Raw genomic sequence first — 112267 nt, 5'->3', positions numbered from 1 at the left:
CTCGACCAACTCCTTGAGGCGAGCCCACTCACCCCGACTGCGAGCGAGGCGCACGGCATGCTGTGCGGCTTGATCTGCACCGGTATCACCGACCCCGAGCAACGCTGGCTCGACCAGCTGCTGCCCACCAGCTCGCCCCAGGCCGACGCCGAGCAGTCCGAGGCGGCCCCGCCCGAGGCTGAGACCGACCCCGTCGACAGCGAGGAGGCCGAGGCCGCACGCGAGGAGACCCACGCCGCACTCGGAGAACTCGCGCGCGCGACCCGCGCCGCACTCGCCGACGAGGACTATGGCTTCAGCCCGCTGCTGCCCGACGAGGGTGCGCCGCTCGCCCAGCGCGCCACCGCGCTCTACGACTGGGTACGCGGCTTCCTCTACGCCTTCGGCATGCTCGGCATCTCCGAGCAGGGACTCTCCGAGCAGGGGCGCGAGATCCTGCGCGACTTCGCCGACATCACCCGCATGGACCTCAACGACCTCGACGACAACGAGGAGAACGAGGCCGCGCTGACCGAGATCATCGAGTTCACCCGCGCCGCCGCACTGCTGATCCATAACGAGGCCCCGGCACGCCAGGACGGCGACAAGGGACAGGGCACGGCATGAGCGCCAGCGAGTATCAACGCCGCCGCGCCGCGCTGGCCGAGCGCATCGGCCCGGAGGCGATCGCCATCGTCCCCGCCGCGCGCGAGACCGAGCGCAACGCCGGGGTCAATCACCCCTTCCGCCAGGACAGCGACTTCCGCTATCTCACCGGCTTTCCCGAACCCGATGCGATCGCGGTGATCGTCCCCGGGCGCGAGGATGGCGAGTTCGTGCTGTTCTGCCGCGAGCGCGACCCCGAGCGCGAGCAGTGGGACGGTCGACGCATCGGCGCCGAGGGCGCGGTGACCGACCACGGCGCCGATCAGGCCCATACCCTGGCCGAACTCGATCAACGGATGCCCGAGCTGCTCGCCGGACGTACCCGGCTGCATTGCCCGATCGGCGCCGACGCGACCTTCGAGGCGCGCATCCAGGACTGGCTCGGTCGCGCCCGCGCCGCCACCCGCGGCAGCACCCCGGTGCCCGAGACCCTGACCCGGATCGGTGTCGACCTGCATGAGCTGCGGTTGCGCAAGGATCCCGCCGAGATCGCGCTGATGCGCCGCGCGGCCGAGATCTCGGCCGAGGGCCATCGCGCACTGATGCGTCGTTGCCGACCGGGCCTGCCCGAACTCTCGCTCGAGGCCGAATTCCAGTATCGCTGCGCCGATGCCGGCGCGCGCCTCCAGGCCTACCCCCCGATCGTCGCCGGTGGCGCCAATGCCTGCATCCTTCACTACACCGAGAACGACGCCCGGCTGCGCGACGGCGAACTGGTGCTGATCGACGCCGGCGGCGAGTTCGAGGGCTATGCCGCCGACATCACCCGTACCTTCCCGGTCAACGGCCGCTTCAGCACCCCGCAACGCGAACTCTACGACCTGGTGCTCGAGGCCCAGCGCGCGGCGATCGCCGTCGCCTGTCCCGGCGCCAGCGTCGATGCCCCGCACCAGGCCGCGCTCGGCGTGCTCACCCGTGGGCTGGTGCGACTCGGCATCCTCGAGGGCGACCCCGAGACGCTGTTGCAGGAGGGCGCCTATCGCCCCTATTACATGCACCGCACCGGTCACTGGCTGGGCATGGACGTGCACGACGTCGGCCGCTATCGCGATCAGGACGGCGCCTGGCGGGCGCTCGAGCCGGGCATGGTGATCACCGTCGAACCTGGGCTCTACATGCCCGATGATGCCCGGGTCCCGATCGCCTATCGCGGCATCGGCATCCGCATCGAGGACGATGTGCTGATCACCGCCGACGGCCACGAGGTCCTCACCGAGGGCGCGCCCAAGGACCCCGAGGAGATCGAGGCGTTGATGGCGAGCTGAGAACGCCCGGACACCCTCAACAGATGTAGACAGACCCGCGAGAGAGCTATGCACGAGTACGATGTGGTGATCGTCGGCGGCGGGCTGGTCGGGGGCGCCCTGGCCTGTGCCCTCGCCCCGACCGGACTCAGGATCGCGCTGGTCGAGGCCGTCGCCCCCGAGACCATGCACCAGCCGAGCTATGACGAGCGGGTGATCGCCCTCTCGCTCGGCAGCCAGCGCATCCTCCAGGGCATCGGGCTGTGGCCGCGCATCGCCGCCGAGGCCGAACCCATCCGCAGGGTCCATGTCTCCGATCGCGGACACTGCGGCTTCACCCGCCTCGATCACGCCGAGCTCGGCGTCGAGGCGCTCGGCCAGGTGGCCCCGGCGCGGGTCATGGGGCATGCCATCCGCACCCGGCTCGCCACCCTCGACACCCTCACCACCCTGTGTCCGGCGCGGCTCTGCAACCATCGACTCGAGGGCGAGCGGGTCACGCTCGACCTGCACTGTCAGGGACGCGACCTCCAGCTCGGCACCCAGCTGCTGGTGGCCGCCGACGGCGGCGACTCGGCCATCCGCGCCCGGCTCGGGCTCGGCACCCGGGGCCACGCCTACGGCCAGGACGCCATCATCACCACGGTCACCGCCGACCACGCCAGCCCCGGCACCGCCTACGAGCGTTTCACCGAGAGCGGTCCGCTGGCGCTGCTGCCGATGACCGAGGGGCGCTACTCGGTGGTCTGGACCTGCCGCGAGGACGAGACCGCCGAGCTGCTCGCGCTCTCCGACACCGACTTCATCGCGCTGCTGCAGGCGCGCTTCGGCCACCGGCTCGGCCGGCTCGAACGCCCCTCGGCGCGCCAGGCCTATCCGCTGCGACTCGCGCTCACCCGCAAGCCGGTACAGCAGCGCGTGGTGCTGATCGGCAACGCCGCCCATACCCTCCACCCGGTCGCCGGCCAGGGCTTCAACCTCGGGCTGCGCGATGTCGCCGCGCTCGCCGAGGTGCTCGCCGAGCCGGCCGGGCGCGCCGATCCCGGCGACCCCGAGACCCTCGCCGCCTATCGTCGCTGGCGCGGCGGCGACCAGCTCGTCACCGGGCTGGTCACCGACCTGCTGGCGCGGGTCTTCGTCAACCCGTTGCGCCCGGTGCTCGGGTTGCGTGCCGCGGCGATGCTCGGCATCGACCTGCTCCCCGGCGCCCGCCAGCGGGTCGCACAACGCTTCATGGGGCTGGAAGGAACCCAGCCCCGCCTTGCCTGTGGTCTACCCCTGAGGACGAGCCATGTCTGATCCGGACGCGACCCACGACCTGCTGATCGTCGGCGGTGGCATGGTCGGCGCGCTCTGCGCCGCCGCCTGTGCCGACAAGGGACTGCGCATCGCGGTGATCGAGCCGCGCGCGCCAATGCTCGACTGGCCGGAAGGCTCGCGCGATCTTCGCGTCTGCGCGCTCAGCCGTGCCAGCCAGCGCATCCTGCAACGGCTCGGGGTGTGGGAGCGCATCCTCGCGCTCGGCGCCAGCCCCTATCGCGAGATGCGGGTGTGGACCGGCAAGGGCGACAGCGTGCACTTCGACGGCCGCGCGCTCGGCGAGCCCGATCTCGGCCACATCGTCGAGAACCGGGTCATCCAGCGCGCGCTCTGGGAGCACCTGTCGGCACACACCGAGGTCGAGCTGATCACCCCGGCGCGGATCACCGAATTCACCCACGAGACCGGTCTCACCCACCTCGGGCTTGACGACGGCCGGCAGCTGCAGGGCCGACTGCTGGTCGGCTCCGACGGGCGCGACTCCCAGGTCCGCGCCCTCGCCGGGATCGAGACCTATGGCTGGGACTACGATCAGCGCGCCATCGTCGCCACCGTCCGCCCCGAGCACGACCACCAGGAGACGGCCTGGCAGCGCTTCCTGCCGAGCGGGCCGCTGGCCCTGCTGCCGCTGCGCGACGGCGCCTGCTCGCTGGTCTGGTCGACCACCGAGCAACATGCCGAGACGCTGCTCGGGCTCGCCCCGGCAGCCTTCTCCGAGGCGCTCACCGAGGCCAGCGAGGGGCGGCTCGGCAGGCTGGTGCTCGAGGGCGAGCGCGCCGCCTTCGCGCTGCGCCTGCAACACGCCAAGCGCTACGTACAACCGGGGCTAGCGCTGATCGGCGATGCCGCCCACGCCATCCATCCGCTCGCCGGTCAGGGGGTCAATCTCGGCTTCCTCGACGCCGCCGAACTGGCCGCCGCGCTCGACCTGGCACGCGCCCGCGGACGCGCGATCAACGGCTGCTGGACACTGCGTCACTACGAGCGCGCGCGCCGCGGCGACAACCTGGCGATGCTCGCCGCCATGGACGGCTTCAAGCGGTTGTTCGGCAACACCAACCCGTTACTGGCGCGCCTGCGCGGTCTGGGGCTCAGCGCCACCGATCACCTGCCCGCGCTCAAGCGCGCCTTCATCGCGCGTGCCCTGGGCCTCGGCGACGACCTGCCGCCACTGGCGCGCCCCTGAGCCCGGCCACGCCACATCCGAATCCGAAAAGCATCCAAGGGGGACCACCGACATGTCCGCGAAGAACGCCTTCTACGCCCAATCCGGCGGCGTCACCGCCGTCATCAACGCCTCGGCCTGCGGCGTGCTCGAGACCGCGCGCCAGCATCCCGACCGGATCGACAAGGTCTATGCCGGGCGCAACGGCATCATCGGCGCGCTCACCGAGGACCTGACCGACACCTCGGCCGAGTCCGACGAGGCGATCGCCGCGCTGCGCTACACCCCGTCCGGCGCCTTCGGCTCCTGTCGCTACAAGCTCAAGAGCCTGGAGGCCAACCGCCGCGAGTACGAGCGCCTGATCGAGGTCTTCCGCGCCCACGACATCGGCTACTTCTTCTACAACGGCGGCGGCGACTCGGCCGACACCTGCTACAAGGTCTCCCAGCTCTCGGCCAGCCTCGGCTACCCGGTGCAGGCGATCCACATCCCCAAGACCGTCGACAACGACCTGCCGATCACCGACAACTGCCCCGGCTTCGGCTCGGTGGCCAAGTACATCGCCACCTCCACCCTCGAGGCCTCGTTCGACGTGCGCTCGATGGCCAAGACCTCGACCAAGGTCTTCGTGCTCGAGGTGATGGGCCGTCACGCCGGCTGGATCGCCGCCGCCGGCGCGCTCGCCGAGGATCACGGCATCCCGGTGCTGGTGCTCTTCCCCGAGGTCGAGTTCGACCAGACCCGTTTCCTCGCCGCGGTGCAGGAGAAGGTCGAGCGTCACGGTTTCTGCACCGTAGTGGTCTCCGAGGGCGCGCACCACCCCGATGGCCGCTTCCTCGCCGAGCAGGGTACCCGCGACGCCTTCGGCCACGCCCAGCTTGGCGGCGCCGCGCCGGTGGTGGCGAACATGGTCAAGGAGGCCTTCGGCTACAAGTTCCACTGGGCGGTGGCCGACTATCTGCAGCGCGCCGCGCGACATCTCGCCTCCAAGACCGACGTCGAGCAGGCCTACGCCATGGGCCGCGCCGGAGTCGAGTTCGCCCTCGCCGGGCACAACGCGGTGATGCCGACGGTGCGCCGTCTGAGCAATGATCCCTACGCCTGGGAGGTCGGCGAGGCCCCGCTCGCCGAGGTCGCCAACGTCGAGAAGTTCATGCCCAAGGAATTCATCTCCGCCGACGGCTACGGCATCACCCAGGCCTGCAAGGACTACCTGATCCCGCTGATCCAGGGCGAGGACTACCCGCCCTTCGAGCACGGCCTGCCCAAATACGTCACCCTCCAGAACCGCGCCGTCGAGCGCAGACTCGGACTGTTCGAGGTCGAGTAGGCGAAACGCTGAACCACAAAGACGCGAAGCACGCAAAGAAGCGTGCCGTTGCCGTCAGCCCACATCTGGGCTGGCGGACATCCATCGATCACACCACGGCTCCACCCGTCGTCTGTCAGCGCACGCACCGAATAGCATCGAGACAGCTTGGACAATGACGCCTTGATCACCTTCGCGCCCTTCGCGCCTTGGCGGTTCAATCCCCGACTGGGCTGACCGCTGAAACCCACCGAAACCGCCCGCGATTGGGATTCCGTCACGGGGATCGTCTACAATCCGTCGCTTTCCGTCGCGCGTGTGCGTCGGGGGGTTCTACTCCCCCGGGCCTGCGTGCGCGTCGCGACAACCACCCCTCGTAACCATCAGAGTACTTACATGGATCTGAAGAAAGTCTCCAGGGGCGACAACGTCCCCAACGAAATCAACGTCATCATCGAGATCCCGGCCCGTTCCGAGCCGGTGAAGTACGAGATGGACAAGGACACCGGCGCGATGTTCGTCGACCGCTTCATGTCGACAGCCATGTACTACCCCTGCAACTACGGCTATGTCCCCCACACCCTGTCGGCCGACGGCGACCCGGTCGACGTGCTGGTGGCCACGCCCTATCCGCTGCTGTGCGGCTCGGTGATCAAATGCCGCCCGATCGGCGTGCTGAAGATGACCGACGAGTCGGGCGACGACGCCAAGGTGCTGGCGCTGCCGATCGACAAGCTCTACAAGGGCTATCGTCACATCACCAACTTCCGCGACATGCCCGAGCACCTGCTCGACCAGATCGCCCACTTCTTCGAGCACTACAAGGATCTCGACGAAGGCAAGTGGGTCCGTGTCGACGGCTGGTTCGGCCGCGAAGAGGCACGCCAGGAGATCATGGAGAGCGTGCGCATGTTCGACGAGGCCCCGGAGAAGCCGGCCTTCTGATCCGCGTCCCGCCCGCCCCAGGGCGGGCGGCGCCCCGACCGATGGAGCCCCGCCGATGGACGACCTCACCCATTTCGACGACCAGGGCGCAGCGCGCATGGTCGATGTCGGCGACAAGCCCTCGACCCGGCGCGGCGCCCTCGCCGAGGGGCGCATCCGCATGCGCCCGGCAACCCTCGAGCGCATTCGCCAGGGCGGCGCCGGCAAGGGCGACGTGCTCGGCGTGGCGCGCATCGCCGGCATCATGGGTGCCAAGCGCACCGCTGATCTGATCCCGCTCTGTCATCCGCTCGCGCTCTCGCGGGTAGAGATCGCCTTCACCCCCGACGCCGAGAACAGCGCCGTCACATGCAGCGCCCGGGTCGAGACCACCGCTCCCACCGGGGTCGAGATGGAGGCGCTGTGCGCCGTCCAGGTCGCGCTGCTCACCATCTATGACATGTGCAAGGCGAGCGATCGCGGCATGACCATCGAGCAGGTGCGCCTGGTCGAGAAGCACGGCGGCCGCTCCGGACACTGGCAGCGCCCCGTCGAGGCTTGACGCCGCCCCGCCACTCAGGCATCCCTACCCATCCCGGCGCCAGACGCCATTCCCCTCGCCCACACGGCGATCAATCCAGCACGCACACGCCATGAATCCCTTCTATCAACGCGCCCACTTCCTCACCTCGGTCCCGAGAGTCGATCAGGCCCCGACCGACAGCGGTCGCGAGGTCGCCTTCGCCGGTCGCTCCAACGCCGGCAAATCGAGTGCCATCAACACCCTCTGTCACCAGAAGGCACTGGCGCGCACCAGCAAGACCCCGGGCCGTACCCAGCACCTGGTGTTCTTCGAACTCGACGAGCAGCGGCGTCTGGTCGACCTACCCGGCTACGGCTACGCCAAGGTCGCCGAATCGGTCAAGCGCCAGTGGCAGCAACACCTGGCGGCCTATCTGATCGAGCGCCGCGCGCTCGCCGGACTGGTGGTGGTGATGGACATCCGTCACCCACTGGCCGCCTTCGACCGGCAGATGATCGCCTGGGGGCTGGAGGCCGAGCTGCCGCTGTTGCTGCTGCTGACCAAGGCCGACAAGTACCGCAAGGGCGCGGCACGCGCCGCCGAGCTGGCAGTGGCCAAGGAGCTGCGCGAGGCCGGCGACCTGATCACGGTACAGCGCTTCTCGTCGCTCGAACGCCAGGGCGTCGAGGACGTGCACGCCTGGCTCGATGCCCGGCTGGCGGTCGGCGAGGAACTCACCGACTGAGGCGGGAGGACAGGCGCCCGGCGGAACCGGACGCGCGCGTGGCGGCGCCGCGACGGGCGCCGCCGGTGGGTCACTCGATCACATAGATCTCGACCCGGCGGTTGCTGGCGCGACCGCTCGCGGTGGCGTTGCTGGCGATCGGCTCGGCCTCGCCGATGCCCTCGGCCTCGACCCGCGCGGCCTCCAGCCCACGCTCGATCAGTCCCTGGCGCACCGCCTCGGCACGCTGGCGCGAGAGTTCCAGGTTGATCGCATCGCTGCCGGCGCTGTCGGTATGACCGACGATGCGTAGCGTCAGCCCCGGATGGTCGGCGAGCAGCGCGACGATACCATCGAGCACCGGCAGCTCGCCGGCGGGCAGGGTCGCCGCCCCCGAGGGGAAGCGCAGGGTGTCGTTGGCCAGCCGCAGCCGCATCCCCTGCTCGGTGTAGCTCGCCCCCAGCTCGGCCAGGCGCTGGTAGAGCGCGCGCACCCGTGCGGTCTCGGCGCGCTCGGCGGCGAGCGCCGCGCTCAGCGCCTCGACCTGCCCCTCAACCTCGGCGTCGTCGGCCTGCTCGGCGAGCGCGGCATCGGCCTCGGCCAGCCGTGCCTGCTGCGCGGCGAGCTGCGACTCCAGCGCGGAGATCCGCGCCTCGCGCGCCGCCAGCCGCTCGCGCAGTCCGGCATCGGCGTCGACACCGGCGGCGAAGGCTGCCAGCTCATCCTCCAGCTCGGCAATCCGCCCTTGCGCCTCGGCGAGGGCCTGTTCGAGTTCGCTCACCCGCGCCGCGGTGGGACGGGCATCGAGTTCGGCGCTCAGTGCCTGGTGCCCGGTCTCCAGCTCGGCGAGCGCGGCACCCAGCTCGGCGATCCGCGCCTCGCGCGCGGCCAGCTGCTCGCGCAGCGCGGCACTGGCATCGGCCCCCTCGACGGCAGCGGCTGCCTCGGTCTCCAGCCCCTCGATGCGGGCTCGCGCCTCGCCGAGCGCGCGCTCGAGTTCGGCGAGTTGCGCCGCGCTCGGACGCGCGGCGAGCGCAGCCTCGGCCTCGACCCGCTGCTGACCGACTGCCACCAGCCGTGCTTCCAGCTCGCCGATCCGCGCCTCGCGCGCGGCCAGGGTCCGGTTCAGTTCGGCAAGCTCGGCAACCGCCTCGCCAGCCTCGGCGGGACGCGTCTCGAGCGCCGCCAGCGCCTCGTCGTAGGCGATCTTGAGCTGCTCGAGTTCGGCGCCGCGCGCCTCGACCTTGGCCTCGGCCTGCTCCAGCGCCTGGCGCAGATGGGCGCAGTCGACCTCGTACTTGGCGCGGGCGGCGGCATAGTCCTCCTGCAGCAGCTCGAGCTTGGTCTTGAGTTCGGCGATGGCCTGACGATCGGCCTCCGAGGGCACGACCCCGAGGTTCTGCGCCAGACGCAGCAGCTCGGCATCCATCGGCGTGGTGGTGGAGAGATGGATGCGCTCGTTGAGATGACGCTCCAGGGTCTCGATATGGGCACGGTGCTCGGCCGCGGTGGCGGCGATCGTCTCATGGACCCGGGAGAGATCGTCACGCAGCGTGGCGATGGTCTCCTCGGCCTGCTGATAACGCACCTCGAGTTCGGCATAGGCACCGCTCGCCTGGGCACGCTCGGAGTCGAGATCGACCTCCATCGCCTGATGGCGCTCGAGCAACGCCTGGTAGCGCTCCTCCAGGTCCTGCTTCTCGCCGAGCAGTGTGGCGAGCCGCTGTTCGAGCTGGCTCAACTGCGCCGCGTGCTCGGCACCCAAGCGATCGAGTTCGGCAGCCAGCGCCTCGCGACGCGACTCGGCCTCGGCGAGCTGGACATCGAGCTGGCGAGCATTGCGCGCGGCCTGGGCGAGCGCGCTCTCCTGGGTGTCGAGCTGTTCATAGAGCCGGTCGTCATACCACTCGTAGAGCAAATAGACGCCGATCAGGGCGACCAGCAGGAACAGCGCAACCGGTCTCCAGAACGTAGAGCTGGTATCGGACATCGTCACCTCCTTGGGGTGGCTCGTTCGGTCGTTGTTCTCATGCGTGGCCGACGGGAAACCCCAAGCGGACCACGGTTGAATAGCGGATTATCTCGCATTTACCGTACGGGCCGCACATCCGGCGGATCAGCAGCATGACAGAGTGCCCCGACCTGGATGCGCCGATGCGCGCTTGTCCCTCCCGATCATCCAATCAGGATCCCGCGCCCCATAAAAACATGAGCGGCGCGCGGGGCTCGCCCGTCGCGCCGCTCACGTCCTGTACGCCTGATCGGGAGATCAGCGCCAGCCGCCGCCGACCAAACGATGGCCCCTGGCGGCTCGGGCAAGGCTCAGCGCCGCTTGCGCTCCACCGTGGCCAGGGTCTGCTGGGCGATCTCCAGCTCCTCGTTGGTGGGGATCACCCACAGCTGCACCCGGCTCTCGGCGGTGCTGATGCACAATCCGGCCTCATCGGCGCGACCGGCATTGGCCGCGGCGTCGAGTTCGATGCCCAGCGCCTCGAGCCCGGCGCAGGCGCCGGCACGGACCTCGGCAGAGTTCTCGCCGATCCCGCCGGTGAAGACGATGGCGTCGACCGCGCCGAGTTCGGCGTAGTAGGCGCCGATGTACTTCTTCAGCCGGTGGGTCATCATCCCCAGCGCCAGCTCGGCGCGCTCGTTGCCGCGTTCGGCCAGGCGCACCACCTCGCGCATGTCGTTGACGCCGCAGATCCCGAGCAGACCGCTCTGACGGTTGAGCATGTGATCGATCGCCTCGGCATTGAGCCCGAGGTGTTTGCTCAGATAGATCGGAACCGCCGGGTCCATGTCGCCGCAACGCGTGCCCATCATCAGCCCCTCGAGCGGGGTCAGCCCCATTGAGGTGTCGACGCAGCGACCGTTGCGGATGGCGCTGGCGCTGGCGCCGTTACCGAGGTGCATGGTGATCAGGTTGCACTGCTCGAGCGGCTTGTCGAGCAGCTCGGCGGCACGCTTGGCGACATAGTGGTGTGAGGTGCCGTGGAAGCCGTAGCGACGGATGCGGTGCTCGGTGTAGAGATACTCCGGGATCGCATAACGGTAGGCCGTCGGCGGCATGGTCTGGTGGAAGGCGGTGTCGAACACCACCACCGAAGGAACGCTCGGGAAGTGCTTGCGCGAGACCTCGATCCCGGCCAGATGACCAGGGTTGTGCAGCGGCGCGAGCGGGATCACCTCGTGCAGCTCGGCGAGGACGTCGGCGTCGACGATCACCGGGTGCTTGAAGTGCGGCCCGCCGTGGACCACCCGGTGACCGATGGCGCTGAGTTCGGAGACGTCCCCGAGCACGCCGTGCGACTGCAGCGTCTCGACGATGAAGTCGATGCCCTCCTGGTGCGAGGGCACGGCGAGATCGTTCTGATCGCGCTGCATCACCCCATCGGCGTCGAGCCACTCGAGACGCATCTCGCCCTCGGTCTCGCCGATGCGCGCGACCATGCCCGAGGCGATGGCGGTCCAGTCTTCGCTGCGGAAGAGCTGATATTTGATCGAGGAACTCCCCGAGTTGAGGACCAGCACCTTCATGCCTGGATCTCCTGTTCGGTCTGCGCCTGGATGGCGGTGATGGCGACGGTGTTGATGATGTCGGTGACGGTACAGCCGCGGCTGAGGTCGTTGACCGGCTTGTTGAGCCCCTGGAGCACCGGCCCGATGGCCACCGCCCCGGCGCTGCGCTGCACCGCCTTGTAAGTATTGTTGCCGGTGTTGAGGTCGGGGAACACCAGTACGGTGGCGTGTCCGGCGACCTCGCTGTCGGGCATCTTCGAGCGTGCGACGTTGACGTCGACGGCGGCGTCGTACTGGATCGGACCCTCGATCTTGAGGTCCGGGCGACGCTCGCGGGCGAGCCGCGCGGCCTCGCGCACCCGCTCGACGTCCTCGCCCTTGCCCGAGCTGCCGCTCGAGTAAGAGAGCATCGCCACCCGCGGCTCGAGGCCGAAGGCCGCGGCGGTCTCGGCCGAGGTCACGGCGATCTCGGCGAGCTGCTCGGAGGTCGGGTTGGGGTTGACCGCACAGTCGCCGTAGACCAGCACTCGATCGGGCAGGCACATGAAGAACACGCTCGAGACCAGCTCGACGCCGGGCTTGGTCTTGACCGTCTCGAAGGCCGGACGGATGGTGTGCTGGGTGGTGTGCACCGCGCCCGAGACCATGCCGTCGGCGTCGCCCACGTGCACCATCATGGTACCGAAGTAGCTGACGTCCTCGAGCACATCGAGCGCCATCTGCTCGGAGATCCCCTTGTGCCGGCGCAGCTCGTAGTAGGCCTTGGCATAGCGCTCACGCTCCGGCGCCGTGGCCGGGTCGAGGATGCGGACCCCCTCGAGCTTGAGTCCGAGTTCGCCGATGGTGCGATGGATCTCGTCGGGATTGCCGAGCAGGGTGAGGTCGGCGACCTGGCGCAGCAGCAGGATCTCAGCGGCGCGCAGCACCCGCTCGTCATTGCCCTCGGGCAGCACGATGCGCTGGCGCCGCGCCTTGGCGCGCTGGATCAGCTCGTACTCGAACATCAGCGGGGTGACCCGCTCAGAGCGCCGCCCGGTGAGCCGGGTGCGCAGATCGTCGACGTCGACGTGCGCCTCGAACAACCCCAGCGCGGCGGCGATCTTGCGCGCGTCGCCGGGGAGAATGGTCGATTCGATGCCGTGCAGGTTCATCGCCGTGGTGAAGGTGTCGGTCGGCACCTGGAGAATGGCGACCTTGGTGCGGCGCAACCCCTCGATGAGCTGGCGCACCTTGTCCGAGGGCTCGATACCACCGGTGAGCAGCAGTCCGGCCACCCGCGGGAAGGCGGCCGAGGCATCGGCGGCGAGACTGGCGAGGATGATGTCGGCGCGGTCACCGGGGGTGATGATCAGGCTGCCGTCCTCGACATAGCCGAGGAAGTCGGGCACCGCCATGGCGGCAATCTTGTAGCTCGACACCACCTGGTTCATGGCGTCGTCGTCGCCGTAAAGGCGCTCGGCGCCCAACGCCTGACAGACCTCGCCGACCGTCGGCATGCCGAGTTCGGCGTCCTCGGGGATGACGCAGACGTTCTCCTTGTCGGTGAGCAGGTCGCGGGCACGGTCCTTGACCGTCTCGACGCACTCGGGCTCGACGCCGTTGACGATGCTCACCAGGAAGTCGCCGCCGCGCTCGCGCATCAGCTCGTGAGCAATGTGCAAGGCGTCCTGCGCCTCCTGTGGGGTGCGACCGAAGCCCTTGACCACCGCCACCAGACCGCAGCCGAAGTGGCTCGCCAGATCGGCGTTGAAGCCAAGCTCGAGCGAGGGGATCAGACCGTTGTAGTCGGTCCCGGCGCAGACCACCAGGTCGCAGCGCTCCTCGAGCATCTTGAACTTGTTGAGGATCAGCTTCAGCAGCTCGTCGTAGCGGCCGCTGCCGATCAGTTGCCGGGCGGTCTCGACCGTGCAGCCGTAGAGCATCTCGGGCGGAAACGGCAGATCGTAACGGCTGCGGATCAGCGCGGTCAGATTGTCTTCGCTCGAGCCTCGGGGAGCGAACGGCCGGAAGAACCCGACCTTCTGCTTGACCGACGAGAGCATCTCCATGAAGCCGAGCACGACCACGGACTTGCCGCTACCACGTCCGGCGCCGGCGATATAGACGCTTTGCATTATTCTTCCTCTTACGGGGCATGACGATCGTGCGCGATCGTCAGACCGTCAAAAACAGCGACGCGGCAAAATAACAGATAATAACCATGCCGGGATCGCGCTATTTCAATGACGTAGCGCCGGACCCCCTGATTTTCTCAACACTAGCACCGTACACGAATCGGGCGACCTCACTCATCGGAGGTCTCCACACGCCCCCGCCACCGACCATAGGAGAGATCGCGATAGGCGCGGCTGTCGATGTATTCGAGCACCCGCCCGAGCCGATAGAAACTCGCCACCGAGTCGACCCGCAGCAGCTCACGACCGCGCTCGTCGAAGAACAGCACCGACGGCGCATAGAACAGCCCCAGCTCGGCGGCCCAGTCGCGCGCGCGGACACGTCGACCGTCGGGGGTGATCACCGGGGTGGGGGCATCCATGTCGAGCTGTACCGCGTCGATCCGGGTGAAAGATGCATCCAGTCCGGTCTCGCGCAACACCTGGCCATGGAGCACGTCGCAGGCATGACACTCGCCGCGCTCGAAGAAGATCGCCAGTGGCCGTTCGGCAGGGAAGCGACGATCGAGGTTGTGCGGCGGCGGCTGGAAGAAATCGGCCTCGTTGAGCGCGTCGAGTTCGAACACCAGACGATTGTCGCCACGGGCGAGATAGTCGCGGAAGGACTCGCTTCGATAGTGGTCGTCGGCGACGTATTCGAGCGCGGCGCGAAACTGATAGGGCGGGTAGTAACCGCGCAGCCGCAGTGCCAGTCGTCCCGCGGCATCATAGAACAAGAGCGTCGGGGTGAAGTCGGCCTGCTCGCGCAGTGCCAGCGCGCGCTCGCTGAGCACCGTGCCATCCATCGCGGTGACCTCGGCCACGCCCCAGGCGTCGAGCGCGACCACATCGAAATGACGCCGGGTGTAGTCGCGGATGTCGGCCCGGCCGAACACCTCGTCCATCAACAGATGACAATAGGCGCAACGGCGCTGGCCGACATAGACCATCAGCCCGTGCTTGCCCGCCGCCACCGCCCCGGCCAGGTCATCGGGAAGATCGAACAGGGTCTCGGTGAACCAGTCGGGGTGTTCGAGCAGGGTCGCGCGCGGACGATCGTCGAAGGCCCCACCGCCCTCCTCTGCCACCACGGCGATCGTCACCGCCAGCAGAGCAGCAGCCAGCCATACTCGAATGATGGTCATGCGGATCCCTCCCGATATCGACCCCAGCGGTGACGGCGCGCCGCTCAGTCCCCGGCGGCAAGCGCGCGCTGCGCGAGGAAGAGCGCGGCGATGGCGCGCGCCTCGTCGAAGTCCTCGCGCGCGAGCAGCGCATCGAGCGCGTCCAAGCGCCAGGGTATCACCTCGATGTCCTCCGGCTCGTCGCCCGGCAGACGACTCGGATAGAGATCCTGGGCGAGCACGATCAGGCTGCGATGGGCGATATAGCCGGGCACCAGCGAGACTCGGTCGATGACGCGCAGCGCGCGCGCGCCATGCCCGACCTCCTCCTGAAGCTCACGATTGGCGGCCTCGAGCGGGTCTTCGCCCGGCTCCACCACCCCCTTGGGCAGGCCGAGTTCGTAACGCTCGCTGCCGGCGCCGTACTCGCGGATCAGCAACACCGTCTCGGCATCGAGCATCGGCACGATCATCACCGAGTCGTTGCCACTGCCGGGCACCCGCTCATAGGTACGCCGCGCGCCGTTGGCGAACTCCAGATCGATCTGCTCGACCCGGAACAGTCGACTCTCGGCGACCACGCGACGGTCGAGAATCTTGGGTTTGGACCGCATCAGGGACTCCTTGCAGGGATGAGAGCGCCGCGGCAGCCCGACACCGGGCACGCGGCTCGAAACCACCATAACCGAAGGCCGCCGGGGCGCGACGGGTTGGCGTCGCGCCCCGGCATCGGGCATCCTCTGCCCGACCGCTCCCGACCCAAGGCGGCGGTCTCCCACTCGCAACCAACCTCCGGCGCAGCACATGACCCCAGAGCCCATCGACCTCGACTGGACGCGGATCGACGCCGTCTTCCTCGACATGGACGGCACCCTGCTGGACCTGCACTTCGACAACCACTTCTGGCTCGAGCACATGCCCCGGCGCTATGCCGAGGCGCGCGGCATCCCGGTGGCGACGGCCAGGGCCGAGCTGCACGCCCGCTATCACGATCTCGCCGGCACCATCGAGTGGTACTGTCTCGATCACTGGAGCCGCGAACTCGGTCTCGACGTCGCCCTGCTCAAGCGCGAGGTCGAGCACCTGATCGCGGTGCACCCGCGGGTGGTCGAGTTTCTCGAACTGCTCGCCGCGCGCGGCAGGCGCCGGGTGCTGGTCACCAACGCCCACCAGCGCGCGCTCGCGCTCAAGCTCGAACGCACCCGTCTCGCCGGTCACTTCGAGCACATCATCTGCGCCCATGACCTCGGCGCGGTCAAGGAGACACCGGGATTCTGGTCGCGGGTGCAGACCATCGAACCCTTCGACCCGGCGCGCACTCTGTTCGTCGACGACAACCCGCAGGTGCTGCACGCGGCGCGCGACTACGGCTTCGGCTGGCTACTCGCCGTCGGCGCACCCGATTCACGCGCCGCGCCGCGCCGCGTCGAGGACTTCGCCACCATCACCGACTTCGGGCAGCTGATCCCCGGACTGGACGTGGCTCAGTCGACCGGCTCGATCTCCTCGGGCTTGGGCGACTGAACGCCTGTCTCCTGACTGGTTGAGGGCTTGCGTCGACGCCGCCGACGCCTCTTGCGCGGGGCCTCGGCCTGACCGGCATCGGTCTCGGTGGGCGGCTGGGGGGCGGGATCGGGGGCGGGATCGGTGAGGGCACAGGCGGCCGGGGCGTCCGAGACCTTGGTCGAACGCCGTCGACGCGGGCGCGGCGGCTGCGCCGACAACTCGCTCGAGGCGTCCTGGGTCGAGCCCTCGCCCGCCGCGCCCGGCTCGGTGGATCTCGGTCGCGCGCCGCGTCTGCGCCCGTCGCGTTCGCCGTGGCCGCGCTCACCACGCTCGCCGGAACGGCGCCCATCGCGACGCGCGCGCTCGGGACGCAAGCGGCTGCCGGGATCGACCTCGGCGAGCAGGCTCGGATCAACCGGCTCGACGGTGATCTTGGCGTCGATGAAGGACTCGATGTCGGGCAGACAGAAGGCATAGGTCTCGCAGACGAAGCCCACGGCATCGCCCGCAGCACCGGCACGCGCGGTGCGCCCGACGCGGTGGACATAGTCCTCCGGGTCCTCGGGCAGGTCGAAGTTGACCACGTGGGTGACGTCGGGGATGTGCAGCCCGCGTGCGGCCACGTCGGTGCCGACCAGCACCGGCAGCGAACCCTCGGTGAACTCGCGCAGCAGGCGCAACCGCTGTTTCTGCGGGACGTCACCGGAGAGCACGGCGGTGTTGATGCCGTTGCCCTGCAGATAGCCCCAGACGCGATCGGCCTCGCGCTTGGTGTTGACGAAGACGATGATCCGCGCATCGCCCTCGAGCCAGCCGCGCGCCAACCCGATCAGCAGCGGGATCTTCTCCTCGTTGGCGGTCATGTAACAGCACTGGCGCACCCGGTCGGCGGTGACCTGCTCGGTCTCGATCTTGATCAGACGCGGCTGGTTCATGTGCTCGTAGGCCAGCTCGGTGACCCGGTAGGAGAGCGTGGCCGAGAACAGCAGCCCCTGGCGCGACTCGGGCGGCGGCATCCGTCGCAGCAGGAAGCGGATGTCCTTGATGAAACCGAGATCGAACATGCGATCGGCCTCGTCGAGCACCACCACTTCGATGCCGCGCAGGTCGAACACCCGCTGCTTGAAGTAGTCGATCAACCGTCCCGGGGTGCCGATGAGGATGTCGACGCCCGCGGCCAGCTCATCGCGCTGCTTCTGGTAGCCGGTGCCGCCATAGGCCAACCCCAGACGCAAGCCGGTGTGAGCGCCGAGCACCAGCGCGTCCTTGTGGATCTGTACCGCCAGCTCGCGGGTCGGGGCGAGGATCAACGCCCGCGGTCGACAGACGGTGTCGGCGGCGTCGCGCGGCTCGGTGGGATGGCTGAGCAACCGCTGCATGGTCGCGAGCAGGAAGGCGGCGGTCTTGCCGGTGCCAGTCTGCGCCTGACCGGCGATGTCATGCCCCTCCAGGGCGATCGGCAGGGTCTCGGCCTGGATCGGTGTACAGTGGGTGAAACCGGTCTCGGCGAGACCCGCGAGGATCCGCGGATCAAGCGCCAGCGAGTCGAGGCGCGTCTGGGAGAGGTGTGTGTCTGTCATGACGTTTCGGGTATCCCTGAGCTGCAGACCTCGCGGGCGGGCAAGGCTTGCAAATTCTCTTCGCTTTGGATCAAATAGCATCTTACCCAAGGGCCCATATCAACGCCAATTCGCCCGCCCGCTCCACAGCCGACCCGCGCGACGCCTCAACGGCGAGTTCTCACGCCCTTCACCACACGAATTCAACGGGAGACGACTCCAGTGAGCGACAGCATCGTCCACGTGACCGATGACACCTTCGAGGAGGAGGTGCTGAAATCCTCCAAGCCGGTGCTCCTAGACTACTGGGCCGACTGGTGCGGTCCGTGCAAGATGATTGCCCCGGTCCTCGATGAGATCGCAAGCGAGTACGGCAAGGACCTCAAGGTCGCCAAGCTCAACATCGACGACAACCCCAACACCCCTCCCCGTTACGGCATCCGCGGCATCCCCACGCTGATGCTGTTCAAGGATGGCGAGGTCGAGGCGACCAAGGTGGGCGCCGTCTCCAAGTCGCAGCTGACCGCCTTCATCGACAGCAACCTCTGACACCCGGCAACCAACCAGCGCGCGGCGAGGCGCCCGTGCGTTCGAGGCGATCGACTTTCTAATTTCCACGGGGCGTCCGCCCGGACGCCCCCTCTCCGGTGGGCTGCCGTCCTGCAGCCGCATCCTCTCGCGACACCGATCCTTCTCGCGGGGCGCTGCCCACCAGCCACGACCTCTGTCTTTAACGATAACCGTGATGAATCTAACCGAACTCAAGAAGACGCCTGTACCCGAGCTGGTTGCCCTTGCCCAATCGATGGACATCGAGGGTGTCGGACGCTCTCGCAAGCAGGACCTGATCTTCGCCATCCTCAAGGCACAGGCCAAGCGTGGCGAGGACATCTACGGCGACGGCGTGCTCGAGATCCTGCAGGACGGATTCGGGTTCCTGCGCTCGGCCGACGCCTCCTATCTCGCTGGCCCCGACGACATCTATGTCTCCCCCAGCCAGATTCGTCGCTTCGCGCTGCGCACCGGCGACACCATCTCGGGCAAGATCCGTCCGCCCAAGGACGGCGAGCGCTACTTCGCCCTGCTCAAGGTCTCGGACATCAACTTCGATCGCCCCGAGAACGCCAAGTCGAAGATCCTGTTCGAGAACTTCACCCCGCTGTTCGCTCAGGAGCGGCTCACCCTCGAGGTCGGCAACGGCAGCACCGAGGACATCACCGCCCGCACCATCGACCTGGTCGCCCCCATCGGCAAGGGTCAGCGCGGCCTCATCGTCTCGCCGCCCAAGGCCGGTAAGACCATGATGCTGCAGAACATCGCCCAGTCGATCGGTCACAACCACCCCGATTGCTACCTGATCGTGCTGCTCATCGACGAGCGCCCGGAAGAGGTCACCGAGATGGCCCGCTCGGTGCGTGGCGAGGTCATCTCCTCGACCTTCGACGAGCCGGCCACGCGTCACGTCCAGGTCGCCGAGATGGTGATCGAGAAGGCCAAGCGACTAGTCGAGCACAAGAAGGACGTGGTTATCCTGCTCGACTCCATCACCCGTCTGGCGCGCGCCTACAACACCGTGGTGCCCTCCTCGGGCAAGGTGCTCACCGGTGGTGTCGACGCCAACGCGCTGCAGCGCCCCAAGCGCTTCTTCGGCGCCGCGCGCAACGTCGAGGAAGGCGGCAGCCTCACCATCATCGCCACCGCGCTGGTCGACACCGGCTCGCGCATGGACGACGTGATCTACGAGGAGTTCAAAGGCACCGGCAACATGGAGATCCACATGGATCGCCGCATCGCCGAGCGCCGTATCTTCCCGGCGATCAACATCAACCGCTCCGGCACCCGCCGCGAGGAGTTGCTGATGGGCCCGGCGGAACTGCAGAAGATGTGGATCCTGCGCAAGATCCTGCACCCGATGGATGAACTGGCGGCCATGGAGTTCCTCTTCGACAAGCTCAAGGCGACCAAGACCAACGACGAGTTCTTCTCCTCGATGAAGGGCTGAACGACCGCAGCTCGCCCCGAGTACGCCAGGCGCGCGGCGTCACCGTCGCGCCATCGCCCGCGCGTCCGCCACATCCCGCACCGCCCCATCTCTCCCCCTGCTCCGTCATCAGACATACCGCGCCGACGGACGCCAGGGCACGGATCCCGAAAAGACATCGCCCCGGCCCGGCACGAGGCCGAACCGGGGCGATGGAGATGCCCGCCGAACCCGCCCCCCCGCGCGTCCGGCGAAACAACTCAGTTGGTGCCGACTCGGCTCAGCACCTCGAGTACCGCGGCATCGACCAAGCCATTGGCCGGCAGCTCACGCACCCGCTGGAAGACCTTCAGCGCCTCGCGCGTGCGCGGACCGAAGTTACCGTCGACGCCACCGGCATAGACGCCCAGCTCACGCAGCGCGGCCTGCACGTCACGTCGCTGCTGAAGGCTCAGTTCGCGATCGAAGGCCTCGGCGTCAACCACCTCGACTGCCGCCTCGACTGCCTCGACCTGCTCGCTCACCGCTTCCTCGACGGCCGACGCACCGACCTCCAGAGGACGCGCCTCGACCCAGATCACCGCGTCCTGCGACAGCTCCTTGCCCTCGTGCTCCTTGTCGGGACCGCTACCGAGGCAGGCGAACCCCCACATTCCGGGCGTCGGGATGCCGAAGGTAAAGCGCCCGTCGCCGTCGGTGATGGCGACGATCGCGGTGGCCGGCACCGTACCCAGGGTGTCCTCGCCGAAGGCGTTGGCGTCCATGTCGATCTCGGTGTTGATGTACTCGATCTCGCACTCGGCGCCGGCCACCGGCTGACCGTCGGCGAGCAGCTGACCGGTGAAGGTGCCACCGGCGAACACCTGATAGGGCTTGTTCAGCGGCACGATCTCGGTGGGCAGGCCGAGCGGCTCGTTCCAGTTGGTGGGCATCGCGCCCTTGTTCAGGTAGGACTTGGTGATCTGCTGGATATAGATGTCCTCGCTCCCCTCGTAATAGGGCGCGGGCACCACAGCGAAGACATAGTCACCGTTGCGACGGACCTTGTAGGTCGCCTGATAGGCCTTGGCCTGATTGTGAGCACCCTGCCAGGTGATCGGCTGCAACGCGTCCTTGAGATCGATGCGCTGATCCTTGAACTGGACGAAGAAATCGAGCGGCTCGCCCATGTCCATGGCGTGGCCGTTCTCCATCGGGTGCCCGAACACCAGCTTGAGATCGACCTCGGCCGGCGACTCGAGCATGGTCTCGGGAGTGTAGAGCAGCTGGAAGTGCGCCTGGGCGGCGCCGGCGCCGAGACCGAGTGCGGCGGTCGAGGCAATGAGTGCGAGAGGAGTCTTCATCATCGTGGGTAGGGTTCCGGTGTCAGAAAGCGGGATGCTGTGTCCAGCGCGGCGATCGGGGGCCGACGCGGCGGCCTTTACTCGACGATGTCCTCGCCGTCGATCTCGATCTCGTGACCGGGACCGGCGTCGAACACCACCTTGTACTCGCCATCGGGCTTGTCGAACTCGAACTCGCTGTCCTCGGTCATCTCCCCCTCAATGACGGCATTGCCGCCGGCATCGAGCACGCGGATCGCCACCCCGGAGGCAGAGGAGCCATCGGAGAATCCGCCCTCGCAGAAGACGGTACCGTCACCGTTGTCGTAGCAGGAGCACAGCGGCGTGTGGGCCAGGGCCGGGGTGGCGACCAGGGTGGCTGCAAGCAGCGTCAGTGGCGGCAGGATCTTGCGCATCGAACTCTCCAGATTGCGATTTTCGTCGTCGCCGGGATCGGCATCCCGGTCGATTCGGGGCGCGAGAAACCTTACCCCAAGAGGACATAATCGCGCAAACGCTAATCTTTATCATTTGCGCTATGGCATCAATAAGTCTAGAATTCCGCCTTCAGCCCGCTCGTACTGCTCAAGGCCTCGCCATGCCGAACCGACCGAACTGCCCCCACCGCACCCTCAACGACATGCATCCCGGCCATCGCGCGCGCATCCGTCGTCACCACGCCCGTGGCGCCGTGCGCCAGCGCCTCATGGACCTGGGACTGATGCCGAACGTCGAGGTGGTGCTGGTGCGCAGCGCGCCACTGAACGACCCCATCGAACTGCAGTTGGAGGCGACCAACGTCACCCTGCGCCGTCAGGAGGCAGCCACCATCGAGGTCGGCGACGATGACTGAGCGCAGAGACCTGCTGGTCGCCCTCGCCGGTCAGCAGAACGCCGGCAAGTCGACCCTGTTCAACGCCCTCACCGGGGCGCGCCAGCACGTCGCCAACTACCCCGGGGTGACGGTCGACAAGAAGTACGGCCAGTACGGCGACACCGAGGGCCGGGTACGCATCGTCGACCTGCCCGGCACCTACAGCCTGACCTCCTTCTCGCTGGAGGAACGGGTGGCGCGCGACTTCCTCATCCAGGAGCGCCCGGACGTCGTCGTCAACGTGGTCGACGGCTCCAACCTGCGCCGTTCGCTGCACCTCACCCTGCAGCTCCAGGAGATGGAGCTGCCGTTGGTGCTGGCGCTGAACATGATGGACGTCGCCGCCGGGCGCGGGCTGGAGATCGACCCGCAGCGCCTGGCCGCACGACTCGATGTCCCGGTGATCCCCACCGTCGGGCGCAAGGCCGAGGGGCGCGAGGCGCTGCGCGGGGCGATTCGCGCGCGTGCGTGCGATCACCGCGAGACCGCCGCCGCGGTCGACTACGGCGAGCTGGAACCGGCGATCGGCGCACTCGTCGAGCACACGACCACCACCCCGGAGCTGGCCGCCGTGCCCGCGCGCTGGCTCGCGCTCAAGCTGCTCGAGGACGACGCCCAGGCGCAGCGTCAGCTGCGCGAGCGTCTGCCCGCACCACAGGCCGAGGCCCTGCTCCAGGAGGCGGCGCGGCGGCGCCGCGACTTCGAGACCCAGGCGCGACTCGATGTCGCCGACCATCTCGCGGCCTGTCGCGACCAGAGCGTCGGGCAACTGCTCGAGGGCGTGGTCGAGCGACGCGAGGACCGTCCGCGCACCACCCTGACCGAGCGCATCGACCGCGTGTTGCTCAACCGTCTCGCCGCGCCGGCCTTCCTGGTGCTCACCGTGTTCCTGATCTATCAGGTGGCGATCGTCTGGGGCTACGAGCTGACCAACTACACCTGGCCGCTGCTCGCCGGGATGCGCGAGCTGGTCGCCGGGGTACTGCCCGATGCCGGCTTCCTGGTCGATCCCTACACCCGCGCGCTCGGGCTGTGGCTGGTCGACTCGGCCAACACCCTGCTCAACTATGTGCCGATCTTCCTCATCCTCTTCGCGCTGATCGCGGTGCTCGAGGACTCGGGCTACATGGCGCGCATCGCCTTCATCCTCGACAAGGTGCTGCACCGCTTCGGGCTGCACGGCCAGAGTACCCTGCCCTTCATCCTCGCCGGGGTATTCGCCGGCGGCTGTGCGGTGCCCGGGGTGATGGCCACCAAGGGCATCCCCGACAACCGCGCACGGATGGCCACCATCCTCACCGTGCCCTTCATGAACTGTCTGGCCAAGGTGCCGCTCTACACCCTGCTGCTCGGGATCTTCTTCGTCGAGCACAAGGCGCTGATGATGTTCTACATCTCGACCATGACCATCATCTTCGCGCTGCTGGTGGCCAAGCTGCTCACCCGTACCGTACTGCGCGGCGAGGAGACCTCCCCCTTCGTCATGGAGTTGCCGGCCTATCACCTGCCGACCCTCGGTGGCGTGCTGCGTCGCGCCATCGATCGCACCTGGCTCTACATCAAGAAGGTCGGCACCATCGTCATCGCGGTGGCAGTGGTGGTCTTCACCCTGCTGCACCTGCCCGGACTCTCCGACACCCGCATGGCCGACTTCGAGGAGCGCGGTCGCGCGGCGGTGAGCAACTTCGAGCAGGCGATGGCGGGCAACGCCTATGACTGGGTCGCCAGCCCCGAGCACATCACCCCGCTGCTCAACTATTACAACGACTACAAGCGCGCCAAGCTCAATGCCTCCGGGGCCGAGGGCTCACGCGCGGTCAAGGCACGCTTCGAGCGACGCAACCCCGACTACTTCCCGCTGGTCGCGCCGCCCAAGGGCGATCGCGACGCCCGCCAAGCGAGCCGGCAGCTGCGCAAGCTCAGCTCGGCGCGCAAGTCGCTGCGCCGCGAGATGAAGGAGGAGCGCATCACCAGCTCGATCCTCGGCATCATCGGGCGCGGCATGGAGCCGGTGACCCAGTTCGCCGGCTTCGACTGGAAGATCAACGTCGCCCTGCTCTCCTCCTTCGCCGCGCGCGAGAGCAGCGTCGCCACCCTCGGGGTGCTGTTCCAGCAGGACGAGGACCAGAACGCCACGCTCGAGCAACGCATGGGCGAGGAGACCCGCGCCGGCGGCGCCACCGCACTCACCGCGGTGGCGGTGATCCTGTTCTTCGCGCTCTACCCGCCCTGTCTCGCCACCACGGTGATGGTCAAGGTCCAGACCGGCTCCTACAAGTGGATGCTGTTCTCGATCGTCTTCCCGACACTGCTCGGGCTCGGTGTGGCCAGCGCGGTCTACACCATCGGTATCGTCACCGGCTCCTCGGGGATCGAGATGATGAGCTGGACCTACTTCGGCGCGCTCGCGCTGCTGTTGCTGCTCGGGTTGTTCACCGGGCCGGGCCGGAGACGCCCCGTCGCCCTGACCACCGCACCCGAACACGGCTGACCGGGGGCCGGGGCCGCGCCCCGGCCGCCCCCATTCGCAGACCACGGAGCACCGCATGCAAGAGACCGCAACCGACAGCAGCGCCGCGACGGTGGTCGCCGCCGGCAACGCGCTCGGCTGGGCCGACAGCCTCATCCCGCTGATCGCGCTCGGCGCAGCGCTCTACTATCTCTACCGCACCCTGTGGGCCAACCGCGGTCGCTGTGGCGGCTGCTCGGGCAAGGGCAAGGGTGGCGGCTGCGCCACCACCGCGCCGCCCCGGGTGACACCACCACGCATCGGCCAGGGCCGTCGCTGAGCGCCCTCCCAAGGATGAGCGACACCGCCATCGAGGTCTCCGGCCTCACCCACCACTATGGGCGCCGCACCCTCTATCGCGACCTCGAGTTCCGCGTCCCACGCGGCAAGGTCGTCGCCCTGCTGGGCAAGAACGGGGTCGGCAAGACCACCCTGATCCGGCTGCTGATGGGCTTCCAGCGCCCCGCCGGCGGTCATTGCCGGGTGCTCGGCGAGGACTCGCACGCGCTCTCCCCGGCCACCCGGGCACGGATCGGACTGCTGTTCGAGGGCCACCTGGCCTACGACTTCATGACCATCGAGCAGATCGAGCGCTTCTATCGCCCGTTCTACCCGAACTGGCGTCATGAACGTTACTACGACCTGGTCGATCGCATGCAGCTGCCGCGCGACCACCGCATCGCCAACATGTCGTGCGGTCAGCGCTCACAGGTGGTCCTCGGGCTGATCTTTGCCCAAGACCCCGAGCTGATGATCCTCGACGACTACTCGATGGGGCTCGACGCCGGTTACCGACGGCTGTTCCTCGACTATCTGGCGCGCTATCTCGACGCGGGCGAGCGCACCGTCTTTCTCACCTCGCACGTGGTGCAGGACATGGAGGAATTGGTCGACGAGGTGATCTTTCTGCAACGCGGCGGCGAGCTGCTGCAGATGCCGCTGGCCGACTTCCGTCGCGACTTCCGCTGCTTCGCGCTCACCCCCGGCGAACAACCGCCACCGCCCACCGACCGGTTGATCCGTAACCTCGACCTGCACGGCCGCCAACCGCGTCTCTACAGCTTCGCCGAACGCGACCGAATCGCGGCTCGGCTGGCCGAGCAGTGGCCCGGTGCGCGGCTCGGCGAGGTGCTGCCGATGACGCTCGAGGACGCCTTCATCGGATTGACCGGGAAGTACTGACATGCTCCGCGCCATCGTTCTCAAGGAATGGCTGAAGCTGCGCTGGGTGTGGGTCGCCGCGCTGCTGATCCATCTCGCGCTACTCGCCCAGCTGCTGCTCGCACTGCGCCACCAGTTCCGCATCGAACACTCGGAGATGGTCTGGTACTGGGCCTTCGAGCTGCGCCGTCTGCTCCATACCCAGCTGCAGTACCTGCCCGCGATCACCGGCGCGGCGCTCGCCGTCGCCCAGTTCGGGCCGGAGATGCTCGCCGGGCGGCTGCGGCTGTCGCTACACCTGCCGCTGCGCACCGAGCTGCTGGTGCTCGCCTGGGTCGGTATCGGTGCCGCGCTCGGCGGCGCACTGGCACTGCTCGACGCCGCCGCGCTCTATACCCTGGTCGGGCTGTGGTTCCCGCACGAGGCGGCGTTCAGCGCCCTGCTCACCGCCCTGCCCTGGCTGCTCGGCGGCTGGGTCGCCTATCTCGCCACCACCCTGGCGCTGCTGGAGCCGGTGCCTGGCCGGCGCCTGATCAACCTCGCACTCGGGGCCGCGCTGCTCGCGCTGCTCTATCGCCACCAGGGTTATCAGGAATACGACCGCATCCTGCCCTGGCTGACGGGGGCCTCGCTGTTGCTGCTGCCGGCCGTCGTACTGCCCGTCCACCGCTATCGTCACCGGAATTGAGTCGATGACCGCCAGACTCGCCCGCTGGGCACTCCTCCTGCTCACCGTCTTTCTGCTCGCGGTGTGGCTGCCCCAGCTCCACGGGCTGCTCGCCGAGCAGCGTCTCGGCAAGACCCGGCTGTTCTACAGCCCGGTGATCGAGCGTTTCGTCTATACCGAACAACTCGGCCCCGGCCACCAGTTCGTCTATCGCGACGAGAACGGCACCGACTACGATCGCCGCACCTTCGAGACCCTGATCCCCTTCATCTACTACAAGAACATGGAGCTGTGGGGACGCCTGCCGCTGGCGTTGGCCGGTCAGCGCTTCGACCGCGAGACGATCGTCGCCGAGCGTCAGGTGCTCGAACTCAAACCACGCGAGCTGCCGGAGCACGCCCCGCGCATCGCGCTCTACCCGCTGCTGGAGTCGAACCCGGGGCGGGCACGGCTGCGCTTCCCCGAGAACGTGGTGCGTCCCGGCAACGAGCTGACCTTCATCGACAGCGACCACAACCGCCGCGACCCGGAACTCAGCGAGCGCTTCACCAACACCCTGGCCGAGGCCGGTTTTCGCTTCCCGGTACAGGCGACCTTCGCTCGGGTGTCGATCCTCAAGGCCTTCGACGCCGGTCACTTCCTGCTCGACGCGCAGGGCGCGCTGTTCCATCTACGTCGGGTCGACGGCCAGCCCCGGGTGGACCGGGTGCCGCTTCCCGTCGGGGTCGAGATCCGTCATCTCAAGGTGACCGAGAACAAGCGCCGCGAGATCCTCGGCATCCTGCTCACCCGCGACGACCGTCTGCTGCTGCTGCGCGAGGCCGACTACGGACTGGTTCCGCTCGAGCTGCCCGGCTACCAGCCCGACCGGATGGCACTGAAGATCCTCTTCGACCCACTCCACCGCACCGCGATCTACAGCGATCAACAACAGATCCAGGCCGTGGTCATGGATCACCAGTGGCAACCGATCGCCAGCCACCGGCGCGCGATGACGACACACCGCGAGGGAGTCGGCGAGCGGATCTGGGAGGCCCTGGTCCCCTTCGAGCTGGCGCTGCACGATCCCGATCAGCGCTACCTGCAACTCATGCCACGACCACACGGACCGAGTGCGCTCTTCGGCATCGGTCTCGCGCTGCTACTCACCCTCGTCCGACTGAAACGACACCGCCCCCAACCGGCCCAGGCCGGCGCCGAGCTGCTGCTGGTCGGTCTCACCGGTCTCTACGGGCTGGCGGCGCTGCTGCTGATCCCCGGGCCTCCCAGTCGAGCGCACTGAGGGCGGCACGCTCTCAAGGTCTGCGGTGTGCCGATCGTGATGACGGTCGAGCGCCGTCATCACGACCAGGTCACAGCTTTTAAATGATAACGAATATCATTTCCTATCAAATGGTATCATCGAACCATTCCCGATGACCTGACAGCCCTCGATGCAGCTCAAGATCGGCGCCCGGATCATGTGCGCCCAGACCCTCACCCTCGGCCTCGGCAGCGCCCTCTTCGGTCCGCTGATCATGGGCGCCGAGCAGCTCGGTCCACTGCTGGTGTTCGCGCTGATGACCCTGGTCACCGCCTTCACCCTCAACCCACTGCTGCTGCCCTGGATCTGTCTGCGCGATCTGCACCAGATCGGCAACGCACTCGAGGGACTCAAGCGTGGCAACTACGCCGTCCCTCTGCCGACGGCCGAGCAGCCACACGACCCCGACGACGAGAACGAGCTCAACCGGCTCAAGCGCGAGATCCTGTGGATGCGACGCGCCATCGAGCAGCGCGAGCGCGATATCGGCAGCCAGGCCGAGCGTATCCGCGCGCTCAATGCCGAGCTGCGCATCGAGGCGGTCACCGACAAGCTCACCGGGCTCTACAACGCGCGTTTCTTCTGGGAGCGGATCGCCGACTGCTTCGAGCACCATCATCGCAGCGGCGAGCCCTTCACCTTCGCCATCCTCGACATCGACCACTTCAAGCGGATCAACGACACCTACGGCCATCTCGGTGGCGACCGGGTGCTCGCGCGACTCGCCGGCATCCTCCGCGCCGACACCCGCACCGACGACGTACTGGCACGGATCGGCGGCGAGGAGTTCGCGCTGATCATGCACCGCATCTCCCCCGAGGACGCCTGCGCCCGACTGGCGCAACTGCGCGCGCGACTGCACCGCGACCCGATCCGGCTCAATGCCTGCACCCATATCCAGGTGACCGTCAGCATCGGCTACACCGTGGTCGGCGAGCAGCAGCCGCAACCCCAGTTCGCACCACCCCGCGACCCACAGGAGATCGTCAAGCGCGCCGACGACGCCCTCTACTGGATCAAGGCCAACGGGCGCAACGGCTGCATCGCCTGGAGTGAACTCGACCCCCACTACCGCAAGCAGCGACAGACACTGCTACACTGCGAGACCAGACGTTCGCCCTGCCCCTCCGCCGACAACCGACACGACGGCAACACCGCGCACCAGCCAACCCTCCCATGTCTCGGCGCCCATCCGCAGAATCCGTCCACTTCAGCGTCGGCGACGAACTCGGCGGACTCGAACGACTAAGCGCGAACTACCTTCACCAGCGTTTCTCACGTCATGCCCATGCCGGCTACAGCATCGCCCTGGTCGAGCGCGGCACCGAGGCCTTCTTCAACGCCGGCGCCGATCATCTCGCCCCGACCGACAGCATCATCCTGGTCAACGCCGACACCATCCACACCGGACACGCCGCCACCGCCGGAGGCTGGGCCTATCGCGCACTCTACCCCACGCCCGAGCAGTTCGAGCAGGTCTGGAGCGCACTCGGCCAGGCAGGTCGCCGCGCCCCCTGGTTCCGCTCCCCCGTGGTGCATGATCCCGCGCTGGCGCAGCGGCTGCGGCTGCTCTTCGCGCTGCTCGAGCAGTCCACCGATCGGCTCGCACGCGACACCGCACTCCACGACACTCTCGCACAACTGATGCGAACCCATGCCGGCATGCGCACCACGCCGGGCGCGTTACCCGCCGAGCGCGGGCTGGCGAGGGTTCGTGACCGGCTCGCACAGACCCCCGAGGCGGAACTCCCGCTCGCCGAGCTGGCCCGACTCGCCGACTGCAGCCCCGCGCACCTGGTACGCGGTTTCCACCGTCGCTACGGCCTGCCACCGCACGCCTATCAGATCCAGGTCAGGCTCAGGCGGGCCGCCGCGCTGCTGCGCCAGGGCGCGACGATCGGCGCGGCGGCCTGCGCCGCAGGCTTCCACGACCAGAGTCACCTGCACCGCCACTTCAAGCGCGCCCGCGGCATCACCCCGGGGCAGTATCTGGCCCAGTACCGCGCAAGAACGTACAAGACGCCGCCGCCGCGCGAGCGCTAGGCTCGAGCGCTCCACGGCAACGCCAGAAACCGCATGAACGCAGCACCACTCCCCCACCCCGGCAGACGTCTCGCGCGCGGCGCGGTGGCGATCGCGCCACTCTGTCTGGCAGTCGTTCCCTGGGGACTGCTCGCCGGCTCCTATGCCGTCAGCGCCGGACTCTCGCCACTGGAGGGACAGGCGCTGTCGCTGATCCTGTTCGCCGGCGCGGTCCAGCTGGTGGTGATCGGCATGGGCCAGGACGGCGCCTCGCTCGCCGCCATGCTGCTGGCCACCGCCTTCATCACCGCCCGACACCTGCTCTACGGTCTCAGCCTGCGTGACCGGGTCGGCACGCTGCCGCTGCGCTGGCGCCTGCCGCTGGGCTTTCTCCTCACCGACGAGCTGTTTGCCGTCTGCACCCGTCACGACGCCCCCGCCTTCGACCGCTGGTACATGCTCGGCGCCGGACTGGTCTTCTATCTGGTGTGGAACCTGGCCACCCTGGTCGGGGTAGTGATGGGCGAGACCCTGCCCGGGATCGAGGGTCTGGGGTTGGAGTTCGCGGTGGCGGCGACCTTCATCGCCATCGTCGTGCCCAACCTGATCGACCGAGCACTGTGGGTCGCGGCGCTGAGCGCACTGGTGGTGGCGGTGCTCGCCGCCCATCTGGGGCTTCCCGGCGGCCTGGTGCTCGCCGCGCTGGCGGGGATGGGCGCGGGCTATGTCACCGAGCAGGTGGCGCCATGAGCCTGTTCGATCTGCTCGCCCTCACCCTGGTGATCTTCGCCAGCCGCTATCTGTTCCTCGAACCGGCGCTGCCGCTGCGGCTCAACCGCCATCTGCGCGGCATGCTGCGCTATGCCGGCCCGGCGGTGCTCACCGCGATCTGGGGCCCGGTGGTGTTCATCCACGGCGAGCCCGGCCGGTTCGCCCTCGCCCTCCCCGAGCTCGCCGCCGCCACCCTGGCCGCGCTGCTCGCCTGGCGCACCCACCGGGTGCTGCTCACCGTCACCCTGAGCATGGCGCTCTACTTCCTATTGCGGCTGTGGTAGCGACAGGCGCTCAGCCCGCCAGCCACAGGATCAGCGCATAGCGTGCGCCCTTGCCGAGCGCGACCAGCGGCAGAAACAGGCGCAGCGGCACCCGCATCACCCCGGCGACCAGGGTCAGGGCGTCACCGACCAGCGGCGCCCAGGCAAACAGCAGGGTCCACACCCCGTAGCGGGCGAAGCGTGTCTGCGCGGCGGCGATCTGCGCCGGGGTGAAGTGGAACCAGCGCCGCCCCTGAAAACGCAACAGCGCCCGCCCCAGCCACCAGTTGAGCAACGACCCCAGGGTGTTGCCGAGGGTGGCGACGAGCAGCAGCAGCCAGGGCGTGGCCCCGGCCTGCAACAGCGCATAGAGGGTAACTTCGGAGGAGGCCGGCAACAGGGTCGCGGCAAGGAAGGCCGAGACGAAGAGCAGCAGATAGCCTGCGATCACGACGCGATCAGTCGCGATAGAGCCCGATGGCGTCGAGACAGAGTTCGGCCTCGAAGGCCCGACCGATGGCGACCACGCCGAGCCGGGTCAGCCGACGCGGGTCGAGCGGACGATCGATACGGTGCGGCCTGAACGCGGCGAAGGGCAGATGGCAGGTGCGCCACACCGGGGTCGCGGTGAATCCCGCGCGATAGGACTGCCAGGGGTGGTGCAGCGCGTCGCTCTTGAGATGGAGGTTGTAATCCTCACCGTTGCCGCGCACCCGCAGCCAGACCCCGGTGAAGTCACCGGCATCCAGCGTCCCCGACGCGGCAAGCGGCAGCAACAGCTGGAGGAAACCACCACCCTCGGCCAGGCTCACCGCGCCGCGCATGCACAGCACCCGCCGACCGTCCGCCTCGCCGTACCAGTGAGCGCCCTGCGAGCGCCCGCCCATCACCTGATCGGCGACCAGCCGCCAGCGGGTGCCGAGACACGAACGGCCATCGGCGGCACCGAAGTCGTCGATCAGCCGCTCGCGCACAGTGCCGAGCGCAGCGCATCGACGAGCACCGCGTTCTCCTCCGGGGTACCGACGGTGATGCGCAGACAGTCGGCGAGGGCCGGATCGCTGCCGTCGAGGTTCTTCACCAGCACGCCGCGCTCGCACAGCGCCGAGAACAGACCACCGGCGCGCCCCCTGGGGGTACGCACGAGGATGAAGTTGGCCTCGCTCGGATAGGGGTGCAGGCCGTCGAGCGTGGCGAGCGCCGCGAACAGCCGCGCGCGTTCCTCGCGGATCGCCCGGGTCTGGGCGTCGAACAGCGCCTTGTGACGCAGCGCAAACACCGCCGAGACCTGGGTGAGGACGTTGATGTTGTAGGGCAGCCGGGTCTTGTCGATCTGCGACAGCCAGTCGCGCGGCCCCACCAGATAGCCCAGACGCAGCCCGGCCAGCCCCATCTTCGAGACGGTGCGCATCACCAGCAGATTGGGCCAGTCGCCGAGCAGACCGAGGAAGCTGGTGTCGGTGAAGGGCGCATAGGCCTCGTCGACCACCACCAGGCCGGGGGCGGCCTCGATGATGCGCACCATGTCCTCGGAGTCGAAGCGGTTGCCGGTGGGGTTGTTGGGATAGGCGAGGAAGATCAGTGCCGGGCGCTCACGCTCGATCGCTGCGAGCACCGCCGGCAGGTCGATGGCGAAGTCGGCGCGCAGCGGCACCCCGACGTACTCCATGCCCGCGCACTGGGCGATCTGACGGTACATCACGAACCCCGGATCGAGCGACAGCAGCCGCCGTCCGGGGCCGCCGACGGTCATCGCCAGCATCTGGATGAGTTCGTCGGAGCCGTTGCCGAGCAACAGCTCGAACTCGGGGCCGATCCCCATGGTCTCGCGCAGCGCCGTGTGCAGCGCCTCGCCGTTGGGGTCGGGATAGCGATTGAGGTCGAGCCCGCGCAGGGTCTCGAGCCATTCCGCCTTCAACTCATCGGGCCAGCCGTAGGGATTTTCCATCGCGTCGAGCTTGATCATCCCGTCCGCCGCCGCGACCCGATAGGCCGGTATGGCCTGGATCTCGGGGCGGACCAACGCATCGATCACCGTGGTCATGTCACGCCACCAGAGGCTATTCGGCGGCGTCCTCGCCGCGATACTCGGCCGAGCGCGCGTGCGCGGTCAGGCCCTCGCCACGCGCCAGCACCGAGGCGGTGCGCGAGAGCGTGGCGGCACCAGCGGCCGAGGCCATGATCAGGCTCGAGCGCTTCTGGAAGTCGTAGACCCCCAGCGGCGAGGAGAAGCGCGCGGTACGCGAGGTCGGCAGCACGTGATTGGGGCCGGCGCAGTAGTCACCCAGGGCCTCGGCGGTATAGCGACCCATGAAGATGGCGCCGGCGTGACGGATGCGCCCGACCACCGCCTGCGGATCGGCCAGCGACAGCTCGAGGTGCTCGGGGGCGATCTGGTTGGCCACCGCGATGGCGTCGTCGAGGTCACGCGCGGCGATCAGCGCACCCCGGGCGCGCAGCGCGGTGGCGATGATCTCGGCGCGCTCCATGGTCGGCAGCAGCCGCTCGATGCTAGCCGCCACGCGGTCGAGGAAGTCGCGGTCCCAGCTCACCAGGATCGACTGCGCATCCTCGTCGTGCTCGGCCTGGGAGAAGAGGTCCATGGCGATCCAGTCGGGATCGGTGTGGCCGTCGCACACCACCAGGATCTCGGAGGGACCGGCGACCATGTCGATACCGACCTGGCCGAACACCGCACGCTTGGCGGTGGCGACATAGATGTTGCCGGGGCCGACGACCTTGTCGACCGGCGGTACCGACTCGGTGCCGTAGGCGAGCGCGGCCACCGCCTGGGCGCCACCGATGGCGAAGGCGCGATCGACCCCGGCGACATACGCGGCGGCGAGCACCAGCTCGTTGAGTTCGCCATCCGGGGTCGGCACCACCATGATCAGCTCGGCGACCCCGGCGACCTTGGCCGGGATGGCGTTCATCAGCACCGAGGAGGGATAGGCCGCCTTGCCGCCGGGGACGTAGAGCCCGGCGCGATCGAGCGGCGTGACCTGCTGACCGAGCAGGGTGCCGTCGGCCTCCTCGAAGCTCCACGATTCGACGCGCTGGTGCTCGGCATAGGCACGGATGCGCGCGGCGGCCTGCTCCAGCGCCTCGCGCTGCGCTGCGGGGATACGCTCCCAGGCGGTGGCCAGACGCGCACGCGGGATCTCCAGGTCGGCGGCGGCGGCCGGCGACCAGCGGTCGAAACGAGCGGTGTAATCGATCAGCGCCGCGTCGCCGCGCGCGCGCACCTCGCGGATGATCTCGGCGACCGTCTGCTGGACGCGATCGTCGGAGACCGACTCCCAGGCCAGGAGGCCGTCGAGCCGCTCCCGGTAGTCGGCGTCGGTGGTGTCAAGACGTTGGATCTCGGTCACGGATGTCACTCCCGGTCCGTCGCCACGGACCCCATAGGATTCAGTTCTGGTTGTCCGCCAGCGCCTCGCGCAGGCTCTCGAGCAGCCCATTGACCGCGGCATGCTTCATCTTCCAGGCGGCCTTGTTGACCACCAGCCGCGAGCTGATGTCGCTGATGTGCTCGAGCGGCACCAGACCATTGGCCTTGAGCGTGTTGCCGCTCTCGACGAGGTCGACGATGCGATCGGCCAACCCGACCAGCGGGGCCAGCTCCATCGAGCCGTAGAGCTTGATGATGTCGACCTGCTCGCCCTTGGCGGCGTAATAGCGCTCGGCGCTGCGCACATACTTGGTGGCAATGCGCATGCGCCGGTTGGTCGGCGGCGCGCTGTCGGGCAGCCCGGCGACCATCAGCCGGCAGCGGGCGATGCGCAGGTCGAGTGGCTCGTAGAGCCCCTCGCCGCCGTGCTCGAGCAGCACGTCCTTGCCGGCGACGCCGAGATCGGCGGCGCCGTACTGGACATAGGTGGGGACGTCACTGGCGCGGATGATGACGAACTTCACCCGCGCGTCCGTGGTCTCGAGGATCAGCTTGCGGCTGCGCTCCGGATCATCCAGCGGATGGATCCCGGCATGGGCCAGCAGCGGCAGGGTCTGCTCGAAGATACGGCCCTTGGACAGGGCGATGGTCAGGGGGGTGTTCGCTGTCATGGTGTCGCGATCCTAGTCCGCGCCCGAGGTCCGCCGCAGATCGGCGCCCAGGGCGTGCAGCTTTGCTTCGATGTTGTCATACCCGCGATCGAGGTGGTAGAGGCGATCGACCAGGGTCTCGCCCTCGGCCACCAGACCGGCCAGTACCAGACCGGCCGAGGCGCGCAGATCGGTGGCCATCACCGGCGCGGCGGTCAGCCGACCGACCCCGCGACAGATCGCGGTGTTGCCCTCGATACGGATCTCGGCGCCCATCCGCTCGAGTTCGGGGACGTGCATGAAGCGGTTCTCGAAGATGGTCTCGGTGACCGTGCCGACCCCCTCGGCGATGCTGTTGAGGGCACAGAACTGGGCCTGCATGTCGGTCGGGAAACCGGGGTGTGGGGCGGTATGGATGTCGACCGCGCGCGGGCGCCGACCGTGCATGTCGAGAGCGATCCAGTCCTCGCCGGTCGTGACCTCGGCGCCGGCCTCGCGCAGCTTCTGTACCACCGCGTCGAGCGCCTCGGGACAGGTCCGCTCGACCCGCACCCGCCCCCCGGTCATCGCCGCGGCGACCAGGAAGGTGCCGGTCTCGATACGATCGGGCATCACCCGATGGGTGCCGCCGCCGAGCCGCTCGACACCCTGGATGCGGATGCGGTCGCTGCCGGCGCCCTCGACGCGCGCCCCCAGGGTATTGAGGAAGGCGCCGAGATCGGCCACCTCGGGCTCGCGCGCGGCGTTCTCGATCACCGTCTCGCCCTCGGCCAGGGCGGCGGCCATCATCAGGTTCTCGGTGCCGGTGACCGAGACCATCTCCATCACCAGCCGCGCACCGCGCAACCGAGACGCGCGGGCGCGGATATAGCCGCCCTCGACGGTGATCTCGGCGCCCATCGCGCGCAGCCCCTCGATGTGCAGGTTGACCGGACGGGCGCCGATGGCGCAGCCGCCGGGCAAGGAGACATCGGCACGACCATAGCGCGCGAGCAGCGGCCCGAGCACCAGGATCGAGGCACGCATGGTCTTGACCAGCTCGTAGGGCGCGGCGAAGTCGTGCAGCGCGCGCGGCTCGACCTCGACCCGATCGCCCTCGCGACGCAGCGCCGCACCCATCCGCCCCAGCAGCTCCAGGGTGGTGGCGATATCGCGCAGGCGCGGGATATTGGTCAAGGTCACCGGCGCGTCGGCCAGCAGGGTAGCGGCGAGGATCGGCAGCGCCGCGTTCTTCGCCCCCGAGGTCTGGACCACGCCATCGAGTCTGGCCCCACCGGTAATCAGCAGCTTGTCCATGGTCTCGGCGAACCCCTGAGGGACGAAGACGCTCGCGCCCGCCCCCTCACTCTGTTTCGATCGCGACGGACACGCCGCCGCCGGCCCAGGATCGAGCATCACTCCAGCATCCACCACAGACTCCCCGTCAGCTCGATCGTGCCGCCGCCGGGGTGGTCGAGACCGGCAACAACTCCAGGATGTTCGAAAAGGCCGCGATCCGCCGCAGCGAATCGGGAAGATTGGCATAGCTCAGCGCGACGCCGCGCGCCCGGGCGAGGTCGAGCCACTCGAGCAGCAGCGCCAGCCCGGCGCTGTTAGCCGCGCGGACCCCGTCGAGGTCGACCTCGACGGACGCGGACACGCCCAGCAGCGCCTCGCCCTCGCGCGTCAGCCGACTGACCGTGGCGAGATCGAGTACGCCGTCGAGACGCCAGCGACCCGGCCCGGTCTCGCTCAGGCGAGTGGCGCTCATTCGCGCCCCTTGAGGTTCATGTCCTCGAGCCGGGCGATCAGCCCGTCGATCCCGGAGCGCCGGATCTCGGTGGCGAAGTCGCTGCGATAGTTGCCGACCAGGCTGGCGTTGCTGATCACCACGTCATAGACCTTCCAGCCGGAGCCGCCGTCGTACATACGGTAGTCGACCGGAATCGGCGAACCGCCCGACTGCTGCACCTCGGTGGCGACTGTCACCCTGTTCGGGCGCGAACTCGGACGCACCGGCAGATAGCGGATCTCCTCGCCCGAATAGCTCAGCAGCGAGCGGGCATAGGTGCGGATCAGCACCTGCTTGAAGCTGTCGACCAAACGCTGGCGCTGCGCCTGACTGGCCTCGCGCCAATAGCGACCGACCGCGCCCTGGGTGATGCGCACGAAGTCGAAATGGGGCGCGACCTGGTCCTCGAGCAGACCATAGATCAGGCTCGGATCGCGCTCGATCTCGGCGCGGCGCTGCTCGAGGGTGTCGAGCATACGCATGGTAGTGCGCTCGACCAGGGCGGTGGCCGACTCCTGGGCCGCGCTCGCCAGACCACTGCCGAGGCTCGCCAGCACCAGGGTCACCAGCAATAGAAAATGACGTTGCCGCAACATCAGCCGTCTCCGCTTGCCTTGCTGAATAGGAATTGTCCGATCATCTGCTCGAGGATCATCGCCGACTGGGTCTGCATGATCTCGTCGCCGTCGCCCAGCACATCGGGGCTGCCACCGGGCTCGAGCGCAACGTATTGCTCACCGAGCAGCCCGGAGGTGAAGACGTTGGCGAAGGTGTCCATCGGCAGGTTGTCGACCGCCGAGTCGATACGCAGCGTCACCACCGCCTCGAAGGTGCGGGGATCGAAGGCCACCGCCTCCACGCGACCGACCCGCACCCCAGCCATGCTCACCGGCGCACGCGCCTTGAGGCTGCCGACGTTGGCAAAGCGTGCGGTGAGCCGATAGCCCTCGTCGACCCCGGCGAGATTGAGGTTGCTGACCTGCATCGCGAGGAAGAACAGGGCGACGAAGCCGGCGACCATGAAGGCCCCGACCAGGATCTCGATGTTGCGTTGTCTTGCCATCTCATCAGCCTCCGAACATCAACGCGGTGAGCACGAAATCGAGCCCGAGCACGGCCAGCGCGCCATGCACCACGGTACGGGTGGTCGCGCGGCTCACGCCTTCGGAGGTCGGGCTGCAGTCATAGCCCTGGAACAGCGCGATCCAGGTCACCACCACGCCGAACACCAGCGACTTGATGACACCGTTGACCACGTCCTCGCGAAAATCGACCGCCGACTGCATCTGGCTCCAGAAGGCGCCAGCGTCGACGCCAAGCAGCCCGATGCCGACGAAATAGCCGCCGATCACGCCGACGGCACTGAACACCGCCGCCAGCAGCGGCATCGCCAACACCCCGCCGAACAACCGCGGCACCAGGATCCGGCGCACCGGATCGACGGCCATCAGCTCCAGGCCGGCGAGCTGCTCGGTGGCCTTCATCAGGCCGATCTCGGCGGTCAGCGCCGAGCCCGCGCGACCGGCCACCAACAGCGCGGTGACCACCGGGCCGAGCTCACGCACCAGCGAGGCGGCGACCATCAGCCCCAGGCTCTCGGCGGCGCCGAAGCGAGCCAGCACATAGTAGCCCTGCAGCGCCAGCACCATGCCGACGAACAACCCGGAGACGCCGACGATCAGCATCGAGAGCACGCCGACGTTGTAGACCTGTGCGATCAGCAGCCGCGGCCGGCGCAGCACCTCACCGATGCCGAGCACCATCGCCAGCAGCAGCCGGTGGGCGCGTCCGAAGCGCGCCAGGGCATCGAGCCCACCGCGACCGAGTCGCGCCAGGGGATCGAACAACATCTCAGCGTCCTCCCCGGCTCAGCAGGTCTTCGGCCAGCGAGGGCCCCGGATAGTGGAAATGCACCGGCCCGTCGGCCTCGCCGTCCATGAACTGGCGCACCCAGGTCGAGCGCTCGGCGGCGATCTCGGCCGGTGAGCCCTGGGCGACCACCCGACCGTGCGAGATCAGATAGACATGATCGGCAATCCGCGTGGTCTCGGCCACATCGTGCGACACCAGCACGCTAGTGAGGTTCGCCGCGTCGTTGAGCTGGCGGATCAGCGACACCAGCGCGCCCATGGAGATCGGGTCCTGGCCGGTGAAGGGCTCGTCGTAGAGGATCATCTCGGGGTCGAGCGCGATCGCCCGCGCCAGCGCTACCCGACGCGCCATGCCGCCGGACAGCTCGCTCGGCATCAGCGCGCGCGCGCCGCGCAGCCCCACCGCCTCGAGCTTCAGCAATACCAGCTTACGCAGCAGCGAAGGCGAGAGGTCGGTGTGCTCGCGCAGCGGATAGGCGACGTTATCGAAGACGTTGAGATCGGTCAGCAGCGCCCCGCTCTGGAACAGCATGCCCATACGCCGGCGCAATCGATAGAGCGCACTCTTGTCGAGCTCGTGCACCGCCACACCGCCGACCTCGACGCGACCGGCGTCAGGACGCAGTTGTCCGGTGATCAGTTTGAGCAGCGTGGTCTTGCCGGTCCCGCTCGGTCCCATCACCGCAGTCACGGCGCCGCGACGGATGTCGAGATCGAGCCCGTCGAAGATGACCCGCTCGCCGCGGCGGAAGCTCAGGTCGCGGACCCGCACCAGCACATCGTCGGTGGCGGATGCCCGCGCGGCTTCATCGGTGCCCGCAGACGCGTCCTCGACCCGGACGCCCGGCGCGCCGCCTGGGCCCTGGCTTGGCATCATGGTGAAATGTCGCTATCGACGCATCGGTCGGCCAAAGCAGGCAATTCTCGCGGCCCCGGCGCGGGGCGTCAAGCAAAGGGCCAGCGACCGAGAAGATTGAACCGCCAAGCCGCGAAGGGCGCAAAGAAGAGGTAGAGTCTCCAGCGACCAGCCTCCAGTCGCCAGTGGGTGTGCGTCCTCGACAACAGCACGGCCTGCCATCACCATTGGCGCCGGCGCTTGAGGACACCTGACCACGGGCCGCTGGTCGCCGACCACTTGAACACCTTTGCGCTCTTTGCGGCTTGGCGGTTCAATCCTGGCGGCTGGCGGCTGGCGGCAGCCCCTCGCCCACTCGCCCAATGCGACATGTCCGCGTGGCATGGTGTATTTTTCCTGGTTTGACCGACCACTCATCGGCTCCATCCCCGAGACCATGACCGAACGACGACAACTCGGCGCCCGTCTGGCGCCGCTCGATGCCGGCGAGCACGATCGCATCATCGATCTCGCCCGCGCCGTTCTCGACACCGAGGCCCAGGCGATCACGGCGCTCGCCGCACGGATCGACACCCCATTCGTCACCGCCTGTCGCTACATGCTCGCCTGCGCCGGGCGCATCGTGGTCACCGGGATGGGCAAGTCGGGACACATCGGCGGCAAGATCGCCGCCACCCTGGCGAGCACCGGCAGCCCGGCCTTCTTCGTCCACCCCGGCGAGGCCAGCCACGGTGACCTGGGCATGATCACCCCGCTCGACGTGGTGGTGGCGATCTCCAACTCCGGCGAGACCGCCGAGGTGCTCACCATCCTGCCGGTGCTCAAGCGGCTCGGGGTGCCGATGATCGCGATGACCGGGCGGCGCGACTCGACCCTGGCGCGCGAGGCCGACGTCCATCTCGATGTCACCGTCTCGGCCGAGGCCTGCCCGCTCGGCCTGGCGCCGACCACCAGCACCACCGCGACGCTGGCGATGGGGGATGCGCTCGCCGTGGCGCTGCTCGAGGCGCGCGGCTTCACCGCCGAGGACTTCGCCCGCTCGCACCCGGCCGGGAGCCTGGGGCGACGCCTGCTGCTGCACGTCGACGACATCATGCATCGCGACGAGCGGGTCCCCCGCGTCGGTCGCGAGGCGAGCCTGCTGGCCACCCTCGAGGAGATCTCGCGCAAGGGGCTGGGGATGAGCGCGGTGGTCGACGACGACGGGCGGCTGTGCGGCATCTTCACCGACGGCGACCTGCGCCGTGCGCTCGATCGCGGCGTCGACGTCCACCACACCCGGATCGAGACGGTGATGACCCGCGACTGTGTCACCATCTCCCCCGGCGCGCTCGCCGCCGAGGCGCTGCAGCTGATGGAGGCGCGCTCGATCAACGCGCTGCTGGCGCTCGACGGCGAGCGCCGCCCGGTCGGCGCACTCAACATGCACGACCTGTTGCGCGCGGGCGTGGTCTGAAACCGACCCCGCTAGTCAAAACCGCCCGCGCACCGGACAATGCGCCGCACAGGGGCCCGCCCCTTCTTCCCCACCAAGGAGTCACCAGGGAGATGCAAGAGATCCGCAACCGCGCCGCCGCCATTCGTCTGGCGATCTTCGACGTCGACGGCGTACTCACCGACGGCAGCCTCTATCTCGGCGACGACGGTCAGGAATACAAGGCGTTCAACGCCCGCGACGGTCACGGCATGGTGATGTTGCGCGAGTCCGGCGTGACCCTCGCGGTGATCACCGGGCGCAGCTCGCGGGTGGTCACCATGCGGATGAAGGGGTTGGGGGTGAACCACGTCTACCAGGGCCAGCGCGACAAGCTCGCCGCCTATCTCGAGCTGCGCGAGCGGCTGGGGGTCGAGGATGCCGCCGTGGCCTATCTCGGCGACGACGTCATCGACCTGCCGGTGATGCGCCAGGTCGGGCTGGCCGCGGCGGTGGCCGACGCCCACCCGATGGTGCGCGCCGAGGCGCACTGGCACACCACGGCGCACGGCGGGCGCGGCGCCGCACGCGAGTTCTGCGAGCTGATCATGGACGCCCAGGGGACGCTGGCGCGACTGGCCGGACAGCGTCCATGAGCACCCGCGCGCACTGGCCGCTGCGCTACTACCTGCTCGCCGCCTTCTTCGCCCTCAGCGGGCTCGCGGGCTGGTGGCAGGTCCAGCGCATCGACCAGCCGCAGGGACCGGCCACCGTACGCCCCCGCGTCCCCGACTACGTGGTCCACGCGTTCACCGCGCTCGAGACCGACACCAGCGGCGCGCCGAGCCGACGCCTGAGCGCAACCGAGTTGCGTCAGTTCGTCGCCGAGGATCTCTCCGAGCTCGACCGCCCACACATGCAGCTGTTCCAGTCCGACGGACCGCCGTGGCGCGCGCGCGCCGAGCACGGGCTGGTGCTCGAGGGCGGCGCGGAGGTGCGGCTCACCGGCGACGTCCATCTCGAGCGCGACGCCACCGCCGAGGCCCCACCCGCGCACATCGAAACCGAACAGCTCAACGTCTGGCACCAGCGCGCCTATGCCCGTACCGACCTGCCGGTGCGGGTGGCCAGCGGCGAGGACTGGCTGAGCGCCACCGGCATGCAGCTGTGGTACGACGAGCCGGCGCGCGCCACCTTCCACGGTCGCACCCGGATGCTGCTCGCCCCGACCCAGGAGACCCAACCATGAGCCGTCCACTGCGCCTGCTGGCACTGTTGCTGTTGTTCGGCTGGAACCCGGCCAACGCGCTCGATGACGACCCCCAGCAACCGATGTATATCGAGGCCGACGACGTCGAGGTACGCGAGGCCGAGGGCACCAGCATCTATGTCGGCAACGTCGAGGTCACCCAGGGCAGCATGCGCCTGCACGCCGATCACATGACCGTCTATCACCGCGAGGACCGCCGCCCGCGCCAGATCATCGCCATCGGCACCCCGGCGCGCTTCCGTCAACTGCTCGAGGACGACCAGGGCGAGGTCCGCGCCTTCGCCAGACGCATGGAGTTCGACACCGACCGCGACGAGCTGGTGCTGATCGACGAGGCGGTACTGATCCAGGGCGAGGACCGCGTCGCCAGCGAGCGCATCGTCTACGACCGTGCCCGCGAACACTTCCGTGCCGGTGGCAGCGGTCGGGTGCGGATCACCATCACCCCCGAGGAGGAGTCATGACAGGGGTCGACGGATGAGCGTACTGCGCGCCGAACAGCTCAAGAAACGTTATCGCAGCCGCGAGGTCCTGCGGGGAGTGAGCGTCGAGGTCGAGGCCGGCGAGGTGGTCGGGCTGCTCGGCCCCAACGGCGCCGGCAAGACCACCTGCTTCTATCTCATCGTCGGGCTGATCCCGGCTGACCAGGGGCGCATCACCCTCGACGAGCACGACATCACGCTGATGCCAATGCATGCGCGCGCGCGCGCCGGACTGAGCTATCTGGCGCAGGAGCCCTCGGTGTTTCGCAAGCTCAGCGCGCGCGACAACATCCTCGCGATCCTCGAGACCCGCGGCGACCTCGACCGCGAGCAGCGCGAGCAGCGTTGCGAGCAGCTGCTCGAGGAGCTCGGCATCGCCCATATCGGCGAGTCGCTGGCACTCAGCCTCTCCGGCGGCGAGCGTCGGCGTCTCGAGATCGCCCGCGCGCTGGCCGTCGACCCCAAGGTGATGCTGCTCGACGAGCCCTTCGCCGGCGTCGACCCGATCGCCGTGGGCGACATCAAGGCGATCGTCTCGCACCTGCGCGAGCGCGGCATCGGCGTGTTGATCACCGATCACAACGTGCGCGAGACGCTCGACATCTGCGATCGCGGCTACATCATCAGTAATGGCGAGGTGATCGCCGCCGGTCGCCCCGACGAGCTGCTCGCCAACCAGCAGGTACGCGACGTCTATCTCGGTGCCGACTTCGCCATGTAGCATGTAGGCAGCAGCATCCGCGCCCCGCTGCTACATATTGGGGGTAAGATGAAGACCATCGCGTCCCGGCAGGGGACGCGCTTGACGTGACTCAGGCACCTTTGTTGCCACCCGACCTATAATCGTCATAGGACGGTCATCGACCCGGCATAGAGACAGACGCAAGACGCATCGGCGATCCATGAAGCAAACCATCCAGCTTCGCCTCGGCCAACACCTGACGATGACGCCCCAGCTGCAGCAGGCGATTCGCCTCCTGCAGCTGTCGACGCTCGAGCTGCAGAAGGAGATCCAGGAGGCGCTGGACTCCAACCTGATGCTCGAGGAGGCCGAGGAGGCCGACCGCTTCGCCGCCAACGGTGAGGACAGTGGCAATGGCGCACACGAGTCTCCGCCCAGCGATGAGCAGGGCAGCGCCGAGCGTGAGCTCCAGGGCGAGACCAACGAGATCCCCGATGAGCTCCCGGTCGACACCCAGTGGGCCGATGTCTACGACGGCTATCTACCGCCGAGCATCCAGGGCAGCGCCGAGAACGCCGACTTCGACCCCTTCCTCCACCAGAGCCGCCCCCAGACCCTGCACGATCACCTCATCTGGCAGCTCAACCTCATCCGACTGAGCGAGCGCGACGAGATGATCGCCGAGGCGGTGATCGACGCCATCGACGCGCGCGGCTATCTTCGGGCCGATCTCGACGAGCTGCTGGCCACCATCGGCGACGATCAGATCAGTCTCGAGGAGATCGCCACCATGGTGCACCGGGTGCAGTCGTTCGATCCCCCGGGGGTCGGCGCCCGCGATCTCGCCGAGTGCCTGCAGATCCAGCTGCGTCAGCTCCCCGCCGAGACCCCGCAGCGCGACCTCGCGCTGGCGATCTGTCGCGACGGCTTCGAGCACCTGCCGCGCAAGGACATCGCCGCGCTGATGCGCCGCTTCAAGCAGACCGAGCCCGAGATTCGTGGTGCACTCACGCTGATCTGCCAGCTCAACCCGCACCCCGGCGACTTGATCGCGCAGGAGCCCCCGGAGTACGTTGTACCCGACATCTTCGTGCGCAGACAGAATGGTCGCTGGTCGGTGGAACTCAACCCGGAATCCACACCCAAACTGAGGGTGAACGCGGACTACGCCAGACTGATCCGGCGCGCCGACACCAGCAGCGACAGCGTCACCATGCGCAACCACCTGCAGGAGGCGCGCTGGTTCATCAAGAGCCTGGCGAGCCGTAACGACACCGTGCTGCGGGTGGGCGCCAAGATCGTGGAGATGCAGCAGGCGTTCTTCGAGCACGGCGAGGAGGCGATGCGGCCGATGGTGCTGCGCGACGTCGCCGAGGCGCTCGAGCTGCACGAGTCGACCGTCTCCCGGGTCACCACGCAGAAATACATGCATACGCCGAGGGGCACCCTGGAGTTCAAGTACTTCTTCTCGTCCCACGTCAGCACCACTTCTGGTGGGGAGTGTTCATCAACGGCGATCCGCGCGCTCATTCGTAAGCTGATCGCCGCCGAACCCGCCAGAAAACCCTTGAGCGACAGCAAGATCGCGGCCGAACTGGCCGATCGCGGCATCCAGGTCGCGCGTCGAACCGTCGCCAAGTACCGCGAGGCCATGGGTATTCCAGCCTCGAACGAGCGCAAACGCCTGGCATGAGCAGGCTGTTTGGAACCCCTGTAAGGAGTCCAATGATGCAAATCAATCTGACGGGTCATCACGTCGACATCACCGAGGCACTGCGCGACTACGTCGACAGCAAATTCGCACGCCTGGCGCGTCACTTCGACCACGTCACCAATGCCCACGTCATTCTCAGTGTGGAAAAGCTCGACCAGAAGGCCGAGGCGACGCTACACATCAATGGTGGGAAGCTCTTCGCCGACTCCGTGCATGAAGACATGTATGCCGCGATCGACGGCCTGACCGACAAGCTCGATCGCCAGATCCTGCGCCACAAGGAGAAGAAGAACGACTATCGCAGCGCACCCGGCCCGAAGGCGGCCGATGCCGAGGCCGACGTCGAGGCCGATACCGAATAGCCCGGCAACGGCCTGATGGCCCATGCGTCGGCGGGGCGTCGGGGACACCCGACACCCGCCGGACCGACGCACCGACACCTCGAACGGATCCGTGACCGCGCCGTTCGGGGTGTTTTGCATTGAGACCCTGAGATCCGAGCCGATATCGACACCTGCCGGCTCCGACGACTCGAAGGACACCCAGACCCCATGACCACGACCACGCGCCCCGATCACCCGCCGGTATGGACACCGGACACCGTCGCCGCCCAGCGCCCCTGTCCCTGCGACCACCAGGAGCCTTGACCGATGTTCAGTCCAGACCTGATCAGCGAGGCCCGAGTCAGCTGCGGTGCCGAGATCGCCAGCAAGAAGCGGCTGCTCGAGACGCTCGCCGAGCTGCTGGCCAACGACCACCCCCGTCTCAACACCGAACTCGTCTTCGAGCGTCTGCTCGAGCGCGAGCGACTCGGCAGCACCGGACTCGGTCACGGTGTGGCGCTGCCGCACGCCCGCATCAAGGAGATCAACGAGGTGCTTGGGGCCTTCGTCAGCACCAGCACCGGGGTCGACTATGACGCGATCGACGGCGAGCCGGTCGATCTCGCCTTCGCCCTGCTGGTCCCGGAGAGCGCCACCGAGGAACACCTCCAGCTGCTCGCCCGGCTCGCCGGCATGTTCAGTGACCCGACCACCCGCGCCGCGCTGCGCGAAGCCCGCTCGGCGGCGACCGTGTTGCAACTGATCGAGACGAACGAGGCGCGCTAGCGCCACGCCGGCCTGGGCCATGCTCGACAGCCTCCAGTCACTCCTCGAACAGACCGGCCCGCGGCTGCAGCTGCGCTGGCTCAACGGCGAGCCCGAGCAAGGCTCCCCGCTGCGCCGGCCCGAGCGTGCACGCTCGCGCGAGTCGCTGATCGGCTCGCTCAACTGCATCCACCCCAACTGTCTGCAGGTGATCGGCCGCGCCGAACAGCGCTACCTCCAGGCACTGGGCCGCACCGCCTTCGAGGAAACCCTCGAACAACTCTTCGCCGAGCAGCCGGCAGCAATCCTGTTCGCCGACGGCCTCGAGCCGCACCCCGCCTTCTTCGCCTTCGCCGCCGAGCACGACACCCCGCTGCTCGGCTCGTCGCTCGGCGACGAGGAGCTGATCAACCACCTGCGCTACTTCCTCACCCACGCCCTGGCCGAGCGTCAGACCCTGCACGGCGTCTTCATCGAGGTGCTGGGGATGGGGGTATTGCTGATCGGCGATCCGGCGGTGGGCAAGAGTGAGCTGGCGCTCGACCTGATCACCCGGGGTCATCGGCTCATCGCCGACGACGCACCGCGTTTCGCGCGCATCGCCCCGGAGACCATCGAGGGCACCTGCCCGGAGACCCTGCGGGACTTCCTCGAGGTGCGCGGGCTGGGTATCCTCAACATCCGCGCGATGTTCGGCGAGGGCGCGGTCCAGCGCAGCAAGACGCTGAACCTGATCATCGACCTGCAACCCCTCGATCAACAACAGATCGCCGGTCTCGACCGGCTCACCGGCAGCCTCTCGGCGACCGACGTGCTCGGGGTCGCGATCCCGACCATCACCATGCCGGTGGCGCCGGGACGCAACCTGGCCATCCTGGTGGAAGCGGCAGTGCGCCACCAGATCCTACGTATCCGTGGCTACGACGCCGGCGTCGACTTCATCGACCGGCAGGCGCGGGCGATCCGTCTCGACCGCCCCGACCCGCCCGGCCCCGGATCCAGACCCTAGCACCGCTCCCGACCTCGATCGGGACCGGCTCGGAGCAACCCGCAGCCCATGAAACTCGTCATCCTCAGTGGCCTGTCCGGCTCGGGCAAGAGCGTCGCCCTGCACACGCTCGAGGACCTTGGCTATTACTGCATCGACAACCTGCCGCTGTTCCTGCTCAAGGACCTGGTCGCGGGGCTGCGCAAGGCCCCCGACGACGGCTTCTCCAGCACCGCGGTGGGCATCGACGCGCGCACCAGCCCGCGCGCGCTCGGTCGGCTCGCGGAGCTGATCGAGGAGGCGCGCGCCCAGGGCATCGACTGTCGGGTGATGTTCCTCGACGCCGACACCGACACCCTCAAGCGCCGCTTCAGCGAGACCCGGCGACGTCACCCGCTCACCCGCGGCAACCGCTCGCTCGACGAGGCCATCCGCCTCGAGCGCCGCCTGCTCGAGGCCATCGGTCGCTGCGCCGAGATCCGTATCGACACCACCCACACCAATGTGCACGAGCTGCGCGACCTGGTCCGTGCCCATCTCGTCGGCAGCGACTCGCCCAAGGTCTCGATCCTGTTGCAGTCGTTCGGCTTCAAACATGGTGTGCCCAAGGACGTCGACTTCATCTTCGACGTGCGCTGCCTGCCCAACCCGCATTGGCAGCCGGAACTCAAGCCGCTGACCGGACTCGATCAGCCGGTGATGGAGTTCCTCGACGCCAGCGCCGAGGCCGGCGAGATGCGTGACGACATGCTCGCCTTCTTCGACCGCTGGATCCCGCGCTTCGAGACCGACGGGCGCAGTTATCTCACCATTGCCATCGGCTGTACCGGCGGCCAGCATCGCTCGGTCTACATGAGCGAGGCGCTGCGCCGTCACTTCGAGCAGACCGGTCACAAGGTGCTGATCAGACACCGGGAGTTACCGTGAGCATCGGACTGTTACTCATCACCCACCAGCCACTCGGCGGCGACCTGCTGCGCATCGCCAGCGCCATCCTCGGCAACGAGCCGGCGGCCACCGAGGCGCTCGAACTGATCAACGATCGTCCCTGCGAGTGCATGTTGCGCGAGGCGCTCGACTGCGTCGACCGACTCGACCAGGGCGACGGCGTGCTGGTACTCACCGACCTCTACGGCGCCACCCCGGCCAACATCGCCCTGGCGCTGCACGCGCAGCGACGCCGGGTGCGGGTGATCTCCGGGGTCAACCTGCCGATGCTGCTGCGCGCGCTCAACTATGCCCAGCTCGACCTCGACAGCGTCGCCGAGAAGGCGCTCGAGGGTGGACGCGAGGGTGTGATTCGCTGTCAGGAGCAAGGCGCATGACCAGCAAGGATTTCGAGATCATCAACCGGCTCGGCCTCCACGCCCGCGCCGCGGCCAAGCTGGTGCAGTGCGCCAACGGCTTCACCAGCCGCATCGAGGTCGAGCGCCGCGGTCAGCGCGTCAACGGCAAGAGCATCATGGGGGTGATGATGCTAGCCGCCAGCCAGGGCACCTGGATCACCGTCAGCGCCGAGGGCGAGGACGAGACGGCGGCCTTGGCGGCGATCGAACAACTCATCGGCGAGCGCTTCGGGGAGGGCGAGTGACCATCGCCTACCAGGGCATCGGCATCCACTCGACGCGCGCCATCGCGCTCGGGCCGGCGCTGGTCGACAGTCGCAGCCTGGCCACCGTCGGTCATGTCGAGATCAGCGACGAGCAGGTGCCGGCCGAACTCGAGCGGCTGGAGCGGGCGATCGCCTCGGCACGCGGCGCGCTCGAGGCGGTACGCGCGCAGATCCCCACCCAGACCCCGCAGAACATCGCCGAGTTCATCGACACCCACCTGCTGATGCTCGAGGACGCGGCGCTGGTCGAGGAGGTCCGGCGCATCGTCAGCGCCGAGCGCTGCAGCGCCGAGTGGGCGCTGCAGCAACAGCGCGACACCCTGGTGCGCATCTTCGACGAGATGGACGACCCCTATCTGCGCACCCGCCGTGACGACGTCGAGCACGTCGTCCACCAGATCCAGTCCTTCCTCGCCGGCGACAGCCCGGAGCCGCGTCTGCCCGAGCACGATCTCGACGGCCATGTGGTAGTCGCCCGCGACCTCACCCCGGCCGATACCATCCTGCTCCATCATCGCGGCATCGCCGGCTTCGTCACCGAGTTCGGCGGACCGATGTCGCACACCGCGATTCTCGCGCGCAGCCTCGGCGTCCCGGCGGTGATCGGGGTGCGCAACATCACCCGCTACATCGAGCCGCGCGAGTTCCTGGTGGTCGACGGCGAGAACGGCACCGTACTGTGCGACGCCGACGACCTCACCATCGCCCACTTCCGTGATCGCGTCCGCGCCGCCGAGGCCCGCCAGCGCCGGCTGCGCCGACTGATCGGACGCGCCGCGCGCACCCGCGACGGCATCGCGGTCGGACTCCAGGCCAACCTCGAGCTGCCCGAGGACGTGGAGACGGCGCGCGCCAACGGCGCCGCCGGCGTCGGACTCTATCGCACCGAGTTCCTCTACATGAACCGCCTCGACCTGCCCGACGAGGAGGAGCAGTTCGCCAGCTACGCGGCGATGATCGAGGGACTCGGCGGCATTCCCACCACCATCCGCACTCTCGATCTCGGCGCCGACAAGGACAGCGCCGCCCAGCCGATCGAGCCGAGCGGCAACCCCGCCCTGGGGTTGCGCGCGATCCGTCTCTGTCTCAAGGAGCCGGCGCTGTTCCGGCCCCAGCTGCGCGCCATCCTGCGCGCCTCGGCGCTCGGCCCGGTGCGGCTGATGCTGCCGATGGTCTCGGGGGTGCGCGAGGTGGTGGCGGTGCGCCAACTGCTCGAACAGCTCAAGCGTGAACTCGCCAGCGAGGGACTGGCGCACGACCCGGCGCTGCCGCTCGGCGCGATGATCGAGGTACCGGCCGCGGCACTCGCCGCCGGGGCCATCGCCCGCCACTGCGACTTCCTCTCGATCGGCACCAATGACCTCATCCAGTACACCCTCGCCATCGACCGTCTCGACGACGCCGTCAACGACCTCTACGACCCCACCCACCCGGCGATCCTGCGGCTGATCCGCATGACCATCGAGGCCGGCCGCACCCGCGGCATCCCGGTCGGGATGTGTGGCGAGATGGCCGGCGACGCACGCTTCACCCGGTTGCTGCTGGGGCTCGGGCTGCGCGAGTTCAGCATGCAGCCCGGCGCCCTGCTCGACGTCAAGGAGGTGGTGCTCACCGCCGACACCCGCACACTGCAACAGCGCACCGAGACGCTCTTCGCCCGCCTCGACGAGACCGACCCCCAGGACCTGCTCGCAGCGCTCAACACCGATTGACACCGCCCCGGCCCACCCCACCGGCTCTGTTAGGATAGGTGCAACCGAGCGCCGCCCCGGTAGCATGCCGGCGTCGCGACGCACCACATCGCCGCACCCGGCGAGCGCCTCCCAATCACAGCAGCCACGGGCAGCCATGACAGCCGCAGCAGCCAGCACCACTGACGACCAGCGTTTCGCCGATCTTCACCAGGTTCTCGAGCAGGGTGCCATGCGCAAGGCCGCGCGTATGCTCAATGCCCTGCAACCGGCCGAGATCGCCCATCTGCTGGAGTCGCAGCCACCCAACGAGCGCGAGCTGGTATGGAGTCTGGTCGATGCCGAGTACGACGGCGAGATCCTCACCAGTCTCAACGACGACGTGCGCGAGCAGCTGATCAGCCAGATGGACGCCGGCGAGCTGGTCGCCGCCGTCGGCGGACTCGACACCGACGACCTGGCCGACCTCATCCAGGACCTGCCGGTGACCATCACCAGCGAGGTGCTCAAATCACTCGACCAGCAGCGACGCGAACGACTGCAGACCGCCCTCGCCTTCCCCGAGGACAGCGCCGGCGGCCTGATGAATACCGACACCGTCACCGTCCGCCCCGAGGTCACGCTCGACGTGGTAATGCGCTATCTGCGCCGACTCAAGGACGGGCTGCCGGACATCACCGACAACCTCATCGTGGTCAATCGCGAGGGCTCCTATCTCGGTGTGCTCTATCTCACCGACCTGCTCACCCACGACCCCGAGGAGACGGTGGCCGAGGCGATGACGCTAGCGGTGCAGGCGATCCCGGCGACCTGGGGGGCGCGCGAAGTGGCCACCCGCTTCGAGCAGCACGACCTGGTCACCGCACCCGTGGTCGACGACTCGGGACTGCTGCTCGGGCGCATCACCGTCGACGACGTGATGGACGTCATCCGTGAGGAGGCCGAGCACCAGTTCCTCGGCCAGGCCGGCCTCTCCGAGACCGAGGACATGTTCGCCCCGGTGCTGCTCAGCGCGCGACGCCGCGCGCTGTGGCTGGGGGTGAACCTGCTCACCGCCTTCCTCGCCGCCTGGGTGATCGGTCGCTTCGAGGACACCATCCAGCAGGTGGTCGCGCTGGCGGTGCTGATGCCGGTGGTCGCCAGCATGGGCGGTATCGCCGGCACCCAGACCCTGACCCTGGCAATCCGCGGCCTGGCGATCGGTCAGCTCTCGAGCAAGAACGCCCGCTGGCTGCTGTGGAAGGAGTTGGCGGTGGCGGCGATCAACAGCGTGGTCTGGGCGGTGGTGGTGGCGGCGGTCGCCGCCTACTGGTTCGGCGACCCGCAGATCGCCCTGGTGATCGGCGTGGCGATCACCATCAACCTACTCGCCGCAGCCCTCGCCGGGGCGCTGCTGCCGATGGCGCTGGAGCGCTTCGGCATCGACCCGGCGCTCGCCGGCGGGGTCATTCTCACCACCGTCACCGACGTGGTCGGCTTCGTCGCCTTCCTCGGGCTCGCCACCCTGTTCCTGGTCTGAGCCAGACTCAGCCGCGCCAGCCCTCGAGCAGGGCGCGGGTCGCCGCGACCCGCGCCCGCGCACCTTCGGCGCTGTCGGCCTCGGCATAGACGCGCAGCTCCGGGGCGTTGCCCGAGGGGCGCAGATGGACGATCTCGCCAGCGGCGAAGGTGATCCGCAGCCCGTCGGTCTGGTCGACCTCGGCGACGGCGCCGAGCGCCTCACCGAACAAGGCGCCGATCGCTGCGGGATCGGCGGCGAGCGCAGCGATACGCGACTGCGACTGCGCCGAGGGGAACTCGCGCAGCCGATCGCTCGCGGTGAAGCGTGGCGGCAGCTCGGCGGCGAGTGCGGCGAGCGGCAATGCGCGCGCGGCGCTCGCCTGCAGCAACGCGAGGGCGACGATCACCGCGTCGCGTGTCGGCAGCGCCGGCAGCACCCGCCCGTCGTGCTCGATGGCGCTGCCGAGCAGGAAACCACCATTGGCCTCGTAACCGACCACCGGCGCCAGACCGCGCCCGAGCAGCGTCGTCATCCCGGAGATCACATAGGGCGACCCGATACGGGTGCGCAGCACCTCGGTGAAGCCCCCGCAACGCTCGACTGCGGTATTGCTGCTCACCGGGGTAACCACCGCCGTGGCGCCGAGCTGGCGCGCGCAGAGGATGCCGGCGATGTCCCCGCGCAGCCACTCGCCGCGGGCATCGGCGACCAGTGGTCGATCGCCGTCGCCATCGGCCGAGACCAGCGCATCGAACGCGCCATCGGCGCACCACTCACGCGCCAGCGCAACGTCCTCGGGACGGATCGCCTCGGTGTCGACCGGCACGAACCGATCGGCGCGTGCCAGCCGCTGCACCTCGGCGCCGAGCGCCTCGAGCAGCTCGGCGAGACAGTCGCGCGCCACGCTCGAGTGCTCGTAGACCCCGACCCGCAACCCGCGCAGACAGCCCTCGGGGAAGAAATCGAGATAGCGCCGCAGATAGGCGCCGCGCGCCGCGTCACTCGCCGGCGGCAGCGGCGCGGCGGCGGCATCGACGAAGGCCCCCGCGGCGGTGAACAGCTCCCCGGGGGCGATCACCGGCAGGGCGCGGATCGCCGCCTCGTCGTCCTTGAGGATCTCGCCGCTGGGCAGGTTGAACTTGATACCGTTGCGGTCATCCGGGATATGGCTGCCGGTGACCATCAGCGTCGGCACGCCACGGGCGATGCCGTGAGCGGCGAGCGCCGGGGTGGGGATGCGACCGTGGTCGCGCGGCTCCAGCCCGAGGTCGCGCGCGGCGCGGGCACAGGCGCGGAGGATACGCTCGGTGCTCGGGCGCAGGTCGCCGGCGAGACCGACCTCGGCGCCCGCGGCCAGCGCCCCCTGTTCACGGACATAACGGAGAAAGGCATGGGCATAGGCGTAACAGACCCGGTCGGTCATCGCCGTCGCCAGCCCACGGGCGCCACTGGTCCCGAACTTGACCCCAGAGGTCGTCATCAACTCGTCGATCAGCATTCCCCCCTCCCTTGACTCTGCAACTGACAACGCATCGCGACAGTCTAGAACCGCCAGCGGCCAGCGGCCAGCGGCCAGCGGCCAGCGGCCAGCGGCCAGCGGCCAGCGGCCAGCGGCCAGCGGCCAGCGGATTGAACCGCAAAGCCGCAAAGAACGCCAAGGGATGAACAGCAACCGGCCACCAGCCATCAGTGGGCGCCCGTCCCCGACGGCTGGCGCACTGACAACTGGTGGCTGATCGCTGGCGGCTAAGACCCGACGGCTACGCCGCCGTCACGGGTCCATGAACTCGAGTTCGCGGCCGAGGTTGCGGCCGTAGAAGATCTCGCTCAGCTCGCGACGCAGCAGCTTGTGGATGCGCTTGTACTCGCGCTCGGAGAGATCCTTGGCCTTGATACAGAAGAGATAGTCGTCGAGCCGGAAGTGCTTGAGGACCATCTTGGTGTGGAACATGTTCTCCTGATAGACGTTGACGTCCATCATCTGGAACTTGCGCTTGGTATCGCGCGAGAGATAGTTCTGGATCGAGCTGATGTTGTGGTCGATGAAGTGCTTCTTGCCACGCACGTCACGGGTGAAGCCGCGCACCCGGTAGTCCATGGTGACCACGTCCGACTCGAAGGAGTGGATCAGATAGTTGAGCGCGCGCAGCGGCGAGATCCGCCCACAGGTCGAGACGTCGATATCGGCACGGAAGGTACTGATCCCGGTCTGCGGGTTGGACTCGGGATAGGTGTGGACGGTGATATGGCTCTTGTCGAGATGCGCCACCACCGCCTCGGGCAGCGGCCCCGGGGTGGCGTTGTTCGACAGTGCCTCGGCGGCGATCGGCTCCTCCGAGATCAGCATGGTCACCGAGGCACCCTGGGGCTCATAGTCCTGATGCGCGATGTTGAGGATATTGGCGCCGATGATCTCGGTGACATCGGTCAGGATCGCGGTCAGGCGCTCGGCGTTGTAGGCCTCGTCGATATACTCGATATAGGCCTCGCGCTGCTCGTCCGAGTCGGCGTAGCAGACATCGTAGATATTGAAACTGAGCGACTTGGTCAGGTTGTTGAACCCTTCCAGGCGCAGCTTCTTCAACGGATTGGGCATTCCTCAGGAACCTCGGAAACAACGGAAGGCGCGGGCGCTAACGTGGTGGCGCATCCGCAACGGAGACGGCTGTATCACGCAGCTCGAAGTCGTGGGTGATCTCGGCGGTGGCGCCGAGCATGATCGAGGCCGAGCAGTACTTCTCGGCGCTGAGCGCGATCGCGCGCTCGACCCGCTTGGGGTCGAGTCCCTGTCCGCTGACGATGAAGTGCGCATGGATCCGGGTGAAGACCTTGGGATCGCGCTCGGCACGCTCGGCCGTGAGCTCGACCACACAGTCGCTGACCTGCTGGCGGGCCTTGCGCAGGATCTGCATCACATCGAACTGGGTGCAGCCACCCATGCCGATCAACAGCAGTTCCATCGGTCGAGGACCGAGGTTGCGCCCCCCGTACTGGGGCGGTCCGTCCATCACCACTGCATGTTCGGACCCCGCATCGCCGGCCATGCCGACCATGGCCGCACCCTCGAGCCACTTCACCCGCGCCTTCATATCCCGTTTGCTCCCGTCTGCTCCGCCGTCACCCGCCAGGCCACGCCCGACCGACCCCGGCCTCGAACCGGGCGAAGGCTAACACAGTTCGACAATGCACAGCAGCATGCATAGAATCGTGAGACGACAAGGCGCTCTGGCAAGCTTCGCATGAGCATTCTGACACCACCGAAAAAGGATCCACCCTGGCTGCAGCCCTTCCTGTCGCAGTGTCATACCAAGACCTACGACAAGAACGTGGACTTCATCCGCCAGGGCCAGCCAGCGGAAAGCCTCTACTATCTGATTGAGGGGTCGGCTGCCGCATTGATCGATGACGCCGACGAGCGGCGCACGATCATGCTCGCCTATATCAACAAGGGCGAGTTCATCGGCGAGATGGGGCTGTTCGTGCCACAGAACACGCGCAGCGTGATCGTGCGTACCCGCACCAAGTGCAAGGTCGCCGAGATCACCTATCAGCGCCTCGACCGGCTGCTCGAGAACGAGTTCAAGGTCTACGCCAAGGACTTCCTCTACAGCGTCGGCTACCAGCTCTCCACCCGGCTGCGCCAGACCAGCCGCAAGGTCAGCCATCTGGCCTTCCTCGACGTCACCGGGCGCATCGCCGGAACACTGCTGGATCTCTGCAAGCAGCCCGACGCCATGACCCACCCCGATGGGATGCAGATCCGCGTCACCCGTCAGGAACTCGGACGCATCGTCGGCTGCTCGCGCGAGATGGCGGGCCGGGTGCTCAAGAACCTCGAGGAACAGGGGCTGGTCAGCGTCAAGGGCAAGACCATCGTGGTGTTCGGCACCCGCTGAGCCCCAGACCACGCCGACCACAGCCCCGGTCGGCGCATCACGCCCGGCGGCACGCTCGCGGCACATCTCCCCGATCACGACTCACGGACTCGCCCCTGCACGCTGTCGGTGCGATCGCGCACGCACGGGCTCGGGGAGGATGCGGGACGAGGACCCGACCGCCGCCGCGCCCTCTCGGCAGCGCGGCGCGGCGTCGGGGTCTAGTCGGCGAAGAACAGCGCGTGTAGCGCGGCGCCGGGATCCTCGGCGCGCATGAAGGCCTCGCCGACGAGGAAGGCATTGACCCCGTGCCCGCGCATCCGGGTGACATCGGCACGTTCGAGGATGCCACTCTCGGTCACCAGCAGCCGCTCCTCCGGCACCCGGTCGAGCAGTCCCAGGGTGGTCTCGAGACTGACCTCGAAGCTGCGCAGGTCGCGGTTGTTGATACCGATCAGCTCACCGGGACAGGCCAGGGCGCGATCGAGCTCCTCGCCGTCGTGGACCTCGACGAGCACGTCGAGCCCGAGCTCGCCGGCCAGGGCGCCGAGGTCGCGGAGCTGGGCGTCGTCGAGACAGGCGGCGATCAGCAGGATGGCGTCGGCGCCGATGGCGCGCGCCTCGACGACCTGATAGGGGTCGATGATGAAGTCCTTGCGGATCACCGGCAGCGCGCAGGCCGCGCGCGCCTCGCGCAGATAGCGCTCGCTGCCCTGGAAGAAGTCGGCGTCGGTGAGCACCGAGAGACAGGCGGCGCCGGCGGCGGCGTAGCGCTCGGCGATCTCGGCCGGGACGAAGTGCTCGCGCAGCACCCCCTTGCTCGGGCTGGCCTTCTTCACCTCGGCGATCACCGCCGGGTCGCCGGCGGCGACACGCGCGCGCAGCGCCTGCGCGAAGCCGCGCGCGGGCGCCTGCTCGGCGGCGGCGGCGCGCAACTCGGTGAGCGGGCGATGCGCGGCACGCGCGCTCACCTCCTCGGCCTTGCGGTGGACGATCTTCTTCAGGATATCCGGGGTCTCTCGCATCTCTCCGTCCTCAACTCGTGGCCAGCGCGGCATCGAGACCGCTGGTCAGGACACACAGCCGATCGAGCCGGCGCAGTGCCTCACCGCTGTCGATCACCTCGGCGGCACGACCCACCCCCGCCGCCAGCGAGGGCGCCCGCCCAGCGACATAGATCGCTGCGCCGGCGTTGAGCAGCACCATCTCGCGCGCCGCGCCGGGCTCGCCGTCGAGCACCCCGCGCAGCACCTGCAGACTCTCCTCCGGCCCCGAGACCCGCACCTGCTCGAGCGCGGCACGGGTGAGCCCGAAGTCCTCCGGGCGCACGCTGTAGCGGTGGATCTCGCCGTCGCGCAGCTCGGCGATGTCGGTGCTGTCGCCGATGCTGATCTCGTCGAGCCCGTCACGGGCGTGCACCACCATCACATGGCGACTGCCGAGTCGGCGCAACACCTCGGCCAGGGGTTCGAGCAGGTGCTCGGCGAACACCCCGAGTACCTGGTTGGAGACCCGCGCCGGATTGGTCAGCGGACCGAGGACGTTGAACAGGGTGCGCACCCCGAGCGCGCGGCGCGGCTCGACCGCGTGCTTCATCGCGCTGTGATGCCCCGGGGCGAACATGAAGCCCACCCCGACCTCGTGGACACAGCGCGCCACCTCCGCCGGACTGAGGTCGAGGCGCACCCCGGCGGCCTCGAGCACGTCGGCCGCGCCGGACTTGCTCGACACCGAGCGGTTGCCGTGCTTGGCCACCCGGCAACCGGCGGCGGCGGCGACGAACATGCTGGTGGTGGAGACGTTGAAGGTCCCCGAGGCGTCGCCCCCGGTGCCGACGATGTCGACGGCATGATCGAGACCGTCGAGCTCGACCCCGGCGGCGAGATCGCGCATCACCGCCGCGGCGGCGGCGATCTCGGTGACCGACTCGCCCTTCATCCGCAGCGCGACCAGGAAGCCGGCGATCTGTGCCGCGCTCGCCCCCCCGGTCATGATGGTGTGCATCACCGCGCGCATCTGCGCGTCGTCGAGGTCACGTCGCTCGATACAGTGTGCAATGGCGTCCTTGATGTCCATCAGTCCCGATCCTCGATGAAGTTACGCAGCAGGTCGTGGCCGTGGTCGCTGAGGATCGACTCCGGGTGGAACTGCACCCCCTGGATCGGCAGGCTGCGGTGTCGCACCCCCATGATCGCATCGAGCGCGCCGTCCTCGGTCTGCGTCCAGGCGGTCACCTCGAGACACTCGGGGAGGCTCTCGGGGTCGATCACCAACGAGTGATAGCGGGTCGCCACGAAGGGGTCGGCGAGCCCGGCGAACACCCCGCAGGCGCGGTGGTACACCGGCGAGGTCTTGCCGTGCATCACCTCGCGGGCGCGGACGATGCGCGCGCCGAACACCTGGCCGATCGACTGGTGACCGAGACAGACGCCGAGGATCGGCACCCGCCCGGCCATGGCGTCGATCAGCGCCATCGAGATCCCCGCCTCGTTGGGGGTGCAGGGCCCGGGGGAGATGACGATGCGCTCGGGGCGCATCGCCACCACCTCGTCGACCGTGCACTCGTCGTTGCGCACCACCCGCACCTCGGCGCCGAGTTCACCGAAATACTGCACCAGGTTGTAGGTGAAGGAGTCGTAGTTGTCGAGCATCAGCAACATGGTCATTCCCCCTTCAGCCCGCAGCCGTAACGATCGATGCCCATCTCGGCGGCGCTCACCGCGCGGAAGATGGCGCGTCCCTTGTTCATGGTCTCCTGCCACTCCAGCTCGGGCTGGGAATCGGCGACGATGCCGGCGCCGGCCTGGATGTGCAGGGTCCCGTCGCGGATCACCGCGGTACGGATGGCGATGGCGGTGTCCATGTTGCCGTTCCAGGAGAGATAGCCCACCGCCCCGGAATAGATCCCGCGCTTGACCGGTTCGAGCTCGTCGATGATCTCCATGGCACGGATCTTCGGCGCCCCGGAGACGGTACCCGCGGGGAAGGTCGCACGCAGTACGTCGATCGCGCTCATCCCCTCGCGCAGCCGCCCGGTGACGTTGGAGACGATGTGCATGACGTGCGAGTAGCGCTCGATCACCATCTTGTCGGTGAGGCGTACGCTGCCGATCTCCGAGACCCGGCCGGCATCGTTGCGCCCGAGGTCGATCAGCATAAGGTGCTCGGCCAGCTCCTTGGGATCACTCAGCAGATCGCGTTCGAGCGCCTGGTCCTCGGCCTCGTTGGCGCCGCGCTTGCGCGTCCCGGCGATCGGGCGCACGGTCACCTCCTCGTCCTCCAGCCGGGTGAGGATCTCGGGCGAGGAGCCGACGATCTGGAACTCGCCGAAGTCGAGGAAGTACATGTAGGGCGAGGGGTTGAGCCCGCGCAGCGCCCGGTAGAGATCGAGCGGCGGGGCCTTGAAGGGGATCGACAGCCGCTGCGAGAGCACCACCTGCATGCAGTCGCCGGCAAGGATGTAGTCCTTTGTCCGCTCGACCGCGTCCTTGAAGCCCTGCTCGGTGAAACCGGAGACGAAGTCGCTCTCGTCGACCCGGCGGCGCTCGCCGCTGTGGTGCGGCACCAGCGGTCGACACATGCGCTCGGTGAGCGCATTGATCCGCGCCTGCCCCGACTCCAGGGTGTCGCCCGCGGTGGGGTCGAGATGGAGGACGATATAGAGCCGACCGCTGAGGTTGTCGAATACCACCACCTCGTCGGAGACCATCAGCAGGATGTCCGGGGTGTCGAGCAGATCGGGGTTGGGCGAGTCGCCGAGCCGGGGCTCGATATAGCGGATGGTGTCGTAACCGAAATAGCCGACCAGACCGCCGGTGAAACGCGGCAACCCCTCGACGTCGAAGGCCTCGAAACGGGCCTGATAGGACTCGATCCAGGCCAGCGGGTCGGCGACCTGGTGCGACTCGATCACGGCGCCGTCGCGCTCCAGGCTGACCTCGTGACCACGCACCCGCAGCAGGGTGCGGCAGGGCAGGCCGATGATCGAGTAGCGGCCCCATTTCTCGCCGCCCTGGACGGACTCGAAGAGATAGGAGTTGGCGCCGGCGGCGAGCTTGAGATAGACGCTCAGCGGGGTCTCGAGGTCGGCGAGGACCTCGCTGACGAGCGGAATGCGGTTATAGCCCTGCTCGGCGAGGGCACAAAAGGTCTCGGGAGTCATGTGGATCTCCTGACGGCTGAGTTTGGACGATAGGGGTCAGACGAAGGCGACTTAGCGTCGCCATCGCCACCCTACCGTCACTCGAGCCGCGTCGATCCACATGAGGTGTCAGAGTCCGTTTGCCGTGTCGTCGCCCCGCGTTCAGCGGGACGGGGCCAGTATCCCGGTCAGTTCGGTCAGCGAATCGATGACCGCGTCGGGACCGCTGTCGCGGATGTCCTGGCCGTGATTGTACCCATAGCTGGTGCAGATGATACCGAATTTTGCCGCCCGTGCAGCACGCACATCGCTCACCGAGTCGCCGATCATCAGCGAGGCGGCCGGTTCGGCGCCGAAATGACGCGCCGCATGCTGCAGCGGCAGCGGATCGGGCTTGCACGCCGGCAGGGTATCGCCGCTGATGATGATGCCGAAGTCCTCGTAGAGCCCGAGATGACGCAACAGCGGCCCGGTGAAGCGCGCCGCCTTGTTGGTCACCAGCCCAAGCGGATAGCCGGCCGCCTTGAGGAAGTCGAGCCCCTCGCGCACCCCGGGATAGAGGGCGGCGCGCTCGAAGGTGTACTCGGCATAGAGTTCGAGGAAGATCGGATAGGCGCGATCGAAGTCGAGCGGATCGGGCTCACCCTCGAGCGCGCCGACTAGGGCGCGACGCACCAACCGCTCGAGCCCGTTGCCGACCCAGTTGCGTACCGCCGTCTCGCCGCAGGGCGCGCGCCCCAGACGCGCCAGCATGGTGTCGACGCAATAGGCGAGATCGGGGACGCTGTCGACCAGGGTGCCGTCGAGATCGCACAGCACCATCTGCGGACGCTGGAGCGGCCCCATCAGCGCTCTACCCCGGCCAGCGCCTCGCGCATCTGACCGATGATGGTGTCGTAGCGGTTGGGGTCCTCGGCGCAGCCCTTACCGAAGATGCCGGAGCCGGAGACGAAGGTATCGGCGCCGGCGGCCTTGATCTCGGCGATGTTGTCGACCTTGACCCCGCCGTCGATCTCGAGACGGATGTCACGACCGCTGGCATCGATACGACGGCGCGCCTCGCGCAGCTTGTCGAGGGTCGCGGGGATGAAGCTCTGCCCGCCGAAGCCGGGGTTGACCGACATCAGCAACACCATGTCGACCTTGTCCATCACATAGTCGAGATAGCTCAACGGCGTGGCCGGGTTGAACACCAGCCCCGACTTGCAGCCCTGATCGCGGATCAGCTGCAGGCTGCGGTCGATGTGCTCGCTGGCCTCGGGGTGGAAGGTGATGTAGCTCGCACCGGCGGCGGCGAAGTCGGGGATGATGCGATCGACCGGCTTGACCATCAGGTGCACGTCGATCGGGGCCTCGACCCCGTGCTTGCGCAACGCCTCGCACACCAAGGGTCCAATGGTGAGATTGGGCACATAGTGATTGTCCATGACATCGAAATGGACGATGTCGGCACCGGCGGCCAGCACCTGGTCGACCTCCTCGCCGAGCCGGGCGAAGTCGGCCGAGAGGATCGACGGGGCGATCAGGTCTCGGGTCATGGCAGGGTCCCCCTGGATTGCTGTTATTGTGCGACGCGCCCCGAGCGGGACGCGACTGGGTACGAACAGATGCGCCGCGCGGGCTCAGAACCCCATCGGCGGCGACAAGGTGAAGGAGACGCTCGACGGCTCGTCGTACTCGACATCGCCCTCCTCCCACTCCAGCGAGCCCATGCTGTGGGCATCGCGCCAGTAGGTCTGGTAAAGCTCGAACACCGGGTTATCGAGTACCTGGGTGGGCGCGCCGAGGGTCGCCTCGAGCTGATCGCGGGTCACGCGATACCAGTCGAGTCCGGCCTCGCCCTTGACGAAGGTGATCGCCGCCAGGCGATCGTCGACGAAGCGCAGGATGCGCTGATCGAAACGCACATCGCCCAACACGGGATCGGTGCGCGGATCGACACAGATAGTGAACTCACGCCCTTGGAAATGCTCCTGGTGCAACACCTCGAGGCCTGCCGGCCGAGCATCTTCCCAGTCCAATCCACCGCGCGCACGATCAAGCTCGGAGGCGAGCGCCTGGCCGCCAAAGAGCAGCGCCAGCGCCGCGATCAAACCGTACCACTTCACTCCACCACGCATCCTCGATACCACCATCGCTCATCTCGTTCAGGAGCGCCCGAGTATAGGCAGAGCCCGCACACGGGTGCAATGACGGGCCGTCACCAGCGACCAGGGGATTGAACCGCCAAGATACCGTCTTGCCCGTCAAGCGCCGATCTGCAACCAGCCTCGCCTACTGGAGGCTGATCGCTGGAAGCTGATTCGAACCGCCAAACCGCAAAGAGCGCAAAGGAGAGGTAGAGCCTCCAGCGACCAGCCTCCAGTCGCCAGTGGGTGTGCGTTCTCAGCAGCAGCACGGCCTGTCATCACCTTGGCGCCAGTGCTTGAGGACCAGCGACCACTGGCCGCTGGTCGCTGACAACTTGAACACCTTTGCGCTTTTTGCAGCTTGGCGGTTCGATCCTCCCGGCTGGTGGCTGGTGGCTGGTGGCTGATGGCTGGCGGCTGTTGGCTGGCGGCTGGTGGCTGGTGGCTGGTGGCTGGTGGCTGGTGGCTGGTGGCTGGTGGCTGGTGGCTGGCAAGCGTAAGCGGCAGCACTCACCCGCGGGCGCGGGTGATGGTCTCGTAGGCGCGGCGGATCTCCTGGGTCTTCCGCGAGGCGGCACGGACCTGCGCCTCGCTCGCCCCTCGCGAGACCAGCTTGTCGGGGTGGTGCCGGCTCATCAACCGACGATAGGCTTGCTTGACCTCGGCGTCGCTCGCCCGGGCGCGCACGCCGAGCAGTGCGTAGGCGCCAGCGAGCGCGGGCTGACGGCGCGGCGCCGCACCCGCCGCCGAAGAGGTTCCGGCGCGCTCGCGCGAACGGCGACGCAGCGAGACCACCAGCTCGATCCGACGGTAGACCGCACCCGACATCGCGAGCCCCCGGCGTATGGTCTCGAGCGCGGCACGCTGCGCCCGCGACGGCGGTCCGTCGACATAGGCCATTGCCAGCGCCACCTCAAGCAACGGGCGCGCCAGCACGCGGCGACCGGCGATGACCTCGCGCAGCGCGGCGACCTCGGCGGAGAGGTCAAACGTCGAGGCCTTGCCGGCATTGAACAGAGCGATCGCCGCCTGACGCTGCGGCGCACCCAGCCCCATCTCAGTCATCACCGACTCGGCCTGGGCGATCTCGCCCTCGCTCACCCGGCCATCGACCTTGGCCAGATACCCCATGATGCGGAAGCCACCCTCGAACAGGCTCTGCTGGATGCGTGAGCGTTGTTCCAGGGTGAGGCGCTCGCCCCCAACCCCGCCCCAGCCACGATCGACGCCACGCCCGAGCGCGGCACCGAACAGCGCCCCGAGCGGACCGCCGAACACCAACCCGAGACCGCCGGCGACGGCCGTACCGAACCAGCGCATGCATGTACTCCGTATGATGATTGCGACATCAGGATGTCGGGCCGGATCCACCAACACCAGGGGCCGGCGCAGGCTCGCAAGACTAGCACGACGCGGCGGGCCTAACCCGTCCGGTTTGGAGGGATTGCTAAGATGATGCGATCACCACTTCGCACCGGTCACAGGAGACCCAGATGCACTACAGACGACTCGGCCGCACCGACCTCGAGGTCAGCGCGCTCTGTCTCGGCACCATGACCTTCGGCGAACAGAACAGCGAGGCCGAGGCACACGCCCAGCTCGACCGCGCCCGCGCCGCCGGGATCAACCTCATCGACACCGCCGAGGTCTATCCGGTCCCGCCCTGCGGCGAGACCCAGGGGCGCACCGAGACCTATATCGGCAACTGGCTCAGACAGCGCGGCTGTCGTGATGACATGGTGCTCGCCACCAAGGTCGCCGGTCCCGCCGACTGGCTGCCGCACCTGACCAGACGGCTCGACCGACACAACATCGCCAACGCCATCGAGGGCAGCCTGCGTCGCCTGCAGACCGATGTGATCGATCTCTACCAGCTGCACTGGCCGGACCGGCAGACCAACTTCTTCGGTCGGCTCGGCTACAGCGCCGCCGAGATCGACGACAGCGTGCCACTGCGCGAGAGCCTGGAGGCGCTCGCCGAGCTGGTGCGCGCTGGCAAGATCCGCCATGTCGGTCTTTCCAACGAGACCCCCTGGGGGCTGATGCACGCCCTGGCACTGGCCGAGCAGCACGGCCTGCCCCGGGTGGCGAGCATTCAGAACCCCTACAACCTGCTCAACCGCACCTTCGAGATCGGCCTCGCGGAGGTCGCGCTGCGCGAGGACTGCGGCCTGCTCGCCTACTCGCCGCTGGCCTTCGGCGTACTCACGGGCAAGTACCTCGACGGCCAGCGCCCGGCCGGAGCGCGCGTCACCCGCTTCTCGCGCTTCAAGCGCTACAACAACCCCCAGGCCGAGGCGGCCACCGCCGAATACGTCGCCCTCGCCCACCGCCACGGTCTCGACCCGGCACAGATGGCGCTGGCCTGGGTCAACACCCGCCCCTTCGTCACCAGTACCATCCTCGGCGCCACCACACTCGAGCAGCTCGAACACAATCTCGGCAGCCTCGAGACCGAACTCGACGCCGCGCTGCTCGCCGAGATCGAGGCGATCCAGACCCGTCAGCCCAACCCCTCGCCCTGAGCCGACACGGGGCTCAGTCGAGCACGCCAGCGGTCGCGAGCGCCGCCCCGACCAGGTCGTCGAGGCCGACCCGGGTGCATTTGAACCCGGCCAGTCGCACCGCCCGCGCGCTCGCCGGCGCAAGCTCAAGCCCACGCAGCAGACCGTCGATCACCCCGGCGTTGAGACAGTCACCGGCGCCCAAGCTGTCGACCACCCGCGCCAGCGGCAAGGCCGGATGATGACACGGGGCAGCGCCGGGTATCCGGCTCCAGGCACCGCCCTCGCCCCAGCCGAGCACCCAGCAGGCCTGCGGCGCCAGCGGTGCCAGGGTCGCAAGCGCCCGCGTCGGCGTCTCGCCACCACGGGCACGCGCATAATCGCGCCCGACCAGCACCAGGTCGGCCAGCGCGGCCAGCGACTCGCCCCCCGGACGCGGCTTCTCCAACTCGACCGAGACCCGCGCCCGCGGACGCAGCCGCCGTACCCGGCCTATCATCGCGGCGGTCTCGACGGGGTTGCGACCCTCGAAGTGCACCCAGTCGACCCCGTCGAGTCCGACGCGGGCGAAGCCGGCGACATCGAGCTCGGGAAGATCGCGATGATGGACGATGGTGCGACTGCCGGAAGCACGGCTGAGGGTGATGTAGGAGGTCGGGGTGGCGGCTCCGGCGACCCGTCCCACCGCGGCGAGCGCGATCCCGCGCCGCGCCAGGTCGGCGGCGATGAAGGCGCCCCCGGCATCGTCGGCCAGGGTGCCGCTCCAGGCACAGCGCCACCCGAGCTGGGCCAGCACCGCCAGGGTATTGGTGGCATTGCCACCGCGCGCCCGACGCTGCGCCAGGGCGCGCACCTCGGCGTCCTCGGGCGGATAGTCGGCGACCTCGTTGATCATGTCGAGCGTGGCGACACCGACGGCAAGCACCCGAGGGCCCGGCTCAGGGGTCACGGGCGACCCGGAAACCGAGCATGTTGAGCTGGGTCCGTGGCGGGAAGTGCTGACGTGCATAGGTCCGAATCGCCGTCGCCGGCTGGCTGAAGGAGCCACCGCGCGCGACGCGCTCGGTACAGCCGCCGTCGAGCCGCGGGCGACCGTCGACCGGCGCGTCCTGATAGCCGAAGACATAGCAGTCGGCGACCCACTCCATGACATTGCCGGCGGTATCGAACAGACCGAAGGGATTGGCCCGCAGGCTGCCGATCGGGGCGGTAGAGCGCCGATCCCACTCGCTGCCGCAATCGAAACAAACCGCACGCCCCGGCTCCTTGCCGAACCCCCACCAGTAGGACCCCGTCCCGCCGGCACGGGCCGCGTACTCCCACTCGGCCTCGGAGGGCAGCCGGTAGCGATGACCGCTCGCGCGCGAGAGCCAGGCGACATAGGCGCTCGCGTCCTCCCAGCTCACCCCGACCACCGGCCGCTCGCCACGCCCCCAGCCGTAATCGTCCGGCAAGGGACGTCCGCTGGCGCGGGCGAAGCGATCGTAGTCGGCGAAGGTGACCTCGTAGGCGCCGATCAGGAAAGCGTCCACCCTCACCTGGTGCGCGGGCATGTGGTCGGTGCGCGCGAGCGAGTTGTAGCCCATGCGAAAACTCCCCCCGGGCAGCTCCACCAGCTCGGGACCGAAGGTGCCGTCGGCCAACCGGTCGCGCAGCAGCTGCGGCATCTGCTCGGCGCGCGGTGGCGCAGCAGTCGGAGTCGGGGGTGGAGCGATGGCGATCGGCGTTACGGCAGGCGCTGCCTGGGACGGCGCAGGCGGCTCGGGCGGCTCGGCCCAGATCAGCTCGGCCGGTCCATCGGAGAGCGACAGCACCGAGAACCAGACACGCAACTGCGGCAGGAAGACCGCGAGGCTGATCAGCACCAGCACCACCAGGACCAGACCGATGGCCAACCGCCCCTCGCGCTGACCACGCGCATGCGCCAGCGATGGCGGCGGAGACGGTGGACGCGGCGGCGGCACAACGGGCGCTCGCGCCACCGGAGGAGCTGCGGTGGGCGGCGACGCTGAAGGCCTCGGCGGCTGCGGGGACGATGGGGACGGCGAGCGTGGCCCACCATAAGCGCGCTTCTGCAGCCAGGCCATCTCCTGACGCATGCGCTCGAGTTCACGCTGGGTCTCGCGCAGCGAGCTGTCGCGTTGCTCGAAGGCCTGCTGCAGCCCGTCGAAGGCGAGATTGCGATCCTCGAGCAGGTCCTCGAGTCGCTGGCATTCGTCGGTGATCCGCGCCAGCGCTTGCTCCTTCACGCTCAACGTCTGGCGCAGCAGGGTCAGCTCCTGCTGCAGCGCCAGACGTTCGGTCTCGGAGGCCACGCTGTCCTCGACGGCCTGCTCGCGCGCCACCAGGCGCCGGTTGAGGCGGTCGATCTCACGGGTGGCCTGCTCGCGCATCTGCTCGAGCGAATCGCGCAGGGTCCGGGCCTCGCCGACACCGGTCTCCTCAGTTGGTTCGGACATGGTGAGTCGTCGTCGTTCTTGAGCGGCGCGTCCGCCAGCCATCTAAGGGCTCTCGCGAACGCCATCGGACACCCATTGTCCGGGCACCCATCCGATTTTGCCAGGCGGGCGACGGAACCTCGCCCACGCGCACCGGTCATCCTTTTCCGCTACTCTGAGCATCCGTGTCAACAACGAGCCTGTTTCAATCGATGTCCCCGGCCTTCAAGGAACACCCGTTGCGCCATTCGGTCACCGCCGAGCTGCACGCGCGCACCTTCGACCCACTGTGCTCCCCCGCTCGCGTCTTCCATCTCGCCGCGGTCTGTGGCGAGCGACGCAGCGGCACCAATGCCGAGCACCTGCTGCGGCTGCTCGATCACTTCGGCGTGCGGCGCCCCGAGCAGGTCGGGCAATACTATGCGGTCGATCTCGGCGGCGGGCTGTGGCTGCGCTGGGAACGCCATACCGAATTCGTGACCTACACCTTCAGCCGTCACGAACGCTTCAACCACCCCTTCACCGATCCGCTGATCAACGAGCTGCCGCGGGACTGGCTGCGCGAGATCCCGGGACAGGTGGTCACCGCCACCGCGCTGGCGCTGGAGTCCTGCGAGATGCCCGAGCGCGGCAGCAACGAGCTGCTGGCGCTGTTCGAGGGCAACCCCTTCATCGGCTCCGAGGTGGTCGGTGGTTCAAGCCGCGCCTGGTCGGACCTGCGTATCCACAGCGACGGCTATTCGCGCATCCTGCTGCGCGACTGCGGACTGTCGGAGAACCAGGCCGGGCGCCTGGCCAAGCGCATCCTCGAGATCGACGCCTACCGCGCGATGGCGCTGCTCGGGCTGCCGGCGGCACGCGAGGCCACGCGCGCGCTGAGCGAGGCCGAACGCCGGCTGGTGGCGCTGGCCGCGCGCATGACCGAGGGTAATGACCACGACCGCGGCGCCAGCGAGAGCGAACTGCTCGCCGAACTCACTACCCTGGCCACCGAGATCGAGACCGTCGCCGCGCGCACCATCTATCGCTTCGAGGCCTCGCGCGCCTACTACCGCATCGTCCAGCAGCGGCTCGAACAGCTGCGTCAGCGTCGTATCGAAGGGCTGCAGACCTTCACCGAGTTCCTCGAGGCGCGGCTGGCCCCGGCGATCGCCACCTGCGACTCCACCCGCGAGCGCCAGCAGGACCTAGCCAAGCGCGCCGCACGGCTGGCGAGCCTGCTGCGCGCGCGCGTCGAGGTCGACCTGCAGCACCAGAACCGCGGGCTGCTCGAATCGATGGATCGGCGCGCCAAGATCCAGCTCAGGCTGCAGGAGACGGTCGAGGGACTGTCGGTGATCGCCATCGGCTACTACGGCGTCGGCCTGGTCGGCTATGCCCTCAAGGGCCTGGAGGCGCAGGGGCTGCTGCCGATCGACGCCACCCTCGGCATGGGCCTGTCGGTGCCGATCGTGGTCGGTGCCGCCTGGCTCGGGCTCAAGCGGATGAAACGCCACCTGCTCGGCGAGCACTGACCCAACTCCGCGCCCCGCTCTCAACCCTCGGCGACGAAGGGGCGCAGCGTCATCACCCCGCCACGCAGCACCAACTCCATGTGCTTGAGATAGGCCATGCCGAGCAACACCTCGTCGCCGTGCAGATTGGGCAGTACCGTCGCCTTGACGTCGCGCACCGTCAGCCCACCGACGTCGACGCTGTCGAGTCGCGCCGTCCAGCTCGCGACGTTACCGTTGCCGGTCTTGCTGTAACCGCCGCTACGCAGCTCCAGGCCCAGGCGTTGGGCGACTGCATAGGACATGGCGACGTCGACCGCGCCGGTGTCGACCAGGAACGGCGTCGACTCACCGTTGATGCTGCCGGTGACGATGAACTGGTCGAGCGCGTTGGGCACCAGCCGCACCTCCGGCACGCCATCGCTGCCGAGATAGGCGACCGGGCGGGGGTTCGGGTTCTGCGGACTACCCAGACGCACGCCGACCATCAGCGTCAACATCAGGAACATCAGCAGGAGTGGCGCCTGGTGACGACGCAGCCCGCGCGTCATCGCAGTGATCCGGGGGAATGCCTTCATCTGTCTTCTCTCGACGGGGCGGCGCCGGCCCCTGGGCCTTGCCGCGCAGGATGGACGAGTACGCCGTCGCGCCGAGCCGCTGGCACGACCCCCGACGACTGCATGCCACGATCGTCGCCGAGTCTAACCCAGCCCCCGGACGATGACGAGTCGATGACGGATACGCCCGGCAGTCGTCAGCGGTGATACTCGCCGCTGCGCTCGGGCTGATAGAGCACCTCCTCGATACGCACCCGCATCAGCGCGCCACCGGGACGCGGCCAGTCGATCTCGGCGCCCTCGGCGAGCCCGAGCAGCGCGCTGCCGACCGGCGCAAGGATGGAGACGGTACCGCCCTCGGGATCGACGTCCTTGGGATAGACCAGGGTCAGCACGAAAGTCTCGTCGGAGGACGAGACCCGCACCCGCACCCGGGAGTTCATGGTCACCACGTTCGCGGGCATCTGCTCCGACTCGAGGATCTCGGCGCGTTCAAGCTCCTCCTCAAGGTTGTCGCGTCCGGCGACGCCATCGGCGGGCAGGGTATCGAGCAGTCGCTGCAGACGCTCGAAATCGGTTTCCGAAACGATCAGGGGTGGTTTCTGGCTCACGGTGTCATCTCGATGGAAAAGACCAGTCCGCGCCTCCTCACTGGGGCGCTCGACATCAGGGATCGGGGTCGACGCGCCTGGCGCGCGGCCCCGGATTTCTTGCCGCACGCACGGCCAACGCCGGGCGTTCCGAGCGGCGCGCGAACGCGCACGCCGCCACTGACGGCGGCGCCTCGGCAACAGGGGGCGCGGGGGTCAGCCCGACGCAGGCCTCAGGGTCAAGGTCTCGTCGCGCTGGACGAGTTCGAGGCGCTCGAGAAAGCTCATCCCCAGCAGCACCTCGTCGCCCGGCATGTTCGGCAGCACTGCAGCGCGCACGTCATGGGCGACCAGCCCCCCGAGTTCGACGCGCGACAGCCGCGTGCGCCATACCCGCACCTCGCCGTTGGCGGTCCGGCTGATCCCGCCGGGGCGCAACTCCAGACCCAGACGACGCGCCAGTGCCAGCGGCAGGGCGACATCGGTGGCGCCGGTGTCGACCAGAAAGCGCACCGGCTCGCCGTCGATCCGACCGTCGGCGACATAGTGCCCGGCGCGATTGCGCTCGAGCACCACGCTCGGCACCCCGTCGGGGGCGACGAACACCCGCGGCGGCGGCGCCCGATCGCGATCGAGCAGATCATCGAACAGCCACGCCAACAGCCCGAGCGCGACGACCCAGGCGGCCAGCAGCATCGCCCGGCCGATCCGGCGGGGGAGTTCCTCGGGGCGTGACATCGATATCTGACGACCTGGGGTGCGGGAGTCCGGAGTTCACGGCGCCCGGTCGACCGCCCCCTGGTCGTGACCGGCAACGCGGATGCGCGAGCGTGGACACGGTCCCCGGCCAGCGGGACGCACGTGACACGCGTCCCCTGACGCCGACACCACGACGCCCATCTCGAATCGAGGGTGCCAAGCGGCGCGTCCAAAAGCAAGCGGGCCGCGACCCGGCACTGCACTATGCTGGACGCAGGACCGGTCGGACAGTCGTCGGACCGGTATCGGCAGCACAGCTACGGAGATCCCGCCATGCCGCTGGAACCCCTGCATTACCGCATGATCGGCCAGGACGACTATGCCGTCGAGATCCGTATCGACGCCACTGGCGACTACTGCATCGAGAACGGCGACTACACCAGCCACGCCCCGCGCCGGGGCTGTCTCGACGAGACGCAGCGCGCACGTCTGCAACGGCTCACGAGCGCCCTCGGTGCACCTGGCGAACGTCCGGCGCCGACCGGCACCTCGGGGTTCATCATCGAGCTGAGCATCGGCGGGGAGTCGACCCGGCGGCGCTACCGAGTCTGGGAGGGCGCACTCACCGAAGACCCTGCACTCGAGGCCCTGGTCCGCGCGCTCGAGGTGCTCTGAACCGAGCCTCGGGCGTTCAGCCGAAACAGCGCTCCAGCCCGATGCGCCAATCCTCGACGAAGGTCTCGATCGACTCGACGAACTCCGGCTCGGGATCGACCCGCGCGATGGTGCAGTGGATCATCACCGCGCCGCCATCGGCCGTCTCGGTCAGGGTCCAGGCCAGCGCATTGGGGCACTCCGGCAGGGCGAAGCGCACACCGCCACGAAGACACGCGCGACGCACCAGGAACTGACCCCACAGACAGTAGATCTCGCCCTCGGCACCGTCATGCCAGAGCACTCGATCGATGCTGGCGCAACAGTCGGCGAGCACGGCGATCCCGAGCCGTGACTGCAACGTCTGGGCCGTGAGCGCGACCCGCGCCAGGGCGAAGCGCTCCATACCCTAGTAACGCACGCAGCGCCCGCCACGCCCCAGCGCCAGCCCCGGCGGACAGGGCTGCCCCTGATAGGGGCGCGGCCCATAGCGCGAGGGCGGCGGACGCCGTGAGGCGTTCTCGGCATCGATCAGATAGCCGCCGAGCGCACCGGCACCGGCACCGATCAGTGCGCCCTTGCCGGCATCGGCGCTCAACGAGCCGATCGCCGCACCGGTGGCCGCGCCCATCAGCGCGCCGCCGGTGGTAGCGCGCCCGGGTTGGGTGGCACAACCGGCCGAGAGGAAGGAAGCGAGCAGACACAGCGCCGCTGCGCCGAATCGGATGGACATAGGACGACACCTCACAGAAGGACGATCAACGACGCATGTGTCGTCGTTGCATCAGGTGACGCAGCCGCGTCACCGTGGGCTGATTGAAGCGCCCGGTGACCGCCAGCCCGTGATGACGCTGGAAGCGCTTGATCGCCGAGCGGGTGGCCGGGCCATAGATCCCATCCGCCGGACCGGGGGCATAGCCGAGTTCCTGGAGCGCGATCTGACCACGCTGGACGTTGAAGGGGGCGGCATGCAGCGGGGCGCTCAAGAGCGCCAAACAGAGGATCGCGGAGATGAGGGCGAGACGTTTCGGAATACTGCGCATGGATTCCCTCGCGGTTCGGACGAACTGGATGGATGTGAGCATGGACCGGCTGAGCCACCAGCATCGGCAGTCTAGCCTCACCAGCCCATCGATTGAAGGCCGTCTTAACCAACCGCGCACCCAGTGACGCGGTTGGCTCTTCAGCACGCGACGCGTCCTACCTGTTCTTGTCGGTGAGCGAGCGCACCGTACCGACCACGCGCGCCTGGAAGTCACGCGCCCACGGCGGTTGCGGCCAGTTCCAACCGATGACGATCCCGACGGCCAGGAGTAACAAGGCATACAACATGATGAAGTTCTCCTCCTCGATGCACGGCAAAAGCAGTGGCGTCAATACAACCACCAAGAAACCAGGGTTTTAGACCTGAGCCTAGCCCATCGGCGCGCGATCCGCTCCCGCGACCGGCGCTCAGGCGAGCGCCTGCAGGTCGATGCCGAGCGACTCCAGCAGCAGGCCGGTGAGCGCGCCACCGAGCGCACCGCCGAGCAGACCCGCCGGGACCTCGGCGAGAATCGCCTCGAAGGCCGCACCGGGCGCGGCATGCAACCCGGCAGTGGTGCCACCGACGATCCACACACTGGCGCCGACCACCGCGGCGATCAACCCCGCGACCACTGGCGCCGACAGCCCGCCCGGCAGCCAGTCGGCGGCGTGCGCCAACCGGCGCACCGAGAACTGATAGATCGAGCCGACCAGCGCCACGACCCCCGCGGCGAGCGCGAACATCCCGATCTCGATCCCGCTGAACCCAAGGAGCAGCGCCAGCACCGCCCCGGCGAGCAGACCGGCGAGCAGGCCGCTGAAGGTCTGCGCCAGAGGACGGGCACCGCTGCTGATGGCCCAGGCATAGAAGCCGCCGGCCAGCACCCCGGCGAGACCGGCCAGACCGGCGATCAGGGGCAGCTCGACCTGATGCCCGGTGGCGATCAGATAGGCGATCGAGGCCAGCACTCCGGCCATGGCTCCGGCCAGGGCCACCGGCATGGCGCTGTAGAAGGCCGAAGTGGTGGTGGCGGCGATGGTGGCGGCGATCACCAGCGGCAGCCAGCCCACCACGCCCAGCCCGATCAATAGTTGATACAGACCCGCGAACAGCGCACCGAACAGCGCACCGGCGAATCCCCAGACGAACAGCCCCATGAAGATGGCCGTGACCTTGTCCCTATGTTGCATTGACGCTCTCTCGACGGCATGGATCCAGACGGTCCGGCAGCGGCAGCGAACCCGATTGCCGCGCCATGGCACCAGTCTAGACTCGCCGAGGGCTGACGGCGCGCAAGCTCTTCTCTACACTGCGCTCCATTCCGGTCATTTCGATCCCAGCGACGTATGCCCCAGACCATCGCCAACGGCACCAGACGTGAGATCGACGGCGACACCCGGGTTCACTACGACGGGTACTGGATCAAGTACTACGAACCACCCGCCGACACCCTCGAGACCAAGCGCCAGTTGATCCAGGCGCTGACCCGCCGACTGTTCAACCATGTCGAGCACGGCATCAACATCCCCGGCGCCCGGCTCGACGAGGCGCGCGCGGCCTATGCCGCCGAGCGCGACCCGGAGCGCAAGCGGGTCAACGGCGCGATGCTCGCCGGCGCGCTGTTCAACCGCGCCGCCGACATCTTCAGCTGTCTGGTCGAACTCCAGGCCACCGGGGTCGAGATCGGTCCCGACAACAGCCTGATGCGCGAGTGCGGACAGTATCTGCTCGAGGCGCTCGAACTCGGCAAGATCGTCCGTCATCGCGGTGGGGATGAAGGGATCGACGAACTCTGGGGCGAGCCCTTCAAGGCCTTCTCGATGCCGATCGCCACCTTCTACGAGAGCCGCTACATCAAGATCGCCATGACCATGCGCGACATCGACCGCATCGCCGGGGCGATCAGGGATGGCTTCGCCGCCAGCCGTCAGCTCCCCGAACTCGCCGCGCCGGTCGACACCCTGGCCGAGACGGCCAAGCGCAAGTGCGAGATCCTGCGTACCGACCCGACCATCTTCGACGTCTGGCCCGCCTTCGCCGTCGCCAGCGACCGACTCTGTGAACTCGAGCCCCAGCTCCCGACGAATGCCGGCACCCTGGCCATCCGCGAGGCGCTCGAGGGATCGCGGCTGCTGTGCGAAGGGGCCGAGCTGGTCCGCTTCATCGTCCGCGCCCGCGTGCCCATGCCCAAGAGCACGCGCGAATACATCGAGCGCTGCGCGCAGTTCCGCCAGACCTTCTTCGGCCCGACCGCCGACGAACGCCAGAGCCCGCCAACCATCCGCTGACCCCGACCCGGAACCACCCCGCCATGCTCGTCTATCTCCACGGCCTCAACAGCTCCAGCCGCTCGTTCAAGGCCGGCTTCCTGCGCGAACACCTCGCCCCCCACCCGGTGCGGGCGATCGACTACCCGGCCCATCGCCCCGAGGCCGCAATCGCCACCCTCGAGGGCTTCTTCGCCGGGCTCGAGCACCCGACCCCGGCGGTCGTCGGCAGCTCGATGGGAGGCTTCTACGGTCAATATCTGGCACGCCGCTTCCGCTTCTCGCACCTCTATCTGATCAACCCCGCGCTCACCCCCTGGGCCTTCTTCGACGAGTACGCCGGGCAGACCCTGACCACCGCCGACGGCGAGCGCTATCAGGTCAGCCGCGAGCAGACCGAACAGACCCGACGCTATGCCGTGGATCATCCCTGCGACGGGGTCCCGACCACCGTCTTCCTCGACCGCGGCGACGAGGTCATCGACCACCGCATCGCCGAACGTCTCTATGGCGAGTGCGGCGCCAGCGCCCGGGTGCTGGCCTGGGACGGCGGCGATCACGCCTTCCAGCACCTCGACGAGGCGGTGGCGCTGATCCGCGCCCAGCTCGACGCCGACGCCTGAGCCGGGCGCCGACGCGCTCAGTGCGCCTCGACCAGCTGGCCGACGATACGCAGTCCGGCGATATAGGTGCCGAGGGCCGAACCGAGCGAGCTGAGCAGGAACACCAGGAACACCCGCGCCACCCGATTGCGCCACCAGCCGCGCAGCGAGGCGACATCGTCGCGCAGCCGGCTGAAGTCGCCGACGCTCGGCTTGCGCACCGACAACTCCACCGCGCCGGTGACCATGCCGGCGCCGATGGTCGGGTTGAGCGAGGTCAGCGGCGCGGCGACGAAGGCCGAGAGCACGGTCAGCGGGTGCGCGACGGCGATCAGGGCGCCGAGCGCCGAGAGTCCGCCGTTGATCACCACCCAGCTCACCACCAGCTCCCAGCCGAGTTCCGGGCTCATCGCGAAGCCATAGCCGAAGCCGGCGAGGATCAGCACCACCAACACCCAGGGCAGGCGGCGCGGCCAGGGGTTGGGCGGCGGCAACCGCTCGAGTTCGGCGATCACCGGTTCGGGCGACTCGTCCTCCTCGGCCAGACACCGCCCGATACCGCGCAGATGGCCGACACCGATCACCGCCAGCACCCGCTTGGCACCGGTGCGCTCGGCCTCGCGACGCAGCTTGGCGGCCATGTAGCGGTCGCGCTCCTCGATCAGCGGCTGGTAGAGATCGCGACGATCGGCGGCGAACTCGGCGAAGGTGGTCTCGAGCACATCGCCTTCCTTGAGCCGTTCGACCTCCTCTTCGGTGACCTGCTCGGAGGTCACCATCGCCGCGAGCAGCCCGGTGAACAGGGTATAGCGCCGCCACCAACCGAGGTTGGCCGAGATCCGTTTCAGAGTCGTGCCGATCTCGCGGTCGATCAACAGCACCGGCAGTTCACGCTCGCGCGCCAGCCGCAGCGCCATGCGCTGCTCGGCGCCGGGCTCGATGCCGAACTGATCGGCGAGACGCTGCTGATAGGCCGAGAGCGCGAGATTGGCGACCACCATGTAGACCCGGTTCTGGCGGATCACCGAGAACAGATCCATCCGTGACAGCGACTTGGGGTCGATCACCGCCTTGTAGCGGCTGCGACAGAGTTCCACGGCGACGGCATCGTAGTCGCCGCTGCGAATCAGTCGACGCACCTGCTCGGCGCTCACCCGCGAGACGTGCGCGGTACCGAGCAGGGTGTAGTGGATCCCGTCTCGGACGATTTCGTGATTGGGTTCGGCGATCTCGGGCATCAGGGGTTCACCGCGGAGAGCAATAGGAAAAGACGCCGCAGCCCCTTCCCTGGAGGACATCGGCACGACATCAAGCATGTTCGGTTCATGACCGCGGACGTTGGCAGCCGCGGGTCGAGTCCCGCCGAACCAGGGCGTACGCGCTCGGCGAACCGACGAGCAGGCGCGGCGAGCGGCGCGGACAACGGCGACACATCCCGGTGTCGGTGAGGGCCGGCATCATACCCCCCGGTCGCGGATTGGTCGAACGCACCCGATGGCTTATCATCGCTCGACGGTGCAGCACAGGAACCCCGGAGCCCATATGCAGCCTCGCTCATCGACCCCAGGTTTCGTCTCGCTCGTCCTCGCCGCCGTCGCGCTGGCGCTGCTCACCGGCGGTTGCGCCACGGTCGAGAAGGACAAGCGCAACAACAGCCTGCAGGCGGCCACCTACCGCCACCACACCGCCATCCGCTGGAGCTATTTCGATACCGCCTACGGACTGCTCGACCCCGAACTGCGCGCTGCGGAGCCGATGCCCGATCTCTCCGGCGTCCGCGTCACCGGCTACGAGGTGATACGCCCGCTCACCCTGCCCGATGAGGACACCGCCAACCAGCTGGTGCTGATCGACTATCTGCATGAAGACACTCAGGTGCTGCGCCAGGTCAGCGACGCCCAGACCTGGCGCTGGGACGCCGAGCGCGAGACCTGGTGGCTGCACACCGGGCTGCCGCAGTTCGAGCTGCCGGCAGCGCGCGAGCGATGAGCGAGGAAATCGGCTTCAGCTCGGCGGCCCGGCTGCTGCTGGTCGCCGGCGCCTTTGTGGTGGTGATCGCCGGGATGCAGGCGGCCTCGTCGCTGATCGCCCCCTTCCTGCTCGCGGTATTCATCGCGGTGATCGCCAGCCCGCCGCTCGGCTATCTGCGCCGCCGCGGCCTACCCAACGGGCTGGCGCTGGTGGCGGTGATGCTCGGGCTGGTCGGAGTCGGCAGCATCGCCGGGGTGCTGGTGGCAGGCTCACTCGGTGGCTTCGAGGCGAGCCTGCCCGAGTATCAGGAGCGGCTCAAACAGCTCACCGGCGAGCTGGTCGGCTGGCTCGACGGCATCGGCATCCACACCTCGCGCGAGGCGCTGCAGACCTATGTCGACCCGGCGCGCGCGCTCGGCTTCGCCGGCGAACTGATCTCCGGGCTGAGCGGCGCACTGACCAATACCTTTCTGATCCTGCTCACCGTGGTCTTCATCCTGCTCGAGGCCACCAACCTGCCGGCCAAGCTCACCCTCGCGCTCAAGACCCCGGAGGCCTCGATCGCGCGGCTCAAGCACGTGCTCGACAGCGTCAACCACTACATGGGGCTGAAGACCGTCACCAGCCTCGGCACCGGCTTCGCGGTCTGGGTGTGGCTGGCGGTCCTCGGGGTGGATTTCGCGGTGTTGTGGGCGGCGGTGGCCTTCCTGCTCAACTTCGTACCGACCATCGGCTCGATCCTCGCCGCGATCCCGGCGGTACTGCTGGCACTGGTCCAGCTCGACCTGCAGAGCGCGCTGCTGGTGGCGCTCGGCTATGTGTTCATCAATACCCTTGTCGGCAACATTCTCGAGCCCCGGATCATGGGGCGTGGGCTCGGGCTCTCGACCTTGGTAGTCTTCGTCTCCCTGGTGTTCTGGGGCTGGGTGCTGGGGCCGGTCGGCATGTTCCTCTCGGTGCCGCTGACGATGTCACTGAAGATCGCGCTCGACGCCACCCCGCAGACTCGCCCGATCGCGATCCTGCTCGGCCCCGAGGTCACCGCCAGCAGCGCGCACGAGGTACGGGTGAAATGAAGGTCGATCAATCGCAACGCCACTGGCGAGCACAGCGCCACTCGGTCTCCACCAGCACCGTCAGCCGTTCGACCGAGCGCTGCTGCGACACTGTCAGCCCGTGCCCCAGACGACGCAGCGCCGGTAGTTCGGCGCGGGCCTCGGCGACACGGGCTGCGGCAAGATCGGCACGGATCTCGACCATCAAGGCATGCAGCGCGCGCAACTGCGCGGCATCGGCGTGGCCCCCCGAGTCGCCGCCACCACAGCCGGGCAGCAGCACGGCAAGCAGCAGCGGCCAGCTGCGCCGTAGCACCACCACCACGGGAGTCGGGAAATGAGCGAGGAGCTGTTGGCAATCATGCTGCTTGCGGCCCTCGGCGGACTCTGGACCGATGGCCTGCGCGCCCGCGAGCGGGCTCTTGCCCTGTGTGATCGTGGCTGCGCTCAGCGCGATCTGCAGCTGCTCGACCAGACGGTCGCGTTGCGCCGAATCGGGTTGAGCTGGGGGGGCGGAGGGCTGCGGCTGCGCCGGGTCTATCGCTTCGAGTTCAGCGAGGAAGGGACCGGACGACGCAGCGGCTATCTGGTGTTGCGCGGAATCGCGCTGGAGGAGCTGAGCTTCGGCCTGCCGGCGCGCAGCGAGGACGCTTGAGCGCAAGTCGCGTTACTTGACGACCTTGAGGGTCGGGCCGCCCTTGCTCTTGGCCGGACGCGACGGCGCCTCGTCACGCACACCCTCGCCGCTCTCGACAGGACGCAGTGTCGGGCCGCTCTCGACCGGGAGGTCGTCGTCGAGCAACAGATCCTCCTCGGGGGCATCGGGCTCCGGGAACACCATGCCCTGACCGTTCTCGCGGGTGAAGATGCCGATCACCGCATCGGCCGGGATCAGCAGGTCACGGGCAACACCACCGAAACGGGCGTTGAACTCGATCCATTCGTTGCCGATCAGCAGGTTACGGGTCGCCGAGGGCGAGATATTGAGCACCAGGCGGCCATCCTCAGCGAACTCGGAGGGGACACGCATGCCCGGGTAGCTGACGTCGACGACCAGATGCGGGGTCATGTCGTTGTCGAGGATCCACTCGTGGATGGCGCGGATCAGGTAGGGTTTGGTCGAGGTCATCATAACGGTCTGGTCTTGGAGGTCTGGGCGATCCGGGAAGGCCTGGATTGGCTGCATCCGGCGCGCGAAATGATGTTTCGGCACACCGCGCGCACTCACCGGCCGAGCCCGGACGAGACGCTCAGTGTAGCGACGCGCCCGGACCGTCTACAAGAGTAGCAGCCGCCGTCATGCCAGGGCGACTTGGGGACCGACGGTCAGCTCCGCCCGCTAGGCGGCCATCTCCTTTTCGGCGTCGCTGAGACTCTGACGGAAGGCGTCGGTGGAGAAGATCCGTTTCATGTAAGCGCGGATCGGCGCACACTGCGCCGGGAGTTCGATGCCGAGACGCGGCAGGCGCCACAACAGTGGTGCCACGCAGCAGTCGACGATGGAGAACTCCTCGCTCATGAAGTAGGGGTGGGCGCCGAACACCGGGGCGGTCACGATCAGGCTCTCGAGCAGCTCCTTGCGAGCCTGCGCAGCCTCCTTCTGATCACCCATGGCGATGCGCCGCATCAACGCATACCAATCACGATCGATGCGATACATGAACAGACGCGCATTGGCCCGCGAGACCGGATCGACCGGCAGCAGCGGTGGATGCGGGAAGCGTTCGTCGAGATACTCCATGATGATCTGCGACTCGTAGAGGCGCAGGTCACGATCGACCAGGGTCGGGACCGTACCATAGGGGTTGAAGTCCATGACCTCGTCGGGCAGATCGTGGGCGTCGACATCGACCACGTCAACGCTGATTCCCTTCTCGGCGAGAACCATTCTCACCCGATGGCAATAAGGACAAACAGGATCCGAATATAGCGTCATCACAGCTCGTCTGCTCGCAGCCACTGCCATTCTTCCCTTCTCCAGCGCGTCGGCTGAGCCCGGCAGGGCTCCAAAGAGTCAAGGCCGCCAGCCCACCCTGGCAGCGGCACCACCAGCCCCGCGCGAAGACCGCGCCATGCGCGCGCATCCACGCGACACCGTCATTTCGTGCGTACGCGCACCCGGGGCATTCCGAGCGCACAGCGACCCGGAGAGTATACTCCGCCCCGGCTCCTACCGGGGCGTTTTTTCTCGCCAGCCCCCTCGACAAGGGGCCTTCGACGTGCTAGCGCCCCCATAAACGACGAGACCCGCCGCTCGCAACGAGTGGCGGGTCTCGCGAGCCGCGCGGCTCAGCGCCGCGCGGCCGGGCTCCACGAGTCAGCGACTAGTGGATGTCCTTCCAGTACTCCTTCTTCAGGAAGTAGGCGATCAGGAAGAACACGCCGAGGAACAGCAGGACATAGAGTCCCAGGCGCTGACGCTCGAGCTTCATCGGCTCCCCGACATAGGTCAGGAAGGCGGTGATGTCACGCACCATGGTGTCGTATTCCTCGGGGGAGAGCGTACCCTCCTCGACCAGCTCGACACCGACCGGAACGGCTTCGCTGCCATCGTGCGGCTCAGACATCACCGGCTGCTGCACACCCTGCAGGCCGCCGAGCACGTGAGGCATGCCGACCAGCGGGAAGAGCACGTTATTGACGCCGTAGGGACGGGTGTCGTCGACGTAGAAGCCCTTCAGATAGGTGTAGACCCAGTCGGGCGAACGCCAGCGCGTCACCAGGGTGAGGTCCGGGATCGCGGTGCCGAACCACTTCTCGCCGTCCTCGGGACGCATCGAGTTGGTCATCAGGTCGCCGGGCTTGGCGTCACCGAAGATCAGGTTCTCGCGCAGCGAGATCTCGTCGATGCCCAGGTCCTCGGCCATGCGGTTGTAACGCATGTACTGCAGCGAGTGACACCCCATGCAGTAGTTCGCGAAGTACTTGGCGCCGCGTTGCAGCGAGGCCTTGTCGTGCAGGTCGATGTCGGCATCTTCCAGGTGCGCGCCCCCGCCAGAGGCCAGCAGCGTGACCGGCGAGAGCAGCAACAGGGTGGCGATGATCAGTTTTCTCATGAGGTCACCCTCTCAGGAACGGGCTTGGTCTTGTCCAGCGAGCTGTAGATCGGCATCAGCAGGAAGAAGGCGAAGTACAGCACCGTGAAGATCTGCGACAGCAGCGTGGAGAGGTCGGAGGCCGGGCGCATGCCGAGCCATGCCAGCACCACGAAGGTCACCGCGAAGATACCCAGGGCAGCCTTGAAGATCGGCCCCTTGTAGCGGATCGACTTGACCGGGCTGCGATCGAGCCAGGGCAGCAGGAACATGATCAGGATGGCACCGAACATCACCACCACGCCGGGGAACTGCGAACCCCACATCGGCGGCACCGCGCGCAGCATCGCGTAGTAGGGGGTGAAGTACCACACCGGGGCGATGTGCTCCGGGGTCTGCAGCGGGTTGGCCGGCTGGAAGTTCGGCGCTTCCAGGAACAGCCCGCCCATGGTCGGGGCGTAGAACAGCACCAGGGAGAACAGGGCCAGGAAGATGGCGACGCCGACCAGATCCTTGACCGTGTAGTAGGGGTGGAAGGGGACGCCGTCGGCCGGGGCGTTCTCGTCCCAGCGGTTGCCCTTGGGGCCCTTCTTGATCTCGATGCCGTCGGGGTTGCTGGAACCGACGTGGTGCAGTGCGACGATGTGCAGGAACACCAGCGCGGCGAGCACGAAGGGCAGCAGGAAGTGGAAGGCGAAGAAGCGGTTGAGGGTGGCGTCGGAGATCACATAGTCACCACGCACCCACACCGAGAGGTCCTCGCCGATGCCAGGCACGGCGGCGAAGAGGTTGACGATGACCTGCGCGCCCCAGTAGGACATCTGGCCCCAGGGCAGCAGATAGCCGAAGAAGGCGGTCGCCATCATCACCAGGTAGAGCACCAGGCCGATCATCCACAGCAGCTCGCGCGGCTTGCGGTAGGAGCCCCACATCAACCCGCGGAACATGTGCAGGTAGATGAGGATGAAGAAGGCCGAGGCCCCGGTGGAGTGCATGTAACGGATCAGCCAGCCCCAGTCGACATCACGCATGATGTACTCGATCGAGGCAAAGGCCTCGGCCGAGGAGGGCTTGTAGCTCATCGCCAGCCAGATGCCGGTGACGATCTGGAGCACCAGGGTGAGCAGCGCCAGCGAGCCGAAGATGGACCAGAAGCCCATGTTCTTCGGTGCATAGTACTCGGCGACGTGCGCGCGCCAGGTCTTGGCCAGCGGGAAGCGCTGGTTCAGCCAGTCGAGGTTTTCAGTCTTTTCTGCGCTCATCAGGCAGCTCCTCCATCCTCACCGATCAGGATGGTGGTGTCGTTGAGGTAGGCGTGCTTGGGAATGACCAGATTGGTCGGGGCCGGCACACCCTTGAAGACGCGTGCCGCGAGGTCGAAGCGCGAGCCGTGGCAGGGGCAGTGGAAGCCACCCTTCCAGTCGGCGCCGAGGTCTTCCGGAGCGAACTCGGGGCGGTAGGTCGGCGAGCAGCCGAGGTGGGTACAGATACCGATGGCGACCAGATACTCGGGCTTGATCGAGCGGGTCGGATTCTGGCAGTACTCGGGCTGCTGTGGCACTTCGGAGCCCGGATCGACCAGCTTGGGATCGTTGCTCGCCAGTGCCTCGAGCATTTCCGGCGTGCGGTGCACCACCCACACCGGCTTGCCGCGCCACTTGACGCGCAGCAGTGCGCCGGGCTCAAGCTTGCTGACATCGGCCTCGACCGGCGCACCCGCAGCCCGAGCGCGCGCGCTCGGGTTCATGGATGAGACGAACGGGACAAGAGCGAAGCCGGCACCGACGGCACCGACCGCGCTGGTCGCGGCGACGAGTACTCGTCGCCTCAGTTTGTTCACGCCTTGCGCGCTCATAGGCTAGCTACCCCCGACTGGTGCGGAGGCTGCCGACGGCATTCAGGCAGACACCACACGCAGATTGGACGAAAGGTTTAGATGGAAGAGTAAGAATATGACGATTGGCTACAGAACCGACCGCGCATTTTCCTTGATCTTGACGCGACGGGTCAAGAAAAACTCGGAAAAAGCACCATTTTACCACATTAGTCGCACCTGACACCTAAGCCGGGTTGGCGATTTCAATGAATTGATGGCGCACTCCGAAGTGTTCGGCGACCCGTGTACCGAGCGCCTGGACACCATAACGCTCGGTCGCATGATGCCCCGCGGCCAGGTACGAGAGCCCGAGTTCGCGGGCCAGATGGGTGGTCTGCTCCGAGATCTCTCCACTCAGAAACAGATCGACCCCCAAGTCGGCCGCCAGTTCAATGTGACCCTGTCCTCCGCCGCTGCACCAGGCCACGCGCTCGACCGCACGGGCGCGCTCGCCGACCAGTAGCGGCACGCGTCCGAGCCGCTCGGCCACCCGCTCGGCGACGGCCTCGGGAGCCTGCGCCACGGCCAGCCGACCGGTCCACAGCAAGCCGCCACCAACGGTGGCCGGCGCCGCGTCGAGGATGCCGAGTTCGCGCCCCAGAGTGGCATTGTTGCCAACTTCGGGGTGAGCATCGAGCGGCAGATGATAGGCGATCAGACTCATCCCCGCCCTGAGCAACATCCTTGCGCGCCGCCCCTTGATCCCGGTCAGGCAGGGTGGCTCATTTTTCCAGAACCAACCGTGATGGACCAGGATGGCGTCGGCATCGAGGTCGCAGGCGGCCTCGATCAACGCCGCACTGGCGGTCACCCCACTCACCAGGAGAGCGACTTCGCGCTCTCCCTCCGCCTGCAGTCCATTGGGGCAGTAGTCGGCAAAGGCCGACGCATCGAGCAACTGATCGCAGAAAGCGACCAGTTCGCACGGCTGGCACATGACGCTTACCTCTGAGATTCGATCCTGAGACGGCGTGCGTCGGCGCTATCCACGCGCGACGCGGTCCCGACAGCCGACAGGCCAGCTGTCGGACGATCCCGTCACGGACTGACAGGCACGCTCGCGGACTGACCTCGTGGCGTCGCTGAAACGAACACCTCGGGAGCGGCAGGGACAGGGAACCCGCAAACCATAACATCCATCGGTTATCTTCGGCGTATTTTTTGCTCTTCTACTGACCGATCCAGCGCGTTAGGATGCTGGGGACAGACGCCGATCGACGGCACACGTAAAAGAGCATGATGATTGCTCGGACCGTCTCGGCATCGCACAAAAACATGCTGGAGACCCGGCACTGGATGCCGCGCGTCAACAGCTCATTGATTCGGTAGCGATGCACGCACAGGTACCCCGCTCCCCCACCGAGCACGTCGCCCCGCGCTTCAGCGGTGGCTATCGCAAGCTCAACACGCTCACCAGTCTGGTGCTCAACGTTCTGGTGGGCACCCTGCTGCTGATCTGCACCGCACCACTGTTCGTGCTGATCCCGATCGCGATCAAGCTCGCCGACGGCGGTCCGGTGCTCTACTCCAGTATCCGCCTGGGGCGGCACAAGCGCCCCTTCGCGATGTACAAGTTCCGCACCCTCAAGCCCGATGCCGATCGCATCATCGGCGCCACCTTACTCGGACGCGGACAGCGTCTCGAGACGCCGATCGGACACTTTCTGCGCGAGACCCGGATCGACGAGCTGCCACAGCTCATCAACGTCATCAAGGGCGACATGGATCTGATCGGACCTCGCCCCGAGCGCCCGGAGATCTACGAACGGCTGTGTCGCCACATCCCCGGCTACGACCTGCGCTTCCAGACCCGCCCCGGGTTGATCGGCTACGCCCAGCTGTTCACCCCGCACGGCAGTCCCAAGCGTATCCGCTCGTTGATCGACAGCTTCTACCTGATCCGCAACCAGCGCATCGGCAACGACCGGCGGCTGCTGGCCTATGCACTGTGGGCACTCGGCCTGAGATTCCTGCGCACCCTGCTCGATGCACTACGGCAACGGCTGAGACGCAAGCGTACCCACGACGAACGGCGTCTCCGCGACCGCATCGCACCGGACAACGGTCGGGTGTGGCTCGAAGACGACGAACACGCCCGCGCCTGCACGCTCGTCGACCTCAACGACGAGGCCGTGCTGATCCGCTGCCCGAGCGGCCACCCGCCCCCGCCCCAGCCCGTGCGACTGCGACTCGAACGCCAGGCCAGTCATCCCGGCGGCGGCGTGAAAAAGCGCCGGATCGTGCGGTGCGAGGCACAGCTGACCATGCAGCGCCCCAGTCCCGGGCTCGAGGGCTATCATGACTATGTACTGCAGATCCGACCGGCGACACCATTGAACGCCTTCAAGCTCCAAAAATACTTCCTGCTCTCCAGCCTCTGTTAAATTGAGGCATCGACTTCCGGTCAAGTCAGGCAGGTACCCCACTGCGGTCCACGGACAGCAGACGCACTTCTTGGAGATGGACGCATCCATGACATCCCCGCATTCACCGTTGAGCGTTGACTCCATCAACCACGACGAGCGCTCATCGTCCACTGCAGACACGGCGCGACCCTCGATCCAGGACGGACCCGAGACAGGCGCTCCCCCAACCTCCTCCGAACCGACGGCTCCGATCACGGAGGCGCCCGACGCGCTGCGGCAATCAGCGCTGTCGAGCGAGAACGATGAACACGCTGCGGAGCCCCAGGACATCCCCCCCCGGGATGATCCCCAGGACGCCGTCCTCGCCCCCCCGGCATCAACGCTGGTCGAGGCGCGCCCCGCCACGAGCACGTCGACCACGCCACCAAGCGAGCCGAGCACCTTCCCCGCAGGACCTGTCGAGCCCACACGCCAACCATCACGACACGTCCAGCCCGGCCGGCTGCACCTGTCCACCCGCCGGCTGCCTCAGCCGGTCGACGACTCGCGCCCGTGGTACCTCTTCGTCGCCATCGACCAGGCCACCCGCTGGCTGTTCGTACGCGTCACCCACGAGCTGAGTCCGGCCGCGACCCGCGCCTTCCTCAAGACACTGCTCAAGACCTGCCCGATCCTGGTGCGCGAGCTGATCACCATCCCCTCGCCCGAGCTGACCGACGGCGAGGCGGAGGCCATGCTCCCCGACACCGAGGCGCTCGCACGGCTCTGCGAGAACCTCGACATCACCCATCACCAGGAGACCGCCGAGCCGGTCAGCGCCCCCCCCCTGCTGCACGGCTTCGACACCCTGCTCGAGGCCCGTCTCGACAGCAGCGACGAGGCGCTCGAGGCCAAGCCGCTCAAGCGGGCGCTGCGCCAGGTGGCGCGCGACTACAACCACCATCAGCCACAGCCGATCCTCGGCGACCACACCCCGATCCAGGCACTCGGCAAGTGGTATGCCGAATCCCCGGACTGCTTCGTCGCTCACCTGCAACGCCTCTCGGCCTCCACGCTCGAGCAGACTCAGCACGCCAGGACCGAGGCTCACGACACCCCCCCGCCACGATCACTCGACACGCAATCCTCGAGAACATCGCCCTCGGGCAATGGACAGACGCTCGACCCGCTCCAGCTCGCGCGCACCCTCAACCGCAACACGGTCGCCTCGAGCCTGATCCGGCTGCGCCAGCAACCACCGCTCGGCTCGCTGCTGGTGACCAGTTGCAACGAGGGCGCCGGCAAGACCACGGTGGCGCTGCAGCTGGCCTATGCCGGCGTCCAAGAGGTCGGACTGCGCATCCTGCTGATCGACGCCAACCCCACCCACCCGCACCTGGCGACCCTGTTCGAGACCGACGAGGCACCTGGGCTGTGCGAACTCTTCGCCGGGCAGGCCGGGGTCGACGAGGTCATACGCCCCACGGAAACTCCCGGGCTCGACCTGGTCACCCTGGGGCTCCAGCAGCGTGACATGCTGGTCCGCCAGGACCCACAGCGATTGCGCGCCCGTCTCGACGCATTGCGCGGCGCCGGCGCCGAGCGCTACGATCTGCTGCTGATCGATGGGCCCAGCAGCCTCGGCGAGCAAGACCTCACCATTGGCGCCACCGCCTTCGACGGCGTGGTCCTGGTGATCGAGAGCGAGCGCACCCGGTGGGAGGTGATGCAATACACCCAGGACCGATTGCAATCGGCCGGGGCGCGGCTGCTCGGCGCGGTGCTGAACAAGCGCAAGTACTACATCCCCAGGGGGCTGTATGCCTGAGTCCGGATCCCTATCTCGCCCGGCGCTGATCTTGCCGATCCTCGCGTTGCTGGCGCTGCTCGTCGGTTGCTCCCAGCAGCAGACCGTACTCGAGGTCGATGAGGAAGTCGTAGTCGCGCGTCAGTCGTTCTCCTTCGCCGAGGGCGAAACCTTCGACCTGATGCCGAAGTACAGCATCTCGCCCGGCGACACCCTCGACGTGCTGTTCCAGATCCGCACCTGGCTGGAGAAGGACACCTTCAACATCTCGGTCGATCACACCGTCGCGGTCAAGTTCATCTACACTCCCGAACTCAACGAGGAGCAACTGGTCCGTCCCAACGGCATGATCAGCCTGCCCTACATCGGCGAGTACTATGTCGTCGGCAAGACTCCGAAGCAGGTCGAGCAGGAACTCAGGAAGGCCTATGCCGGCATCCTCAAGGACCCCGAGATCTACGTCCAGGTGCCCGAGTTCCAGTCCGCCATCAAGGAACTCAAGCGTGACCTGCACACCGCCCCGCGCGGACTCAGCCGACTGGTCACGGTCCGCCCCGACGGCTATGTCACCTTCCCCATGATCGGCGAGGTGATGGCCGCCGGACGTACCATCGAGTCGCTCAACACCGAACTCAACCGCGATTACGAACGGCTGATCTCCGGGCTGCACGTCGACCTCTTCCTCGAGCGACACTCAGGCTCGCTGGTCTATGTGCTCGGCGCGGTCAAGGAGCCCGGCGCCTTCACCATCGTCAAGCCGATCTCGGTGGGGCAGGCGCTGGCGCTGGCCGGCAGCTACAGCACCGATGCCCAGCTCGACTCGGTGATCGTCGCCCGTCACCACCAGGGCAAGGTGATCGCCACCCGCATCGACCTCAGCCGCTCCGGCGCGCTCGGCGGACACAAGGCGATGTTCTATCTGATGCCCGACGACCTGGTCTTCGTGCCACGCACCCGTCTCAGCGAGGCCGCGCAGATCGCGCAACAGGTGCGCGATGCGCTGATGTTCCGAGGCTGGAGCATCAGTATCGAAAACATCGCGATCGACGAACTCTGACCAGGACCAGCCGACGTGGAACGTCCCCATCTACGTACCGAAAACTATCTGCGCGAACTGCTGCAGATCTACTTCGCCCAGCAGCGGCTGATCCTGCTCACCACCCTGGCGGTGTTCCTCGTCGCCGCGGCGATCGCCTTCCTCGCCCCGTCGGTCTACTCGGCGCAGGGCGCGATCCTGCTGCGTGCCAGCGAACTCCAGCGCAGCCCACAGTCGCTCGAGGAGACCGAGGTCCGCTCGTTCAAGGTCAGCGAGGAGGACCTGCGCTCCGAACGCGAGCTGCTGCGCTCGCCGGCGGTACAGCAAGGGGCTATCGCCCGGCTCAAGGAGAGCCACCCCGAGCTTGGCGCCGCTCTCGACTGGCATCGCGTGCGCAGTCGACTGCAGATCGAGTTGGTGCCCGATTCTCGAGTGATCAACGTCGAGTTCCAGCACCCCGACGCCACCGCTGCGGTGGCCATCCTCGACGCCATCCTCGCCGCCTATATCGAGCGCCGCGCCGAGATCCTCTACCCTGAGGGCACGGTCGACTTCTTCGTCAACCAGGTGGAGCGCTTCCGCGATCAGATCAGCACCACCGAGCAGGCGCTGATCGAGCTGGCCAACACCACCGGCACCCCCAACCCGGCCAAGGAGATCGAACTCAACCTGCAGATCAAGCAAAACGTCGAGGAACGCCTGCTCGATCTCGACACCCGCGCCGTGACCCTGCGCGAACAGCTCGAGCACCTCGATCGCACCCTCGCCACCGAACAGCTGCGCAACTACGCCTTCATCACCAACCAGACCGTCGCCGAGATCGCCGCGCGGATCATCGACCTGCGCATCGAGCGCGGCCGCACCGCGCGCCACTACGAGCCCGACGCCCACGCGGTCGCGGCAATCGACGCCCAGATCACCAGTACCATGCGCCAGCTCAAGCAGGAGGTGGCCGACTATCGCGACCAGCTCGACACCGAGTTCGCCGCGCTGCGCGAGCAACAGCTGATCCTGCAGCGTCGACTCGCCGAGATCGAGGCGCGCAACCTCGAACTGCAGCGCCAGGGCATCGAGAGCGACCGACTGAGCCGCGAGGCCGATTTGCTGCGTCAGTCCTTCGGTACCTTCTTCAAGCGGCGCGAGGAGGCCGAGATCAACGCCGGGGTCGACTCCACCCTGTCGCTGTTCTTCGTCAGCATCCTCAGCCCCGCCTTCTCCACCGGCGAGCCGGTCTTCCCCAATCGCCCGGTGCTGCTGGTGATCGGACTGCTCGCCGGCTTCATCACCGGGTTCAGCCTGGGGTTCGTGCGTGAGTTCTTCGACCACACCTTCAAGACCGCGCGCGATGTCGAGCAGTTCTCCGGCCTACCGCTACTGTTCTCGATCCCGGCGGTCAACGCCCCGCCAGCCGAGCCACAGCAACCACCACCGCGCTAGCCCGCGATGGAGCCGCGTCGCGCCGACTTCAGCACCACCCTGGCCCGTTACCTCTCGAGCAAGATCACCCGCCAGCTGATCGGCGCCATCACCGCCTTTCTCAGACCCCGGCTGCTCACCCCCGAGCTGTTCGGGGTCTGGACCCTGCTCAAGCTGATCCCGCAGTACGCCAGCTACGCCCATCTCGGCGCGCGCACCACGCTGCGCGTCTTCTATCCCTGGCACCTCGCCCGGGGCGAGGGGGAGCGCGCCGAGTCGCTGGTCTCCGGGGCCATCCTCACCACCCTGGCGCTCGATGCCCTGGTGGCCATCACGCTGCTGCTGTTCGCGCTCGACGGTCACCAGGACGACGCACTGCGCCAGGGACTGGTGGCGATGGCCGGGATGGTGCTGCTCCAGGCCTGGCACCACACCGCCTTCGCCGCGCTCAAGGCGCGTCACCGTTTCGACCTGATCGGTCGCGCCAACTATCTCGAGTCCGCGCTGCTATTGGTCACCACCCTGGCGCTGCTGCCCACGCTCGGCTTTCCCGGGCTGCTGCTGTCGCTGCTGATCACCGAGGCGGCGATCGGGGTGCTGCTCTGGCGACAGGCCGGGATCGTTCCGCACTGGCCCAGACGACCACTCCGACTCGGTGGCGAAATGATCCGGCGCGGCTGGCCGATCATGAGCCTGGAGCTGGCGATGATGCTGGTGGTCACCGCCGATCGGGTGATGGCCTGGGTGCTGCTCGGCGCCGGCGCGCTCGGTCACTACGGGGTGGCGGTGATGATCGTCGGCTTCCTGCGCAACATTCCCGGCACCGCCCGCGAGATCCTCGAGCCAAGATTGATGGGCGAGCTTGCTGCCACCGATCGCGACCAACTGCTGCGCGAGCACCTGCTGCGCCCGGCGCTCAACGCCGCTTTCCTGATGCCGCTGCTGATCGGCCCGGTGGCGCTCGCCACCCCACTGGCGATCGACTGGCTGCTGCCACGCTACCAGGAGGCGGTCGTTCCCACCCAGATCCTCGCCTGCGGGATCCACTTCCTCGCCCTCGCGCTGGTGCTGCGTAGCCTGGTGGTCGCCTTCGAGCGACAGCGCCACGCCGCATTGCTGGTCCCGTTGGTGCTCGTCTGCGAGGGACTGAGCGCCTGGCTGGTGGTACGCCTGGGCTGGGGACTGCCCGGCATTGCCGCCACGAGTGTGCTGGGATTCGCGCTGCTGTTCATGCTGTTTCGCCATACCCTGCGCCCACAACTCGACCGTCTCGATCGCCGCGAACGGCGTCAGCTCGACTGGATCTGGCCGCTGTTCGCCCTCAACGGCGCGCTGATCTGGACGCTGTCGCTGCTACCCTTGGGGGATGGTCCGATAGCGACGACGCTGCGCATCCTCGTCCACATCGCCCTGCTGCTGCTGCTCCACCGGCTCGCCCGCGCCCGGCTCGCGCTGCTCTCACCACTCCCCTGGCGACGACTGTTGCGACTCAGGCGCTGATCCACCGAACCCGAGGGGATCCCCATGTCACGCCTCGTCCACCGCCTGCTGCTGGCATCCGTGCTGCTCGTTCCCGCCCTGCCCCGGGCCGCGCCCCCGCCCGACATGGAGCGCCTCGCCGCCGGCCCCTGGATCGCGCGTGCGCGCCTGGCCGAGCTGCCGATCACAGGTGCGGCCTGGGAGGCGGTGCGCAATGACGCCGAACGGCTGGTGCTCGACCCCGACCTCTCCGACCAGAACGACCCGAGCAACGTGCGGGTCTTCGCCAAGGCGCTGGTCCACGTGCGCACCGGCGATACGCTGATGGCCGCGGCGGTGCGCCGCGCCTGTCTCGACATCATCGGCACCGAATACGACGCCAGCTCACTCGCGCTCGGGCGCGAACTGATGGCCTATGTTCTCGCCGCCGACCTGGTCGGCCTCCCCCCGGAGCAGGACGCGCTGTTTCGTGACTGGCTGGCACGGGTGCGCGACACCCCGATGTCCGAGGGACGGACCCTGCGCCAGACCCACGAGCGCCGCCCCAACGGCTGGGGCACCTATGCCGGCGCCACCCGGCTGGCGATCGCCGCCTATCTCGGCGAGCCCGATGAAATCGCCGAGGTCGCGCGCATCTTCCGCGGCTGGCTCGGCGACCGCGCCGCCTACAACGGCTTCCGCTACGGCGATCTCGACTGGCAGGCCGACCCGCGCCGCCCGGTCGGCATCAACCCGCGGGGGGCAGCGCGTCGCGGTCACAGCATCGACGGCGCGATCGCCGAAGGGCTGAGGCGCAGCGGCCCCTTCGACTGGCCGCCACCGCACGAGAACTACGTTTACTCCACCCTGCAGGGGGCGCTGGCCCAGGCGGTGATCCTCGAGCGCGCCGGCTACGACGCCTTCGCCTGGCAGGACCGTGCCCTGCTGCGCGCCTTCGAGTGGCTACACCAGCAGGCCGACTTCCCCGCCGAGGGCGACGACACCTGGCAGCCGCACCTGATCAACTACTTCTATCACCGCGACTTCCCCGCCCCGATGCCGAGCCGCCCGGGCAAGAACATCGGTTACACCGACTGGACCCACGCCGACTGGGCGCCGCCCGACTAGTCGGGCGATGCAGCCAGCGCGGCATGGAGCCGCGCGGCGTTGTCGCTCAGGTCGAACTCGGCGAGCACTCGCTCGCGCCCGGCGCGCGCCAGCGCCCGCGCCTCCTCTGGATGATCGGCCACCCGGGCCAGGGCTGCGGCGATCGCTGCAGGCTCGCCCGGTGCGACGAGCAGCCCGGTGCGCCCGTGCTCGATCAGCTCGGGGATCCCCGAGAGCCGGCTGGCCACCACCGGGCGCTCGACGGCCAATGCCTCCATCAGCGACACCGGAATACCCTCGCGCCGCCCCCGAGCATCCTGCACGCTGGTCAGCGCCACCACGTCACAGTCGCGCAGACAGACGGTGACCTCGGGCCGGGTGAGCTGGCCGAGGAAACGGACGCGCGCGGCGATCCCCAGCGCCCGGCACTCGGTCTCCAGCTCGGCGCGCAGTTGACCGTCTCCGACCAGGGTCAGGATCCACTCCCGCCCCTCGGCGGCGAGCAGGGCGCAGGCGCGCAACAGATGGACATGTCCCTTGACCCGACGCAGCGAGGCGACACAGAGGATGCGCAACACCCCGTCGTCGGTGTCGGCGCACGGCGCCAGCGGAGCGAAGGCGCCGGTGTCGATGCCGCAATGGATCACCCGCAGCCGGTCGGCCCAGCGCGCGCCCACCCGCGCCAGGGTGAAATCGCGGTTGTAGCGCGAGATCATCACTGCGAAGTCGGCGCGGCGCAGCTTCTCGGCGAGCATGGTCTGATCGACGTGGAGGTCGCTGCCGTGCGCGGTGAAGCTGTAGCGCACCCCGGTGAGCCGGTGCGCGATCCAGGCGGCGAGCGCGGGGTGAGTACAGAAGTGCGCGTGCAGCCGACCGATGCCGCGACGCTCGGCCTCGGCGGCGATATAGACCGACTTGAGGAAGATCCCGGCCGCGCCCAGGGTGAAGTTGGGGCTGGGCGCAACCCGCGCGAAGGTCTCGACCAGGGTGCGCAGATAGCGCCAGGGGCGGCGCGCCACCAGCACCAGGTTGGCGCGCAGGATCGGCCCCGAGACGAAAGCGCTGTAGACCACCTCGGCGCGCAGTCGCGCCAGCTGCGGATGGGTGGCGCGCGGGCGCTCGCGCAGCAGCGGGAAGAGGGTGATCTCGGCGCCCAGCGCCTCCAGCGCGAGCATCTCGTCGAGCACGAAGGTCTCGGTGAAGGTGGGGAAGCGCGAGACCAGATAGCCGACCTTCACCATTGGGTCACCCGCCGCCCACGCAGAAAGTCGTACCACCCCATCGCGATCCCTGCGTTGACGCACAGCGCCCAGGGGGCGAGCGTCAGCACGCGTGGCCAGCGCCCGGGGTCACGATCGAGCCCGAGCGCCGCGACCAGCCCAAGCGCCCCCCCGAGCCCGCCCAGCGCCGCCAGCGCCAGCACCAGCCAGCCGCCACCGTCGAGCAGCGCCAGCGCGAGCACCGTCACGAATCCCAACGCCAGCGCCAGCGGAAAGGCGCGACGCAACACCTTGTGCGCGATCAGCGCCAGTGCGTAACGACCATGGCGGCGCACCGAGAGCGCCTGTGGACAGTGGCGCAACGCGTTGAGCCCGCGACAGACGATGCGCCGCTGACGCGCGAACACCCGGCGCAGGGTGCGCGCCGGCGGCGGCATCAGCGCCACCGCCTCGGGCACGAAGACGAAGCGCCGCCCGGCGACGACGGCGCACAGCCCGACGAAGAGGTCGTCGACCACGCCTGCCGGGATCGGCCGGAACAGCACGCGCCGGATCGCCAGCAGGGTGCCGTTGCTCGCGGTGATTGAGCCCAACTGGACCATCTCGCGCGTCTTGAGCCGGCCCTCATGATCCCAGTAGCGCGCCTGCATCAGCCCGTCCTCACGATCGACCGCGACACGCGCGCAGGCGGCGCCGACACCGGCCTCGGCGAAGACCGCGACCATCGCCGCCAGCGCACCGGGGGCGAGTCGGGCATCGAGATCGGAGAACAGCAGCAGCTCGCCCGCGCTCGCCGCGACCGCAGCGTTGAGTGCAGCGTATTTGCCGCGACGCGGGTTGCGAAGCACCCGGCAATCGACCCCGGGCAGGTCGGGGAGTACCGGCAGGTCGACGACCGGACCGTCGAGCGAGAGGATCAGCTCCAGCCGCCCCGTGCCCCAGTGCTGGCCGCGCAACGAGTCGAGCTTGGCCGCGAGCGCCGCGCCCGAACCATGCACCGGCACGATCAGCGACACCGCCCCCGGCAGCACGCCCCCGGGCATCGCCTCCGGCCGACGCTCGGGCAGCAGGATCAACAGCATGGGCAGCGCCAGCAACGCTGCGATGGCGATGGCGATGGCGATGGCAGCGGCGACCGTCAACAGGAGAGCGAGCGATACCATCAATCCCTCCCCTCGACCGAGGCGCTGAGCGCAAAGCGCAGCCACAGCTGCGATACCCCGAGCGAGAGCAGCATGTACTTCTGGAACACGTCGCTGAACATCGCCATGTAGAGCAACAGGAAGAGGAAGGCGAGCAGATAGTGCAACACCTGCGCGGCATGATAGGGATCACCGCGCGCCAGCAGCAGCCGACGCGCCAGCCAGAGGTTGCGCGCCGCCAGCGCCAGCAGGCCGAGAAAGCAGATCAACCCCAGCACCCCGGTGCCGACCACCACCTCGAGATAGGTGTTGTGGGCAAAGCGACGATTGGTCGCGCCCTCGCGATCGAAACGCTGCGCCCAGTCGGTCTTGGCGTAGAGCTCGCGGAAGGTGCCCGGTCCGTGCCCGATCAGCGGGCGCTCCTCGAAGGCATCGCCGGCCACCACCAGATAGGAGGCGCGACGGTTGATCGAGCGGTCGGTGTCCGAGGCGGTGAGCGTCGCCTGACGCTCCCAGTAACCCTGCGGCACCAGCAGCAGCGCCACCAGCAACGCCATCGCCCCGCCGGCGAACAGCAGCCCGAGATGACGCGGACGCAATCCGCGCGCATTGACCACCAGCAGCGTCGCCAGCAACAGCGCCGTCACCAGCCCGCCGCTGCGCGAGAAGCTCACCACCATGGCGCCGAGGTTGATCGCCAACAGCACCAGCGCCGCCAGTCGGACCAGTGGCCGACGGCCATGGGCCAACCAGAACACCACGAAGGGCAATACAAAGATGATCAGCATCGCCAGATTGTTGGGGTCGCTGGTCACACCGGTGCTGCGGGTGAAGTCGTCACCTACCTCGACCGCGAACCAGGACACGCCGAACAGATAGCCGATCAGCGCGAACATCGAACCAAGCGAGACCGAGACGACGATCACCACCGGCAACTGCCGCACCAGCGCGTGGGCATCGAGAAAGACCAGCACCAGGGCGAAGAAGGCCATCGCCACCAGAGTCAGCAGCACCTGCTGGCCGGCCTCGAGCGGATAGGCCGACCACAGCGTCGAGAACAGGCTGACGGCGAGAAACAGCCCCCACCAGGGCCACAGGTTGGAGCGCAGCAAGCCGACGGCCTGCTGCTCGCGCAGCAGTCGCAACGCCAGCACCACGAGCAACACCAGCGCCAGCACCCAGTGGATCTTGATCTCCGGCAGCGGCCCGCCGAGCTGGCGGAAATTGCCGAAGGGGATCAGGAAGACGATCGCATAGAGCCCCCAGCTCGGTGATCGCCCGAGCATCATCAGGATGCCGAGCGCGACTCCCGGCAGCAGGGCGAGCGCGGGCCAGGGGGTCCACAGCGGCAACAGGGTCGCGACCATCATCAGCGCGACGAAGGCGCCCCACAGTGGGTTGGTGGCCCCTGGTATGCTCGATCGTCTCATCTCTCCCCACCCGTGGCGCTCGGCCAGCGCCACCGTCCGGCAACACCAGGGTCATGGTCGATCGCGCCCTGTTGTATGCTGCAACCAGTTTGTCGTGGATGTCCTCGCATGACCGATCTCGAGTTCGAGCTGCACCGGCTGGTCCATGTTCGGCTACAGCAGCTTTCAACAAACCATGTCGCCGTGGTGTGCAAGCGGCTCGGTCACTTCCTGATCGAGCCCTCCGGGCGCCTGCCCGACGTCCTCTGCGCGCCGCTGCCGGAGAGCGCCGCCATGCTGCGCGAGCGTACCCCGCGGGTCGCCCCCCAACAGGTCACCACGGTCTGCTTCGAGGGGCAGCGCGTCCTACTCTACAGCCATCGCGGCCATCCCGACCTGATCCTCGACCCGGGCACCCCGGTGCGTATCCTGGTCTCGCGCCGCGCCGGGGCCACCAAGCGCTTCTACAACGCGCTGCTGTTCGCCATCCATCTTAGCGCGACCCGGCGCGGCGGGCTGCTGCTCCATGCCGCGGCGCTGCGCGACCCATGCGGCCGCACCGCGCTCGTGCTCGGCCCCAGGCGTAGCCGCAAGACCCATCTGACGCTGGAGCTGCTCCATCGCGGCTGGGACTATCTCGCCGACGACAAGCTGCTGCTGCACCAGGGACGGGCACACCTGTTCGAGCACCGTTTGGTCGTCCGCCGCCACCATCTCAGTGCCCTGCCCTGGTTGGCGGAACGGCTGAACGGCCCCGACGCACCACGCACGATCCGCTCGCAGCCGCTGCGTCTGCTGCTCGAACGGCTACAGCATATCGCCACGCGCACGATCAGCGACAAGCTGCAACCGCTGCTGCAACCCCTGATCAATCCGGCCTTCCCCCAGGACCTAACCACACATCTGCCGAGCACGCGGATCCTCTCCAGCGCCCAACCCGACGCACTTTTCGTACTGACTCCCGCAGAACGACAGGGCTGCACACCGCTCGAAGCGACGTGCCTGTTGCGTCAGCTGGTCGCCATCGAGCGGCTCTATCTGGGGGGCATGGGGCCGCTCGAGGCGATGAGCGACTACGCACACCCCGACCCGGACAGCGCCGATCTGACCACGCTGCTCGAGCACAACCTCACGGGCGTCCCCGGGTTCAGCCTCGCGGTCACGGAGCAGGCCAGTGCGGCGGAACTCGCCGAGCCACTGGTACGACAACTCGCCGACCTCGAACCTCGGACCTCCTCGCCATGTCCGGCCTGACGCTGACTATCGACCCGGCACAGCAGCTGCCCCCACTCACACCACGAGAGCCGCTGCTCACCGCTCCCGGCGTGTCACTCGAACTCGACCCGACGGCGAGCGAGCCGGTGCGCAGCTGGGAGGACCGACGCACGCTGATATTGCTCGAAGGCTGGATCCACGGCTGCGAGCACGCGCCACCGCGACGACTGATCGAGGCGCTGATCGAGGAGGACTGGGCCAAGGCCGGCGCAGCACTGGAGGTGCTCGACGGCGACTTCGTGCTGCTGATCCACGACAAGACGAGCAAGCGCTGGCTGATCGTCAACGATCTCCTGGCACGCCGCCCGCTCTACCTGCTCGAGCGCCGTGGCGCCATCTTGGTCAGCCGTGACATCGCCCGCGCCGTCGCTGCCGACCCGGATCGCGCCACCGACCCGGTGGGCGCCGCCGAGATGCTGCTGTTCGGTCACGGCCTGGGCGAGCGCACGCCGTGGCGCGCCATCGCCCTGCTCGCCCCGGCGACGCTGCTGCGGATCGACGCCGAGGCCAACACCGAGCGCCGCACCCTGGCACGACTCAGCTTCGAGACGCCGCACAGCAACGCGAGCCTGGACCAACAGGCCGCGGTACTCGCCGATCACTTCACCACCGCCTGCGAGCGACTGAGCAGACGCGCCGACACGCCGGTGCTGGCGCTCAGCGGCGGACTCGACTCGCGCGCGGTCGCCGCCGGCCTTGCCGCCATCGGCACCCCCTTCAACTGCGCGAGCATGGCACGCGCCGGCTGGTACGCCTCGAGCGAACAACGGCTCGCCGCCGCGGTCGCACAGCACCTCGATCGCCCCTGGCACTGCTTCGATGTGCCACCCAGCACCGGCGCCGACTATCTGCGACTGTTGCAGATCAAGCAGGGACTCAACGACCTCGACCTCGCCTTCCACCTGCCCTTCTTCGATCACCTCCGCGCGCGCTACGGCAGCACGATGAGCTATATCACCGGCGACGGCGGCGACAAGCTGCTGCCCGACCTCGGCGCCGGGCTAGCGCTGCGCGACGCGCGCGCGGCCTGTGACTACATCGTGGCGCGCCGCGGGCGCTTCACCCTCGATCAGTGCGCCGCCCTGGTGGGACTGGAGCGCGCGGACCTGGAGCGCGCCCTGCACGCGCACTTCGCCGCCTATCCAGAGGACGACGGCAACGCCCTCCATGCCCGCTTCCTGATCCACGAGCGCGCCCGGCGCTGGCTGTTCGAGGGCGAGGACCGCAACCGTCACTGGTTCTCCAGTCTCACCCCCTTCTACTCCATGCCCTTCCTGCGTGCCGCCCTCGCCGCATCACGCACACTCAAGCGCGACTACCGGCTCTATCGCGCCCTGCTCGAACGGCTCGACCCGACGCTGGCCGCTCTACCACGCGCCGGGGTCCCCGGGGCGCTGGGCTCGCCACGTTTTCTCATCCATCACCGCCTCGAGACGCTGGCCAAGGCGCACCCGCGACCGGCGCGCAAACTCCAGCAACTGATCCGACGCCGACGCGGTCTCGAGCCAGCGGCACCACTCCTCGGACTGTTGCGCCACCAGCTCGAACACAGCCCCGAACTCGACCCGGCCGCCTGGCGTCCGCTCCTCGCCAGCGCCGACCGCCGCCCCCGAACGCAGCTGCTCGCCCTGCTCAACCTCGCCACCCAGCTCGACCCGGCGCGCGGTGCGACCGGACTCGCCGTCTGGCGCGACCAACTCCTGCCCTGACTCGATGCCCAAGATCCTCACCGAACACCCGCTGATCAGCGTCTACCTGCCGACCCACAACCGCGCCGCGCTGCTGATGCGCGCGATCGACTCGGTGCTCGCCCAGGACTATCCGCATCTCGAACTGATCGTGGTCGACGACGCCTCGACCGATGACACCGCGGCGCGGATCGCGGCACACCCGGCGCGCGCGCGACTGCGCTATCTGCGCCAGCCCGAGCCGAGCGGGGCCTGCGCCGCGCGCAATCGCGCCATCGCCGTCGCGCGCGGGGCGCTGATCACCGGGCTCGACGACGACGACGCCTTCCTGCCTGGGCGGTTGAGCGGACTGCTCGCCCGCTTCGCCGAGGGGCAGTGGTCGTGCGTGAGCAGCTCCGTCCGCGAGCACACCCCACGCGGCGACATCACCCGACGGGTCGATGTTGGGCGGATCGATCTCGAGGCGATGCTCCACTACAACCGGCTGGGCAATCAGGTCCTCACCCGCACCGCGTGGCTGCGCGAGATCGGCGGCTTCGATCCAGCGCTGCCGGCACTGCAGGATTACGACACCTGGGTACGACTGGTGACGGCGCGCGGTGCCGCCTACCGCTTGCGCGAGGCGAGCTATCTGCAGTTCAAGGACCATGAGCTGACACGCATCTCCGGCGACCGCACCCGGGTGCTCGAGGGACTGGGACGCTTCGTCGCCAAGCATCGCGACCAGCTCGCCCCGCGCCATCTCGACTCGCTCGAGATCCTGCGTCGTCGGCTCGCCGGCGAGACGCTGCCGCCGGGCGACTTCCTCCGCCTGGTCAACCGCGGCAACCTCAAGGGGGCGCTGCCGCTGCTGATCAACACCACCCCGACACTTGCCGCGCTCAAGCGACTTCTGGCGCTGCGCTACCGCGCACGCTGATTCGAGCGGACAAAAAAAAGCCCGGCACGGGGCCGGGCTGCAAACGTCTCATAGTGAGAGAGACGAGGAGGACTCTGTAGGACCATTGGGGTCCGGCATCGCGTTTTTCGCCGGGCCCCGTCCGAATTCAGTGGATGAAGAGCCCGCCATTGACCGGCAGATTGGCGCCGGTGACATAGGCGGTCTCGTCGCTCGCGAGGAAGGCCACCGCGGCGGCGATCTCGTCGGGCCGCGCCATCCGACGCATCGGGATACCGGAGATGATACTCTCGCGGACCTCATCCTTCATCGCCAGGGTCATGGCGGTCTCGACATAACCGGGCGAAACCGTGTTCACGGTCACACCCTTGGCCGCCCCTTCCTGAGCCAGCGCCATGGTGAAGCCATGCATGCCGGCCTTGGCCGCCGAATAGTTGGTCTGACCGAACTGACCCTTTTGGCCATTCACCGACGAGATGTTGATGATACGCCCGAAACCGCGCTCGAGCATGCCTTCCCAGAGCGGCTTGGTGACATTGAAGACACTCTTGAGATTGATGTCGAGGACCGCGTTCCAGTGCTCGGCCTCCATCCGCTTGAAGGTCTTGTCGCGGGTGATGCCGGCGCAATTGACGAGGATATCGACCGGACCATGACGTTCGGTGATCGCCGTGGCCATCCGCGCGCAGTCCTCGGGATCGGCCACGTCGGCGGCGATGGTGTCGAACTCCAACCCCTCGGCGGCGCGCTCGCGCTTCCAGGTCTCGGCGACCTCGGTCTCGGCGGGATGATGGTTGGCGATCACCACGCAGCCATTGGCAGCGAGGCGCTTGCAGATGGCGGTACCGATACCGCCGATACCACCGGTGACGAGCGCAATACGAGACATGTCTGTTTCCTCCTCAGGTCTTGTCGTCGTCCGGGTCCGCACCGTCTCGGGGCGGACCCGCATCCTTCATCCACAACGCCCCGGCACTCCGGCCGGGGTCATTGTCAATGGCGGTCCAGTCCTGGACCACGCGGTCTGCGGACGTCAGCTCGCGGCCACGCCCTTGCGCACGTCGGCGCTGATCTCGGCCATGTTCTTCTCGAGCCAGGCGCGATACTCCTCGCGGGTCTCGCCGAGCACCTGCATGGTGGCTTTGTTCTCGTCCATCATACGCTCGGTCAACGCCTTGGTCGCCTCGACCTGGCCCTTAAAGAACTCATTGTACCCCTTCGACTCGGTGGCAAGCGTCATCAGCCGCATCGAGTGGTCCATGTAGAGGCTCAGCGCGTCCATCTGACGGCTGGCGAGCTTCTCGAAGATACTGACATTGAGTTCACCGAGGCTGGTCATGCGATCCATCCCCTTGGTGGTCATGTCGTTGAAGGTCTTGAAGGTTTCGTTCGTGCTCATGGGTCATCTCCGAAGGTTTGTGCATTGCAGCATTTGTTGCAGTGCACAATAGACCCCGTACACGGAAGCGTCAATGAAGTTTTTTGTAATCTTCAGCATTGACGAAATTCAATCTTGGAGCGGTGGCGCGACAGCGACACCGCGCGGCCGGCGGAGACGCGAGCGGCGAAACAGCAGGCAGGACAGCGAGGTCGGTCAGTCGGTGTCGTCGTCGGAGGGCTTGGACCTGTCGCGACCACGACCGAGATCGAAGCCGGCGTTACGCATGAACTCGCGCTGCAGCTCGCCCCACAGTTCGACGTTCTGCTGTGCCATGCGGGTCATGGTGTCGAGCGGGGTATCGGCCCACGACTGGGTCAGCTCCTGCTGCTGTCTGGCGAACACGTCCAGCGCGCCCTCGAGATAGCGCGCAAAGGTGCCCTGCAGGGTGCCGCCGTAGAAGCGGATGATCTGCGCCAGCATGTTGGCGCTGAACAGCGGCTCGCCGCCGCTCTCCTCCTCGAGCATGATCTGCAACAGGATCGCTCGGGTGATGTCGGTATCGTTGGCGGTGTCGAACACCTTGAAGGGGACGCCGCCCATCACCAGGGCACGGACGTCGGCCAGGGTGATGTAACGACTGATCTCGGTGTCGTAGAGGCGCCGGTTGGGGTACTTCTTGATGATGCGCGATTTGTCCATTGACACCTGTCGCCGGTTCGGCGATCCGCGATTGGCTGGAGACTGAGGCGGCCGAACCGCTCCGGGTCATCGGAATGGCCGCCGGTGATGCCGGCGACCGTTGTTGCGCACGCAGTTTACCCTAGTCGTCGACGACTGACTGCCAGCGCGCCGTCACCCGCCTCGAGCCGGCTCGAGGCGGGTGACGGGTTCAGACGCGTTCGACGGCCAGCGCGACCCCCTGACCACCACCGATGCACAGGGTCGCCAGCCCCTTGCGGGCCTCGCGCCGACGCATCTCGTAGAGCAGGCTGACCAGCACCCGGGCGCCGGAGGCGCCGATCGGATGACCGAGCGCGATCGCCCCGCCGTTGACGTTGACCTTGTCGAGATCCCAGCCCATCTCCTGGTTGACCGACATCGCCTGGGCGGCGAAGGCCTCGTTGGCCTCGATCAGGTCGAGTTCGGCCGGGGTCCAACCCGCCTTCTTCAGGCACTTGTTGGAGGCCGGGATGGGACCGGTCCCCATGATCTTGGGGTCGACGCCGGCGCTGGCGAAGGCGACCAGTCGCGCCATCGGGCTCAGCCCCAGCGCCGCGGCGGTCGATGCCCGCATCACCACCACCATCGCCGCGCCATCGTTGATCCCCGAGGCATTGCCCGCGGTCACCGTACCCTCGCGGTCGAAGGCCGGGCGCAGCCGCCCGAGCTTCTCGGCGGTGGTGCCGGCGCGCGGGAACTCGTCGCGATCGAAGACCAGCGGCTCGCCCTTGCGCTGCGGGATGCTCACCGGGACGATCTCGTCGGTGAAGCGCCCGGCCTCGATCGCCGCCTCGGCCTTGCGCTGCGAGTCGGCGGCGAAGGCGTCCTGCGCCTCGCGGGTGAAACCGTACTGCTTGGCGATGTTCTCCGCGGTCATGCCCATGTGGCACTGATCGAAGGCGTCGGTCAGTCCATCGACCAGCATGGTGTCCTTGAGCTTCCAGTCGCCCATGCGCTGGCCGTCGCGCGAGCGCGGCAGCACGTGCGACGACTGGCTCATGCTCTCCTGTCCACCGGCGATCACGACCTCGGCGTCGCCACAGGCGACCGCCTGCATCGCCAGGTGGACCGCCTTGAGACCACTGCCGCAGACCTTGTTGATGGTCATCGCCGACACCCCGTGCGGCAGCCCGGCATTGAGCGCGGTCTGGCGCGCCGGGTTCTGCCCGACCCCGGCGGCAAGCACCTGGCCGAGCACCACCTCGTCGACCCGCTGCGGATCGAGTCCGGTGCGCGCCAGCAGTGCCTTGAGCACGACCGTACCCAGTTCCGTGGCTGGCAGGGAGGAGAGACTGCCACCGAAGTTGCCGACGGCGGTACGTCCGGCGTCGACAATGACGATATCTTCACTCATCGTGTATACGCTCTCTCGCTTGGATTGATCGATTAGGTCGGGCGAATGGTTGTGGATACCGGCAACCGCCGGTCGGAGCACCGTTGCGCAATGACCGCCGGATTGCAACCCCCGCGAGCCTGTACTATCCGGTTCAGGACACGAGACGACACGCCGGTCCGGTTTCAATAGGGATTCTACGCACCTTTGTTGCAGTGCACAAATCGGCATGCTAACGTTCGTTCAAACCCGATCCTGAGGAAGGCAATAGCATGAGTAAGGGCATCTTTTTCGACGATGACTGGCTCGAACTGCAGCGCAAGTATTGGGATGGCTGGACCGAGATGAGCCGCAAGGCGATGGGCGCAACGGAACACGCCAAGCCGACCAACGCCTGGTCGGAGAGTATCGAGCAGTGGTGGCGAGCGATGTCGCCTGCGGCCCCGGACAGCACCCGCGCCTTCATGGACAAGTTGATCGAGCAGGGTCAGACCCTGTTCGGGCTGGGTGAACAGTTCGTCAACGGTGGCAGCGACAGCAAGGACCCGATGAGCACCTGGCTCAAGGCCATGGAGGAGATGCAGCAGCGCTTCAGCGGCGGTCTCGACGGCGGCGGCAACGAGGCGATGCAGCGGATGAGCGCGTTCTGGGAGCTACCGCTCGACAACTGGCAGCGGATGATGTCCTCGCTCTCGCCGGTCCCCGGCGACTTCCTGCGCAACATGCCGCACGACCAGCTCAAGGACCGCCTCGATCAGGCGCTCTCGGCACCGGGACTCGGCTACACCCGCGAGGAGCAGGCGCAGTACCAGGAGCTGCTGCGCTGCTCGATGGATTATCAGTCGGCGCTACAAGAGTACACCGGGTTCTACAGCCGCCTGGGGATGAAGTCGGTCGAGCGCATGGGTAGCTTCATCCAAGGTGTGGTCGAGTCCGGTAAGAGCGTCGATTCGGCCCGCGCGCTCTACGACAACTGGGTGGGGTGCTGCGAGAGCGTCTATGCCGAGGAGGTCGCCACCCCCGAGTACGCGCGCATCCACGGTCGGCTGATCAACGCTCAGATGCGGTTCAAGAAGCGCATGTCGGTGATCGTCGACGAGAACCTCGGCGCGCTGAACATGCCCACCCGCAGCGAGCTGCGCACCCTGCAGGACCGGCTGCAAGAGACCCGCCGCGAGAACAAGCAGCTGCGCTGCCGCCTGCACCAGCTCGAGAAGCGGGTGGAGGCCGCGCTCGGCGAGCCGGCGAAGGAGCCGGCCACCGCGCTCAAGCGCACCCCGGCGACGCGCAAGACCACGGCACGCAAGAAGACCACCGCCAAACCGACCACGAGCAGCTGATCGAGTCGCCCCGCCAACCCAGCCGCGCGCACCCGCCGCACACCGAGAGGAACGAGATCGTGATCCCCATCGATATCCGACCCGACAAGCTCGCCCAGGAGATGCTCGACTACAATCGCAAGCTCGGCCAGGGCATGGAGAACCTGATCAGCGCCGGCGAGATCGATACCGGCGTGACCCCCAAGGAGGCGGTCTATCAGGAGGACAAGCTGACCCTCTACCGCTACCAAGCGCCCGAGGGCGCGGCGCGCCAGCCGATCCCGCTGCTGGTGGTCTACGCCCTGGTCAACCGACCCTACATGACCGACATCCAGGAGGATCGCTCGACCATCAAGGGGCTGCTCGCCACCGGGCAGGACGTCTACCTGATCGACTGGGGCTACCCCGATCAGGCCGATCGCGCGCTGACCCTCGACGACTACATCAACGGCTATATCGACCGCTGCGTCGACCACATCCGCGAGACCCACGACATCGACCGCGTCAACATCCTCGGCATCTGCCAGGGCGGCGCCTTCAGCCTGATGTACACCTCGCTCCACCAGGACAAGGTCAACAACCTGGTGACCATGGTCACCCCGGTCAACTTCCAGACCCCGGACAACCTGCTCTCGGCCTGGGTACAGGACGTCGATGTCGACCTCGCCGTCGACACCATGGGCAACATTCCGGGCGAGCTGCTCAACTGGACCTTCCTCTCGCTCAAGCCGTTCAGCCTGACCGGGCAGAAATACATCAACATGGTCGACCTGCTCGACGACCCGCGCAAGGTGAAGAACTTCCTGCGCATGGAGAAGTGGATCTTCGACAGCCCCGATCAGGCCGGCGAGACCTTCCGTCAGTTCATCAAGGACTTCTACCAGCGCAACGGCTTCATCAACGGCGGCGTGCGGATCGGCGAGGACGAGATCGATCTGGCCCGGATCAGCTGCCCGGTGCTCAACATCTACGCCCTGCAGGACCACCTGGTGCCACCGGATGCCTCACGCGCACTCAAGGGCCTGGTCGGCAGCGAGGACTACACCGAGCTGGCCTTCCCCGGCGGTCATATCGGCATCTATGTCAGCGGCAAGGCGCAGAAGGAGGTCACCCCGGCGATCGGTGACTGGCTCAACGCCCGGACCTGAGTCACCGCCATCGAGCGCGACAGGCACCCTTCTGAGCAAGGGGTCTGTCGCGGCTGGCGGCTGATCGCTGGCGTCCCGTCGGTTGGGTTGCCGCCTTTCGGCACCCCAACATCAGCGTCAGCGCCTGCCGACGGCGCCGGTGCAGAAACCGATGGACTCGCACGCACACCCCGGCCTCAGCCGCACCTCTTCGCCCCCTTAGCGCACTTTGGGGCTTTGCGGTTCAATCCCGCGACTGGCGACTGGCGACTGGCGACTGGCGACTGGCGACTGGCGACTGGCGACTGATTCAACCCTGGACGTAGAAATAGCGCCAGCTCAGGCCACTGGCCCGAGTCAACAGATCGAGCAGCGCCGGGGTCGGCACCGCCTCGCCGGGGAACACTGCCTCGACCTCCACGAAGGTCCGCCCGAACCCGCCCCGTCGCCCCCAGTCCCAGCCCCAGGGTGGCCGGACCACACCACAACCGTCGCAGCGCCAGCCGCTGCGCGGCTGGCTGTGCCACAGCTCCAACCGACGCGGCCAATCCTCCAGCCGCGAGCGACATTCATGACAGCGCGGCGCACGAGTATTGCGCCCGAGACAGGGACGTGCCCGCGCGCTCGGGCGCGGGATCCCGACCCGACACCAAGGCCCCTCGCCCTGGCCCGTCGGGTCGATCCGCACCGCGCACCCGGCAAAGCTCACCAGCGCCAGAAAGTCATCGCCGACCCGGTAGATCGACCGATCCGGCCACAGCGGCGCACCGATGAAGCCGGCCTCGGTGAGTTGACCGACCAACAGCCGCATCCCTGGACGACCACGCGGATCGGTCGGCGTCAGCACCAACCGGTCGACATCGGCAACAGGACGTACCCCGTTCGAGGGGCCTTGTGCGTGGGGGACAGCGAAAGAGTCTCGATCGAGCATGGCACAACCCTCCAGAGATGGCGAAATCACACCAACCGCGTGGATTCGCGGTTGAAATCATGGCGTCCTTTCTATAGCTTCGAGTGACATTCACTGCTGGGGGTGTCCGCGCCGATTCGCGGGCGGCGACCGCGAGATCCGCGGCGCACGCCGGGGCCGGAACGGGCTGAGAAGAGACCCTTCGAACCTGACCCGGATCATGCCGGCGCAGGAAAGCAGGCAATGGAGCCGACGGCGATCCTGCGACACCCCACCCGGTGCCCGCGCCCGCCCGCTCCCACCATGCCGCATACCTGCCCGACGGCGCTCGCCAACATCCACACGGCGCATCCAGGTCGACCCACAGCCCACGCTGGCCGAACCAGCAATCGCGTGGAGCCCAGCGCCCCGCTCCAGTCCTGAGGAAATCCGATGAGCGCCATTCCAGAAGACTTCGTTCACAAGACCGCGCAACTCTCCGAGGCCGCCACCCGCCCTTTCCCGAATTCACGCAAGGTCTATGTCACCGGCTCGCGCCCCGATCTGCGCGTGCCCATGCGCGAGGTCACCCAGAGTCCCACGCTCACCAGCGGCGAGCCGGAGGAGAATCCACCGATTCCCGTCTATGACACCTCGGGACCCTATACCGACCCGAATGCCAGCATCGATCTGATGGCCGGTCTGCCCGATCTGCGCTCGGGCTGGATCGAGGCGCGTGGCGACACCCTGCAGCTCGACGGCCCAACCTCGGCCTTCGGGCGTGCCCGGCAGAGTGATCCCGCGTTAGCGCACCTGCGTTTCGAGCATCTGCGTACCCCGCGACGCGCCAAGCCTGGTCAGTCGATCACCCAGATGGCCTATGCCCGCCGCGGCATCGTCACCCCGGAGATGGAGTTCGTCGCCATCCGCGAGAACATGCGGCTCGACGAACTGCGCGCCGACCCGCGCTATGCCAGCCTGCTGCGCCAGCACCCCGGCAACGCCTTCGGCCAGCCGCTGCCCGAGCAGATCACCCCGGAGTTCGTGCGTGACGAGGTCGCGCGCGGTCGCGCGGTGATCCCGGCCAACATCAACCACCCTGAGGTGGAGCCGATGATCATCGGTCGCAACTTCCGGGTGAAGATCAACACCAACATCGGCAACTCGGCCACCACCTCGTCGATCGAGGAAGAGGTCGAGAAGATGGTGTGGTCGGCGCGCTGGGGCGGCGACACCCTGATGGACCTGTCGACCGGCAAGAACATCCACGAGACCCGCGAGTGGATCCTGCGCAACTCGCCGGTGCCGATCGGCACCGTGCCCATCTACCAGGCGCTGGAGAAGGTCGACGGCCGCCCCGAGGAGCTGACCTGGGAGCTGGTACGCGACACCCTGATCGAGCAGGCCGAGCAGGGCGTCGACTACTTCACCATCCACGCCGGGCTGCTGCTGCGCTACATCCCGCTGACCGCCGACCGGGTCACCGGCATCGTCTCGCGCGGCGGCTCGATCCTCGCCAAGTGGTGCCTGGCGCATCACCAGGAGAACTTCCTCTACACCAACTTCGAGGAGCTGTGCGAAATCCTCCGCGCTTATGACGTCGCCGTCAGCCTCGGCGACGGGCTGCGTCCGGGCTCGCTCGCCGACGCCAACGATCGCGCTCAGTTCGCCGAACTCGAAACCCTCGGCGAGCTGACCAAGCGCGCCTGGGAGCACGACGTGCAGGTGATGATCGAGGGCCCCGGTCACGTGCCGCTGCAGATGATCCAGGAGAACGTCACCAAGGAGCTGGCCGACTGCTTCGAGGCCCCCTTCTACACCCTCGGCCCGCTGATCACCGACATCGCGCCGGCCTACGACCACATCACCTCGGGCATCGGCGCGGCCAACATCGGCTGGTACGGCACCGCCATGCTCTGCTACGTCACCCCCAAGGAACACCTTGGCCTGCCCGACAAGGAGGACGTGCGCAGCGGCATCATCACCTACAAGATCGCCGCCCACGGCGCCGATCTCGGCAAGGGGCTGCCGGGCGCCCAGGTTCAAGACAACGCGCTGAGCAAGGCGCGCTTCGAGTTCCGCTGGGAGGATCAATTCAACCTCTCGCTCGATCCCGAGCGCGCACGCGAGTTCCACGACCGCACGCTGCCGCACGACTCGCACAAGGTCGCTCACTTCTGCTCGATGTGCGGACCGCACTTCTGCTCGATGAAGATCACCCAGGACGTGCGCGAATACGCCAACAGCCAGAAGATCGAGGACCTCGACCAGGCGGTCGAGAGCGGCATGCAGGAGAAGGCCCGCGAGTTCCGCGAAGCCGGCGCCGAACTCTACAAGGAGGTCTGAGCCCGACGCCTGTCCGCCCCATTGCGAGGCGGGCGCCCGGTCCGTCTCTCACGGGCCGGGGTTCATCCCTTCCTGCCCCGGCGATCATCGCCGGGGCAGTTCAGTCAGCCCTCGAGGCCGCAGGCCTCGGCCACCGCCTCGACCACCTCGCGCTGCACCTCCTCGGTGAGATAGGGGTGCATCGGCAGGCTGATCACACGCTCGGCGACCTCAGCACTGACCGGCGTCGCCGACGCTCCCGGGACATGGAACACCGGCTGCTCGTTGAGCGGCACCGGATAGTGCACCGCAGTGGGGATGTCACGCGCCTTGAGCGCCTCGGCCACCGCCTCGCGGTCCGACACCTGCAGGGTGTACTGGGCGTAGACCGAAGTATTGCCGGGAGCAACCGAAGGGGTCAGCACGCCGCTTTCACCCGGCTCGGCGGTCGTTCCCGCGCCGCGCGCGCGCAGCAGTTCGCTATAGCGCGCACCCAGCCGACCACGGGCCTCGACCTCGTCGGGGAAGATCGCCAGCTTCGACTGCAACACCGCCGCCTGCATGGTATCGAGACGGCCATTGATACCGAGACGAGGATGATGATAACGGCGCGACTGGCCGTGATTGCGCACCTCGCGCAGCTGGCGTGCCAGCTCTGCATCATTGGTGAAGCAGGCACCCGCATCGCCATAGGCACCGAGCGGCTTGGCCGGGAAGAAGGAGGTGCAGCCGATGGTCGAGAGCCCACAGGAGCGCTTGCCCTTGTAGGTCGCGCCGAAGCTCTGCGCCGCGTCCTCGATCACCGGAATGTTGTGGGCCTCGGCCACGGCGTTGACCGCATCCATATCGGCGCACTGACCGTAGAGCGAGACCGGCATGATCGCACGGGTACGACCGGTGATCGCTCCTTCCAAGGCCATGGGATCGATATTGTAGGTTACCGGGTCAATGTCGACGAACACCGGGCGGGCACCGAGCAAGGCGATCATCTCGGCGGTGGCGATGAAGGTGAAGGGCGTGGTGATCACCTCGTCCCCGCGGCCGATCTCGAGGGCCATCATCGCCGCGAGCAGCGCATCGGTCCCACTCGAAAGCCCGACGCAGTGCTCGACCCCGACAAAGGTCGCAAGCTCTTCCTCGAGCGCCTGGACCTCGGGGCCCATGATGTACTGACCGTGACTCAGAACCGCGTCGATACGGCTCCGAACGTCCTGCTCGATGCGCGCGTACTGCGTTTTCAGATCGATGAATTGCATTCAACTCGCCTTTGATTTCGGGTGCAGAAGGACCAGTTCGCCGCGCCGGTGCTACCCCACGAATGGCTCTGCACGACAACGGCAGGCATCACGGCACGGGCGATTGATCGTTGTGCTTGAATCCTAACCCAATTGCGTGACGAGGGTAACGAGCGGCCAGCGGCCAGCGGCCAGCGGCCAGCGGCCAGCGGCCAGCGGCCAGCGGCCAGAAGATTGAACCGCGAAGGCGCGAAGCACGCAAAGGGGTTTGGATAGGCAAGACTCCAACGCCGACGAGGGCCATCACTGGAGGCTGTCAGCTGGCGGCTGGCCGCTGATCGCTGGAAGCCCTTCTCTTCTTCGCGTCCTTTGGGCCTTTGCGGTTCAATCTTTCCGGCTGACGGCTGACGGCTGACGGCTGGCGGCTGGCGGCTTTTTCCGCCGCACAAAGTAAAACCCCCGAACACGGAGTGCTCGGGGGTTTCGGGATAAGGTCCTGGCAGTGACCTACTTTCGCATGGGGAGGCCCCACACTATCATCGGCGAGGTCCTGTTTCACTTCTGAGTTCGGGATGGGATCAGGTGGGTCCAGGACTCTATGGCCGCCAGGAAAACTGCTTTGTCTTGCCCGATCATCTCGGACAGGACCAATTCGGTTCAGATCGTTGTCGGCAGTTGCGTGAGCCGATGCCCTGCAACGCATTTGGGTGTTATATGGTCAAGCCGCACGGTCAATTAGTACAGGTTAGCTTCACACGTTACCGCGCTTCCACATCCTGCCTATCAACGTCGTGGTCTTCGACGGACCTTCAGGGGCATCAAGTGCCCAGGGAGACCTCATCTTGGGAGGGGCTTCCCGCTTAGATGCTTTCAGCGGTTATCCCGTCCGTACATAGCTACCCGGCAATGCCACTGGCGTGACAACCGGAACACCAGGGGTACGTCCACTCCGGTCCTCTCGTACTAGGAGCAGCTTCCCTCAAGTCTCCAACGCCCACGGCAGATAGGGACCGAACTGTCTCACGACGTTCTAAACCCAGCTCGCGTACCACTTTAAATGGCGAACAGCCATACCCTTGGGACCGACTTCAGCCCCAGGATGTGATGAGCCGACATCGAGGTGCCAAACACCGCCGTCGATATGAACTCTTGGGCGGTATCAGCCTGTTATCCCCGGAGTACCTTTTATCCGTTGAGCGATGGCCCTTCCATACAGAACCACCGGATCACTAAGACCTACTTTCGTACCTGCTCGACGTGTCTGTCTCGCAGTCAAGCACCCTTATGCCTTTGCACTCATTGCGCGATTTCCGACCGCGCTGAGGGTACCTTCGTGCTCCTCCGTTACGCTTTGGGAGGAGACCGCCCCAGTCAAACTACCCACCATGCACTGTCCCTGATCCGGATCACGGACCGAGGTTAGAACTCCGAACATACCAGGGTGGTATTTCAAGGTTGGCTCCACAGCAGCTGGCGCCACTGTTTCAAAGCCTCCCACCTATCCTACACAAGTAGGTTCAAAGTCCAGTGCAAAGCTATAGTAAAGGTTCACGGGGTCTTTCCGTCTAGCCGCGGGTACTCGGCATCTTGACCGAGATTTCAATTTCACTGAGTCCCTGGTGGAGACAGTGCCGCCATCGTTACGCCATTCGTGCAGGTCGGAACTTACCCGACAAGGAATTTCGCTACCTTAGGACCGTTATAGTTACGGCCGCCGTTTACCGGGGCTTCGATCAAGAGCTTCTCCGAAGATAACCCCATCACTTAACCTTCCGGCACCGGGCAGGCGTCACACCCTATACGTCCTCTTACGAGTTTGCAGAGTGCTGTGTTTTTAATAAACAGTCGCAGCGGCCTGGTCACTGCAACCCTCTTCAGCTCCACGAGCAAGTCGCTTCACTTACCAAGGGCGTACCTTCTCCCGAAGTTACGGTACCATTTTGCCTAGTTCCTTCACCAGGGTTCTCTCAAGCGCCTTGGGATTCTCACCCTGCCCACCTGTGTCGGTTTGGGGTACGGTCATCTGTAACCTGAAGCTTAGAGACTTTTCCTGGAAGCTTGGCATCAATCACTTCGTTCCCGTAGGAACTCGTCATCACGTCTCAGGATTGTGTCCCCGGATTTGCCTAAGGACACTCCCTACTCGCTTGGACCGGCACTACCATCGGCCGGCTGACCTAGCCTTCTCCGTCATCCCATCGCAGTTACAGCTGGTGCAGGAATATTAACCTGCTTCCCATCGACTACGCCTTTCGGCCTCGCCTTAGGGGCCGACTCACCCTGCGCCGATGAACGTTGCGCAGGAAACCTTGGGCTTTCGGCGAGGGAGACTCTCACTCCCTTTGTCGTTACTCATGTCAGCATTCGCACTTCTGATATCTCCAGCATGCCTGACAGCACACCTTCGCAGACTTACAGAACGCTCCCCTACCATGCGTTTACACGCATCCGCAGCTTCGGTACATGGCTTGAGCCCCGTTACATCTTCCGCGCAGGCCGACTCGACCAGTGAGCTATTACGCTTTCTTTAAAGGGTGGCTGCTTCTAAGCCAACCTCCTGGCTGTCTGGGCCTTCCCACATCGTTTCCCACTGAGCCATGATTTAGGGACCTTAGCTGGCGGTCTGGGTTGTTTCCCTCTTGACGACGGACGTTA

General features: G+C 67.6%; 113 protein-coding genes, 2 rRNA genes and 1 riboswitch (2 of these 116 only partly in view). Of the genes, 56 read left to right on the top strand and 59 right to left on the bottom strand.

Annotated elements, in window-relative coordinates; all coding sequences use genetic code 11:
* The 8 genes from MARPU_RS01895 to yihA form a co-directional block, all read left to right on the top strand.
* Nucleotides 1–606: the 3' portion of a UPF0149 family protein gene (locus MARPU_RS01895; RefSeq protein ID WP_025275064.1), read on the top strand. 249 nt of this gene lie to the left of the window's left edge; 606 of the gene's 855 nt are visible here — the last part of the coding sequence; its start codon lies beyond the left edge, outside the window; it ends in the stop codon at nucleotides 604–606.
* Nucleotides 603–1910: a Xaa-Pro aminopeptidase gene (pepP, locus tag MARPU_RS01890; protein ID WP_005224443.1), complete on the top strand. Its 1308-nt coding sequence runs from the start codon at nucleotides 603–605 to the stop codon at nucleotides 1908–1910. The genes MARPU_RS01895 and pepP overlap by 4 nt, the downstream gene beginning before the upstream one ends.
* A 48-nt stretch (nucleotides 1911–1958) precedes the next feature.
* On the top strand, nucleotides 1959–3188 hold the full coding sequence (ubiH, locus tag MARPU_RS01885; protein WP_005224444.1) for a 2-octaprenyl-6-methoxyphenyl hydroxylase: 1230 nt from the start codon (nucleotides 1959–1961) through the stop codon (nucleotides 3186–3188).
* Nucleotides 3181–4395: a UbiH/UbiF/VisC/COQ6 family ubiquinone biosynthesis hydroxylase gene (locus MARPU_RS01880; protein WP_005224445.1), complete on the top strand. Its 1215-nt coding sequence runs from the start codon at nucleotides 3181–3183 to the stop codon at nucleotides 4393–4395. The genes ubiH and MARPU_RS01880 overlap by 8 nt, the downstream gene beginning before the upstream one ends.
* A 52-nt stretch (nucleotides 4396–4447) precedes the next feature.
* A complete protein-coding gene (locus MARPU_RS01875; RefSeq protein WP_005224446.1) occupies nucleotides 4448–5704 on the top strand; it encodes a 6-phosphofructokinase in 1257 nt (418 codons plus the stop codon).
* A gap of 375 nt (nucleotides 5705–6079) precedes the next feature.
* A complete protein-coding gene (gene ppa, locus MARPU_RS01870; RefSeq protein ID WP_005224447.1) occupies nucleotides 6080–6628 on the top strand; it encodes an inorganic diphosphatase in 549 nt (182 codons plus the stop codon).
* Nucleotides 6629–6683: 55 nt separating this feature from the next.
* On the top strand, nucleotides 6684–7169 hold the full coding sequence (moaC, locus tag MARPU_RS01865; protein WP_005224448.1) for a cyclic pyranopterin monophosphate synthase MoaC: 486 nt from the start codon (nucleotides 6684–6686) through the stop codon (nucleotides 7167–7169).
* 91 nt (nucleotides 7170–7260) lie between these two features.
* Nucleotides 7261–7875: a ribosome biogenesis GTP-binding protein YihA/YsxC gene (gene yihA / locus MARPU_RS01860; protein WP_005224449.1), complete on the top strand. Its 615-nt coding sequence runs from the start codon at nucleotides 7261–7263 to the stop codon at nucleotides 7873–7875.
* Between the two features lie 70 nt (nucleotides 7876–7945).
* On the opposite strand, the gene MARPU_RS18060 is transcribed toward yihA, so the two are convergent.
* From MARPU_RS18060 to nudE, 5 genes are all read right to left on the bottom strand, one after another.
* On the bottom strand, nucleotides 7946–9844 hold the full coding sequence (locus MARPU_RS18060) for an OmpA family protein (RefSeq protein WP_005224450.1): 1899 nt from the start codon (nucleotides 9842–9844) through the stop codon (nucleotides 7946–7948).
* Between the two features lie 332 nt (nucleotides 9845–10176).
* Nucleotides 10177–11391, bottom strand: coding sequence for an acetate/propionate family kinase (locus MARPU_RS01850; protein ID WP_005224451.1), 1215 nt, complete (start codon nucleotides 11389–11391; stop codon nucleotides 10177–10179).
* A complete protein-coding gene (pta, locus tag MARPU_RS01845) occupies nucleotides 11388–13487 on the bottom strand; it encodes a phosphate acetyltransferase (protein WP_005224452.1) in 2100 nt (699 codons plus the stop codon). The genes MARPU_RS01850 and pta overlap by 4 nt, the downstream gene beginning before the upstream one ends.
* A 170-nt stretch (nucleotides 13488–13657) precedes the next feature.
* Nucleotides 13658–14671: a thioredoxin family protein gene (locus tag MARPU_RS01840; RefSeq protein WP_005224453.1), complete on the bottom strand. Its 1014-nt coding sequence runs from the start codon at nucleotides 14669–14671 to the stop codon at nucleotides 13658–13660.
* A 44-nt stretch (nucleotides 14672–14715) separates the two neighbouring features.
* Entirely contained in the window at nucleotides 14716–15264 is a 549-nt protein-coding gene (gene nudE / locus MARPU_RS01835) for an ADP compounds hydrolase NudE (RefSeq protein ID WP_005224454.1), read from the bottom strand.
* A gap of 190 nt (nucleotides 15265–15454) precedes the next feature.
* Here nudE and yrfG point away from each other — a divergent pair, with 190 nt between their 5' ends.
* Nucleotides 15455–16174 carry a GMP/IMP nucleotidase gene (gene yrfG, locus MARPU_RS01830; RefSeq protein ID WP_005224455.1) on the top strand — a complete coding sequence of 240 codons (720 nt, stop codon included), beginning with the start codon at nucleotides 15455–15457 and terminating at the stop codon, nucleotides 16172–16174.
* On the opposite strand, the gene MARPU_RS01825 is transcribed toward yrfG, so the two are convergent.
* Nucleotides 16135–17736, bottom strand: a complete 1602-nt coding sequence (locus MARPU_RS01825; protein WP_005224456.1) for a DEAD/DEAH box helicase — start codon at nucleotides 17734–17736, stop codon at nucleotides 16135–16137. The two genes, yrfG and MARPU_RS01825, sit on opposite strands and share 40 nt — an antisense overlap.
* A gap of 201 nt (nucleotides 17737–17937) precedes the next feature.
* Here MARPU_RS01825 and trxA point away from each other — a divergent pair, with 201 nt between their 5' ends.
* Complete coding sequence (gene trxA / locus MARPU_RS01820; RefSeq protein ID WP_005224457.1) at nucleotides 17938–18264, top strand: thioredoxin TrxA; 327 nt, start codon at nucleotides 17938–17940, stop codon at nucleotides 18262–18264.
* A gap of 196 nt (nucleotides 18265–18460) precedes the next feature.
* A complete protein-coding gene (gene rho, locus MARPU_RS01815; RefSeq protein WP_005224458.1) occupies nucleotides 18461–19717 on the top strand; it encodes a transcription termination factor Rho in 1257 nt (418 codons plus the stop codon).
* A gap of 239 nt (nucleotides 19718–19956) precedes the next feature.
* Here the strand turns inward: rho and MARPU_RS01810 are convergent, their stop codons facing one another.
* Together MARPU_RS01810 and MARPU_RS01805 are read right to left on the bottom strand one after the other, a co-directional pair.
* Nucleotides 19957–21042: a DUF4198 domain-containing protein gene (locus MARPU_RS01810; RefSeq protein ID WP_005224459.1), complete on the bottom strand. Its 1086-nt coding sequence runs from the start codon at nucleotides 21040–21042 to the stop codon at nucleotides 19957–19959.
* Between the two features lie 74 nt (nucleotides 21043–21116).
* Nucleotides 21117–21434, bottom strand: coding sequence for a hypothetical protein (locus tag MARPU_RS01805; protein ID WP_005224460.1), 318 nt, complete (start codon nucleotides 21432–21434; stop codon nucleotides 21117–21119).
* Between the two features lie 182 nt (nucleotides 21435–21616).
* Here MARPU_RS01805 and MARPU_RS01800 point away from each other — a divergent pair, with 182 nt between their 5' ends.
* The 10 genes from MARPU_RS01800 (at nucleotide 21617) to MARPU_RS01755 (ending at nucleotide 30609) form a co-directional block, all read left to right on the top strand.
* Nucleotides 21617–21871, top strand: coding sequence for a FeoA family protein (locus tag MARPU_RS01800; protein WP_005224461.1), 255 nt, complete (start codon nucleotides 21617–21619; stop codon nucleotides 21869–21871).
* Nucleotides 21864–24383 (top strand): ferrous iron transport protein B, encoded by a 2520-nt coding sequence (gene feoB, locus MARPU_RS01795; protein ID WP_005224462.1) that lies wholly within the window; start codon nucleotides 21864–21866, stop codon nucleotides 24381–24383. The genes MARPU_RS01800 and feoB overlap by 8 nt, the downstream gene beginning before the upstream one ends.
* Before the next feature lie 55 nt (nucleotides 24384–24438).
* A complete protein-coding gene (locus tag MARPU_RS01790) occupies nucleotides 24439–24681 on the top strand; it encodes a hypothetical protein (protein WP_005224463.1) in 243 nt (80 codons plus the stop codon).
* Nucleotides 24682–24695: 14 nt separating this feature from the next.
* A complete protein-coding gene (locus MARPU_RS01785; RefSeq protein WP_005224464.1) occupies nucleotides 24696–25583 on the top strand; it encodes an ABC transporter ATP-binding protein in 888 nt (295 codons plus the stop codon).
* 1 nt (nucleotide 25584) lies between these two features.
* Nucleotides 25585–26250: a hypothetical protein gene (locus tag MARPU_RS01780; protein WP_005224465.1), complete on the top strand. Its 666-nt coding sequence runs from the start codon at nucleotides 25585–25587 to the stop codon at nucleotides 26248–26250.
* Between the two features lie 4 nt (nucleotides 26251–26254).
* Nucleotides 26255–27511, top strand: a complete 1257-nt coding sequence (locus MARPU_RS01775) for a DUF4857 domain-containing protein (RefSeq protein ID WP_005224466.1) — start codon at nucleotides 26255–26257, stop codon at nucleotides 27509–27511.
* 151 nt (nucleotides 27512–27662) lie between these two features.
* The gene (locus MARPU_RS01770) at nucleotides 27663–28781 is read left to right on the top strand and encodes a GGDEF domain-containing protein (protein WP_005224467.1); all 1119 of its coding nucleotides are present in this window, start codon (nucleotides 27663–27665) and stop codon (nucleotides 28779–28781) included.
* Complete coding sequence (locus MARPU_RS01765) at nucleotides 28709–29575, top strand: AraC family transcriptional regulator (RefSeq protein ID WP_025275062.1); 867 nt, start codon at nucleotides 28709–28711, stop codon at nucleotides 29573–29575. The genes MARPU_RS01770 and MARPU_RS01765 overlap by 73 nt, the downstream gene beginning before the upstream one ends.
* Nucleotides 29576–29608: 33 nt before the next feature.
* Nucleotides 29609–30304 (top strand): AzlC family ABC transporter permease, encoded by a 696-nt coding sequence (locus tag MARPU_RS01760; RefSeq protein WP_005224468.1) that lies wholly within the window; start codon nucleotides 29609–29611, stop codon nucleotides 30302–30304.
* Nucleotides 30301–30609, top strand: a complete 309-nt coding sequence (locus MARPU_RS01755; protein ID WP_005224469.1) for an AzlD domain-containing protein — start codon at nucleotides 30301–30303, stop codon at nucleotides 30607–30609. Before MARPU_RS01760 ends, MARPU_RS01755 begins: the two co-directional genes overlap by 4 nt.
* 10 nt (nucleotides 30610–30619) lie before the next feature.
* Here the strand turns inward: MARPU_RS01755 and MARPU_RS01750 are convergent, their stop codons facing one another.
* The 11 genes from MARPU_RS01750 to MARPU_RS01700 all read right to left on the bottom strand — a co-directional run bounded on the left by MARPU_RS01750 (nucleotide 30620) and on the right by MARPU_RS01700 (nucleotide 39148).
* Nucleotides 30620–31039 carry a YqaA family protein gene (locus MARPU_RS01750; protein WP_005224470.1) on the bottom strand — a complete coding sequence of 140 codons (420 nt, stop codon included), beginning with the start codon at nucleotides 31037–31039 and terminating at the stop codon, nucleotides 30620–30622.
* 7 nt (nucleotides 31040–31046) lie between these two features.
* Nucleotides 31047–31562, bottom strand: a complete 516-nt coding sequence (locus MARPU_RS01745) for a CIA30 family protein (protein WP_005224471.1) — start codon at nucleotides 31560–31562, stop codon at nucleotides 31047–31049.
* Complete coding sequence (hisC, locus tag MARPU_RS01740) at nucleotides 31547–32632, bottom strand: histidinol-phosphate transaminase (RefSeq protein WP_005224472.1); 1086 nt, start codon at nucleotides 32630–32632, stop codon at nucleotides 31547–31549. The genes MARPU_RS01745 and hisC overlap by 16 nt, the downstream gene beginning before the upstream one ends.
* 16 nt (nucleotides 32633–32648) lie before the next feature.
* The gene (hisD, locus tag MARPU_RS01735; RefSeq protein ID WP_005224473.1) at nucleotides 32649–33959 is read right to left on the bottom strand and encodes a histidinol dehydrogenase; all 1311 of its coding nucleotides are present in this window, start codon (nucleotides 33957–33959) and stop codon (nucleotides 32649–32651) included.
* 40 nt (nucleotides 33960–33999) lie between these two features.
* Entirely contained in the window at nucleotides 34000–34650 is a 651-nt protein-coding gene (gene hisG, locus MARPU_RS01730) for an ATP phosphoribosyltransferase (RefSeq protein WP_005224474.1), read from the bottom strand.
* Nucleotides 34651–34662: 12 nt separating this feature from the next.
* A complete protein-coding gene (murA, locus tag MARPU_RS01725; RefSeq protein ID WP_025275061.1) occupies nucleotides 34663–35925 on the bottom strand; it encodes a UDP-N-acetylglucosamine 1-carboxyvinyltransferase in 1263 nt (420 codons plus the stop codon).
* 127 nt (nucleotides 35926–36052) lie between these two features.
* Nucleotides 36053–36379: an STAS domain-containing protein gene (locus tag MARPU_RS01720; protein ID WP_005224476.1), complete on the bottom strand. Its 327-nt coding sequence runs from the start codon at nucleotides 36377–36379 to the stop codon at nucleotides 36053–36055.
* Entirely contained in the window at nucleotides 36376–36996 is a 621-nt protein-coding gene (locus MARPU_RS01715) for an MlaC/ttg2D family ABC transporter substrate-binding protein (RefSeq protein WP_005224477.1), read from the bottom strand. The genes MARPU_RS01720 and MARPU_RS01715 overlap by 4 nt, the downstream gene beginning before the upstream one ends.
* Entirely contained in the window at nucleotides 36996–37463 is a 468-nt protein-coding gene (gene mlaD, locus MARPU_RS01710; protein WP_005224478.1) for an outer membrane lipid asymmetry maintenance protein MlaD, read from the bottom strand. The genes MARPU_RS01715 and mlaD overlap by 1 nt, the downstream gene beginning before the upstream one ends.
* Before the next feature lie 4 nt (nucleotides 37464–37467).
* The gene (gene mlaE, locus MARPU_RS01705) at nucleotides 37468–38250 is read right to left on the bottom strand and encodes a lipid asymmetry maintenance ABC transporter permease subunit MlaE (RefSeq protein WP_005224479.1); all 783 of its coding nucleotides are present in this window, start codon (nucleotides 38248–38250) and stop codon (nucleotides 37468–37470) included.
* 1 nt (nucleotide 38251) lies between these two features.
* The gene (locus MARPU_RS01700) at nucleotides 38252–39148 is read right to left on the bottom strand and encodes an ABC transporter ATP-binding protein (protein WP_005224480.1); all 897 of its coding nucleotides are present in this window, start codon (nucleotides 39146–39148) and stop codon (nucleotides 38252–38254) included.
* Nucleotides 39149–39563: 415 nt separating this feature from the next.
* On the opposite strand from MARPU_RS01700, the gene MARPU_RS01695 reads away from it, so the two are divergent.
* The 14 genes from MARPU_RS01695 to mgtE all read left to right on the top strand — a co-directional run bounded on the left by MARPU_RS01695 (nucleotide 39564) and on the right by mgtE (nucleotide 51587).
* Nucleotides 39564–40583 carry a KpsF/GutQ family sugar-phosphate isomerase gene (locus MARPU_RS01695; protein ID WP_025275059.1) on the top strand — a complete coding sequence of 340 codons (1020 nt, stop codon included), beginning with the start codon at nucleotides 39564–39566 and terminating at the stop codon, nucleotides 40581–40583.
* 92 nt (nucleotides 40584–40675) lie between these two features.
* The gene (gene kdsC, locus MARPU_RS01690; protein ID WP_005224482.1) at nucleotides 40676–41197 is read left to right on the top strand and encodes a 3-deoxy-manno-octulosonate-8-phosphatase KdsC; all 522 of its coding nucleotides are present in this window, start codon (nucleotides 40676–40678) and stop codon (nucleotides 41195–41197) included.
* Complete coding sequence (lptC, locus tag MARPU_RS01685) at nucleotides 41194–41790, top strand: LPS export ABC transporter periplasmic protein LptC (protein ID WP_005224483.1); 597 nt, start codon at nucleotides 41194–41196, stop codon at nucleotides 41788–41790. The genes kdsC and lptC overlap by 4 nt, the downstream gene beginning before the upstream one ends.
* On the top strand, nucleotides 41787–42275 hold the full coding sequence (gene lptA, locus MARPU_RS01680; RefSeq protein ID WP_005224484.1) for a lipopolysaccharide transport periplasmic protein LptA: 489 nt from the start codon (nucleotides 41787–41789) through the stop codon (nucleotides 42273–42275). Before lptC ends, lptA begins: the two co-directional genes overlap by 4 nt.
* Nucleotides 42276–42288: 13 nt before the next feature.
* Complete coding sequence (gene lptB / locus MARPU_RS01675) at nucleotides 42289–43014, top strand: LPS export ABC transporter ATP-binding protein (RefSeq protein ID WP_005224485.1); 726 nt, start codon at nucleotides 42289–42291, stop codon at nucleotides 43012–43014.
* A 181-nt stretch (nucleotides 43015–43195) separates the two neighbouring features.
* Nucleotides 43196–44668, top strand: coding sequence for an RNA polymerase factor sigma-54 (locus MARPU_RS01670; protein ID WP_005224486.1), 1473 nt, complete (start codon nucleotides 43196–43198; stop codon nucleotides 44666–44668).
* Between the two features lie 35 nt (nucleotides 44669–44703).
* Complete coding sequence (gene hpf / locus MARPU_RS01665; protein ID WP_005224487.1) at nucleotides 44704–45051, top strand: ribosome hibernation-promoting factor, HPF/YfiA family; 348 nt, start codon at nucleotides 44704–44706, stop codon at nucleotides 45049–45051.
* Between the two features lie 288 nt (nucleotides 45052–45339).
* A complete protein-coding gene (locus MARPU_RS01660; protein ID WP_005224488.1) occupies nucleotides 45340–45798 on the top strand; it encodes a PTS sugar transporter subunit IIA in 459 nt (152 codons plus the stop codon).
* A 19-nt stretch (nucleotides 45799–45817) separates the two neighbouring features.
* On the top strand, nucleotides 45818–46786 hold the full coding sequence (hprK, locus tag MARPU_RS01655; protein ID WP_005224489.1) for an HPr(Ser) kinase/phosphatase: 969 nt from the start codon (nucleotides 45818–45820) through the stop codon (nucleotides 46784–46786).
* Between the two features lie 48 nt (nucleotides 46787–46834).
* Nucleotides 46835–47692 carry an RNase adapter RapZ gene (gene rapZ, locus MARPU_RS01650; RefSeq protein WP_005224490.1) on the top strand — a complete coding sequence of 286 codons (858 nt, stop codon included), beginning with the start codon at nucleotides 46835–46837 and terminating at the stop codon, nucleotides 47690–47692.
* Complete coding sequence (locus MARPU_RS01645) at nucleotides 47689–48090, top strand: PTS sugar transporter subunit IIA (protein WP_005224491.1); 402 nt, start codon at nucleotides 47689–47691, stop codon at nucleotides 48088–48090. Before rapZ ends, MARPU_RS01645 begins: the two co-directional genes overlap by 4 nt.
* Nucleotides 48087–48356: an HPr family phosphocarrier protein gene (locus MARPU_RS01640; RefSeq protein WP_005224492.1), complete on the top strand. Its 270-nt coding sequence runs from the start codon at nucleotides 48087–48089 to the stop codon at nucleotides 48354–48356. The genes MARPU_RS01645 and MARPU_RS01640 overlap by 4 nt, the downstream gene beginning before the upstream one ends.
* Entirely contained in the window at nucleotides 48353–50089 is a 1737-nt protein-coding gene (ptsP, locus tag MARPU_RS01635; protein WP_005224493.1) for a phosphoenolpyruvate--protein phosphotransferase, read from the top strand. Before MARPU_RS01640 ends, ptsP begins: the two co-directional genes overlap by 4 nt.
* A 136-nt stretch (nucleotides 50090–50225) precedes the next feature.
* Nucleotides 50226–51587 (top strand): magnesium transporter, encoded by a 1362-nt coding sequence (gene mgtE / locus MARPU_RS01630; RefSeq protein ID WP_025275058.1) that lies wholly within the window; start codon nucleotides 50226–50228, stop codon nucleotides 51585–51587.
* Nucleotides 51588–51594: 7 nt separating this feature from the next.
* On the opposite strand, the gene MARPU_RS01625 is transcribed toward mgtE, so the two are convergent.
* From MARPU_RS01625 to MARPU_RS01615, 3 genes are all read right to left on the bottom strand, one after another.
* The gene (locus MARPU_RS01625; protein WP_005224495.1) at nucleotides 51595–53067 is read right to left on the bottom strand and encodes a phosphomannomutase; all 1473 of its coding nucleotides are present in this window, start codon (nucleotides 53065–53067) and stop codon (nucleotides 51595–51597) included.
* 273 nt (nucleotides 53068–53340) lie between these two features.
* Complete coding sequence (gene speD / locus MARPU_RS01620) at nucleotides 53341–54165, bottom strand: adenosylmethionine decarboxylase (protein ID WP_005224496.1); 825 nt, start codon at nucleotides 54163–54165, stop codon at nucleotides 53341–53343.
* A gap of 37 nt (nucleotides 54166–54202) precedes the next feature.
* On the bottom strand, nucleotides 54203–54658 hold the full coding sequence (locus MARPU_RS01615; protein WP_005224497.1) for an OsmC family protein: 456 nt from the start codon (nucleotides 54656–54658) through the stop codon (nucleotides 54203–54205).
* A 150-nt stretch (nucleotides 54659–54808) separates the two neighbouring features.
* Here MARPU_RS01615 and crp point away from each other — a divergent pair, with 150 nt between their 5' ends.
* Nucleotides 54809–55465, top strand: a complete 657-nt coding sequence (gene crp, locus MARPU_RS01610; RefSeq protein ID WP_005224498.1) for a cAMP-activated global transcriptional regulator CRP — start codon at nucleotides 54809–54811, stop codon at nucleotides 55463–55465.
* Nucleotides 55466–55665: 200 nt separating this feature from the next.
* Here the strand turns inward: crp and trpC are convergent, their stop codons facing one another.
* The 8 genes from trpC to djlA all read right to left on the bottom strand — a co-directional run bounded on the left by trpC (nucleotide 55666) and on the right by djlA (nucleotide 63034).
* Nucleotides 55666–56469: an indole-3-glycerol phosphate synthase TrpC gene (trpC, locus tag MARPU_RS01605; RefSeq protein WP_005224499.1), complete on the bottom strand. Its 804-nt coding sequence runs from the start codon at nucleotides 56467–56469 to the stop codon at nucleotides 55666–55668.
* A gap of 10 nt (nucleotides 56470–56479) precedes the next feature.
* The gene (gene trpD / locus MARPU_RS01600; protein ID WP_005224500.1) at nucleotides 56480–57520 is read right to left on the bottom strand and encodes an anthranilate phosphoribosyltransferase; all 1041 of its coding nucleotides are present in this window, start codon (nucleotides 57518–57520) and stop codon (nucleotides 56480–56482) included.
* Nucleotides 57520–58104, bottom strand: coding sequence for an anthranilate synthase component II (locus MARPU_RS01595; RefSeq protein ID WP_025275057.1), 585 nt, complete (start codon nucleotides 58102–58104; stop codon nucleotides 57520–57522). The genes trpD and MARPU_RS01595 overlap by 1 nt, the downstream gene beginning before the upstream one ends.
* Nucleotides 58105–58106: 2 nt before the next feature.
* Nucleotides 58107–59606: an anthranilate synthase component I gene (trpE, locus tag MARPU_RS01590; RefSeq protein WP_005224502.1), complete on the bottom strand. Its 1500-nt coding sequence runs from the start codon at nucleotides 59604–59606 to the stop codon at nucleotides 58107–58109.
* A 141-nt stretch (nucleotides 59607–59747) separates the two neighbouring features.
* On the bottom strand, nucleotides 59748–60431 hold the full coding sequence (locus tag MARPU_RS01585) for a phosphoglycolate phosphatase (protein ID WP_005224503.1): 684 nt from the start codon (nucleotides 60429–60431) through the stop codon (nucleotides 59748–59750).
* Nucleotides 60431–61123: a ribulose-phosphate 3-epimerase gene (rpe, locus tag MARPU_RS01580; RefSeq protein ID WP_005224504.1), complete on the bottom strand. Its 693-nt coding sequence runs from the start codon at nucleotides 61121–61123 to the stop codon at nucleotides 60431–60433. Before rpe ends, MARPU_RS01585 begins: the two co-directional genes overlap by 1 nt.
* A gap of 84 nt (nucleotides 61124–61207) precedes the next feature.
* Nucleotides 61208–61693, bottom strand: coding sequence for a hypothetical protein (locus MARPU_RS01575; protein ID WP_156929213.1), 486 nt, complete (start codon nucleotides 61691–61693; stop codon nucleotides 61208–61210).
* 531 nt (nucleotides 61694–62224) lie between these two features.
* Nucleotides 62225–63034, bottom strand: a complete 810-nt coding sequence (gene djlA, locus MARPU_RS01570) for a co-chaperone DjlA (protein WP_005224506.1) — start codon at nucleotides 63032–63034, stop codon at nucleotides 62225–62227.
* A 173-nt stretch (nucleotides 63035–63207) separates the two neighbouring features.
* Here djlA and MARPU_RS01565 point away from each other — a divergent pair, with 173 nt between their 5' ends.
* Nucleotides 63208–64239: an NADP(H)-dependent aldo-keto reductase gene (locus tag MARPU_RS01565; protein WP_005224507.1), complete on the top strand. Its 1032-nt coding sequence runs from the start codon at nucleotides 63208–63210 to the stop codon at nucleotides 64237–64239.
* A 13-nt stretch (nucleotides 64240–64252) separates the two neighbouring features.
* Here the strand turns inward: MARPU_RS01565 and MARPU_RS01560 are convergent, their stop codons facing one another.
* Nucleotides 64253–65167, bottom strand: a complete 915-nt coding sequence (locus MARPU_RS01560; protein ID WP_043762410.1) for a PfkB family carbohydrate kinase — start codon at nucleotides 65165–65167, stop codon at nucleotides 64253–64255.
* On the bottom strand, nucleotides 65157–66677 hold the full coding sequence (locus tag MARPU_RS01555) for a formylglycine-generating enzyme family protein (protein WP_005224509.1): 1521 nt from the start codon (nucleotides 66675–66677) through the stop codon (nucleotides 65157–65159). The genes MARPU_RS01560 and MARPU_RS01555 overlap by 11 nt, the downstream gene beginning before the upstream one ends.
* Before the next feature lie 191 nt (nucleotides 66678–66868).
* Here MARPU_RS01555 and MARPU_RS01550 point away from each other — a divergent pair, with 191 nt between their 5' ends.
* Nucleotides 66869–68170 carry a DUF3422 family protein gene (locus MARPU_RS01550; RefSeq protein WP_005224510.1) on the top strand — a complete coding sequence of 434 codons (1302 nt, stop codon included), beginning with the start codon at nucleotides 66869–66871 and terminating at the stop codon, nucleotides 68168–68170.
* A gap of 20 nt (nucleotides 68171–68190) precedes the next feature.
* Here the strand turns inward: MARPU_RS01550 and MARPU_RS01545 are convergent, their stop codons facing one another.
* From MARPU_RS01545 to MARPU_RS01535, 3 genes are all read right to left on the bottom strand, one after another.
* Nucleotides 68191–68727 carry a retropepsin-like aspartic protease family protein gene (locus tag MARPU_RS01545; RefSeq protein ID WP_005224511.1) on the bottom strand — a complete coding sequence of 179 codons (537 nt, stop codon included), beginning with the start codon at nucleotides 68725–68727 and terminating at the stop codon, nucleotides 68191–68193.
* A 176-nt stretch (nucleotides 68728–68903) separates the two neighbouring features.
* Nucleotides 68904–69317: a nucleoside diphosphate kinase regulator gene (gene rnk, locus MARPU_RS01540; protein WP_005224512.1), complete on the bottom strand. Its 414-nt coding sequence runs from the start codon at nucleotides 69315–69317 to the stop codon at nucleotides 68904–68906.
* Nucleotides 69318–69512: 195 nt separating this feature from the next.
* Nucleotides 69513–70034 (bottom strand): retropepsin-like aspartic protease family protein, encoded by a 522-nt coding sequence (locus MARPU_RS01535; protein ID WP_005224513.1) that lies wholly within the window; start codon nucleotides 70032–70034, stop codon nucleotides 69513–69515.
* A 294-nt stretch (nucleotides 70035–70328) separates the two neighbouring features.
* Between MARPU_RS01535 and MARPU_RS01530 the strand changes: the two genes are divergently transcribed.
* Nucleotides 70329–70670 carry a hypothetical protein gene (locus MARPU_RS01530; protein WP_005224514.1) on the top strand — a complete coding sequence of 114 codons (342 nt, stop codon included), beginning with the start codon at nucleotides 70329–70331 and terminating at the stop codon, nucleotides 70668–70670.
* A gap of 16 nt (nucleotides 70671–70686) precedes the next feature.
* On the opposite strand, the gene MARPU_RS01525 is transcribed toward MARPU_RS01530, so the two are convergent.
* The 5 genes from MARPU_RS01525 to MARPU_RS01510 all read right to left on the bottom strand — a co-directional run bounded on the left by MARPU_RS01525 (nucleotide 70687) and on the right by MARPU_RS01510 (nucleotide 72866).
* Nucleotides 70687–71055, bottom strand: coding sequence for a hypothetical protein (locus MARPU_RS01525; protein ID WP_005224515.1), 369 nt, complete (start codon nucleotides 71053–71055; stop codon nucleotides 70687–70689).
* A gap of 3 nt (nucleotides 71056–71058) precedes the next feature.
* On the bottom strand, nucleotides 71059–71382 hold the full coding sequence (locus MARPU_RS16900) for a YMGG-like glycine zipper-containing protein (RefSeq protein ID WP_005224516.1): 324 nt from the start codon (nucleotides 71380–71382) through the stop codon (nucleotides 71059–71061).
* 25 nt (nucleotides 71383–71407) lie between these two features.
* A complete protein-coding gene (locus MARPU_RS16895) occupies nucleotides 71408–71692 on the bottom strand; it encodes a peptidoglycan-binding domain-containing protein (RefSeq protein WP_005224517.1) in 285 nt (94 codons plus the stop codon).
* 157 nt (nucleotides 71693–71849) lie between these two features.
* Entirely contained in the window at nucleotides 71850–71981 is a 132-nt protein-coding gene (locus MARPU_RS18055; RefSeq protein WP_005224518.1) for a hypothetical protein, read from the bottom strand.
* 120 nt (nucleotides 71982–72101) lie between these two features.
* Nucleotides 72102–72866, bottom strand: a complete 765-nt coding sequence (locus tag MARPU_RS01510; protein ID WP_005224519.1) for a hypothetical protein — start codon at nucleotides 72864–72866, stop codon at nucleotides 72102–72104.
* 156 nt (nucleotides 72867–73022) lie between these two features.
* Here MARPU_RS01510 and MARPU_RS01505 point away from each other — a divergent pair, with 156 nt between their 5' ends.
* Both MARPU_RS01505 and MARPU_RS01500 read left to right on the top strand, forming a co-directional pair.
* On the top strand, nucleotides 73023–73964 hold the full coding sequence (locus MARPU_RS01505; protein ID WP_005224520.1) for a hypothetical protein: 942 nt from the start codon (nucleotides 73023–73025) through the stop codon (nucleotides 73962–73964).
* Between the two features lie 23 nt (nucleotides 73965–73987).
* Nucleotides 73988–74566: a YqiA/YcfP family alpha/beta fold hydrolase gene (locus tag MARPU_RS01500; RefSeq protein ID WP_005224521.1), complete on the top strand. Its 579-nt coding sequence runs from the start codon at nucleotides 73988–73990 to the stop codon at nucleotides 74564–74566.
* A 17-nt stretch (nucleotides 74567–74583) separates the two neighbouring features.
* On the opposite strand, the gene MARPU_RS01495 is transcribed toward MARPU_RS01500, so the two are convergent.
* A complete protein-coding gene (locus MARPU_RS01495; protein WP_005224522.1) occupies nucleotides 74584–75783 on the bottom strand; it encodes a TraB/GumN family protein in 1200 nt (399 codons plus the stop codon).
* Nucleotides 75784–76087: 304 nt separating this feature from the next.
* Here MARPU_RS01495 and MARPU_RS01490 point away from each other — a divergent pair, with 304 nt between their 5' ends.
* The gene (locus MARPU_RS01490; RefSeq protein ID WP_005224523.1) at nucleotides 76088–76534 is read left to right on the top strand and encodes a hypothetical protein; all 447 of its coding nucleotides are present in this window, start codon (nucleotides 76088–76090) and stop codon (nucleotides 76532–76534) included.
* Nucleotides 76531–77592 carry an AI-2E family transporter gene (locus MARPU_RS01485; protein ID WP_005224524.1) on the top strand — a complete coding sequence of 354 codons (1062 nt, stop codon included), beginning with the start codon at nucleotides 76531–76533 and terminating at the stop codon, nucleotides 77590–77592. The genes MARPU_RS01490 and MARPU_RS01485 overlap by 4 nt, the downstream gene beginning before the upstream one ends.
* A 7-nt stretch (nucleotides 77593–77599) precedes the next feature.
* Here MARPU_RS01485 and MARPU_RS01480 read toward each other — a convergent pair whose 3' ends face one another.
* Entirely contained in the window at nucleotides 77600–77890 is a 291-nt protein-coding gene (locus tag MARPU_RS01480; protein WP_156929211.1) for a hypothetical protein, read from the bottom strand.
* A gap of 18 nt (nucleotides 77891–77908) precedes the next feature.
* On the opposite strand from MARPU_RS01480, the gene MARPU_RS01475 reads away from it, so the two are divergent.
* A complete protein-coding gene (locus MARPU_RS01475) occupies nucleotides 77909–78226 on the top strand; it encodes a DUF3301 domain-containing protein (protein ID WP_005224526.1) in 318 nt (105 codons plus the stop codon).
* Between the two features lie 12 nt (nucleotides 78227–78238).
* Here the strand turns inward: MARPU_RS01475 and MARPU_RS01470 are convergent, their stop codons facing one another.
* The 6 genes from MARPU_RS01470 to MARPU_RS01445 form a co-directional block, all read right to left on the bottom strand.
* On the bottom strand, nucleotides 78239–78700 hold the full coding sequence (locus MARPU_RS01470; RefSeq protein ID WP_025275054.1) for a ClpXP protease specificity-enhancing factor: 462 nt from the start codon (nucleotides 78698–78700) through the stop codon (nucleotides 78239–78241).
* Nucleotides 78701–78910: 210 nt separating this feature from the next.
* Nucleotides 78911–79537 carry a stringent starvation protein SspA gene (gene sspA / locus MARPU_RS01465; RefSeq protein WP_025275053.1) on the bottom strand — a complete coding sequence of 209 codons (627 nt, stop codon included), beginning with the start codon at nucleotides 79535–79537 and terminating at the stop codon, nucleotides 78911–78913.
* A 358-nt stretch (nucleotides 79538–79895) separates the two neighbouring features.
* Nucleotides 79896–80627, bottom strand: coding sequence for a cytochrome c1 (locus MARPU_RS01460; RefSeq protein WP_005224529.1), 732 nt, complete (start codon nucleotides 80625–80627; stop codon nucleotides 79896–79898).
* Complete coding sequence (locus MARPU_RS01455) at nucleotides 80624–81868, bottom strand: cytochrome b (protein WP_005224530.1); 1245 nt, start codon at nucleotides 81866–81868, stop codon at nucleotides 80624–80626. Before MARPU_RS01455 ends, MARPU_RS01460 begins: the two co-directional genes overlap by 4 nt.
* A complete protein-coding gene (gene petA / locus MARPU_RS01450; protein WP_005224531.1) occupies nucleotides 81868–82461 on the bottom strand; it encodes a ubiquinol-cytochrome c reductase iron-sulfur subunit in 594 nt (197 codons plus the stop codon). The genes MARPU_RS01455 and petA overlap by 1 nt, the downstream gene beginning before the upstream one ends.
* Before the next feature lie 205 nt (nucleotides 82462–82666).
* Nucleotides 82667–83419 (bottom strand): Nif3-like dinuclear metal center hexameric protein, encoded by a 753-nt coding sequence (locus MARPU_RS01445; RefSeq protein WP_005224532.1) that lies wholly within the window; start codon nucleotides 83417–83419, stop codon nucleotides 82667–82669.
* A 394-nt stretch (nucleotides 83420–83813) separates the two neighbouring features.
* Between MARPU_RS01445 and MARPU_RS16480 the strand changes: the two genes are divergently transcribed.
* The 6 genes from MARPU_RS16480 (at nucleotide 83814) to MARPU_RS01415 (ending at nucleotide 91672) form a co-directional block, all read left to right on the top strand.
* Nucleotides 83814–84866 (top strand): sugar transferase, encoded by a 1053-nt coding sequence (locus tag MARPU_RS16480; RefSeq protein WP_005224533.1) that lies wholly within the window; start codon nucleotides 83814–83816, stop codon nucleotides 84864–84866.
* 109 nt (nucleotides 84867–84975) lie between these two features.
* The gene (locus MARPU_RS16475) at nucleotides 84976–86655 is read left to right on the top strand and encodes a P-loop NTPase (RefSeq protein WP_198015486.1); all 1680 of its coding nucleotides are present in this window, start codon (nucleotides 84976–84978) and stop codon (nucleotides 86653–86655) included.
* Between the two features lie 31 nt (nucleotides 86656–86686).
* Nucleotides 86687–87691: a polysaccharide biosynthesis/export family protein gene (locus tag MARPU_RS01430; protein ID WP_232229486.1), complete on the top strand. Its 1005-nt coding sequence runs from the start codon at nucleotides 86687–86689 to the stop codon at nucleotides 87689–87691.
* Between the two features lie 15 nt (nucleotides 87692–87706).
* Nucleotides 87707–89107, top strand: coding sequence for a GumC family protein (locus tag MARPU_RS01425; protein WP_005224536.1), 1401 nt, complete (start codon nucleotides 87707–87709; stop codon nucleotides 89105–89107).
* 6 nt (nucleotides 89108–89113) lie between these two features.
* Nucleotides 89114–90586, top strand: a complete 1473-nt coding sequence (locus MARPU_RS01420) for a lipopolysaccharide biosynthesis protein (protein ID WP_005224537.1) — start codon at nucleotides 89114–89116, stop codon at nucleotides 90584–90586.
* Nucleotides 90587–90610: 24 nt separating this feature from the next.
* On the top strand, nucleotides 90611–91672 hold the full coding sequence (locus MARPU_RS01415) for an alginate lyase family protein (protein WP_005224538.1): 1062 nt from the start codon (nucleotides 90611–90613) through the stop codon (nucleotides 91670–91672).
* On the opposite strand, the gene MARPU_RS01410 is transcribed toward MARPU_RS01415, so the two are convergent.
* The 3 genes from MARPU_RS01410 to MARPU_RS01400 are packed head-to-tail and all read right to left on the bottom strand — an operon-like array spanning nucleotide 91669 to nucleotide 95443.
* The gene (locus tag MARPU_RS01410) at nucleotides 91669–92892 is read right to left on the bottom strand and encodes a glycosyltransferase (RefSeq protein WP_005224539.1); all 1224 of its coding nucleotides are present in this window, start codon (nucleotides 92890–92892) and stop codon (nucleotides 91669–91671) included. The genes MARPU_RS01415 and MARPU_RS01410 overlap by 4 nt on opposite strands.
* The gene (locus MARPU_RS01405) at nucleotides 92886–94034 is read right to left on the bottom strand and encodes a glycosyltransferase (RefSeq protein ID WP_005224540.1); all 1149 of its coding nucleotides are present in this window, start codon (nucleotides 94032–94034) and stop codon (nucleotides 92886–92888) included. Before MARPU_RS01405 ends, MARPU_RS01410 begins: the two co-directional genes overlap by 7 nt.
* Nucleotides 94034–95443, bottom strand: coding sequence for an O-antigen ligase family protein (locus tag MARPU_RS01400; protein WP_005224541.1), 1410 nt, complete (start codon nucleotides 95441–95443; stop codon nucleotides 94034–94036). The genes MARPU_RS01405 and MARPU_RS01400 overlap by 1 nt, the downstream gene beginning before the upstream one ends.
* A gap of 108 nt (nucleotides 95444–95551) precedes the next feature.
* Here MARPU_RS01400 and MARPU_RS01395 point away from each other — a divergent pair, with 108 nt between their 5' ends.
* The 3 genes from MARPU_RS01395 to MARPU_RS01385 are packed head-to-tail and all read left to right on the top strand — an operon-like array spanning nucleotide 95552 to nucleotide 99304.
* Nucleotides 95552–96676, top strand: a complete 1125-nt coding sequence (locus MARPU_RS01395; RefSeq protein WP_005224542.1) for a hypothetical protein — start codon at nucleotides 95552–95554, stop codon at nucleotides 96674–96676.
* Entirely contained in the window at nucleotides 96664–98406 is a 1743-nt protein-coding gene (locus tag MARPU_RS01390) for an asparagine synthase-related protein (RefSeq protein WP_005224543.1), read from the top strand. Before MARPU_RS01395 ends, MARPU_RS01390 begins: the two co-directional genes overlap by 13 nt.
* 4 nt (nucleotides 98407–98410) lie before the next feature.
* Nucleotides 98411–99304, top strand: coding sequence for a glycosyltransferase (locus tag MARPU_RS01385; protein WP_005224544.1), 894 nt, complete (start codon nucleotides 98411–98413; stop codon nucleotides 99302–99304).
* 127 nt (nucleotides 99305–99431) lie between these two features.
* Here the strand turns inward: MARPU_RS01385 and phbB are convergent, their stop codons facing one another.
* From phbB to MARPU_RS01365, 4 genes are all read right to left on the bottom strand, one after another.
* Nucleotides 99432–100172, bottom strand: coding sequence for an acetoacetyl-CoA reductase (gene phbB / locus MARPU_RS01380; protein ID WP_005224545.1), 741 nt, complete (start codon nucleotides 100170–100172; stop codon nucleotides 99432–99434).
* Between the two features lie 144 nt (nucleotides 100173–100316).
* Nucleotides 100317–100682 carry a phasin family protein gene (locus tag MARPU_RS01375; RefSeq protein ID WP_005224546.1) on the bottom strand — a complete coding sequence of 122 codons (366 nt, stop codon included), beginning with the start codon at nucleotides 100680–100682 and terminating at the stop codon, nucleotides 100317–100319.
* A gap of 195 nt (nucleotides 100683–100877) precedes the next feature.
* Nucleotides 100878–101363, bottom strand: a complete 486-nt coding sequence (gene phaR, locus MARPU_RS01370) for a polyhydroxyalkanoate synthesis repressor PhaR (RefSeq protein WP_005224547.1) — start codon at nucleotides 101361–101363, stop codon at nucleotides 100878–100880.
* Nucleotides 101364–101553: 190 nt separating this feature from the next.
* Complete coding sequence (locus MARPU_RS01365) at nucleotides 101554–102738, bottom strand: acetyl-CoA C-acetyltransferase (protein ID WP_005224548.1); 1185 nt, start codon at nucleotides 102736–102738, stop codon at nucleotides 101554–101556.
* Between the two features lie 251 nt (nucleotides 102739–102989).
* On the opposite strand from MARPU_RS01365, the gene phaE reads away from it, so the two are divergent.
* Together phaE and MARPU_RS01355 are read left to right on the top strand one after the other, a co-directional pair.
* A complete protein-coding gene (gene phaE / locus MARPU_RS01360) occupies nucleotides 102990–104057 on the top strand; it encodes a class III poly(R)-hydroxyalkanoic acid synthase subunit PhaE (protein ID WP_005224549.1) in 1068 nt (355 codons plus the stop codon).
* A gap of 59 nt (nucleotides 104058–104116) precedes the next feature.
* The gene (locus MARPU_RS01355; RefSeq protein WP_005224550.1) at nucleotides 104117–105184 is read left to right on the top strand and encodes a class III poly(R)-hydroxyalkanoic acid synthase subunit PhaC; all 1068 of its coding nucleotides are present in this window, start codon (nucleotides 104117–104119) and stop codon (nucleotides 105182–105184) included.
* A gap of 289 nt (nucleotides 105185–105473) precedes the next feature.
* Here the strand turns inward: MARPU_RS01355 and MARPU_RS01350 are convergent, their stop codons facing one another.
* Nucleotides 105474–106010 (bottom strand): hypothetical protein, encoded by a 537-nt coding sequence (locus tag MARPU_RS01350; RefSeq protein WP_232229485.1) that lies wholly within the window; start codon nucleotides 106008–106010, stop codon nucleotides 105474–105476.
* A gap of 172 nt (nucleotides 106011–106182) precedes the next feature.
* A riboswitch (TPP riboswitch) is annotated at nucleotides 106183–106325 on the top strand.
* A gap of 180 nt (nucleotides 106326–106505) precedes the next feature.
* Between MARPU_RS01350 and thiC the strand changes: the two genes are divergently transcribed.
* A complete protein-coding gene (gene thiC, locus MARPU_RS01345) occupies nucleotides 106506–108398 on the top strand; it encodes a phosphomethylpyrimidine synthase ThiC (protein ID WP_005224552.1) in 1893 nt (630 codons plus the stop codon).
* Nucleotides 108399–108502: 104 nt separating this feature from the next.
* On the opposite strand, the gene MARPU_RS01340 is transcribed toward thiC, so the two are convergent.
* The 3 genes from MARPU_RS01340 to MARPU_RS01330 all read right to left on the bottom strand — a co-directional run.
* Complete coding sequence (locus tag MARPU_RS01340) at nucleotides 108503–109633, bottom strand: DegT/DnrJ/EryC1/StrS family aminotransferase (RefSeq protein ID WP_005224553.1); 1131 nt, start codon at nucleotides 109631–109633, stop codon at nucleotides 108503–108505.
* Nucleotides 109634–110106: 473 nt separating this feature from the next.
* Nucleotides 110107–110222 (bottom strand): 5S ribosomal RNA (rrf, locus tag MARPU_RS01335).
* A gap of 104 nt (nucleotides 110223–110326) precedes the next feature.
* Nucleotides 110327–112267 (bottom strand): 23S ribosomal RNA (locus MARPU_RS01330) (it continues 945 nt past the right edge of the window).

It is taken from the genome of Marichromatium purpuratum 984 (genome assembly GCF_000224005.2).
Taxonomy (GTDB): domain Bacteria; phylum Pseudomonadota; class Gammaproteobacteria; order Chromatiales; family Chromatiaceae; genus Marichromatium; species Marichromatium purpuratum.
This window is presented reverse-complemented; position numbering and strand designations above follow the sequence as displayed.

Bases quoted from the DNA above. Each gene is read 5' to 3' on its own strand.
- MARPU_RS01420 (WP_005224537.1), top strand. From the start codon at position 89,114: ATGGAGCCGCGTCGCGCCGACTTCAGCACCACCCTGGCCCGTTACCTC.
- MARPU_RS01800 (WP_005224461.1), top strand. From the start codon at position 21,617: ATGCCGAACCGACCGAACTGCCCCCACCGCACCCTCAACGACATGCAT.
- crp (WP_005224498.1), top strand. From the start codon at position 54,809: ATGAGCATTCTGACACCACCGAAAAAGGATCCACCCTGGCTGCAGCCC.
- sspA (WP_025275053.1), bottom strand. From the start codon at position 79,537: ATGGCAGTGGCTGCGAGCAGACGAGCTGTGATGACGCTATATTCGGAT.
- MARPU_RS01475 (WP_005224526.1), top strand. From the start codon at position 77,909: ATGAGCGAGGAGCTGTTGGCAATCATGCTGCTTGCGGCCCTCGGCGGA.
- MARPU_RS01410 (WP_005224539.1), bottom strand. From the start codon at position 92,892: ATGGTGAAGGTCGGCTATCTGGTCTCGCGCTTCCCCACCTTCACCGAG.
- ubiH (WP_005224444.1), top strand. From the start codon at position 1,959: ATGCACGAGTACGATGTGGTGATCGTCGGCGGCGGGCTGGTCGGGGGC.
- MARPU_RS01850 (WP_005224451.1), bottom strand. From the start codon at position 11,391: ATGAAGGTGCTGGTCCTCAACTCGGGGAGTTCCTCGATCAAATATCAG.
- MARPU_RS01770 (WP_005224467.1), top strand. From the start codon at position 27,663: ATGCAGCTCAAGATCGGCGCCCGGATCATGTGCGCCCAGACCCTCACC.
- MARPU_RS01460 (WP_005224529.1), bottom strand. From the start codon at position 80,627: ATGAGAAAACTGATCATCGCCACCCTGTTGCTGCTCTCGCCGGTCACG.
- MARPU_RS01375 (WP_005224546.1), bottom strand. From the start codon at position 100,682: ATGAGCACGAACGAAACCTTCAAGACCTTCAACGACATGACCACCAAG.
- MARPU_RS01715 (WP_005224477.1), bottom strand. From the start codon at position 36,996: ATGTTGCGGCAACGTCATTTTCTATTGCTGGTGACCCTGGTGCTGGCG.
- MARPU_RS18060 (WP_005224450.1), bottom strand. From the start codon at position 9,844: ATGTCCGATACCAGCTCTACGTTCTGGAGACCGGTTGCGCTGTTCCTG.
- trpD (WP_005224500.1), bottom strand. From the start codon at position 57,520: ATGGACATCAAGGACGCCATTGCACACTGTATCGAGCGACGTGACCTC.
- pta (WP_005224452.1), bottom strand. From the start codon at position 13,487: ATGCAAAGCGTCTATATCGCCGGCGCCGGACGTGGTAGCGGCAAGTCC.
- MARPU_RS01485 (WP_005224524.1), top strand. From the start codon at position 76,531: ATGAGCGAGGAAATCGGCTTCAGCTCGGCGGCCCGGCTGCTGCTGGTC.
- MARPU_RS01530 (WP_005224514.1), top strand. From the start codon at position 70,329: ATGCCGCTGGAACCCCTGCATTACCGCATGATCGGCCAGGACGACTAT.
- MARPU_RS01875 (WP_005224446.1), top strand. From the start codon at position 4,448: ATGTCCGCGAAGAACGCCTTCTACGCCCAATCCGGCGGCGTCACCGCC.
- MARPU_RS01400 (WP_005224541.1), bottom strand. From the start codon at position 95,443: ATGAGACGATCGAGCATACCAGGGGCCACCAACCCACTGTGGGGCGCC.
- MARPU_RS01595 (WP_025275057.1), bottom strand. From the start codon at position 58,104: ATGTTGCTGATGCTCGACAACTACGACTCCTTCACCTACAACCTGGTG.
- MARPU_RS01805 (WP_005224460.1), bottom strand. From the start codon at position 21,434: ATGCGCAAGATCCTGCCGCCACTGACGCTGCTTGCAGCCACCCTGGTC.
- MARPU_RS01455 (WP_005224530.1), bottom strand. From the start codon at position 81,868: ATGAGCGCAGAAAAGACTGAAAACCTCGACTGGCTGAACCAGCGCTTC.
- MARPU_RS01670 (WP_005224486.1), top strand. From the start codon at position 43,196: ATGAAGCAAACCATCCAGCTTCGCCTCGGCCAACACCTGACGATGACG.
- MARPU_RS01695 (WP_025275059.1), top strand. From the start codon at position 39,564: ATGACCGAACGACGACAACTCGGCGCCCGTCTGGCGCCGCTCGATGCC.
- phbB (WP_005224545.1), bottom strand. From the start codon at position 100,172: ATGTCTCGTATTGCGCTCGTCACCGGTGGTATCGGCGGTATCGGTACC.
- MARPU_RS01415 (WP_005224538.1), top strand. From the start codon at position 90,611: ATGTCACGCCTCGTCCACCGCCTGCTGCTGGCATCCGTGCTGCTCGTT.
- MARPU_RS01810 (WP_005224459.1), bottom strand. From the start codon at position 21,042: ATGATGAAGACTCCTCTCGCACTCATTGCCTCGACCGCCGCACTCGGT.
- MARPU_RS01785 (WP_005224464.1), top strand. From the start codon at position 24,696: ATGAGCGACACCGCCATCGAGGTCTCCGGCCTCACCCACCACTATGGG.
- MARPU_RS01490 (WP_005224523.1), top strand. From the start codon at position 76,088: ATGCAGCCTCGCTCATCGACCCCAGGTTTCGTCTCGCTCGTCCTCGCC.
- MARPU_RS01445 (WP_005224532.1), bottom strand. From the start codon at position 83,419: ATGTGCCAGCCGTGCGAACTGGTCGCTTTCTGCGATCAGTTGCTCGAT.
- MARPU_RS01780 (WP_005224465.1), top strand. From the start codon at position 25,585: ATGCTCCGCGCCATCGTTCTCAAGGAATGGCTGAAGCTGCGCTGGGTG.
- MARPU_RS01790 (WP_005224463.1), top strand. From the start codon at position 24,439: ATGCAAGAGACCGCAACCGACAGCAGCGCCGCGACGGTGGTCGCCGCC.
- lptA (WP_005224484.1), top strand. From the start codon at position 41,787: ATGAGCCGTCCACTGCGCCTGCTGGCACTGTTGCTGTTGTTCGGCTGG.
- mlaD (WP_005224478.1), bottom strand. From the start codon at position 37,463: ATGGCAAGACAACGCAACATCGAGATCCTGGTCGGGGCCTTCATGGTC.
- MARPU_RS16895 (WP_005224517.1), bottom strand. From the start codon at position 71,692: ATGCGCAGTATTCCGAAACGTCTCGCCCTCATCTCCGCGATCCTCTGT.
- rho (WP_005224458.1), top strand. From the start codon at position 18,461: ATGAATCTAACCGAACTCAAGAAGACGCCTGTACCCGAGCTGGTTGCC.
- MARPU_RS01880 (WP_005224445.1), top strand. From the start codon at position 3,181: ATGTCTGATCCGGACGCGACCCACGACCTGCTGATCGTCGGCGGTGGC.
- nudE (WP_005224454.1), bottom strand. From the start codon at position 15,264: ATGCGGTCCAAACCCAAGATTCTCGACCGTCGCGTGGTCGCCGAGAGT.
- pepP (WP_005224443.1), top strand. From the start codon at position 603: ATGAGCGCCAGCGAGTATCAACGCCGCCGCGCCGCGCTGGCCGAGCGC.
- MARPU_RS01525 (WP_005224515.1), bottom strand. From the start codon at position 71,055: ATGGAGCGCTTCGCCCTGGCGCGGGTCGCGCTCACGGCCCAGACGTTG.
- kdsC (WP_005224482.1), top strand. From the start codon at position 40,676: ATGCAAGAGATCCGCAACCGCGCCGCCGCCATTCGTCTGGCGATCTTC.
- MARPU_RS01390 (WP_005224543.1), top strand. From the start codon at position 96,664: ATGTCCGGCCTGACGCTGACTATCGACCCGGCACAGCAGCTGCCCCCA.
- petA (WP_005224531.1), bottom strand. From the start codon at position 82,461: ATGAGCGCGCAAGGCGTGAACAAACTGAGGCGACGAGTACTCGTCGCC.
- feoB (WP_005224462.1), top strand. From the start codon at position 21,864: ATGACTGAGCGCAGAGACCTGCTGGTCGCCCTCGCCGGTCAGCAGAAC.
- MARPU_RS01720 (WP_005224476.1), bottom strand. From the start codon at position 36,379: ATGAGCGCCACTCGCCTGAGCGAGACCGGGCCGGGTCGCTGGCGTCTC.
- MARPU_RS01615 (WP_005224497.1), bottom strand. From the start codon at position 54,658: ATGAAGGCGCGGGTGAAGTGGCTCGAGGGTGCGGCCATGGTCGGCATG.
- mgtE (WP_025275058.1), top strand. From the start codon at position 50,226: ATGACAGCCGCAGCAGCCAGCACCACTGACGACCAGCGTTTCGCCGAT.
- speD (WP_005224496.1), bottom strand. From the start codon at position 54,165: ATGCCCAATCCGTTGAAGAAGCTGCGCCTGGAAGGGTTCAACAACCTG.
- MARPU_RS01505 (WP_005224520.1), top strand. From the start codon at position 73,023: ATGCCCCAGACCATCGCCAACGGCACCAGACGTGAGATCGACGGCGAC.
- rapZ (WP_005224490.1), top strand. From the start codon at position 46,835: ATGAAACTCGTCATCCTCAGTGGCCTGTCCGGCTCGGGCAAGAGCGTC.
- murA (WP_025275061.1), bottom strand. From the start codon at position 35,925: ATGGACAAGCTGCTGATTACCGGTGGGGCCAGACTCGATGGCGTGGTC.
- ppa (WP_005224447.1), top strand. From the start codon at position 6,080: ATGGATCTGAAGAAAGTCTCCAGGGGCGACAACGTCCCCAACGAAATC.
- MARPU_RS01775 (WP_005224466.1), top strand. From the start codon at position 26,255: ATGACCGCCAGACTCGCCCGCTGGGCACTCCTCCTGCTCACCGTCTTT.
- MARPU_RS18055 (WP_005224518.1), bottom strand. From the start codon at position 71,981: ATGTTGTATGCCTTGTTACTCCTGGCCGTCGGGATCGTCATCGGTTGG.
- hisC (WP_005224472.1), bottom strand. From the start codon at position 32,632: ATGACCACGGTGATCGATGCGTTGGTCCGCCCCGAGATCCAGGCCATA.
- MARPU_RS01660 (WP_005224488.1), top strand. From the start codon at position 45,340: ATGTTCAGTCCAGACCTGATCAGCGAGGCCCGAGTCAGCTGCGGTGCC.
- MARPU_RS01765 (WP_025275062.1), top strand. From the start codon at position 28,709: ATGTCTCGGCGCCCATCCGCAGAATCCGTCCACTTCAGCGTCGGCGAC.
- MARPU_RS01640 (WP_005224492.1), top strand. From the start codon at position 48,087: ATGACCAGCAAGGATTTCGAGATCATCAACCGGCTCGGCCTCCACGCC.
- MARPU_RS01470 (WP_025275054.1), bottom strand. From the start codon at position 78,700: ATGACCTCGACCAAACCCTACCTGATCCGCGCCATCCACGAGTGGATC.
- rpe (WP_005224504.1), bottom strand. From the start codon at position 61,123: ATGACCCGAGACCTGATCGCCCCGTCGATCCTCTCGGCCGACTTCGCC.
- MARPU_RS01700 (WP_005224480.1), bottom strand. From the start codon at position 39,148: ATGATGCCAAGCCAGGGCCCAGGCGGCGCGCCGGGCGTCCGGGTCGAG.
- MARPU_RS01340 (WP_005224553.1), bottom strand. From the start codon at position 109,633: ATGCAATTCATCGATCTGAAAACGCAGTACGCGCGCATCGAGCAGGAC.
- djlA (WP_005224506.1), bottom strand. From the start codon at position 63,034: ATGCGCTGGTTCGGTACGGCCGTCGCCGGCGGTCTCGGGTTGGTGTTC.
- MARPU_RS01585 (WP_005224503.1), bottom strand. From the start codon at position 60,431: ATGGGGCCGCTCCAGCGTCCGCAGATGGTGCTGTGCGATCTCGACGGC.
- MARPU_RS01535 (WP_005224513.1), bottom strand. From the start codon at position 70,034: ATGTCACGCCCCGAGGAACTCCCCCGCCGGATCGGCCGGGCGATGCTG.
- MARPU_RS01840 (WP_005224453.1), bottom strand. From the start codon at position 14,671: ATGACCATCATTCGAGTATGGCTGGCTGCTGCTCTGCTGGCGGTGACG.
- moaC (WP_005224448.1), top strand. From the start codon at position 6,684: ATGGACGACCTCACCCATTTCGACGACCAGGGCGCAGCGCGCATGGTC.
- MARPU_RS01555 (WP_005224509.1), bottom strand. From the start codon at position 66,677: ATGTCCGAACCAACTGAGGAGACCGGTGTCGGCGAGGCCCGGACCCTG.
- lptC (WP_005224483.1), top strand. From the start codon at position 41,194: ATGAGCACCCGCGCGCACTGGCCGCTGCGCTACTACCTGCTCGCCGCC.
- MARPU_RS01760 (WP_005224468.1), top strand. From the start codon at position 29,609: ATGAACGCAGCACCACTCCCCCACCCCGGCAGACGTCTCGCGCGCGGC.
- MARPU_RS01565 (WP_005224507.1), top strand. From the start codon at position 63,208: ATGCACTACAGACGACTCGGCCGCACCGACCTCGAGGTCAGCGCGCTC.
- yihA (WP_005224449.1), top strand. From the start codon at position 7,261: ATGAATCCCTTCTATCAACGCGCCCACTTCCTCACCTCGGTCCCGAGA.
- thiC (WP_005224552.1), top strand. From the start codon at position 106,506: ATGAGCGCCATTCCAGAAGACTTCGTTCACAAGACCGCGCAACTCTCC.
- MARPU_RS01405 (WP_005224540.1), bottom strand. From the start codon at position 94,034: ATGGTATCGCTCGCTCTCCTGTTGACGGTCGCCGCTGCCATCGCCATC.
- MARPU_RS01825 (WP_005224456.1), bottom strand. From the start codon at position 17,736: ATGACAGACACACACCTCTCCCAGACGCGCCTCGACTCGCTGGCGCTT.
- phaR (WP_005224547.1), bottom strand. From the start codon at position 101,363: ATGGACAAATCGCGCATCATCAAGAAGTACCCCAACCGGCGCCTCTAC.
- MARPU_RS01385 (WP_005224544.1), top strand. From the start codon at position 98,411: ATGCCCAAGATCCTCACCGAACACCCGCTGATCAGCGTCTACCTGCCG.
- mlaE (WP_005224479.1), bottom strand. From the start codon at position 38,250: ATGTTGTTCGATCCCCTGGCGCGACTCGGTCGCGGTGGGCTCGATGCC.
- MARPU_RS01545 (WP_005224511.1), bottom strand. From the start codon at position 68,727: ATGAAGGCATTCCCCCGGATCACTGCGATGACGCGCGGGCTGCGTCGT.
- yrfG (WP_005224455.1), top strand. From the start codon at position 15,455: ATGACCCCAGAGCCCATCGACCTCGACTGGACGCGGATCGACGCCGTC.
- MARPU_RS01500 (WP_005224521.1), top strand. From the start codon at position 73,988: ATGCTCGTCTATCTCCACGGCCTCAACAGCTCCAGCCGCTCGTTCAAG.
- hprK (WP_005224489.1), top strand. From the start codon at position 45,818: ATGCTCGACAGCCTCCAGTCACTCCTCGAACAGACCGGCCCGCGGCTG.
- MARPU_RS01510 (WP_005224519.1), bottom strand. From the start codon at position 72,866: ATGCAACATAGGGACAAGGTCACGGCCATCTTCATGGGGCTGTTCGTC.
- hisG (WP_005224474.1), bottom strand. From the start codon at position 34,650: ATGACAGCGAACACCCCCCTGACCATCGCCCTGTCCAAGGGCCGTATC.
- MARPU_RS01755 (WP_005224469.1), top strand. From the start codon at position 30,301: ATGAGCCTGTTCGATCTGCTCGCCCTCACCCTGGTGATCTTCGCCAGC.
- MARPU_RS01625 (WP_005224495.1), bottom strand. From the start codon at position 53,067: ATGCTGATCGACGAGTTGATGACGACCTCTGGGGTCAAGTTCGGGACC.
- MARPU_RS01395 (WP_005224542.1), top strand. From the start codon at position 95,552: ATGACCGATCTCGAGTTCGAGCTGCACCGGCTGGTCCATGTTCGGCTA.
- hpf (WP_005224487.1), top strand. From the start codon at position 44,704: ATGCAAATCAATCTGACGGGTCATCACGTCGACATCACCGAGGCACTG.
- trpE (WP_005224502.1), bottom strand. From the start codon at position 59,606: ATGACTCCCGAGACCTTTTGTGCCCTCGCCGAGCAGGGCTATAACCGC.
- MARPU_RS16900 (WP_005224516.1), bottom strand. From the start codon at position 71,382: ATGTCCATCCGATTCGGCGCAGCGGCGCTGTGTCTGCTCGCTTCCTTC.
- MARPU_RS01495 (WP_005224522.1), bottom strand. From the start codon at position 75,783: ATGCCCGAGATCGCCGAACCCAATCACGAAATCGTCCGAGACGGGATC.
- trpC (WP_005224499.1), bottom strand. From the start codon at position 56,469: ATGCGAGAGACCCCGGATATCCTGAAGAAGATCGTCCACCGCAAGGCC.
- MARPU_RS01550 (WP_005224510.1), top strand. From the start codon at position 66,869: ATGTCCCCGGCCTTCAAGGAACACCCGTTGCGCCATTCGGTCACCGCC.
- lptB (WP_005224485.1), top strand. From the start codon at position 42,289: ATGAGCGTACTGCGCGCCGAACAGCTCAAGAAACGTTATCGCAGCCGC.
- phaE (WP_005224549.1), top strand. From the start codon at position 102,990: ATGAGTAAGGGCATCTTTTTCGACGATGACTGGCTCGAACTGCAGCGC.
- MARPU_RS01365 (WP_005224548.1), bottom strand. From the start codon at position 102,738: ATGAGTGAAGATATCGTCATTGTCGACGCCGGACGTACCGCCGTCGGC.
- MARPU_RS16480 (WP_005224533.1), top strand. From the start codon at position 83,814: ATGCACGCACAGGTACCCCGCTCCCCCACCGAGCACGTCGCCCCGCGC.